This window comes from Segetibacter aerophilus (genome assembly GCF_007991655.1).
GTDB classification, from domain to species: domain Bacteria; phylum Bacteroidota; class Bacteroidia; order Chitinophagales; family Chitinophagaceae; genus Segetibacter; species Segetibacter aerophilus.
Genome location: NZ_BJYT01000004.1, coordinates 1 through 111,867, shown reverse-complemented (window position 1 = coordinate 111,867; position 111,867 = coordinate 1). Strand labels below are relative to the sequence as shown.

129 protein-coding genes and 5 tRNA genes (1 of these 134 only partly in view) are annotated in these 111,867 nt (G+C 42.0%); 46 read left to right on the top strand and 88 right to left on the bottom strand.

All coding sequences use genetic code 11. The features are described 5' to 3' along the window. The 7 genes from SAE01_RS06530 to SAE01_RS24415 form a co-directional block, all read right to left on the bottom strand. A protein-coding gene (locus tag SAE01_RS06530; protein ID WP_147202868.1) for a SusC/RagA family TonB-linked outer membrane protein crosses the window boundary here: on the bottom strand, positions 1–1,433 show its 5' end (the start). It extends 1,654 nt beyond the left edge of the window; only the first 1,433 of its 3,087 coding nucleotides appear in the window; it begins with the start codon at positions 1,431–1,433; its stop codon lies beyond the left edge, outside the window. A 184-nt stretch (positions 1,434–1,617) separates the two neighbouring features. Next, positions 1,618–2,673 (bottom strand): aldose 1-epimerase family protein, encoded by a 1,056-nt coding sequence (locus SAE01_RS06525; protein WP_147202867.1) that lies wholly within the window; start codon positions 2,671–2,673, stop codon positions 1,618–1,620. 268 nt (positions 2,674–2,941) lie between these two features. Then, entirely contained in the window at positions 2,942–5,680 is a 2,739-nt protein-coding gene (locus SAE01_RS06520; RefSeq protein WP_147202866.1) for a c-type cytochrome, read from the bottom strand. Between the two features lie 501 nt (positions 5,681–6,181). After that, positions 6,182–8,482, bottom strand: a complete 2,301-nt coding sequence (locus SAE01_RS06515) for a DUF7133 domain-containing protein (RefSeq protein ID WP_147202865.1) — start codon at positions 8,480–8,482, stop codon at positions 6,182–6,184. A gap of 19 nt (positions 8,483–8,501) precedes the next feature. Next, a complete protein-coding gene (locus SAE01_RS06510) occupies positions 8,502–9,263 on the bottom strand; it encodes a ThuA domain-containing protein (protein ID WP_147202864.1) in 762 nt (253 codons plus the stop codon). Between the two features lie 114 nt (positions 9,264–9,377). Further along, a complete protein-coding gene (locus SAE01_RS06505) occupies positions 9,378–9,788 on the bottom strand; it encodes a c-type cytochrome (RefSeq protein ID WP_147202863.1) in 411 nt (136 codons plus the stop codon). 123 nt (positions 9,789–9,911) lie between these two features. Then, positions 9,912–10,073 (bottom strand): hypothetical protein, encoded by a 162-nt coding sequence (locus tag SAE01_RS24415; protein WP_170234097.1) that lies wholly within the window; start codon positions 10,071–10,073, stop codon positions 9,912–9,914. Positions 10,074–10,335: 262 nt separating this feature from the next. Here SAE01_RS24415 and SAE01_RS06500 point away from each other — a divergent pair, with 262 nt between their 5' ends. Continuing rightward, positions 10,336–11,166 carry an energy transducer TonB gene (locus tag SAE01_RS06500; RefSeq protein WP_147202862.1) on the top strand — a complete coding sequence of 277 codons (831 nt, stop codon included), beginning with the start codon at positions 10,336–10,338 and terminating at the stop codon, positions 11,164–11,166. 217 nt (positions 11,167–11,383) lie between these two features. Further along, positions 11,384–11,863 (top strand): YciI family protein, encoded by a 480-nt coding sequence (locus tag SAE01_RS06495; RefSeq protein WP_147202861.1) that lies wholly within the window; start codon positions 11,384–11,386, stop codon positions 11,861–11,863. A 63-nt stretch (positions 11,864–11,926) separates the two neighbouring features. On the opposite strand, the gene SAE01_RS06490 is transcribed toward SAE01_RS06495, so the two are convergent. Further along, positions 11,927–12,670, bottom strand: coding sequence for an META domain-containing protein (locus SAE01_RS06490; RefSeq protein WP_147202860.1), 744 nt, complete (start codon positions 12,668–12,670; stop codon positions 11,927–11,929). A 276-nt stretch (positions 12,671–12,946) separates the two neighbouring features. Between SAE01_RS06490 and SAE01_RS06485 the strand changes: the two genes are divergently transcribed. The 3 genes from SAE01_RS06485 (at position 12,947) to SAE01_RS06475 (ending at position 15,396) form a co-directional block, all read left to right on the top strand. Next, positions 12,947–13,582, top strand: coding sequence for a hypothetical protein (locus SAE01_RS06485; protein ID WP_147202859.1), 636 nt, complete (start codon positions 12,947–12,949; stop codon positions 13,580–13,582). Positions 13,583–13,885: 303 nt separating this feature from the next. Then, on the top strand, positions 13,886–14,827 hold the full coding sequence (locus SAE01_RS06480) for an MBL fold metallo-hydrolase (protein WP_147202858.1): 942 nt from the start codon (positions 13,886–13,888) through the stop codon (positions 14,825–14,827). A gap of 239 nt (positions 14,828–15,066) precedes the next feature. Beyond that, positions 15,067–15,396, top strand: coding sequence for a hypothetical protein (locus tag SAE01_RS06475; RefSeq protein WP_147202857.1), 330 nt, complete (start codon positions 15,067–15,069; stop codon positions 15,394–15,396). Between the two features lie 66 nt (positions 15,397–15,462). On the opposite strand, the gene SAE01_RS06470 is transcribed toward SAE01_RS06475, so the two are convergent. Next, a complete protein-coding gene (locus SAE01_RS06470; RefSeq protein WP_147202856.1) occupies positions 15,463–16,902 on the bottom strand; it encodes an L-serine ammonia-lyase in 1,440 nt (479 codons plus the stop codon). 133 nt (positions 16,903–17,035) lie between these two features. Between SAE01_RS06470 and SAE01_RS06465 the strand changes: the two genes are divergently transcribed. Further along, a tRNA-Arg gene (locus tag SAE01_RS06465) sits at positions 17,036–17,109 on the top strand. 96 nt (positions 17,110–17,205) lie between these two features. Beyond that, positions 17,206–18,441: a tyrosine-type recombinase/integrase gene (locus SAE01_RS06460; RefSeq protein WP_147202855.1), complete on the top strand. Its 1,236-nt coding sequence runs from the start codon at positions 17,206–17,208 to the stop codon at positions 18,439–18,441. A 7-nt stretch (positions 18,442–18,448) separates the two neighbouring features. On the opposite strand, the gene SAE01_RS06455 is transcribed toward SAE01_RS06460, so the two are convergent. From SAE01_RS06455 to SAE01_RS06345, 23 genes are all read right to left on the bottom strand, one after another. Further along, positions 18,449–18,523: transfer RNA gene (locus SAE01_RS06455), tRNA-Cys, on the bottom strand. 5 nt (positions 18,524–18,528) lie between these two features. After that, positions 18,529–18,601, bottom strand: a tRNA-Phe gene (locus SAE01_RS06450). Between the two features lie 7 nt (positions 18,602–18,608). Beyond that, positions 18,609–18,679 (bottom strand) — tRNA-Trp (locus SAE01_RS06445). A 323-nt stretch (positions 18,680–19,002) separates the two neighbouring features. Next, positions 19,003–19,473, bottom strand: a complete 471-nt coding sequence (locus tag SAE01_RS06440; RefSeq protein WP_147202854.1) for a lysozyme — start codon at positions 19,471–19,473, stop codon at positions 19,003–19,005. Between the two features lies 1 nt (position 19,474). Further along, on the bottom strand, positions 19,475–19,843 hold the full coding sequence (locus SAE01_RS06435; RefSeq protein ID WP_147202853.1) for a DUF6808 domain-containing protein: 369 nt from the start codon (positions 19,841–19,843) through the stop codon (positions 19,475–19,477). Between the two features lies 1 nt (position 19,844). After that, a complete protein-coding gene (locus SAE01_RS06430; RefSeq protein ID WP_147202852.1) occupies positions 19,845–20,405 on the bottom strand; it encodes a 6TM ABC transporter family protein in 561 nt (186 codons plus the stop codon). After that, entirely contained in the window at positions 20,383–20,847 is a 465-nt protein-coding gene (locus SAE01_RS06425) for an RNA polymerase sigma factor (RefSeq protein WP_147202851.1), read from the bottom strand. The genes SAE01_RS06430 and SAE01_RS06425 overlap by 23 nt, the downstream gene beginning before the upstream one ends. Beyond that, positions 20,847–21,140: a hypothetical protein gene (locus tag SAE01_RS06420; RefSeq protein WP_147202850.1), complete on the bottom strand. Its 294-nt coding sequence runs from the start codon at positions 21,138–21,140 to the stop codon at positions 20,847–20,849. Before SAE01_RS06420 ends, SAE01_RS06425 begins: the two co-directional genes overlap by 1 nt. Positions 21,141–21,142: 2 nt before the next feature. Next, on the bottom strand, positions 21,143–21,451 hold the full coding sequence (locus tag SAE01_RS06415; protein WP_147202849.1) for a hypothetical protein: 309 nt from the start codon (positions 21,449–21,451) through the stop codon (positions 21,143–21,145). A 2-nt stretch (positions 21,452–21,453) separates the two neighbouring features. Next, the gene (locus tag SAE01_RS06410; RefSeq protein WP_147202848.1) at positions 21,454–21,912 is read right to left on the bottom strand and encodes a response regulator; all 459 of its coding nucleotides are present in this window, start codon (positions 21,910–21,912) and stop codon (positions 21,454–21,456) included. Positions 21,913–21,924: 12 nt separating this feature from the next. Next, positions 21,925–24,960 (bottom strand): T9SS type B sorting domain-containing protein, encoded by a 3,036-nt coding sequence (locus tag SAE01_RS06405; RefSeq protein ID WP_147202847.1) that lies wholly within the window; start codon positions 24,958–24,960, stop codon positions 21,925–21,927. Next, positions 24,957–25,550, bottom strand: coding sequence for a hypothetical protein (locus SAE01_RS06400; RefSeq protein WP_147202846.1), 594 nt, complete (start codon positions 25,548–25,550; stop codon positions 24,957–24,959). Before SAE01_RS06400 ends, SAE01_RS06405 begins: the two co-directional genes overlap by 4 nt. After that, positions 25,547–28,207 (bottom strand): right-handed parallel beta-helix repeat-containing protein, encoded by a 2,661-nt coding sequence (locus tag SAE01_RS06395; RefSeq protein WP_147202845.1) that lies wholly within the window; start codon positions 28,205–28,207, stop codon positions 25,547–25,549. Before SAE01_RS06395 ends, SAE01_RS06400 begins: the two co-directional genes overlap by 4 nt. A gap of 8 nt (positions 28,208–28,215) precedes the next feature. Further along, positions 28,216–28,512 (bottom strand): hypothetical protein, encoded by a 297-nt coding sequence (locus SAE01_RS06390; protein WP_147202844.1) that lies wholly within the window; start codon positions 28,510–28,512, stop codon positions 28,216–28,218. 74 nt (positions 28,513–28,586) lie between these two features. Further along, a complete protein-coding gene (locus SAE01_RS06385; protein WP_147202843.1) occupies positions 28,587–29,429 on the bottom strand; it encodes a hypothetical protein in 843 nt (280 codons plus the stop codon). 44 nt (positions 29,430–29,473) lie between these two features. Next, on the bottom strand, positions 29,474–29,932 hold the full coding sequence (locus tag SAE01_RS06380; RefSeq protein ID WP_147202842.1) for a hypothetical protein: 459 nt from the start codon (positions 29,930–29,932) through the stop codon (positions 29,474–29,476). Positions 29,933–29,953: 21 nt separating this feature from the next. After that, positions 29,954–30,532 carry a hypothetical protein gene (locus SAE01_RS06375; protein WP_147202841.1) on the bottom strand — a complete coding sequence of 193 codons (579 nt, stop codon included), beginning with the start codon at positions 30,530–30,532 and terminating at the stop codon, positions 29,954–29,956. Then, entirely contained in the window at positions 30,519–31,118 is a 600-nt protein-coding gene (locus SAE01_RS06370) for a hypothetical protein (RefSeq protein WP_147202840.1), read from the bottom strand. Before SAE01_RS06370 ends, SAE01_RS06375 begins: the two co-directional genes overlap by 14 nt. Continuing rightward, complete coding sequence (locus SAE01_RS06365) at positions 31,115–31,612, bottom strand: hypothetical protein (protein ID WP_147202839.1); 498 nt, start codon at positions 31,610–31,612, stop codon at positions 31,115–31,117. The genes SAE01_RS06370 and SAE01_RS06365 overlap by 4 nt, the downstream gene beginning before the upstream one ends. Beyond that, complete coding sequence (locus SAE01_RS06360) at positions 31,612–32,736, bottom strand: hypothetical protein (protein WP_147202838.1); 1,125 nt, start codon at positions 32,734–32,736, stop codon at positions 31,612–31,614. Before SAE01_RS06360 ends, SAE01_RS06365 begins: the two co-directional genes overlap by 1 nt. Positions 32,737–32,769: 33 nt before the next feature. After that, complete coding sequence (locus tag SAE01_RS06355; RefSeq protein ID WP_147202837.1) at positions 32,770–33,681, bottom strand: hypothetical protein; 912 nt, start codon at positions 33,679–33,681, stop codon at positions 32,770–32,772. A gap of 30 nt (positions 33,682–33,711) precedes the next feature. Continuing rightward, positions 33,712–33,783 (bottom strand) — tRNA-Met (locus SAE01_RS06350). Between the two features lie 7 nt (positions 33,784–33,790). Beyond that, positions 33,791–34,192, bottom strand: a complete 402-nt coding sequence (locus tag SAE01_RS06345; protein ID WP_147202836.1) for a hypothetical protein — start codon at positions 34,190–34,192, stop codon at positions 33,791–33,793. Between the two features lie 119 nt (positions 34,193–34,311). Here SAE01_RS06345 and SAE01_RS06340 point away from each other — a divergent pair, with 119 nt between their 5' ends. Then, positions 34,312–34,497, top strand: coding sequence for a hypothetical protein (locus SAE01_RS06340; RefSeq protein WP_147202835.1), 186 nt, complete (start codon positions 34,312–34,314; stop codon positions 34,495–34,497). 16 nt (positions 34,498–34,513) lie between these two features. After that, complete coding sequence (locus SAE01_RS06335; RefSeq protein ID WP_147202834.1) at positions 34,514–34,768, top strand: hypothetical protein; 255 nt, start codon at positions 34,514–34,516, stop codon at positions 34,766–34,768. A 54-nt stretch (positions 34,769–34,822) separates the two neighbouring features. Here the strand turns inward: SAE01_RS06335 and SAE01_RS06330 are convergent, their stop codons facing one another. Both SAE01_RS06330 and SAE01_RS06325 read right to left on the bottom strand, forming a co-directional pair. Beyond that, positions 34,823–35,437 carry a hypothetical protein gene (locus SAE01_RS06330; protein WP_147202833.1) on the bottom strand — a complete coding sequence of 205 codons (615 nt, stop codon included), beginning with the start codon at positions 35,435–35,437 and terminating at the stop codon, positions 34,823–34,825. A gap of 31 nt (positions 35,438–35,468) precedes the next feature. Next, the gene (locus SAE01_RS06325) at positions 35,469–36,047 is read right to left on the bottom strand and encodes a hypothetical protein (protein WP_147202832.1); all 579 of its coding nucleotides are present in this window, start codon (positions 36,045–36,047) and stop codon (positions 35,469–35,471) included. A gap of 80 nt (positions 36,048–36,127) precedes the next feature. Between SAE01_RS06325 and SAE01_RS06320 the strand changes: the two genes are divergently transcribed. Further along, positions 36,128–36,340 carry a hypothetical protein gene (locus SAE01_RS06320; protein ID WP_147202831.1) on the top strand — a complete coding sequence of 71 codons (213 nt, stop codon included), beginning with the start codon at positions 36,128–36,130 and terminating at the stop codon, positions 36,338–36,340. 5 nt (positions 36,341–36,345) lie between these two features. Continuing rightward, positions 36,346–36,612: a hypothetical protein gene (locus tag SAE01_RS06315; protein ID WP_147202830.1), complete on the top strand. Its 267-nt coding sequence runs from the start codon at positions 36,346–36,348 to the stop codon at positions 36,610–36,612. On the opposite strand, the gene SAE01_RS06310 is transcribed toward SAE01_RS06315, so the two are convergent. The 7 genes from SAE01_RS06310 to SAE01_RS06280 all read right to left on the bottom strand — a co-directional run bounded on the left by SAE01_RS06310 (position 36,609) and on the right by SAE01_RS06280 (position 46,603). After that, positions 36,609–36,794, bottom strand: coding sequence for a hypothetical protein (locus SAE01_RS06310; RefSeq protein WP_147202829.1), 186 nt, complete (start codon positions 36,792–36,794; stop codon positions 36,609–36,611). The two genes, SAE01_RS06315 and SAE01_RS06310, sit on opposite strands and share 4 nt — an antisense overlap. Before the next feature lie 24 nt (positions 36,795–36,818). Next, the gene (locus SAE01_RS06305) at positions 36,819–37,748 is read right to left on the bottom strand and encodes a hypothetical protein (RefSeq protein ID WP_147202828.1); all 930 of its coding nucleotides are present in this window, start codon (positions 37,746–37,748) and stop codon (positions 36,819–36,821) included. 181 nt (positions 37,749–37,929) lie between these two features. Then, the gene (locus SAE01_RS06300; protein WP_147202827.1) at positions 37,930–38,637 is read right to left on the bottom strand and encodes a hypothetical protein; all 708 of its coding nucleotides are present in this window, start codon (positions 38,635–38,637) and stop codon (positions 37,930–37,932) included. Next, complete coding sequence (locus tag SAE01_RS06295; protein WP_147202826.1) at positions 38,634–40,514, bottom strand: DnaJ-like cysteine-rich domain-containing protein; 1,881 nt, start codon at positions 40,512–40,514, stop codon at positions 38,634–38,636. The genes SAE01_RS06300 and SAE01_RS06295 overlap by 4 nt, the downstream gene beginning before the upstream one ends. Before the next feature lie 10 nt (positions 40,515–40,524). After that, positions 40,525–41,547, bottom strand: coding sequence for a hypothetical protein (locus SAE01_RS06290; RefSeq protein WP_147202825.1), 1,023 nt, complete (start codon positions 41,545–41,547; stop codon positions 40,525–40,527). Between the two features lie 3 nt (positions 41,548–41,550). Next, positions 41,551–43,989, bottom strand: a complete 2,439-nt coding sequence (locus SAE01_RS06285) for a hypothetical protein (RefSeq protein ID WP_147202824.1) — start codon at positions 43,987–43,989, stop codon at positions 41,551–41,553. 4 nt (positions 43,990–43,993) lie between these two features. Beyond that, positions 43,994–46,603, bottom strand: coding sequence for a hypothetical protein (locus tag SAE01_RS06280; RefSeq protein WP_147202823.1), 2,610 nt, complete (start codon positions 46,601–46,603; stop codon positions 43,994–43,996). A gap of 269 nt (positions 46,604–46,872) precedes the next feature. Between SAE01_RS06280 and SAE01_RS06275 the strand changes: the two genes are divergently transcribed. Further along, positions 46,873–47,556 carry a hypothetical protein gene (locus SAE01_RS06275; RefSeq protein ID WP_147202822.1) on the top strand — a complete coding sequence of 228 codons (684 nt, stop codon included), beginning with the start codon at positions 46,873–46,875 and terminating at the stop codon, positions 47,554–47,556. On the opposite strand, the gene SAE01_RS06270 is transcribed toward SAE01_RS06275, so the two are convergent. The 9 genes from SAE01_RS06270 to SAE01_RS06230 all read right to left on the bottom strand — a co-directional run bounded on the left by SAE01_RS06270 (position 47,553) and on the right by SAE01_RS06230 (position 53,719). After that, positions 47,553–47,903 carry a hypothetical protein gene (locus SAE01_RS06270; RefSeq protein WP_147202821.1) on the bottom strand — a complete coding sequence of 117 codons (351 nt, stop codon included), beginning with the start codon at positions 47,901–47,903 and terminating at the stop codon, positions 47,553–47,555. The genes SAE01_RS06275 and SAE01_RS06270 overlap by 4 nt on opposite strands. A gap of 102 nt (positions 47,904–48,005) precedes the next feature. Beyond that, positions 48,006–48,629, bottom strand: coding sequence for a hypothetical protein (locus SAE01_RS06265; RefSeq protein WP_147202820.1), 624 nt, complete (start codon positions 48,627–48,629; stop codon positions 48,006–48,008). After that, positions 48,626–48,877, bottom strand: a complete 252-nt coding sequence (locus SAE01_RS06260; RefSeq protein ID WP_147202819.1) for a hypothetical protein — start codon at positions 48,875–48,877, stop codon at positions 48,626–48,628. Before SAE01_RS06260 ends, SAE01_RS06265 begins: the two co-directional genes overlap by 4 nt. 17 nt (positions 48,878–48,894) lie before the next feature. Continuing rightward, complete coding sequence (locus SAE01_RS06255; RefSeq protein ID WP_147202818.1) at positions 48,895–49,119, bottom strand: hypothetical protein; 225 nt, start codon at positions 49,117–49,119, stop codon at positions 48,895–48,897. Between the two features lie 304 nt (positions 49,120–49,423). Next, entirely contained in the window at positions 49,424–49,675 is a 252-nt protein-coding gene (locus tag SAE01_RS06250) for a hypothetical protein (protein ID WP_147202817.1), read from the bottom strand. A 21-nt stretch (positions 49,676–49,696) separates the two neighbouring features. Continuing rightward, positions 49,697–50,086 (bottom strand): hypothetical protein, encoded by a 390-nt coding sequence (locus tag SAE01_RS06245; RefSeq protein ID WP_147202816.1) that lies wholly within the window; start codon positions 50,084–50,086, stop codon positions 49,697–49,699. Positions 50,087–50,153: 67 nt separating this feature from the next. Further along, positions 50,154–52,136: a right-handed parallel beta-helix repeat-containing protein gene (locus SAE01_RS06240; protein WP_147202815.1), complete on the bottom strand. Its 1,983-nt coding sequence runs from the start codon at positions 52,134–52,136 to the stop codon at positions 50,154–50,156. Position 52,137: 1 nt separating this feature from the next. After that, positions 52,138–53,292: a hypothetical protein gene (locus SAE01_RS06235; RefSeq protein WP_147202814.1), complete on the bottom strand. Its 1,155-nt coding sequence runs from the start codon at positions 53,290–53,292 to the stop codon at positions 52,138–52,140. 1 nt (position 53,293) lies between these two features. Next, complete coding sequence (locus tag SAE01_RS06230) at positions 53,294–53,719, bottom strand: hypothetical protein (RefSeq protein WP_147202813.1); 426 nt, start codon at positions 53,717–53,719, stop codon at positions 53,294–53,296. A 193-nt stretch (positions 53,720–53,912) separates the two neighbouring features. Here SAE01_RS06230 and SAE01_RS24410 point away from each other — a divergent pair, with 193 nt between their 5' ends. Together SAE01_RS24410 and SAE01_RS06225 are read left to right on the top strand one after the other, a co-directional pair. Further along, entirely contained in the window at positions 53,913–54,080 is a 168-nt protein-coding gene (locus SAE01_RS24410) for a hypothetical protein (RefSeq protein ID WP_170234096.1), read from the top strand. A gap of 152 nt (positions 54,081–54,232) precedes the next feature. Next, positions 54,233–54,982: a hypothetical protein gene (locus SAE01_RS06225; RefSeq protein WP_147202812.1), complete on the top strand. Its 750-nt coding sequence runs from the start codon at positions 54,233–54,235 to the stop codon at positions 54,980–54,982. Positions 54,983–54,984: 2 nt separating this feature from the next. Here the strand turns inward: SAE01_RS06225 and SAE01_RS06220 are convergent, their stop codons facing one another. From SAE01_RS06220 to SAE01_RS06200, 5 genes are all read right to left on the bottom strand, one after another. Continuing rightward, positions 54,985–56,598: a phage terminase large subunit gene (locus tag SAE01_RS06220; RefSeq protein WP_147202811.1), complete on the bottom strand. Its 1,614-nt coding sequence runs from the start codon at positions 56,596–56,598 to the stop codon at positions 54,985–54,987. Further along, positions 56,591–57,106 (bottom strand): hypothetical protein, encoded by a 516-nt coding sequence (locus tag SAE01_RS06215; RefSeq protein WP_147202810.1) that lies wholly within the window; start codon positions 57,104–57,106, stop codon positions 56,591–56,593. Before SAE01_RS06215 ends, SAE01_RS06220 begins: the two co-directional genes overlap by 8 nt. Positions 57,107–57,208: 102 nt before the next feature. Further along, positions 57,209–57,715 carry a hypothetical protein gene (locus SAE01_RS06210; RefSeq protein WP_147202809.1) on the bottom strand — a complete coding sequence of 169 codons (507 nt, stop codon included), beginning with the start codon at positions 57,713–57,715 and terminating at the stop codon, positions 57,209–57,211. Between the two features lie 21 nt (positions 57,716–57,736). Next, positions 57,737–58,003: a hypothetical protein gene (locus SAE01_RS06205; RefSeq protein ID WP_147202808.1), complete on the bottom strand. Its 267-nt coding sequence runs from the start codon at positions 58,001–58,003 to the stop codon at positions 57,737–57,739. Further along, positions 58,000–58,449, bottom strand: coding sequence for a hypothetical protein (locus tag SAE01_RS06200; RefSeq protein ID WP_147202807.1), 450 nt, complete (start codon positions 58,447–58,449; stop codon positions 58,000–58,002). Before SAE01_RS06200 ends, SAE01_RS06205 begins: the two co-directional genes overlap by 4 nt. A gap of 129 nt (positions 58,450–58,578) precedes the next feature. Between SAE01_RS06200 and SAE01_RS06195 the strand changes: the two genes are divergently transcribed. From SAE01_RS06195 to SAE01_RS06180, 4 genes are all read left to right on the top strand, one after another. Continuing rightward, a complete protein-coding gene (locus SAE01_RS06195) occupies positions 58,579–59,403 on the top strand; it encodes an SOS response-associated peptidase (protein WP_147202806.1) in 825 nt (274 codons plus the stop codon). Positions 59,404–59,424: 21 nt separating this feature from the next. After that, complete coding sequence (locus SAE01_RS06190) at positions 59,425–60,219, top strand: DUF72 domain-containing protein (protein ID WP_147202805.1); 795 nt, start codon at positions 59,425–59,427, stop codon at positions 60,217–60,219. 49 nt (positions 60,220–60,268) lie between these two features. Next, positions 60,269–61,069, top strand: a complete 801-nt coding sequence (locus SAE01_RS06185; protein ID WP_147202804.1) for a DUF72 domain-containing protein — start codon at positions 60,269–60,271, stop codon at positions 61,067–61,069. A 75-nt stretch (positions 61,070–61,144) separates the two neighbouring features. Continuing rightward, the gene (locus SAE01_RS06180) at positions 61,145–61,525 is read left to right on the top strand and encodes a hypothetical protein (RefSeq protein ID WP_147202803.1); all 381 of its coding nucleotides are present in this window, start codon (positions 61,145–61,147) and stop codon (positions 61,523–61,525) included. Positions 61,526–61,529: 4 nt separating this feature from the next. Here the strand turns inward: SAE01_RS06180 and SAE01_RS06175 are convergent, their stop codons facing one another. Continuing rightward, a complete protein-coding gene (locus SAE01_RS06175; RefSeq protein WP_147202802.1) occupies positions 61,530–61,760 on the bottom strand; it encodes a hypothetical protein in 231 nt (76 codons plus the stop codon). Between the two features lie 68 nt (positions 61,761–61,828). On the opposite strand from SAE01_RS06175, the gene SAE01_RS06170 reads away from it, so the two are divergent. Next, the gene (locus SAE01_RS06170) at positions 61,829–62,599 is read left to right on the top strand and encodes a DNA-formamidopyrimidine glycosylase family protein (protein ID WP_147202801.1); all 771 of its coding nucleotides are present in this window, start codon (positions 61,829–61,831) and stop codon (positions 62,597–62,599) included. Positions 62,600–63,208: 609 nt separating this feature from the next. Next, entirely contained in the window at positions 63,209–63,487 is a 279-nt protein-coding gene (locus SAE01_RS06165) for a hypothetical protein (RefSeq protein WP_147202800.1), read from the top strand. A 24-nt stretch (positions 63,488–63,511) separates the two neighbouring features. Here the strand turns inward: SAE01_RS06165 and SAE01_RS06160 are convergent, their stop codons facing one another. The 19 genes from SAE01_RS06160 to SAE01_RS06080 all read right to left on the bottom strand — a co-directional run bounded on the left by SAE01_RS06160 (position 63,512) and on the right by SAE01_RS06080 (position 76,265). Then, complete coding sequence (locus SAE01_RS06160) at positions 63,512–64,138, bottom strand: hypothetical protein (RefSeq protein WP_147202799.1); 627 nt, start codon at positions 64,136–64,138, stop codon at positions 63,512–63,514. 142 nt (positions 64,139–64,280) lie between these two features. Then, entirely contained in the window at positions 64,281–64,667 is a 387-nt protein-coding gene (locus tag SAE01_RS06155; RefSeq protein WP_147202798.1) for a VRR-NUC domain-containing protein, read from the bottom strand. A gap of 892 nt (positions 64,668–65,559) precedes the next feature. After that, a complete protein-coding gene (locus tag SAE01_RS25260) occupies positions 65,560–66,351 on the bottom strand; it encodes a phage replication initiator YdaU family protein (RefSeq protein ID WP_503827333.1) in 792 nt (263 codons plus the stop codon). 64 nt (positions 66,352–66,415) lie between these two features. Next, positions 66,416–66,613, bottom strand: a complete 198-nt coding sequence (locus tag SAE01_RS06145; RefSeq protein WP_147202796.1) for a hypothetical protein — start codon at positions 66,611–66,613, stop codon at positions 66,416–66,418. Next, complete coding sequence (locus tag SAE01_RS06140) at positions 66,613–66,846, bottom strand: hypothetical protein (RefSeq protein ID WP_147202795.1); 234 nt, start codon at positions 66,844–66,846, stop codon at positions 66,613–66,615. The genes SAE01_RS06145 and SAE01_RS06140 overlap by 1 nt, the downstream gene beginning before the upstream one ends. A 175-nt stretch (positions 66,847–67,021) precedes the next feature. Then, a complete protein-coding gene (locus tag SAE01_RS06135) occupies positions 67,022–67,285 on the bottom strand; it encodes a hypothetical protein (RefSeq protein WP_147202794.1) in 264 nt (87 codons plus the stop codon). A 3-nt stretch (positions 67,286–67,288) separates the two neighbouring features. Continuing rightward, entirely contained in the window at positions 67,289–69,124 is a 1,836-nt protein-coding gene (locus tag SAE01_RS06130) for a DNA cytosine methyltransferase (RefSeq protein WP_147202793.1), read from the bottom strand. Between the two features lie 225 nt (positions 69,125–69,349). Next, positions 69,350–70,090, bottom strand: coding sequence for an MBL fold metallo-hydrolase (locus tag SAE01_RS06125; protein WP_147202792.1), 741 nt, complete (start codon positions 70,088–70,090; stop codon positions 69,350–69,352). Then, complete coding sequence (locus SAE01_RS06120) at positions 70,090–71,028, bottom strand: RecT family recombinase (protein ID WP_147202791.1); 939 nt, start codon at positions 71,026–71,028, stop codon at positions 70,090–70,092. The genes SAE01_RS06125 and SAE01_RS06120 overlap by 1 nt, the downstream gene beginning before the upstream one ends. A 48-nt stretch (positions 71,029–71,076) precedes the next feature. Continuing rightward, positions 71,077–73,122 carry an AAA family ATPase gene (locus SAE01_RS06115; RefSeq protein WP_147202790.1) on the bottom strand — a complete coding sequence of 682 codons (2,046 nt, stop codon included), beginning with the start codon at positions 73,120–73,122 and terminating at the stop codon, positions 71,077–71,079. Positions 73,123–73,183: 61 nt separating this feature from the next. Further along, the gene (locus tag SAE01_RS06110; RefSeq protein ID WP_147202789.1) at positions 73,184–73,477 is read right to left on the bottom strand and encodes a hypothetical protein; all 294 of its coding nucleotides are present in this window, start codon (positions 73,475–73,477) and stop codon (positions 73,184–73,186) included. A gap of 145 nt (positions 73,478–73,622) precedes the next feature. Then, on the bottom strand, positions 73,623–73,778 hold the full coding sequence (locus SAE01_RS24405; RefSeq protein WP_170234095.1) for a hypothetical protein: 156 nt from the start codon (positions 73,776–73,778) through the stop codon (positions 73,623–73,625). A gap of 167 nt (positions 73,779–73,945) precedes the next feature. After that, positions 73,946–74,098, bottom strand: a complete 153-nt coding sequence (locus tag SAE01_RS24400) for a hypothetical protein (protein ID WP_170234094.1) — start codon at positions 74,096–74,098, stop codon at positions 73,946–73,948. A 196-nt stretch (positions 74,099–74,294) separates the two neighbouring features. Next, complete coding sequence (locus SAE01_RS06105) at positions 74,295–74,555, bottom strand: hypothetical protein (RefSeq protein WP_147202788.1); 261 nt, start codon at positions 74,553–74,555, stop codon at positions 74,295–74,297. 11 nt (positions 74,556–74,566) lie between these two features. Further along, positions 74,567–75,046 (bottom strand): hypothetical protein, encoded by a 480-nt coding sequence (locus tag SAE01_RS06100; RefSeq protein ID WP_147202787.1) that lies wholly within the window; start codon positions 75,044–75,046, stop codon positions 74,567–74,569. Positions 75,047–75,141: 95 nt separating this feature from the next. Beyond that, positions 75,142–75,330 carry a hypothetical protein gene (locus tag SAE01_RS06095; protein WP_147202786.1) on the bottom strand — a complete coding sequence of 63 codons (189 nt, stop codon included), beginning with the start codon at positions 75,328–75,330 and terminating at the stop codon, positions 75,142–75,144. A gap of 17 nt (positions 75,331–75,347) precedes the next feature. Next, positions 75,348–75,557, bottom strand: coding sequence for a hypothetical protein (locus SAE01_RS06090; RefSeq protein WP_147202785.1), 210 nt, complete (start codon positions 75,555–75,557; stop codon positions 75,348–75,350). A 55-nt stretch (positions 75,558–75,612) separates the two neighbouring features. Next, positions 75,613–75,873 (bottom strand): hypothetical protein, encoded by a 261-nt coding sequence (locus SAE01_RS06085; protein WP_147202784.1) that lies wholly within the window; start codon positions 75,871–75,873, stop codon positions 75,613–75,615. Positions 75,874–75,974: 101 nt separating this feature from the next. After that, entirely contained in the window at positions 75,975–76,265 is a 291-nt protein-coding gene (locus SAE01_RS06080; RefSeq protein ID WP_147202783.1) for a hypothetical protein, read from the bottom strand. A 124-nt stretch (positions 76,266–76,389) separates the two neighbouring features. Here SAE01_RS06080 and SAE01_RS06075 point away from each other — a divergent pair, with 124 nt between their 5' ends. Then, positions 76,390–76,779 carry a hypothetical protein gene (locus tag SAE01_RS06075; RefSeq protein ID WP_147202782.1) on the top strand — a complete coding sequence of 130 codons (390 nt, stop codon included), beginning with the start codon at positions 76,390–76,392 and terminating at the stop codon, positions 76,777–76,779. On the opposite strand, the gene SAE01_RS24395 is transcribed toward SAE01_RS06075, so the two are convergent. Next, positions 76,780–76,929, bottom strand: a complete 150-nt coding sequence (locus SAE01_RS24395; protein ID WP_170234093.1) for a hypothetical protein — start codon at positions 76,927–76,929, stop codon at positions 76,780–76,782. A 223-nt stretch (positions 76,930–77,152) separates the two neighbouring features. Between SAE01_RS24395 and SAE01_RS06070 the strand changes: the two genes are divergently transcribed. The 17 genes from SAE01_RS06070 (at position 77,153) to SAE01_RS05995 (ending at position 88,360) form a co-directional block, all read left to right on the top strand. Next, the gene (locus SAE01_RS06070) at positions 77,153–77,968 is read left to right on the top strand and encodes a hypothetical protein (RefSeq protein ID WP_147202781.1); all 816 of its coding nucleotides are present in this window, start codon (positions 77,153–77,155) and stop codon (positions 77,966–77,968) included. Between the two features lie 74 nt (positions 77,969–78,042). Then, positions 78,043–78,336 (top strand): hypothetical protein, encoded by a 294-nt coding sequence (locus SAE01_RS06065; RefSeq protein ID WP_147202780.1) that lies wholly within the window; start codon positions 78,043–78,045, stop codon positions 78,334–78,336. Beyond that, a complete protein-coding gene (locus SAE01_RS06060; RefSeq protein ID WP_147202779.1) occupies positions 78,333–78,755 on the top strand; it encodes a hypothetical protein in 423 nt (140 codons plus the stop codon). Before SAE01_RS06065 ends, SAE01_RS06060 begins: the two co-directional genes overlap by 4 nt. A gap of 33 nt (positions 78,756–78,788) precedes the next feature. Then, positions 78,789–79,334, top strand: a complete 546-nt coding sequence (locus tag SAE01_RS06055; RefSeq protein WP_147202778.1) for a hypothetical protein — start codon at positions 78,789–78,791, stop codon at positions 79,332–79,334. 39 nt (positions 79,335–79,373) lie between these two features. Then, on the top strand, positions 79,374–79,529 hold the full coding sequence (locus SAE01_RS24390; RefSeq protein WP_170234092.1) for a hypothetical protein: 156 nt from the start codon (positions 79,374–79,376) through the stop codon (positions 79,527–79,529). 117 nt (positions 79,530–79,646) lie between these two features. After that, positions 79,647–80,543, top strand: a complete 897-nt coding sequence (locus SAE01_RS06050) for a hypothetical protein (protein WP_147202777.1) — start codon at positions 79,647–79,649, stop codon at positions 80,541–80,543. Between the two features lie 36 nt (positions 80,544–80,579). Beyond that, complete coding sequence (locus SAE01_RS06045; RefSeq protein WP_147202776.1) at positions 80,580–80,768, top strand: YodC family protein; 189 nt, start codon at positions 80,580–80,582, stop codon at positions 80,766–80,768. 189 nt (positions 80,769–80,957) lie between these two features. Then, positions 80,958–81,290 carry a hypothetical protein gene (locus SAE01_RS06040; RefSeq protein WP_147202775.1) on the top strand — a complete coding sequence of 111 codons (333 nt, stop codon included), beginning with the start codon at positions 80,958–80,960 and terminating at the stop codon, positions 81,288–81,290. A 418-nt stretch (positions 81,291–81,708) separates the two neighbouring features. Then, entirely contained in the window at positions 81,709–82,932 is a 1,224-nt protein-coding gene (locus SAE01_RS06035; protein WP_147202774.1) for a site-specific integrase, read from the top strand. Positions 82,933–83,390: 458 nt separating this feature from the next. Next, positions 83,391–83,972 (top strand): Crp/Fnr family transcriptional regulator, encoded by a 582-nt coding sequence (locus SAE01_RS06030; RefSeq protein WP_147202773.1) that lies wholly within the window; start codon positions 83,391–83,393, stop codon positions 83,970–83,972. 53 nt (positions 83,973–84,025) lie between these two features. After that, positions 84,026–84,466 carry a carboxymuconolactone decarboxylase family protein gene (locus SAE01_RS06025; protein ID WP_147202772.1) on the top strand — a complete coding sequence of 147 codons (441 nt, stop codon included), beginning with the start codon at positions 84,026–84,028 and terminating at the stop codon, positions 84,464–84,466. A gap of 622 nt (positions 84,467–85,088) precedes the next feature. Beyond that, entirely contained in the window at positions 85,089–85,418 is a 330-nt protein-coding gene (locus tag SAE01_RS06020; RefSeq protein WP_147202771.1) for a helix-turn-helix domain-containing protein, read from the top strand. A gap of 58 nt (positions 85,419–85,476) precedes the next feature. Then, a complete protein-coding gene (locus SAE01_RS25195; RefSeq protein WP_147202770.1) occupies positions 85,477–85,803 on the top strand; it encodes a CHC2 zinc finger domain-containing protein in 327 nt (108 codons plus the stop codon). 167 nt (positions 85,804–85,970) lie between these two features. Next, positions 85,971–86,303: a toprim domain-containing protein gene (locus SAE01_RS25190; protein ID WP_147203074.1), complete on the top strand. Its 333-nt coding sequence runs from the start codon at positions 85,971–85,973 to the stop codon at positions 86,301–86,303. A gap of 184 nt (positions 86,304–86,487) precedes the next feature. Continuing rightward, positions 86,488–86,844, top strand: a complete 357-nt coding sequence (locus tag SAE01_RS06005) for a plasmid mobilization protein (protein WP_147202769.1) — start codon at positions 86,488–86,490, stop codon at positions 86,842–86,844. Next, a complete protein-coding gene (locus SAE01_RS06000; RefSeq protein WP_147202768.1) occupies positions 86,841–87,755 on the top strand; it encodes a relaxase/mobilization nuclease domain-containing protein in 915 nt (304 codons plus the stop codon). The genes SAE01_RS06005 and SAE01_RS06000 overlap by 4 nt, the downstream gene beginning before the upstream one ends. 17 nt (positions 87,756–87,772) lie before the next feature. Next, a complete protein-coding gene (locus SAE01_RS05995) occupies positions 87,773–88,360 on the top strand; it encodes a hypothetical protein (protein WP_147202767.1) in 588 nt (195 codons plus the stop codon). A 310-nt stretch (positions 88,361–88,670) separates the two neighbouring features. On the opposite strand, the gene SAE01_RS25070 is transcribed toward SAE01_RS05995, so the two are convergent. Further along, positions 88,671–88,805 (bottom strand): hypothetical protein, encoded by a 135-nt coding sequence (locus SAE01_RS25070; protein ID WP_262713360.1) that lies wholly within the window; start codon positions 88,803–88,805, stop codon positions 88,671–88,673. Between the two features lie 890 nt (positions 88,806–89,695). On the opposite strand from SAE01_RS25070, the gene SAE01_RS05990 reads away from it, so the two are divergent. From SAE01_RS05990 to SAE01_RS05980, 3 genes are all read left to right on the top strand, one after another. After that, a complete protein-coding gene (locus SAE01_RS05990; RefSeq protein ID WP_147202766.1) occupies positions 89,696–91,126 on the top strand; it encodes a family 2B encapsulin nanocompartment shell protein in 1,431 nt (476 codons plus the stop codon). 38 nt (positions 91,127–91,164) lie between these two features. Then, a complete protein-coding gene (locus tag SAE01_RS05985; protein WP_147202765.1) occupies positions 91,165–92,877 on the top strand; it encodes a cysteine desulfurase in 1,713 nt (570 codons plus the stop codon). A 355-nt stretch (positions 92,878–93,232) separates the two neighbouring features. Next, positions 93,233–93,955, top strand: coding sequence for an adenylate/guanylate cyclase domain-containing protein (locus SAE01_RS05980; RefSeq protein ID WP_147202764.1), 723 nt, complete (start codon positions 93,233–93,235; stop codon positions 93,953–93,955). Between the two features lie 677 nt (positions 93,956–94,632). Here the strand turns inward: SAE01_RS05980 and SAE01_RS05975 are convergent. The 8 genes from SAE01_RS05975 to SAE01_RS05940 all read right to left on the bottom strand — a co-directional run bounded on the left by SAE01_RS05975 (position 94,633) and on the right by SAE01_RS05940 (position 102,901). Further along, on the bottom strand, positions 94,633–95,091 hold the full coding sequence (locus SAE01_RS05975) for a DUF2846 domain-containing protein (protein WP_147202763.1): 459 nt from the start codon (positions 95,089–95,091) through the stop codon (positions 94,633–94,635). Positions 95,092–95,350: 259 nt separating this feature from the next. Beyond that, positions 95,351–95,746 carry a DUF4242 domain-containing protein gene (locus tag SAE01_RS05970; protein WP_246113174.1) on the bottom strand — a complete coding sequence of 132 codons (396 nt, stop codon included), beginning with the start codon at positions 95,744–95,746 and terminating at the stop codon, positions 95,351–95,353. A 144-nt stretch (positions 95,747–95,890) separates the two neighbouring features. Next, the gene (locus tag SAE01_RS05965; RefSeq protein WP_147202762.1) at positions 95,891–96,991 is read right to left on the bottom strand and encodes a nickel-binding protein; all 1,101 of its coding nucleotides are present in this window, start codon (positions 96,989–96,991) and stop codon (positions 95,891–95,893) included. A gap of 156 nt (positions 96,992–97,147) precedes the next feature. Continuing rightward, a complete protein-coding gene (locus tag SAE01_RS05960) occupies positions 97,148–97,957 on the bottom strand; it encodes a class I SAM-dependent methyltransferase (RefSeq protein ID WP_147202761.1) in 810 nt (269 codons plus the stop codon). A gap of 924 nt (positions 97,958–98,881) precedes the next feature. Beyond that, positions 98,882–99,403, bottom strand: coding sequence for a DinB family protein (locus SAE01_RS05955; RefSeq protein ID WP_147202760.1), 522 nt, complete (start codon positions 99,401–99,403; stop codon positions 98,882–98,884). Between the two features lie 213 nt (positions 99,404–99,616). Further along, entirely contained in the window at positions 99,617–100,075 is a 459-nt protein-coding gene (locus SAE01_RS05950; RefSeq protein ID WP_147202759.1) for a molybdopterin oxidoreductase, read from the bottom strand. 1 nt (position 100,076) lies between these two features. Beyond that, positions 100,077–102,437, bottom strand: a complete 2,361-nt coding sequence (locus SAE01_RS05945) for a molybdopterin oxidoreductase family protein (protein WP_147202758.1) — start codon at positions 102,435–102,437, stop codon at positions 100,077–100,079. 50 nt (positions 102,438–102,487) lie between these two features. Further along, positions 102,488–102,901 carry an EamA family transporter gene (locus SAE01_RS05940; RefSeq protein ID WP_147202757.1) on the bottom strand — a complete coding sequence of 138 codons (414 nt, stop codon included), beginning with the start codon at positions 102,899–102,901 and terminating at the stop codon, positions 102,488–102,490. 284 nt (positions 102,902–103,185) lie between these two features. Between SAE01_RS05940 and SAE01_RS05935 the strand changes: the two genes are divergently transcribed. Then, positions 103,186–103,878 (top strand): aspartate/glutamate racemase family protein, encoded by a 693-nt coding sequence (locus SAE01_RS05935; RefSeq protein ID WP_147202756.1) that lies wholly within the window; start codon positions 103,186–103,188, stop codon positions 103,876–103,878. 37 nt (positions 103,879–103,915) lie between these two features. Here the strand turns inward: SAE01_RS05935 and SAE01_RS05930 are convergent, their stop codons facing one another. Continuing rightward, positions 103,916–104,755, bottom strand: a complete 840-nt coding sequence (locus tag SAE01_RS05930) for a 5'-3' exonuclease (RefSeq protein WP_147202755.1) — start codon at positions 104,753–104,755, stop codon at positions 103,916–103,918. Between the two features lie 351 nt (positions 104,756–105,106). Between SAE01_RS05930 and SAE01_RS05925 the strand changes: the two genes are divergently transcribed. Next, complete coding sequence (locus tag SAE01_RS05925) at positions 105,107–105,508, top strand: DoxX family protein (protein ID WP_147202754.1); 402 nt, start codon at positions 105,107–105,109, stop codon at positions 105,506–105,508. A 182-nt stretch (positions 105,509–105,690) separates the two neighbouring features. Here the strand turns inward: SAE01_RS05925 and SAE01_RS05920 are convergent, their stop codons facing one another. Next, positions 105,691–106,722 carry an LLM class flavin-dependent oxidoreductase gene (locus SAE01_RS05920; protein ID WP_147202753.1) on the bottom strand — a complete coding sequence of 344 codons (1,032 nt, stop codon included), beginning with the start codon at positions 106,720–106,722 and terminating at the stop codon, positions 105,691–105,693. Positions 106,723–107,249: 527 nt separating this feature from the next. Here SAE01_RS05920 and SAE01_RS05915 point away from each other — a divergent pair. The 3 genes from SAE01_RS05915 to SAE01_RS05905 all read left to right on the top strand — a co-directional run bounded on the left by SAE01_RS05915 (position 107,250) and on the right by SAE01_RS05905 (position 111,501). After that, positions 107,250–109,637, top strand: a complete 2,388-nt coding sequence (locus tag SAE01_RS05915; protein ID WP_147202752.1) for a PAS domain-containing sensor histidine kinase — start codon at positions 107,250–107,252, stop codon at positions 109,635–109,637. 547 nt (positions 109,638–110,184) lie between these two features. Then, entirely contained in the window at positions 110,185–110,763 is a 579-nt protein-coding gene (locus tag SAE01_RS05910; RefSeq protein ID WP_147202751.1) for an REP-associated tyrosine transposase, read from the top strand. 483 nt (positions 110,764–111,246) lie between these two features. Continuing rightward, positions 111,247–111,501 carry a hypothetical protein gene (locus SAE01_RS05905; protein WP_147202750.1) on the top strand — a complete coding sequence of 85 codons (255 nt, stop codon included), beginning with the start codon at positions 111,247–111,249 and terminating at the stop codon, positions 111,499–111,501. Positions 111,502–111,590: 89 nt separating this feature from the next. Here SAE01_RS05905 and SAE01_RS05900 read toward each other — a convergent pair whose 3' ends face one another. After that, positions 111,591–111,773 (bottom strand): hypothetical protein, encoded by a 183-nt coding sequence (locus SAE01_RS05900; protein WP_147202749.1) that lies wholly within the window; start codon positions 111,771–111,773, stop codon positions 111,591–111,593. Between the last annotated feature and the right edge of the window lie 94 nt (positions 111,774–111,867).

Sequence of the window (111,867 nt, the reverse complement as noted above, 5' to 3'; positions counted from 1 at the left end):
GCGGTCGAAGGATTGAAAAAGAAGAACCTCGAATTTAGGTATTCTACGTTGATAGTAGATTTAAGCGTCAATCCTTTAATAGGCTGGTATTGGAGGTAAGCATTGGATATAATATTCACATTTTTTGTTTCATTTACTAATTCCTGTGCAGCTCTTACCCAGTTAGGATAGGCAAAAATGTTACCTGTGCTTCCAGGGAACTGGTTAAACTTCGTCAATTGTCCATTGGCGTCGTAAATAGGCATAACTGGCCATGTGTGGAGGGCATTGAAGAGAATACCTGTTCCCCTGTCGCCATCCGTTCTTGGTGTATTATCAAAAACATATTGAGGTGCAAGGTTGAAGCCTATTTTTACCCTATCAGATATGGCATAGTCAGAATTCATTCGCAGAGAGTATCTTTTGTAGCGGGTATTCAAAACCACGCCCTGCTGATCAAACACGCCTGCAACTAATGCGGTGTTCAACTTCTCGGTATTTGAAGTAAGTGTCAGGTTATAACTTTGTATAGGAGCATCTCTTAGCAGCGCACCATACCAGTCATTGTTCTTGCCTTCGTATTGAGAAGGGTTTTGAAACTCAATTGGAACAGGTTGCCCTGCATCTTCGTAGTACTCTTTTTTAAATTGTGCAAATTCAACGGCATCCATCATTTTAACCCTGCCTCGCATTGGTACATGCTGCGTTCCAACGTAGGTGCTGAGGCCCATGCTTGTCTGGCCTTTTCTTCCTTTTTTAGTAGTTATCAAGACGACACCATTAGCTGCCCTGGAGCCATATAAAGAGGTAGAAGCGGCATCTTTTAAAATGGAGATACTTTCAATTTCATCAGGGTTTATAGCACCTATATTACCGGTTAAAGGGAACCCGTCAACAACATACAAGGGATCACTACCAGCCGAAACGGACAACTGGCCTCGAATTCTAATGTTGATTCCTTGTCCCGGTTTGCCCGTTGTTTGATTAATCTGAACACCCGCTAAACGCCCTTGAAGTTTTTGACCTATCTGCGAAACAGGCAAGTCTTTCAACTCTTTCGCATTGATTGTCTGTACTGCACCGGTTACTTCCTTTCTCAACTGGCTTCCATAACCAATTACCACCACGTTTTCTAAGGACCTTACATCAGGGGCCAAAGTAACATCGAGATTACTACGACCGTCGACAGGAATTTCCTGTGTTACAAAACCGATACTTGAAATAACCAAAGTGGCTTTACTTGAAGGAACGTTAATTGAGAAATTTCCATTCGCATCGGTACCCGTACCGTTACCGGTACCTTTAACCAGGATTGATACTCCTGACAGGCCCGCTCCCTTGTCGTCTAAAATTCTGCCTTTCAGGTTTGTCTGTGCCCCTGCCGCTATGGATAGCGACAAAAGGAAAAAAAGTACGGACAGATACTTTGTCTTTTGAAATAAAAATTGTTTCATAATGGATAAGCAATCGTTTAAAATAATGAATGAATGTTTTGTTTGTTGTGTGGCTATTTTCCAGGTAATGAAAACATAGTAGAAGATTTAGGTGATAGATGGTAGTGCTTGCAGGTTTCAAGCATTTACTTATTGAAATCCAGATTCAGCAAATTCAATTAATCTACGTCTTAAGAGACGAGCATTATTTCTTCAAGAACAATTTGATCTGCTCCTCGCTGTCTAACATTTCCAGTTCAATGTCGTATGATCTTGTCTCTCCGGGTTGCAAAAAGATAAGCTCTTTTCTTTCCCTTGCTTTTGCCTGCCCAATTAGTGGATTCGTCGCTGGTTCTATGCCCGTAACATATTCGCCCTCACCCCAATGTTGCCAATTAATCATCCATGGCAATTGTTCTTTTTTAAAACGCAGCGAAAGCGCAAGGCCAATATGACTATTGTGAAGCCCACAAGAACACCAGCCTGTTGCGTCTGAAGTAATGTCGATTATAGCTACCTCTTCACCTGTACCCGCATGGTCAGGTAAGGGAGCTGGACACTTCTTGTAATTATTTCCTTCCTTAAAAATCTTATTATTGGTAATTCCTTCCCGTGTTTGCCATTTGCCATCCCACAAGATATCTGTGCCCTCTTCAACTAACGGATACCCGAAATTAAAATGATACAAGAGCATATGAGGAGCTTCAGAATTTCCACGATTTAAAACTTCATCATGAATTCGAATAGTTGCCTCACCGAGAGTTGCAGATATTGTTCGTTTCAATTCGAGGTTTGGCCCGAGCACCTGCGTTTCTTTCATTCTTCCGGTAATGCTCATCTCCATCTTTCCAACCATCGGATCTGGTTGAATAATTGACTCTATTTCTGCCGCTATATTACTTATCCTGCCGTGTAAACCGCGTTCTCCAAACTCATCGCTTTCCGGACCGCCAACATGACTTAAACCGCAAGTAGTTAGTAAGCCTCCGCCAAATGTTTTTAACCAGTCTAAGCCACTATTTGAAAAAGGTTCAGGTGCAGTTATGCCGCCATGACTAAGCCATGCTATACTGTGTTGGTTATAAAAAGTTTCAGCTATATCCATTGCGCGATCAGGCACCACTTTAAACCGCAGTCCTGTTCCCGTATTGATCCATGCTATACGTGTTCCCCTGGCGGGTCCGTTATCGAGCACCGACGTTTCTATACCGCCGAGTTGTTTTATATTAGATACTTTGCCTTTCCAGTTTTGATTTAACAAACCTGTTCCTCCTTTTTAGAATTTCAAGGTGTTGCAATATAGACTTCGGCACAAGTGTGTGACACAACGACGACGCCATGAAAAACATTTGCCCGGACAACCAATACAACTTCGATTAATTAACCTTTTGAAAAAATCAATAGGACGAGTTGTAGGTTTTAATATTTTTTGGAACCTTTTTGCTAATAGCTAATTATCTGTTTTGAACATCGTTGTGTCACTCACTTCAGCCCCGAAATCTTTATTCACCGCGCTGTTCATCTATACATTATTTAACCGATGCTGTCGTGGCTTTATTTGCCTTCGGCTTGTATACTTCGTGGTTTTTATTGCCTCCGGATTTAAGGTAAGCAAGCAGGTCTTTTACCTCTTCTTTGTTCAACCGATTAATTGTACCAGGAAACATGATAGATACATTAGAAAGATTAGTGTTGGCCACATCTTTCTTTTGAATTACTTGCAAGGTCTGAGGTGAAAAAGGGTTCATGGAGACGTAATACTTTCCATTCTCTTCGTTCTTCAATCTTCCTGTAATAGTAGTACCATCTTTCATGTGAAAATCGGTAGCGGCATATTGATCAGAGATTACCTTACTTGGCAAAATGATGGATTCAAGAATATCTCTGTCAGAGAAACGGGTTCCTAGCTGAGAAAGGTCAGGACCTACCGCACCTCCGCCCTCGCCCTTCATGCTGTGGCATGTGCTGCAAAGAGCCGCGCCAAATAACATTCTACCATTGGCAAAATCACGGTTAGTCGAATCACTATTAACGACAGCAAGAGCATCCTCCATTTTCCAGTCTCTTCCCGGGCCCTTCGGATTTCCGACAACCGCAACCCTTCTACCATTTGTGATCAATAAATCATTACCTGAAATAGCTGTGTAGTGTTCTACTTTGTCTTTCGGCACATTTGCAAGAGCCATCTTTCTTGCTCTGTCGATAAAACCTATATAGCTATTACCGCCTTTAAAAGTGAATGCAGTCTTATACCATTGAAAATACTTCTCGCTTAATGCAGGTGTCCACCCTGTTTTAGCTTCGCTTAAAACAGTTGCATAATATATCTTTTGTGCAGGAGGTGTTTTTGCAAGCATTCCGGCAATATCAAGACCGTACTGGGGATTACGACCTACAAGATCAGCCGAGTTTGTAAAGGTTTTTTGCCCGTTATCATCGTCTTTAGCGGTTGCCATAAGTGCCATCGTTTTAGATACCGCTCCCGGTGCCTCAACATTTACCAGAACCTTAGCAAGTATTCGGTTCAACTCATTTGTTTTTGCTGGATACTGCGGGTTTAAGTAACCAACCATTTTTGCATACGCAGCACCTTCTGGTTTGCCCATGCGTAAAACTATTAACTCAAATGCTCTTACAACGTCTATTTTTTGAGGCTCTGGCAACTGACTAAAATTGATAGTTGCTAACGCGTTAATCATCCTTGCTTTAAGGTCAGATCCTCCGGTGCGAGCCAATGCAATCATTGCTTGAGTTAATATTTGAGGATCTTTTTCTGACAAAGCTTTTTCCTGCCATTCGGCTACCGGCTGATGTTCAACGGCGATGCGTGCAGCATACCTTATAAAACGATCACTGTTTTTTAGTTGAGGCCATGCAGTACTTATAGCTTTCGGATCAGGATTTCCGTGAAATGCTTCCAATTGCTTCCTTGTGTTCTGTGCCTGCTTTTGTGCCGGTGTAAGATTTGAAGTTAAAGGTGCATTTGAACTCGTATTGTCACCATAGTAAACCCGGTAAAGATCTGAGTCGAGTCTTCGTCCGCCCGTGAGAAAGTAAAGAGCGCCATCAGGACCGATAATGCCATCGGTAAGAGGTAAAGGTGAACCTGAAGCGAATACCTCTGCATCAGCTTTATAAGAAGATCCGTCCGGTTTTAATTGAACAGAATATATTATACCAAAACTCCAGTCGAAGGCAAAGAGAGAGCGGCGGAATTTCTCGGGGAACCTCGCGTTCTTCACACTTATCAGGTTGGTTGGTGATCCCTGGCCAACATTTAAGACCGGAGGCAAATTATCAGGGTAACTTGGAGACCACTTGCTATTGCCAGTCCGCCATCCATATTCACTTCCACTTGTTACATGACAAATACGGGTCGGCCTGTACCAAGGCATACCGAAGTCCCACTCCATATCAGAGTCGTAACCAAATAATTCGTCATCAACATTAAAAGCAATATCAAAAGTATTTCTGTAACCGGCACTGATCAATTCCCATTTCGAACCATCAGGATTAACGTTTGCAATCCATCCACCAGGAGCATAGCGGTCATTTGCATGACCGTTAGGATCTTTTATTAAAGGGAACAAATTATCTTCCTTCCAGGTTTTCGGCAAGCGATAGGCATCCATTTCAGGCACATCTGTATGGTTTCCCGATACTACATAAATTGATTGTTTATCCGGGGCCAAAATGATACTGTGCGGTCCGTGTTCTCCACCGGGAGTTACAAGGGCTTTAAGTAATGTGATTTTATCAAATTGATCATCACCATCAGTATCCTGCAAACGATAAAGACCGCTGCCCCTGTTCATTGTGGCAGGAGGAGTAGGGTTATTATTGACCATTACATAAAGGCTGTTGAAGGCATACAAGAGGCCATGAGCAAAACCCATTTTTATCTTGCTCGATGAAGTATCTCCTTCAACTTTTATCTCCAGTTTTTCAACCTTGATTTTGTTTGTATTTGTATCGGCGCCCACAGGAGGAATAGTAAGCCGGTACAAGTACCCGTACTGGTCAGACGTGATCATACGGCCCTTATCGTCGAAAGCCATAGCAACCCATGACCCGTTGCCGGCTTCTGAAGGGCTGTACAGATGTTCAGCTTTGAAGTTAGGCTGAAGCTTCAGCTTCTGCACTTTGGGATTAACATCTTCAGGAGCACTAAAGCCAATTTTTTTGATAGTGGTTGAATAAACGCCAACTAAAATAACAACGGCCAGTGTTAAGAATAATTTGATAGACAACTTCCCTTTACTACGCATGATTAATATGGTTATTTAAATAAATTAAAACAGGTTTTTTGTTGTCCCGTAATGAAATCCAGGAACAAAATAACATCTGAGTTTTGAAAGTTAAAACAGTAAGTATAAAACTTTTTAAGACTGTTTTTTAAAATCAACTAAAATTAAAAGTTTAGCTACTTAGATTGTTTGTAGCGAGAGGTCTGGACAGATCCGGCCTTTTATTAGTGAACTGATGAGTACAAGAATGTGAGTTGGAGAGGCCCCGAGTCAGTGAGATAATAGTTAATAATTTTCATGACAAGCTTTTTAAAATCGTTATAAGTAAACTTACTAAATAAACATGAAATCTTAGTTCAAGATTTTCATTTTTATTAATTGCAAAATATGTCGTGCTAATAAGTAAACTGTCATGTACTGTCATGCAGTAAGACAATCGAAAACAAAAAAAACCGGCAAGTGATGCTTCACTTGCCAGTTAAATATTTTAGGTAATACTTACCTTTTGATCAAGCCAAATCTTCAATTTTTAGCCTGGCTCACGCCACTCATTTTATCCAATTCCTCCCATGTCCACGGCTTGTTTCGGGAAGCATTTTTCTCTCTTATAAGTTTTACATCAGCCGGTGTTACAAACGGAGCAATTGTATCTGTAGGCCGGCGCCTGCTATTGACTTTGCCGAACTCGTACCTAACATAATTTACTACGGAAGCAACCCATTCATCAGAGTTTGCGGCCAGCGATGGCATTATAGAAGGATATGTCTTGCCCTCTATCGGACCACTCAATCCGTGCAGTACAATTTTTACCAAATTAGTCTTATCTCCTGCAAGCCTTTTTGTAGAGGAGGTAAGAGGCGGAGCGGCAAAGTCCAACGTTCCTGCAATCGCAATTCCTTTACCTGCCGGTCCGTGGCATGTTACACAGAGGGAAGAAAACGTAGCTGCCCCTGCTAGAATCATTTTCCTTTCATCTGCAGGCATGAAGGCCAACCTTGCACCATACGTTTTTACATCGTTATTGCGATCCATTGCCTTTTGCACCGATGCGTACATATCATTATCCGAATTCTTCGATTGTAGATACTGTACAAGGTCCTGAGCTTTTTTTGACTTGCTGTTGTACAATGATAATAGTAGCTGGAGGCGTACATCGTGGCTCGGGTCATTTTTCAAGTCAGCAAATTTATCCAGCATTTCCTCGTCGTTCTTTTTTACAAATGCCTCACCAATCCACACAGCCGTTTTTCGTACCTGTGGGTTTTCATCTTTCATTGCCGTAAATAAAGTATTCTTATCTATTGCATCCAATCCTTCAAGCGTCCATAACGCGTGAATTCGTGCAAGTGCTGAAGGCTTCTCAGCAAGAGTTGCTTGCTGGCCGGAGGCTATAAGTTTTAATGCAGGCACCACCGATTTATCTCCTAAAATAATGATCTGCTTCTGTGCGTTGTCTCTCCACCAACCATTCTTATGGTCCAGGTATGTTACTAGTTTACTAGCCGACTCATCCAGCATTTTTGGCTTAGGCTGTTCTTTATAACCGTCGTACACAACGCGATAAATACGCCCGTGGCCAACATTTTTTGCAATACCTTTTTGATCTATCTGGCCACGCAAATAAGATCCTGGTTTTGTCCAGTTTCCTTGTTGAATAATTCCGCGGTGCATATCTACGATGTACAAATTCCCATCAGGGCCTGTATAAGTATTTACCGGGCGGAAAAACATGTCGTTGGAAGCAATAAACTCCTGGCGGTAATAGGCGTTTTGAACAATTGTCTTCCCTTTTAAATTAATCACCTTTGCCCTGCGTATGATTCTAGCAACAGGCTCGCAAACCAGGTAGTCACCAACAAGATCTGAAGGAAGCGAATTTCCACGGTAAATAGATTGCCCACAGGAAGCCGTAAAATGATTGAGTGTACTATCAGGCCGCATGCGGGGTGCTCCGCCCTGCACATCGGCTGTTGCCACTATCGGCCACACTTGTTGAAATTCGTCACTTAGCTGGTCGGGCAGGTCAAGCCCCCCATAAGCAGGGTTTATTTGCACCCGAACCATCGGATTCTCTCCTCCTGCACTCGACAAGAATAAGCGGCCATAGTTATCATGAGTAACGCCCCATTGTCCACCGGTGCCACTTGGAATTGAGTCGGCCTTCAACATTCCGGTGGTGTAACGGAACCTAATCGGGTCGTAAGTCAGGTAGATATAGTTGTCGAGGTTCCAATCTAAACCGCTTCTCTGATGCTCCATATTCGCATCGCTGACCGAATAACCAGGCTTTTCAAACACGGTTCTTTTCACGTCGGCCTTGCCATCGCCATTTGTATCTTTATAACTATTGACGGTTATTGTATTTGTTTCATTAACAAGCAATTCGTGGTTTACACACAGGATCATCCGGGGCAATAAAAGGCTGTCAATAAACACGCTACTCTTATCCATCTTGCCATCGTTATCCGTATCTTCCAAAAGCATTATACGGCTTACATTCATTCTTTCGTTGCTTGCGTCGGCATCTTGCATATAGGTCAACATTTCTGCCACATACATCCTTGCGTTACCGTCCCAGGCAATTGCAACCGGTTCTTTTATCATTGGCTCACTCGCAACCAATTCCATGTGGTACCCTTTAGGAAGATTGAAAGTCTTCAAGCTTTCTTCAGGACTTAGGTACGTCCATGAAGGCGTTGAGTTAAAAGAACGATCAGGATATGGATTACCGGCTTTACTTTTTGAGATACCCTTTGTAACGGTACATGTGTACACCAGCATTGATAAGGCTAGCAATGCAACGATCGAAAAAATTCTTTTCATATTTAAAGCAATAAATTGATTATTTGGCAGAAGGTCTGGCTGAGGTTTTAGGATTTACACCCATTGCGTATTTAATCCCACCTAGAATATGTTGTAAGTATAGAGGATCGTCGTAAGATTTATTATCGTGACCAAGTGCTGTATAAAAAGCACGACCGCCATCGAAGTCGTGGTACCATGCCATTGGATGATTGTCTCCATTTGCACCACCGGTATAGCTGCTTTCATCAATAGTAATCAGGACATGTATGTCGGTTCCTATCCATTTGAAATTGTACAGCTCGTCAAACCGCTTCCATACCTTGGGTAAATGGGCAGTTGCAATGTTATCGGGATCGACAATATTAAACACAGCTTCCTGCTGCTTGGGATGGCTTTTAAAATATGCACCATTAAGTTCACCATACCATGGCCAGTCATACTCTGTGTCTGCTGCGGAATGTAACCCTACAAACCCGCCTCCCGACTGAATGTACTGTTGAAAAGCCTGTTGCTGCTGGTCGTTTAAAACATTTCCTGTGGTACACAGAAATACAACTACAGCATACTTCTTTAAATTTTCCGGCGTAAATACATCTGCATTTTCTGTTGTGTCAACTTCAAAATTGTTCTTAGTTCCAAGCAACGGTATATTTATTTTTCCTGCAGCAATAGCAGCCGTATGCCTGAAGCCAGCGGTTTTGCTAAAAACAAGCACTCTTTGTGTTTTTGCCAAAACGCTCGCGCTGGTTAAAAGCAGGACTGCAAGCATTTGCAGTCCATGTAGTAGATTTCTTTTCATATTAATGGCAATGCTTTAAAAAAGGGTTATTCAAGCAATTGTTTATGAAGCATAAAACCCCGACAAATCGGGGCAATAATGCTTGGAATAACATACAAATATTTCGACTAAAAATTATTGGCCTTTTAAAGATAGAATATATCTCACCATTTTCTTTGCATCGGTTTCTGATAAGGTTGCATGCGGTGGCATAGGGGTTGGCCCCCAGACTCCGGCTCCACCTTTTATAACCTTTCCAGCTAACTGGTCAACGTTTGCATCTGTCACAGGATATTTTGCCGCTACCGCACTGTAGGCAGGTCCAACAACCTTCACCTTTACCTGGTGACACGCAAGGCAGTCTGATTTAGAAATAAGATTTTTCCCTTGGTCTATATCGGCTTTAGAAGACGCTGAGGTAGTCTTAGTCGTTACTGTTTTTGTAGTAGTAGTCTTTTTTACAGGCTTTTTAGTTTGGGAGAAAGCATAATAATTTCCCACACTGCCAATTACTAAACCGAAAAATAAAATCGAAGCTTTTTTCATATGATTACTTAAGTGTTTTCTGTTTGAACTAAAAGTACGTCTTTCGTTTAAAGTGAACTAAACATTTCTTCGTTAAAGCGCTCAACAAATGTACATAATGGCGCAAATAACTTATTTAATCTTTTAGCAATAGCGGATATCGGTAAAAATAGATTTCCACTCTTTGTAGAGTAGTACGACTAGGAATAATTTACCGGAAGCCCAACCAATTCCGGTGGTGGATTTGCGATAGTAGTCCACCTGGTAGAACAGACATTTTTTATGATTGTTTTTCGAATCACCCATAAATAGTCTGGGTCTTTTTATGGAAAAAACCTCAAGAAGTATCTAAACAATGAAGAACATTAATTTTCGAATTTAGCTTAAGAGCAACTGCAGGAACTCAATAATCTACTTTTCGTTATTCTCAATTTTATGATGACGTTGTTCCTTTTTTTGGGACACGTGTATTTACTCGTCTACAAGCAATGCCGGACCTTATTTTTATTTCTAGAGTAAAGTAATGGGCTGTGCGTTTATTCAATTAACAAACAAAAAAAACAAAACTATGGAAGTCGATAAAATCATGAAAGCAGATCTTCTTGATATTCTTTTCGAAGGCAAGAATAAAGATTACGGAGCCTATGAACTAAGAAAAACTTACGACAAAAGAATTACCTGGGCTATGTCGGGTATGTCGCTGTTTTGTCTTGTATTTTTTCTTACCCAGGTTCTTGCTAATGAAGATGATAAACCAAAAAGAGTAATCAACATAACTGAATTACATCTTAACAATCTGAAGCCCGATAAAGCACCAGACCCAATACCAGTTCAGCCGCCAAAATCAAAACCTATCCCGGTTGCTGTTTCTCATTTTACCAAACCAATTATAGTCACTGACGACCTGGTTAAAGATCCTCCTCCCGATATTGATAGATTAGAAAATACCCGGATTGGCTTAGCAAACCAGGATGGGACGAAAGACGACAGCTTTGTGGCACCACCCCTTGAACAAAGCATAAGCGTTGTGGAAGGACCTAAAAAACAGCCTGAAGAAGATTATGAAAAAGTATTTTTTAAAGTTGAAAAGGAAGCACGATTTCCGGGTGGAATGCAAGCATGGAAGAAATACCTTGAAAGGAATTTGAACGCAAACGTGGCTGCAGACGATGGAGCGCCCACAGGTTTTTACACAGTGAAAGTTCAATTTGTCGTTGACAAGGAAGGTGGCATTAGCAATGTGCAGGCAATAGAGGTTCCAAAAGCTTGTCCAACGTGCGGACCAGAAGCTGTGAAAATAATAAAGAAGGGACCTAAGTGGGAGCCAGCAATTCAAAATGACAGAAAAGTAAATTACCAGGCAATTCAGTTTGTAACGTTCCAGGTAGCTGAAGAGTAATGTCTATAAAATTTTGCAAGAAGAGGCGGTGTTCTAATCTGCCTCTTCTTTGTACCCTTTAGTAAAAGTGATGAAAAGAAAGTACGTGTTCTTAAGAATTCGACTTTTTAGATAATAATATTTGTTGCCTGAAAACCTTTAAAGTCAAGTACTGTAAATCAATCCAATTCCGTAGGAATAAATATTAAATTAGCAGTTCATCATTCAAGTGCTGCTTATGTCTTTTCATTCTAACAATTGGTTCAAGGTTGTAATTGTGCTGGTATTTCTATCAACGTCATTAGCTGCGAAAGCTCAATCGGGCAATCCGAAATTCAACAAAGCTTTGGCCGACTCTCTCGGAGCAGACGACTACGGAATGAAAATGTATGTTTTGGTATTACTGAAAGCAGGGACAGTAACGATTGCAGACAAGAAGAAGACTGATAGTATTTTTAGTGGCCATCTTCAAAACATTAGGCGACTTGCAAACGAGGGGAAGTTAACTGTGGCAGGACCATTAGAAAACAATGATAAAGGCTATCGAGGAATATTCATCCTGAATGTAAAAACAATTTCGGAAGCAAAAGTTTTATTAGAAACGGATCCGGCAATAAAGGCGAAAGTTTTGGAAACTGAACTGTACCAATGGTATGGATCCGCAGCCTTACCCATGTACTTACAGTTTTCAGAAAAAGTTGAGAAAACGACCTACTAGTTTCTGGATCTTGTAAAATCGATTGTCTTTAGATAGCTGTCGATCGCAGGAAGGTTTAAACGATTATCGAGGCTTTTTATTAAAAACAAGAACGACTGTTTTCCCTGCTAATAACTCTAGCCTTCCGCTGATTAATCTAAAGGAATCAACATCTCTAAGCGCATTTAGAAAAGCGTTTTCATCATAGTCTCCGATACAAACCATTTTAGTGGACGCAGCAACGTTGCGAAGACTAATCATATTTTTTGCACTAATTGAATATCTACCTGAAAATTTGTTACAACCGGTAAAGCCAGAAACGGTTTCGTTAGAGCCAAAAAAACTAATGCCGGGTTTAGCGGGTATGTGATAATTAGCACCTTGAGGGGGCGTTATGTTATTTCCACGACTTCCCATTTTATCTACCAATACTGTAGTAGTAGTATGGGTAACGCCTTTGATCGTTTTAGTACTGGTAGTGCTGTCATGCCTTATTTCGATGCCTTCAGGAAGTTTGCTAGTCAAAACTTCAACATTAATATTCGACCTGCCCGGTACTAAAGATCCATTTATTGAATCAAGTTCCCATGCTCCTTCTAGGTGAGCATTTGTGCCTGTTTCACTTCTACCCTCTATTGGTATATACTGTGAACCGGTAATAACAAATGTATCATTCGAAGCCTCATTGCTGCCTCTTTTGGTGCTAAGTGGGTCAGTTGTATTTGATGAAGAATTGCGTGTGGTCGTTTTTGTACGTTGGCCCACTTTAGAAGAATTACAATAAGTAAAGTAGGAGGACAGGAGTATTATCAATAGTATGTTTCTCATTTGGAATAAAGTATTTCTTCGTGGTAATTGTACAGAGCCAATAGCAAAAGTCTAGTTAATCTCCGCTAAATTACTATCAATAAAAGAGAAGTTGCTCTATCGCTAATGAAACTTTTATCTAATTTATCTGGATGTCGCTTCCCTCATTTTCACAATGAAGACCGAAGTGGTAGTCATTCATTCTTAACATTACTTTCTAGCAGTCGTTGGATGTAAAGACAAAGGCAAATCGTTTTAAGCGGTAGTTTTATAGCCTACTTTTAATTAACATTGATCATGCGAATTGTTTTATTTGTTTTGTTAGCACTGGCTTGTTTTAACGCCTTTGCACAAACTGGTGACTATCCTGATTACAGGAGTAAAAAAGAGCTCTTTTCCAGAATTATTGAAAAGGACATTCGTAGTGATATTGCTTCTTTCAGCATGGCGGGAATAGACGAAAGCGTGGGAAAGCTGCCATTAAAAACCCTTCCGATCACTGGTTTTGGAACTGATTATATTACGTTTGCAGGAGACAACATTGAGGTTAAAATAACCGCCGCTCCTTTCGATAAAGCAAAACACAAGCTGGGATTTTATGAAGAAAAGTACCTTGTGAAAATTGACAATAAGCCCTACTTCGGCGACTATGGAAAGGTACCAAGAACTACAATTAACAATGTAATGGTCGTGATTAATAAAGATACCGTAGCCATTCCCGCAACAGCTTTCAACGACTTACATAATCCTATTTTTTCATTTTACGATAAAGGCGTGCAAAAGACCCAAAACAAAGTGTATCTATCAGCGGATGGTCATAAGATCTATGTCTACATGCTCAAACGGGAAGATGGCGGAAGCTATGAAGTAACATGGGTCATCCAGGATAAAAAATATGTAAAGCGCGTAGTCGACTTCGGATTTCTTAAGTAACGTTTTCAACAGCCAGCTTTACAGCTAGGACCTTTTTGTACAACATTTTCAAAAGCTAGTAATTTTCCCAAAAACTAATTCAATACCAACTTACGTCTATTGAACAAGAATGCCTTGGGGCCCTGCAATTACTCAGCTTGACAAATGATTTAATTGTTGAACGGAGCGTCGCAAGAATGTCACTTTATCTTGCTGCTGCCGACAACCAAATGATACTACCTGTATATTTTCTCGAAGGTTTTCGAAATTTGACCTCGGGCAATAAATCTTACATTCGCAGCATTAGATTTAATCATTGCATCAATGTACCAAAAGCTCTGTTTTTTAATACTACCGTTTTTATTTTTACAGCTTTCAGCTCAATCGTTTAAAGTAATTCCTTTAGGTGTGAAAGGTGGAAGTGATGAAAGTAACTTGTCTGCTTACCTCGTAGCTCCCTTCAACAGTAGCGACTTCATTTGTCTCGATGCAGGAACCGTACATACAGGAGTTGAAAAAGCGGTGAAGGCTTCCCTGTTTAAAACATCAGCTGAACGGGCTATCAAGAATAACATTAAGGGCTATTGCATTTCTCATCCTCATCTCGACCATCTTGCAGGTTTAATCATCAACTCTCCTGACGATACAGCAAAAAATATTTACGGTTTACCATTTTGTCTTGATGTAATTAAAGACAAATATTTTACCTGGAAAAGCTGGGCGAATTTTGCAGACCAAGGAGATAAACCCGCATTAAACAAGTACCACTACACATACCTTAAGGAAGGTGAAGAAATAGCGCTTGAACAAACACAAATGCGTGTAAAGGCCTTTGCCTTAAGTCATTCCAGTCCCTATCAAAGTACTGCGTTTTTAATCCAAAGTAACGATAACTATGTACTCTATTTGGGTGATACAGGTGCCGACGAGACAGAGAAATCCGATAGGCTAAATTTTCTGTGGGAGGCCATAAGTCCATTGATTAAAACAAAAAAACTGAAAGGCATTTTTATAGAAGTTTCATTTCCAAACCAACAACCTGCGAAACAACTTTTTGGTCACCTCACTCCTGCCCTGCTAATGCAGGAGATGGAAAATTTGGCCCGATTAACAGGTAAAGAAGCGATGAGGGGTTTTAAAGTTTTAATCACACATATTAAGCCTGCAGGCAATCACTCTGCTGAAATAAAGAGACAGCTACAACAAAGCAACAAGCTTCAATTACAGCTGGTCTATCCTCAGCAAGCACAACTTTTAAAGTTATAAAATCAGTTTTGTTGTAGGCATTTTTTCCTTGGTCAACATTGTTGTGTCACTCACTTCTACTTACTGTTTGTGTATTCATCCGCATGTTTAATTTTTTTTATATCGTACTCAATTCGCGAACATAAATATTGCTTTTCCAGCCTTTTTCGAGCACCCGAGTTAATATTGATTTTATTATTCAAAAGACATACTTTTAATTGATTGCAGACGTATATAGACAGAATTTTAAAAAGCACAAGATGCAGAGCTTAGTAAAACAAAAGCCCACCTTTACCTGGACAGAGAGAATGATAGAAGGTGAAGACCTGTTTACAGTAACGAGAATTGCTAAAAGTGATAAAATACTAGATACGTACCTGTTTAATCTCTCAAAGGCCAAAGAAACATCTGAAATATGGAAAGCTATAGAAACGGTAACAAAAGCTTTTGACAAACTAAATATGGATGACGACGGCTTTATAGATCTTATCGAAAGAGAAGAACTTACTGGTTTTATTAAATATGCAGCAGAAACCTACGGACTAAAATACGAAGGAGATGTTACCGAAGAATTCAGACTTGAGTGGTAACAGCACGGATTGATACGGACTCTAAAGCTACAACCAGTAATTAGTAACTGTCATCCGGCAACCCTCTTAACACTCACTCAAACTTAAAGGCAGCTGCACTGCCAAACCACCATCTGCCGTTTCTTTGTATTTACTATTCATATCGAGCGCAGTATTCCACATGGTAGCAATCACTTTATCGAGAGATACTTTTGCATAATCAGGACTGCTTTGAAGCGCAAGCTGGGATGCGGTAATAGCTTTGATAGCGCCCATGGTGTTTCGTTCGATACAAGGCACCTGGACGAGCCCTCCGATTGGGTCGCAGGTCATACCGAGATGATGTTCCATGGCAATCTCAGCCGCCATTAAGGATTGTCGCTGGGTGCCACCCATTACTTCTGTTAGACCTGCAGCAGCCATAGCAGAAGATACCCCAATTTCGGCCTGGCATCCCCCCATTGCGGCTGAAATAGTAGAACCTTTTTTAAAAATACTGCCTACCTCAGCGGCCGTAAGTAAAAAACGTATAATCTTATCTTCATCAATTAAGAAGCCTTCAGAACAACAAAACGCAATATAATATTGAAGCACTGCAGGGATAACGCCGGCAGCCCCATTCGTGGGCGCAGTTACTACTCTGCCAAATGCCGCATTTTCCTCGTTTACTGCAAGAGCAAAGCAACTTACCCAATCCAGTGTCACTTGGAAGTTTGCGCCGCCCTTCTTAATCGCCTGTAGCCACGAAACGTAATCGTTATATGGTTTACCTATCGTAAGCTTTTTATTTAAATCAAATGCTCTTCTCTTTACGAACAATCCTCCAGGTAATGTGCCCGTTGTATGACACCCGTGAAAGATGCAGTTTTTCATGGTCTCCCAAATATGTAGCACTCCTGCTTTCGTTTCACTTTCCGGCCTCCAGCTGTTTTCATTTTCCATTACAACTTCGCTTATTGAAAGCCCGGTTTTCATACACCAATGAAGAAGGTCTTCAGCAGTATTTATTGGAAAAGGAAGGTCTACCGTTTGTAGTTGTGATTGTTTCTCGCCTTCCTTGACTACAAATCCCCCTCCTATTGAATAGTAAGTCTCACTCCAGTTTTTACCATTAAGCATGGTAATTAAAAAAGTCAACGCATTGGGATGAAATGGTAGCGTTTCACTAAATAAGAAATGAATATCCTCAGAAGGATTAAATTGAATTAGGTTGCTACCTGCAATGTTTAACGTAAATGTTCTTGAAATTTGCTCAATTTTATTATTAATGCTATTAACATCAATAGTAACGGGATTTTCTCCGCATAAACCTAATAAAACAGCTATGTCTGTTCCATGGCCCCGACCTGTTTTAGCAAGAGATCCATACAATAAAACAGAGACTTTCTCCACCTCTTCTATCTTGCCTTTTTGTTTGATACCGTCAATGCAACGAAGCGCTGCTTTCCATGGGCCAAGTGTGTGAGAACTGGAAGGCCCAACTCCTATTTTAAACATATCAAAAACCGAAATGGCCTCATGTGGCATTGAATTCTTTTAGTGCATAAAAATATACTTGTTACACGAAAGCGCAGGACGTTACAATTGATTTAACCGTTTTTTTCTCGAAGCTATTTGCCGAAAACAAAATTCTTGTATATTTGCCACCCCAAAAGGGAATGGCTGCGTAGCTCAACTGAATAGAGCATCTGACTACGGATCAGAAGGTTTTAGGTTTGAATCCTAACGCGGTCACTAACTGAAAGGCAATACTAGCAAAGCTTTCAGCGTTTTTTACCAGTCTTAACCAAGCGGCATTTTTTCTGTAACGTTACCAAAAAAGTTACCAAAATGCTGAGATTAGAAAACAATTGCCGTGTTGGCAACTTCACGGTCTTCCCCTCCAATTGGAAAACGGTTCGCGCGAACGTGAACCTTATCTGGAAAATCAAGTTTAGATTTTACGACGATAACACCGGGCAGGTGAAACAAATTGTTGTCAAGGGGATGAACTCCTACGCTACGTTAAAAGAAAAGCGGGACGCAACCCAAGCGCTACTGGAGAATGAAAGGTCACTGATAGTTGACCAACTCTACAATCCAATAACAGAGCAGTTCTTCAACCGGGAGCCAGAGGCCCAAATTTCCACAACGACGGAGTTCACAAAAGCGCTTGACTTTGCACTTGAAAGAGTAAAGGCAGGGAAAGAAACAATGGACAACCTTCGTAGCATCGTGGCCTATATAAAGAAAGCGGCGGAGGCTTTGAAGTACTCGCAGCTCCCTATTTCAGCAATCAGAATAAAACATCTTACTCTCCTACTAGAAAAGTGCGGCGAGCTTAAAAAGAAAAGTATTATTGTCGTTTCGAAAAGGAAAGGCAAAACCAAAAAAGGAGTCTGGACCTCAAACACATTCAACCAGTACCGGGCGCACCTGGGTATGCTCTTTAAGATCCTCAAAAAGATGGAAGTGTGCGAGGCCAACTACCCGCTGGAAATGGATAAGGAAACGACAGTTAAAAAAATAAGGGAAACACTGACCCCGGCTCAACGGCAAGAGGTGAACGACGTGATCATGAAAAAGGACCGTAACTTCTGGCGCTTCCTTCACATCTTCTTCCATTCCGGATCCCGGATAACAGAAATACTATCAGTGAAAGCGGCCAATGTGGATATTGAAAAACAACGCTTCAAAGTGCTGGTTAAAAAAGGTAAGCAATACAAGGAGGAGTACCGGACAATCAAAACGCTGGTGCTGCCTTTATGGGAAGAGCTAATAAATGAATCAAAGCCGGATGAGTATATATTCCACCGGCGTCTTAAGCCAGGCGGTAAAAAACCAATCAGGCGCGACCAAATAACAAGGCGCTGGCTGCAGCACGTAAAACAGCCCTTAGGCATTACCGCCGACTTCTATTCACTAAAGCACTCAAACACCACGGAAACTGTAGAGTTATTAAGTGAAAGTGACGCGGCTAGTCACAACGGACACACTACTACTGCGATGGTCAGGAAGATATATGACGTAAATAATAAGCAGCGCCAGTTAGAAAGGTTAAAGGGGATCGATAATAAGTTCGCATAGAAATTTGAGGGCAATGTAGGATTTGAACCTACGACTTGACGGTTTTGCGGACCGTTGCATTTGACCACTCTGCCAATTGCCCTTATGTGGTACAGGTTGGGATCGAACCAACATCAAAGGATTTTCAGTCCTCTGCATAGACCAACTTTGCTACTGCACCAAATTAGCAAGGGTTACAGGTTTCGAAGCTATACGAACAGTTTTGGAGACTGCTGTGCTACCATTACACTAAATCCCTGTGAAAACAAAAAACCCGATTAGTAATTGAACCAATCGGGCTGTATAAAGATTTTTTATTTTCTATCCTAAATCTGTATCATACATAGTACTCCGATTGGTTTTGTTAAACCAACTAAACGAACTACAATATGATGTGTTTCTTTTCACGCGGCTAAAATAGGTTATTATTTTGATTCAGAAAAAAGGCCGTTGCAAAGTGTATGAAAACAGTCTCCCAATCTTTCTTCACCTCTGATTTAGATTAAGCATTAAAATTGCTAAAAAAGCCACTCTGTGGAAACATGGGGGCTTACTTAAATAGCAATATTAAACTGAGAAAATTTATGTAAAGTAGAGCTCGGCTTCGCGCTTGCGTCTGCTTAGTAAAACTGGCTTGCCCCCTGCGTTCTTCCACATTAAAAAAGCTTCTTTTATTCCGAATGCATCTTGAGGGCTTTTGTTTACCCGTTTCAGCAATGTGGATCCTTTAAACCCTGCTACCCCGATGTTATAGGTCAACGATACAAGGGCGTTGAAATTATTTTGAGTAATGTCGTCACGGGTAACACTCCACACCGGTTTTTCGTAAGTAGCCAGCACGTTTTTAAATAGGGCGTATGCCTGCTCCTTTGTTATAGGGGGGTCCCTCATTGTAACCTTCCGACCTCCGGGGTAATAGGTGCAACCGATTCCGATTGTAGGAATTTTCACGCTGTCGAGGTACGGGTGCAAGATGCAACCTTCCTCCTGAGCAATGAAGTCAAGCCCTACCTGGTCAACCTTTGTAATTATTTTATTTGCTGTTACCCGCATACTATAACCTTATAAATGAGTACTGAACACCAACCCCGACAAATACATTTGGAAGAGCGCCGGCAAGGCCATAACCAACCACCGGGCCTAATCCCCACCGCTTCGGCTTGCCAATCTTCTTAATGGTTCGCTCTTGCTCCTTAATTGTTTCATCCTTACTTACACTCACCAGCTGTAAAGTATCGTAAGCGCTTTTCCATGCGTTGCGTTGCTCCTGTAGTTTCACGATCACGTTCTCTTTGCGGTTCACCTCTTTATGCAACAGCATTGTGTCAGTAACAAGAAGCCCTAAAGAGGCGGCTTTTGTTTTACACTCTGTCAAACTCAGCAACAACTTTTTGTACTCCGTCCTGAACTGATCAATTGTCATGTCATTGGTTGTCGTCTGACATGAGCTCCTCACCGAGCTTAAACAAATCAGCGTCACTAATACCAGGTTTATTAACTTTTTCATTTATCTCAGCGTTTTTTTTTATAATTTTTTCATTCTCTACCGGAATTTTTTTTTCCTCGTATTCCACCCGGTCATGGGTTGCCTGCTTTTCATCTTTTACGGATTCGTTGTAGCTCTTTTCGAGGCTGTCAATTTTATGATTTACGATTTGGTCCACGGTCTTTTGTAGGAGGTCGGTTGTAGCTTTTATTCTTTCGGTCTTTTCAATGCTTTTTCTGACTTGGTATTTATTGAAGGCCCGGAAGCAGAAATAAATAATTATAACGGCGAGTGCCGCAACTATAACCCATACCCATTTACTATTTCTGACGCTATAGAAAAGTGACCTGGCAACTTCAATCGGGCGTGGCTTTTCTAGTACTTGGACTTCAGCAGGCTCCTCTTGCGCCTGAGTTTCGGCCATTAACTTAGGAGCGGCCTTTTTACGTGGCGCCCTTTTGATTGCTGGCTTTTCATCAGATGTTTTTCTCGTTGCCATAACTTCTTTTTATTGCTATTCTACCTCTTCGAATAAGTGTAAGAGTGTTTGTATAACTTTCGCCGGTTGCCTGGCTTATTTCTTTAACAGAGTAACCGTATGCAAAAGCCAGTACCGCAACCTTCATCTTTTTATTGACCCCATCTAGGCTTTTAAGCACTTCCTTTAGTTCAGTAGTGCACGGCGTTTGTTGTACTAACGGGAACGAATACTTACGGTGCCTAATTGCTAGTTTTTTTCTTAGGTTCAGGCTATCCATGAAAGTATAGTACAAGGTTGCCTTGCATATTTTAACCTGCTCCTCATAAGACTTATCAAGCACGTTGTATTTTAAAACTTTGTACGCTACCTCTTGAACAAGATCTTTTGCGTCGTCCTCGTTTTTAGTAAGGCGAACAGCGTAGTTCTGGAGAGTTGGCCAGTATGTTGTCCAAAGGTCCACTACGCTTTTTTAAACTCGTTTTCGTCAACATCAACGCCGGTCAACGTTTTCAAACCATGCGCGGCCATAAGAGCAATAGATATATACTTGCCGATGTTTTTTGCAACAGCGGCCGAAATATTATCATCAACAGAAATTATAAACAGCGCGACGCTAGTGATGTAGAAAAACCACCGGAAAGCTTTTGTAGCCCACTTTGGCGTTGGGTTGTCAATCTGATCAAGCCCGAACGACGTTTTCCCTTTTACCGTTTCGTCAACTGAGGCTTCCTGAACTTTGGTAGTACTTTCCATTTTTACTCGTGTTTGTTTTTTAAGAAATCCCACATTCTATTGCCCATCTCCTTAACCAACGTTTTAAGAGATAATATTTCCGCTTGGTGTTCTTCGAATCGCCTGTCCTGCCTTTCCATCTCTTTGCCCTTTTCCTTCATCTCCTTTTTAATCTCCTCGATTTCCTCCCGGATTTTGACCGCGCCTTTCACCCAGTTATTTGAAATCTTTTCTGCGGTGTTCAGGCCTTTCCAGGCAATTGCAAAAAAGGCAATCATCCAGGTTATAAGGTTCGCCCAATCCTTTAGGAAGGCAGCCCAGTCTTGTTTCATCCCTACAATTTTTCTAATGTTTCCTCTAAGTACTTGGCAAAGGCGACTCTCCTTCCGGCTTCGCTTATTCCCTCCGAAATAGATACAATCAGTTCATCGAGGTACATATACCTACCGTCCTCGTCCGTGATGTTTTTGTCGATATATTTGTCGGCCTTTAAGTTCAAGTACTCCGCTACAATCTTGTAGCTTACCTGGCCGGTCATTACGATCACATAGCTTCTTTTGTTCCTTGCCTTTACAGCTTTAATTACATCAATGCCGTTGATGCCACTTTTAAGGGTGTGGTCAATAACACAGATGTTGATATCAGCGGATAAATTTTCAAGAAACTCCGCCGGGTCGTCATATAGTTTAAAGTTGACAATCCCGTTTGCCTTCAGCAAGTCGTTTATCACTTCATGGATCTCGACGTCATCTTCAAGAATGTAAGTAAGTATGTTTACGCTTGTGCCTTCCATTGCTTTTACCTTTTATTGGTTACTTCCTGTATAAACAAAGTTTTCAAGTGAAATATGCTTTCCATATATGCCGCCCCCGTTATACTGAAACTCCACGACTAGCTTTGCCGGGTTTCCTATTGCCGCGGTGTTGTCTACCAATGGCAGAGTTACCGGAGCGAAGTTTGAAAACTGATAAATAATGTTATTGCCGGACCTGGTAAACTCCAGCGCGTTAGACCTCTTTTCCCTTAACTCATAACGGTCACGGGTAGCAGTTCCGACTTCCGTTGTGTTTGCCTTGTACCTGACAATAAAGTCGCTAAAATTGATATCCCTGTTGAACTGGGCAATGATCTTTCCCGCGTTGTCAAGCACCTTCACGACCATTTTATTAGTCTCGCTCGGCATAGTGCTATTGAACGAAACCTTACCCGATACTTTCCAAACGGCAACGTTTGTGTTATTACCTAATGTCCTTGTAACACTGGCATTTTGAGGCGTGCTCCATGTGATATAAAGGTCCGGGTTATTGCGTGCCCCGTATATACGTCTGCTGGTTGTTACCTCCCAGTCAGTGCCGACATTTGAAGCCGGAGAGCGCGTCCAACCGTTTGTGTTATTGGGAAGATTAGATGAGAATTTCGGTAGCCCGGCCATCAAGTCAGACCCAACAGTGACAACTTCGCTTGTCCTTACAAAACTCGAAGGAATTGTAATGCTTTGCTCAGCAATGGTACTTATGCCGCTAATCTTCCACCTATGGGTTCCACCGTGCTGGCTTTCGTCATTTTGGTAGATGTAATAATCATTACCCTCTTTTATAAGTACAGAAGAAAAAGCGTTCCCCGCGAACTTAACATCTGCAGGCTGAGAAACCTCGTCTGAGGTAATGCCGAACTGGCCCAGCGGCAAGCCGTTATCCAGGTAATGGTTAAAGATGTTGGTCTGCCCGGGTGACTTCCAATACTCACCGTAATAGTGAGTAAATATTGAACGGTCCCTTGCGATAACAACGTCACCCTGCCCGCCCTGCTCGCTTCCGAAGTTCCCTACCTCAAACGCGTCTACGCGAGGAAAGTCACCAGTGTATGCGTCGAAATTTGATAGCTGCGTTTTCCACTTAACCGTTCCTGTTGAAATGTCAAAACCGCCAAGATGAAAAGAGTTTTGCTCACCAATTACCCTGCTTCCTTTATAAAGCGCAAGTATGCCCGTGCTTGTAACTTCTACCGGGTTGATCTTTATGCTACCGTTACGAGGCTCGCTCGCTGAGGTATTGGTATGGATTGCAATCAATACCGCTGAGCTAAACGTCGGGTTTGCCCCTGAGTACCCGGTGTGAGTGTATCGCCTGAAATACTGTGTTTCATCTACTCCCCCGTTCTGCATTTCACCAACGCTGCCGTCTTCATAAATTTTTGCAACGTGTGTGAATACTATTCCAGTGTACCGTATGCCGTTGACAGGGTCCAGCTCCACAATTTCAGTACCTCCGGCCTTCCGAAACATCATAGCATAAGTGCGCCCGTTTGAATAGGTGCGCATGTGCTTAATCTTGTCGAGAAGGTCGTAAGCTGAGTTGAACGTGCCGTCCCAGTTATACTTTAAAACCCAGCTATTTTTTATTGAACTGGTGTAGTCGACCTGGTACTCCAACATTGTGCTGATAACCCTTGAGTGATCAACCAGGTCAACAGCTAGATTGTAAGAGCGGCCGGTGTATTGTATTTGTTCAATGTACGCCGTCGCTGAACTGTAATGCAGCATCCGGAAGTTACCCGGGTCGCAAACCCAAAAAGAACCGTCAGGGGCAAAAGCAATAGATCCGTAGCCTAGCTTAGCCGCCGTCTCCTGGTCACGCTTCCAAAAGGCAAAGCGGGTATTTGTAACGGCTGGGTTTACATTGTTCCCGTTTGCGTCGCCTAATACCCACGCCGTCGCCCCCGTGTTTATGTCAAAAGCCTTTATTTGCTGGCTGCTACCGCCATCAATTACGGCCACAATAGAGCCGTTATTGCTCATGTGAATAGGCCCGGCAAATGTTGAGGCAGATGTAGTGCCGGTTGTCGTAATAGTCCCGTCGCCGTTAATAGTAGCTTTTGTGGCAGCATTGCCCGAAGCTATCCACAAGGTCGAGCCGCTTACTGTCAACGCCCCGGGACCGCCAAACGTTACCGTTTGAGCAACCGCTCCCGTGGTTTTATTTAGTACAAGGATTTGATTTAAGTTCTTTTTGGAAATAAATATGTAGTTGCTGCTTACCGCCAGCCCGGTTATTTTAGTGTCGTCCTGGTCCAAGTAACCAATCGCGCTTGCGTAGTTGTGGGCGAACTGCGGTTGAAAAGAAATACCTGCAGAAAATATGACCTCGCTTTTGTCGCTGAGTTTTGTTGCAAATACAAAAGATTTCGAAGGTTCAAAGCTGCTATGCCCGGCCCAATAAATATTCGTACCGTCGGTGGCCATGATCTCGGTATTTTGCCCTGTACCGTCGTACGGCATTGGCAGCAACTTCTTTTGAATGTCGCTCAGCAAAAATGAACCGTTACCGCCCTCACCCTCTCCATAACCGATTGCGTAGTAAGCTTTTGTTCCCGCTATAACCATGGCGATGGCGGGATCCAAGGATCTATGAACATCACCGCCCGTCTGATTGGTGGAGGTATTACCTATCACGCCCTGCCAGTCGTAAATAATATTATTGGTGGCAATTTTTGCCGTGTACTGTGCTACCGGCTGGGCCTGCAAAAGGTCGTCGGTGCCGTCCCAAACAATGTTATAAGGGCCAGCGGCCTTTACCTTAGCTGCCTCTAAAGTTCTTACCAGTGTCCCGTCAGACTTGTATATGCCGACGCTAACTGTTGAAGGCGAGGCCAGCGTATAAGTAGGAACTCCCGGAGGTGTTACCACGACGGTGTCAACAGGCGGCGTAACCGGGGCCTTTGCCGAGGTGTCTACCGCTCCAACAGGCCGCGAACGGCTGCCGGCAATAACACCTAGGTTTGACAGCTGCCCGAAGGCAAGTGAAGCCTGTAACGTAAATAATATGGCGAGTAACTTTTTCATGGCGTAATACTTCCGGCTATTTGGTAAGTGTCAGCGTTTTTAACTACTATGGTGGCAATGGCATTTAACCCCGTAAGGGCAATTGCGTTTCCCTCCGTAAGTATTCTAACTCCCGGAACTGGTGAAAACTCAACCCTGGTTCCCCCGATGTTGCTTATTGTTATCTGTGTCCCGGGTTTGAATAATGCAGGTGAGGGAAGAATTACAGTGCACTTTTTCGGGCAGTCAATATCAATCCATCTTCCGTCATCCTGCGCGGTTAGTGTGTAAGACCCACGTTGAACCGGGGCAAAGACAATCTGCTTACTGAAGTAGTCCTTATGTATGTGTATAGTGGATGCAAAAGACTTATTGGCGGTTGATACCTGTAGGTAATTCTCGAGGGTGTCGGCAGTGACTACGTCTACCAGTGACGAGTCAAGGTAGCTCTTCAGGTCCTCCGCTTTCACGTACTCGACCAAGTCGGATCGCTTCGCGTAGGCCCCGGAAAGGGCAACTGAGGATTTAACTGTCGGCTTTGAACCAGACTTCTTTTGCGCTTCCGCTGTCGCACTCAAAAGCAACAGAAGGAAAACTATATTCTTTATCACGGGGTCAATAATGTTGCAGCCCTCAGCTTCGCTTGTAGCGAATTTATCATTGCCTTGAGCTCGTTAATTAATGTTATTGCGCTTGGTAAATCCGTGGCATTGGCGCTCGCGGCATCAGCATTTGAAGCCGCGGTTTTTGCGTCGAGCTGTGACTTGATGACAAAATGATTTGATGCTGTGGCGGCTATTCCCGAAACATTGAGCGAAAATTCAACGGTGCCGTCCTCATTTATTGTCTGCCTAATGAACCCCCCGGTGCCTAGCCATATTTTTTTCGTGTCTGAATAAATTGTAAGGTTGTTCGCCGTTCCGCCTAGAATTGAATTACTTGTACCGATTTGGCCGTTTTCGGCCGATGAGGCATTATAGTACCTACTGCGGGATCCTATAAAACCGATGTCGGTAGTTGTATTGGGGCTTACATCTACTGTGTTTTGTAAAGAAGGGCTGGGCGTGGAAACCATTGTTGCGGTCCATACTCCTGGCGTTCCCGCGGTCGTACATAACCAGCTTTTAACTCCGGCTGAGGTAGGGGCGGTATTTACCACCTCGTCGCCTACCTGCCATGCTCCGTTAGTCGGCGGGGCGGTGTTAAAGTATTTTACTAGCGTTCCGTTTCTTTCTCCGATATAAGCCGCTGACGCGTACCCAGCGCCGGAAAGGGGGTTCACTACGTTTTTAAATACATTACCGAATACAGGATAAACAGGGCTAAAGGCGTCTTTTCTTATCACGATTGCATCGTGCAGAGTGTCAAACTCATTAAAGTCAACGGTGAAATTGTTTTGCTTCCCGTTTACTTGTATCTCCGGATTCAGAAATACACCGTAATAGAAGTTATTAAACTTGTTGTTTTTTATTGACCATCTAGGTTGAATAGCCCTTATAGCCGCGTTTGCTTCGGTGGCTGTTGTAGCGTCATCGCCTATGAAGGTGTTATTTGTTACCTCTCCCGGGCTTTGCTGATTTCCTGCGTCTAAAAAAACAGATTGGTAGTTATGATTATTTCTTACAAAGGTGTTCCCGATTATTTTAAGGCCGCCGCCGTTTGACAGTACATCGCCAACGTAAGAAATATCATTTCTTGCTGAATTCGTGATTTTGTTCCCCTGAACCGAAAGGTTCCTGCTTTTATTAGTTATATCAATTCCGAAATATCCCGAGTTTTCAATTACGTTGTTTGAAATTATCGCCCCTACAACGTCAGTGCTTGTATAGCTTCCGTTATAGGTAATACCACCTCTCACGCCCATATAATCCCAGACCAGGTTATTACTACAAACCACTTCGCCACCGAGCGTGTTTATGTAAATTCCCGCGCCTAGTTGGCAAAGTGTAAAATCAGTCTCCTGCCCGTTTTTAAAAAGGTTGTTATTAGTAATAACTACCCTTCCTGAAGGCGCTGGGTTACCTTGAGAGTATATCCCGGAAAGCCTGGTATTACCACAAATATTACCTGTTACAATCAGAGGGAACTTAGTTCCAGCGCCATAACTTGTTTCAATCCCATGCCTTCTTATAAGATTTGGCATGGTCACGTCTGAAACACCGTCGTCCGCCTTAGTAATACATATATTACTGGAAATGATCGCCTCGGAGTTGTTACCGTTGGCGTTAAACCAAATGCCCTGGCTGTTATTAGAAAGGCAGTAGTTGCCCGTTATAATAGCGCCCTTGCTCGGTGACGTTGAATAAAAAGCTATGTCGGTACTTTGTGAAAATCCGTACTTGTTACCGTATAAAATATTATTGGTAATCGAAACATTGTTAGAGTTCCTTATTTGTATGCCGTCGGCCTGAAAGCCAGTAATAACGCAGTCCGATATTTTGATGTTGTCGCCATTGATAAATACGCCGTTATTCTTATCGTAGTCGGTCGCTGTTCCGGTGCTTAAACCTTCGAGCCTCACTCCCCTTATTGTCGTGTTGCCGAGTACGATAAATGAGTTTTTGTTAAGCGCGGTCTGCCTTATTATTGTGCCCTCCTCGCCCTCTATAACTGTTCCAACCGGTACAGTTATTTCGTCGTTGATTATGTATGTGCCGCGAGGAAAAAACGGGTGCCTCGTGGCCGCTAAAGCTGCCCTTATTGCCGTAACGTCCACGGTTGAGCCATCGCCTTTAACGTTGAACTGCCTCACGTTTGTAACGTGCGAGAAGTCCGGCGTGGCAAGGTCTCCCACCAGGTCCCATGTGTTGGTGCCGATCTTTATTAGGGAGGCCTTAGAGTTTATGGCTCTTAACTTCAAGCTGTCGCCTGCGGTGTTAATCGTAACACCTGACGCCGCGATGAAGCTTAATTGCCCGGCCCCTGTTTGCCCTACGTTTACCTGTGTTCCAATTGGAAGCGCTACGCTGGAGTTATTAGGAACCGTAACCGTTGCGGGTGAGGGGGAGTTAACATTTAGTAAAACGCCTGAGCTGTCCGAAAGTCCAAGTGTGTAAGACGAGGTCTGTGTCTTTAGCTTAACCAGCTTATTACCCTCGAGCGCCTTTCCAATATCAATCGTTCGGTTAACCCCCCCAATAACAACTGGAGTAATTACCCCGTTCATATTGCCGTAGAAAATGGGCATCTGCGAAATCTTCTGCCCTTGCGAGAAGGAGAAGATTGACAGTAGTAAGAGGTTGAGCGATATTAATAGTCTTTTGTTCATTGCTTTTTTTAACTTTCTGGAAGTATAACTGTCCCGTCTTCTAATAGTAATCCCGCGCCTCCCTCCATTGGCTTAAACACGTTCATATCTCTTTCAATCTTGGAATTTATCATGTAGCCCTGCCCTTTTGTGATCCCGCCGGAGTTTAAGGTGTTTATCAACTTATGCGGCCTCCAGCTTACAATATTGCCGAGGCTGGAAGAGTAAACTTCAAGAGTGTCGGCTGTAGTTAGGCCGATGCTTTCCCAAGTTCCCGTTGCGGTTGCCACAACAAAATTTATCCCTTGTAGTATATTGTTTGCCATTGGTTACAGCGAGCGGTAATAACAAAGGCTAAAGGGATTCCTGTATAGTTTCCCCTTAGCCCTAAAAGGTTATTTTAGAATGATTTAGTACCGTTAATGAACTGGTCCTGGTGAGTATTGCCGGCCTTATCGGTGTACCTGAAGTAGCTACCGTTTCTGCCTGACAAGTAAGAGAATGATGCCTCTTGCTCGCCATTAACCTCAATGTCCATTGTCTGCGGTGCGCCGCCTACAACCGGTGGTGTTGCGTTGAACTCTAGCCTTTGCTGGGCGTCAATTTCTTCAGCTACTCCCGTAATGCCTGAAACTGCAGTTGGCGTTGCTGAAACGTCGAACTTAATCAGCGCGTCATACTCGGCCGGTGCAATTGGTGCTGCGAATACAGCCAAAGGAGCTTTAAAAGGTGCCGGGGTAAAGAATTCAAACCAGCTTATTTCTGCCTCCCAGATCACGCTATCGTCAACGTTCTCAGTTATCGGGTTCTTAGGTGCTACAGTTACCGGGTTACCAGTAATGTGGCCCTGTGTTCCCGTGATATAGCAGAAGTACCAGTTTGACTTACCGACCAGTGAACGGTAGTGGGGCCAGTTTTCAATATAGTTCTCGTCCTTAATCGTTGCTTTGAAATCAGATCCCTGGTACCTTTCCTTTGTGTCACCGAAGCCGGGGCCAAGCTTAGGGCTTCCCCCGTCCATGGTACCTGACAGCTCAGCAAGAATAACTACTTTGCCAGTGGCAATATGCGTATTCCACACCGTCTCGTTTCGAGGGTCGGCAGTAATTAGGTCAACGACAGACGAATGAATCCAAGCGCCCCGTCTGATCCTTGCTTTTTCCGGCAAGTCCTCGCACCCCATCGAATAATGCGGCGCAACTACTCCATCGTCGCAACTTGTGTATGTTGATATGTAAGGCATTTTTAAAAAATTATTATTGTAAAAAATGTTGTTGTGAAAAAGCCTTAAGGTGCCACGCTTACTTTTCGAGTGTTGGCCCTCCACTTCACAGTAGTTGATGCCTTACCCGTGACCGTTACAACGATGTTTGTACCCGATACAGCAACCGCGAATGTTGCTCCTGATATACCGGCGTCCGTTACTGTTGCGAGGGGTGTGCTTGCGGTGCCGAGTGTAATTGTTCCGGCGTTGTTGATATACCTTACAATGGTGCTGCCCGTGACCGTTGCGGTACCAGCGGAGTTAACACCTACGCACTGAACCTCAACAATACCCGCTTCTCCCGTTGCAATAGCAATGGTTTCAATATTTAAAGGGGTGGCGTCGGTTGTAGTAACGACCGCCTGACGACCGTAGTCAAAAAGCTTGTAAGCCGTTGTTCGCATTGTTACTTTAGAACTTGTTTGCGCATTGATAGCGGCAAACGATAAGAGACAAACCAGCGGAGTGATAAAACGTTTCATTTTTTTTTTTAAGATTTTTTATTAAATACATGGGGCTATGCAGCCTTTTTTCCATGTGCTTTCTATTCTGTATTTCATTTCAAAAAATATTACTTCCGGGTAGTTTAGCTCAACCTCTGAGAACTCCCTGGCAAGTAAACCGAGCTTGTCAAAAGAGCTTGTTCCGGGCTTTACCACTGATGTTTGCCCGGCTTGGAAGTCCATGGTAGCGGGCAGTATGCTTTTCAATATTCCCTCAATCCAGTGCGCCGGTTTTAGTACCTGGTTCCTGAAAGCGGTAACTATTAAACTCATGTTTGCCACCTCGGTATTTCTTCCGGCTTCGTCACCGAAGCCGCCTTTCGTATCAATCCCGTTTGTAATGCTGTCTATCTTATGGTATAGCTGTATTGCAAGCTGGTCATTAATCGATATTTGCATTACTTCACCCGTGTTACAAATCACTCCGGGGTATCTCATCATTGCCCCTGATTCATTATCTTCCTTTGCAACCAGTATCGTTTCAGCAATTCCGTAAGCGTGCTTCTCGCCGCCGATACAGTTAAATGAATTAACCCATCTGTCATTTAGTATTTCTACTGTTTCATCAAGAAAGGGCATCTTTAACGTATTGATTTGCTATGTTCGTAACTGCCTCAACTTCATCCGGGCTAAGAGAAAATATTCTGCCCTCCTGCTTATATGTTTTCTCAACCCACTGGCTCTTGTTGTAGTTCAAAGCGTTGGTGTAACCGATACCGTAACTCCCGCTTTTGATGGCTATGACTTTCATATCATTCTCCATCTGCCTGGTAAGTGAAGCGATAACTTTATTGTCGCTGGTCCTGTTATACTTTGGCCTTCCTTTTTCAACTTTATCTTCCCCAATGAAAACCCGTACCCTTTTACTAAGCCTTATGGTCCTGTCAGTAAAAACTCCGGCATCTTTTAGCCTGCCCTTGTTTGCACCTCTTGAAACCCGCTTTGCATTTACAAAGGACCCGGTACGAATTACCATGTACCCTTTTGAATAGGTCCCTATTTGCTTGTTTTCCGCATTGAGGCCTTTCTCGTGGATCCTTGTTTTCATCATACCCAAGACCGATGTTGCAATTACCCTGTTCAGCTTATCCATATCCTCCAGCTTTTCAAGTTTCTTGATGGTCACTTGTACCGCCTGGCCGATATTGGTTTTAATGGTGATCATGGTAACACTTCGACGTAGGTATAAACGCTTCCCGTTTCCCTTTTTTCTCCCGCATTGATAAGGGTGAGAGCCGCCTTTAGTTGAACCTGGAACTCGTTGTCGAATTCGTACTTTAACTCGGTGGCCCGGTGCTTGTCAATCGTGGTATAACGGTTAATTCTGTTGGTGTGCTTTATTTCAATCATCAGCTCCGAGCCCAGGTAGTAAATGAAAGGCATTGCTAACTTTTCAATGTTGGCGCATACCCAATCTTCGTCTACATCGCAAGAGTTGAAAAGCTCCTGCATACCCAGTTGAACTCTGATGATGAACTTCTTTATTGCTTTATCCTGTACCTCGCTCCAAACTGTTGCAAGGTCAATCTGCGACGTACTTGCTACGCTGCTTATGTGCTGCACCGGAATAGTTAACTCCCGGTTAATGAAAAGACCGGAAGGAGGCGTTACCGCTGGGATAACGCCGTCTATTCCGATATAGTCTTTTAAGCAACTCATTATGCGTTGGTAGCAGTATAACGAAGCGTTCCGTTGTTGCCTGTCAAACGGTCTGCAGCGTTGTACGCGTCAGTAGGAATATTAAACTGGTTGTAATTCGCCATTAAATCCAACACCCAACCGCGGTCAACCTGCGTTGGTACGCCGTCAATCTCAACTTCCTGAGGGCAATCAATATGCCTCAACTGAGCGTCAAACTTGAAGCTTGAAAGCTCGTTGTTGTTGCTGCTGTCAGCCAACGGAAGGTTAAGGGTAAACAACCAAGAAGAAAGCTTATCACCTCCGAAATTGCCGCCCCACTTATTGATATTGATGAACTGAACCGCGTCTCTTTGGAAAACTGCAAACTGATTAGCGCCCCACTTGCTGGTCGTGTTCCAATCCCAGTAAAGGTTCGGGAACATGTTAGGGTAATTTTGATCTTTCGTGTTCTGAGTGTTCAGATTCATTTGCATGTACACGTTGTTGATCAAACCGCTACCCACGATGTCCACATCAGTAGGCGGGATTTCATTATCCATGATATCAGTCATCAGCATCGTCATACCCTGGGCAAGAGGATTGCTAGCCGTTGACAAAGGAAAATTCACTGTCTTTGCAGTATTAAGCCCGGTAGTTACATTCTTACCGAAAGCGGCGGCCTGAGCGGTTAACAAGTCATTGTCAACGTCCTGCAGTAATCCCTGGCCTTTATCAATCACACGGTCCCACAGCTCGCGCATGATGCCCATAGGTGGCGCTGGTCTGCCAACCATAACGGTCTGCGAAGCTTCGTTTTCATACTTTCTGATTTCATCGTATGAAATGAAGGTTCCATTTTTCCTGAAAAGCAATGATGGGATTGTCGCCTCGAGGTAGCCCGGTGTTGCCTGTATGCTACAATCGTCTGTAGTTACGCTTTTACCGGCAGTACTTCTTTGCTTATACTTAATTGTCACGTTGCGAATGTGACCCTGGTTTTCGATGGATGCACTTACAAGGTTTGGGTTCCCGTTAGTGATCATACCTCTACGCAATAGCATTCTTAAATAACCCAATGGAGTTATTTTGGTAGATGGATCTACCGCGCCTGTGTAAACTTGCTTTGATGCTAAAAGCAGTCCTGGCACAAATCCGTTTGCCATGATGGTTGAAAGGAGATTTAGAGAGAGTAGCCTCTAAACTGTAATTCCTAACTCGCGAAGCTGGCCGTCAATTTCTGACACTACACCGGCATTGCTTTGGAAACTACGTTGAGGCTGCGGGGGATTGTTACCTTGTCCCGGATTAGGTGCGGGGTTGGGGTCATTTATCTGTACGAATTTGTTGGATGCAAGCACCCCGTCGACGAAGTTGTCATAATCGATCTTCTTGTTGTCTACAAAGTAGTCGATATCTGCTCCGTCTTTCCTTTGCTTAAGAACCGGGTTACCGGCCTCGTCAAAGGTTACAATGATACCTTGTTTTGCCATCTCCTGACTAATCAGTGTCTTGGCCGTAAGAATATTTATTTCAGGTGGAAGCCCGTTCTTTGGAAGAGGCTTGCCCGCTAATTTTGATTTTAAAGTAAACTCTTTTTTGTCGTTAAGGTTCGCAGTTTTAAGGTTGTCAATCTCGGTCTGATGCATCAACTTCAAATTATTCATTTGAGTGTTCGCGTTCTCGATCTCCTTCTTTAAAACATCAACCTCCGCCTTGTCCTTCGGGTCACCCGTCTTGTTGGCCTTTTCTTTGGCCGCCTTTAGCTGATCTTTCAAGCCGGCGGTAATACGGCGCACCTTCTCGTGCGTGCTCTTAATGCCCTTCAATTCGCCCTTAAAGCTGTCATCGAATTCAAAGTCGCCAACTGATCTTTCAAGCTCAGCGTCTACCCCGTTTAAGGCTTCAGCAAAAATCTTAGAACGAACGTCCGGGTTAGCTGCCGCGCTTTCCTGTGTTAGCAGGTTACGTTCAAGAGCGTTAGCAAATTCATCAGGTAGCTCAAACTGTGATACCTCAACAAAAGCAAGAAGCTTCTTTAAAGTTTCATCGTCTGGTTTGATACCGGCTTTTCCTGATAGTGAATTTAATAATACTCCGAACTTTGGCATATACAGCTATTTAAGTTAAAACGTTACTTGTTGCGGGGAGCGGGATCGAACCGCCAACCTGAGGCTTATGAGGCCTCCGAGCTACCGCTGCTCTACCCCACGGTGTTATTTATTTTCCTTTTGCCTTAGCGCCAGGAGTTTCTTTAATTTGTTCTGCAGCCGCTTGGCTGTACTCTGAATTTGAGGTAGGCGTAGTGCTTAGCTCGTTCAAAATTGCCCTTTGCTCCTGTACCTCAGGATCCTTTTTTGCAGCGGCCAAAGCGGCCCTTAGCTCTCTTATCTCCGCGTCTTTATCCTCTATTACTTTATTGATCTGCTTAGGAGCCTTAAAGTCTGGGTCAATACCACTGTTCTTTTCAACGAACTTATAAGCTTCGTCCTCCGCCATTTCCTTAAACTTAAACTGCTTGTCCTTTACCGCGTTGTTGCGGCTTTGGTAGAAGTCTTTGTTAGCAACTGGAGTTATATGAAGGCCGCCCGCGTAGTCGGTAACGAGAAGAACTTTTGACATAATTGAATGATTGTGCTATAAAAATAATCCTATTGATAATTATTTTATCTATTTGATTAATATAGGGCTAAAAACACTTACTTTGTAAGCTAAATACACAGAGCAATAACACTTCACTTATGGCGATCCTCTTGAAAAATGACAGTTTAGATAAGAAAGTAATGGACCTAATTTATACAAAGCAGCTCCAATTTAAAAAAGAAAAAGGGCGTGTTGTAAGCCTCCAGAAAACCATCGAGCGGCTTTTGAAGGAAGCTTATTTGAAAGAGGGCAAAGAGGTTGAAATTCATGAGAATTTGCATTAACAAGAGAATCAGTTTTATGAAATATACTCTACTACTCGCCCTCGTACTACTTGCCTCCTGCCAGCGCCAAGTTCAACTACCTAACAGCGCAAAGCTTACAACTGCCTTTCTTGAAAATGAAGGTTTTACGCGGCATGTAGGATACATGATAACTTACAAAAAAGGGCAGATTGAGCTAGAGGAACAAATACCAGCCGGGTTTTCGTATAACCGTAAGTGTTATAGGACGGTTGGGGACTACAGGAAAATGTATAGTTTCGAAAAACCATGAAAGTCAAATCTTAACATCCTTATTGTATGGGCCCTATTTTTAGAACCTTGCATTTCAGGATAAATCTTTGGGAGTCCAGTTATTTTTCAATAAGTCTTCAAAATATTGATTAACTCCGTTCAAGTTGTTATTCAGAGTGTTTAGTGCCGCTGTCAACTTTTCCTTGCGATAGATAGGGTGCGTTACGTCTCTTCCTCGTCCTTCAAACCCCATTCGCTCAAGTTCGCCTTTTAACATTTCAAAGTTCTTGATGAACGAAATTTTATCGCTTAACTGCCAGCGATCTCGCGAAGCTTTCAAACTACTAAAGTATTCTAAAATTCGCGAGTCGTTTCCCATTAACTGTGCCAGCAGTCCCCCTATAGATTTCGAATATAGATCAAATAAAAGGATGTCAATTTGTAAAATTTTTCGAAGGAAAGCGTTGAAAGTCTTTATAAAGTTTGCGTATTCTTTTCGAAGCTCTTGTGGATCGTCCTTATTAAGTGCCGCTTTAAGGTTTTTGATATCCTGCTGGAGGTACTTTGTCTGAAGCCGAATAGCTGAAATTGTTTTGGGAGAAAATATCTTTTTACTTGAATCCTTTTCTTCCTTTTTTACTCCTCTAATTACATTAAAGAAATCTAAAACTAGTTTTATCCCACCAGTAATAGCAGAAAATATGTCCATAACATTTGACTTTAAAACAAATAAAAATTTATTAATACCCCACCTCCTTCTGAAATTCTACAATAATATCTCGCAGGGCGTCTGCGCCTGTTTTAAAATCCGAAACATAGGAGTTGCTGATGCGATCGAAACCCTTCGCCGGCTCTTTCTTAGCCTCATCAGATTTCAAATAGAAAACCAACTCCTGAGACAAGCGTTGGAAATTCTTCATTATCGGTCTGTACTTCTCCCGCTCGCCCTCTCTAAGGAACAGTTTGAGCTGCTGGTATTTGCTTGAAAAAATAACATGAGCGGCGTAAATTTCCATAGTCAACTTTGTGATTAATTCCTTTTCTTTTTCTAGGTCACTGAGATCTTGAGTATAGAAGAGAGGAAGACCATTTGCAAAAACATCACTGAATTTCGCATAGGCTTCCTGAAATGACATTAGCGAAAGGATTTTTTTCTCAAAAAAAGCATTAAACCTTATTTCTGCTTTTTTGCTCCCCAGATCATATTGGCGTTTAATAAGGTAAAATATTAAGGCAAAAATACCCGTAAGGACAAACGCTGTCTGAGTCCAAAACGTAGTTAAAAGCTCTCTAACGGTTACCATTAAAACAAAATACAAAAATCAATTTGACATAGGTACATTGATTCATTTGGTAAAAGTTAAGGAACTGGCGCCCTACATTTACGGAAATATATTAAATGCCTGATAAGTTCTGCGAAAGCTGCGAGCACTGGGAGTTCGTCCACTCAACCTGGGGAGCTTGTAATAACGAAATGACAATTGACAGGCTTAAGGTTACTCAGGACTTTGACAGCGTCGATGATACCAGCGTAATGACAGACCGAAACTTCGGCTGCATTTTCCACGAGCACAAAGAAAAGAATGTACTTTTGAAGCTTCCTAACGCTTAAGCAATATGAATGAATTCCTCTGTATAAATGATGTTTTCACAGCTGAGCAAAAAGCTGGATTTGAAAACTTACCTGTAAAGGGAGAACGATATACATTGAAAGAAGAAGTTGTCAGCTCTATTGACAGCAAAAAAGCGTATGTGTTTTATGAGTTACCTAATCCTTGTCATCCCAATGGACAGGAGTACTCCTTCAGGCAAAGCAGATTCGTCGTAGCGAAGCCTGAAAATAAAGAAGTAGTTAAGGCAGTTGAAGAGAATTACTCAAGCTAATACTCCCTATCTAAAGCTTCAATATTTTCCGGCTCACCAACCATTAGCTTCTTATCGTGTATATACTTCAGAACCTCTTTAGCCGCCAACCTCGGGTCCTGTAAAAAGCCCTCTTCGTGACAGCGCGAGCGGGCAATGATAGAAGTCACACCTTCCACCAATTCAGGGTAAAGCTTATCCATTATTTTCTAAGGGTTGTATGTTTTTTAAGCCGTCTTTATCTTCCACAATTTATAATCGACGGACGAATAAACCGAGTCCTTTTTTGCTCTCGGAACTATCAACTCAGCAACCGCAATCATTTGGTGACCGCACGCCCAGCCACCGCGCCTCCTGATTAAATTACCTTTGTCCGTTCCTTTCATTAGCCCAGCGGGCAGGCCTGTTGACTTACTTATTCCTACTTTACCAAACTCCCCAAAGTCACCCTCCAGTATTGTTTCAAACTCGCTCACGTGAATGTACTTTTTCTCGACCGCCTTAATGCAAAAAGGCCGGGAGGTTGTAAGCAGTGACCCGGTGTAGACGTACCACTCAAGCCCTAGATCGTCAGCTACTGCCTTGTTATACTCCGCGCTGTACTGATTGATTGCTGTAGTTGAAAACGTTCTCACGTGCTGCTCTAAAGCGCCTGGAGTATTTTCGTCAGCAAGCATATACTTTCTCAGCTGCTCGGTCATATCGGCGTAAGAACCGCCGGCAGTCATATTGCTGAGCAAGATCTTTCGCATTCCCTCGGTCACTCCCGCTTGTATGCCTGTTTCAGTAAGGCCGTTTAAAGTAGTTTCAACCGCCGTTTTCCTGATTGCGTTTAGTGCCGCTTTTGGTGAAAAGTTCGACGCGAAGCTGGAGAAGTATTTATTACTTACCTCCTGAACGTCATTGTAAGAACTAACGAATTCCTTTACTTCTTTTTTATACCGGTCGTCAACAATTATCCTTTCCAGCTCAACCTTAATGTTGTTGATAAGCTTAAGGTTTTTCGTATTGTTAAGAATAGCGTCTTGCCTTGTTTCAAGCGCCTTAAGCATTCCAACCAGCTTTTTAAATACGCCGGCCTGCTTCTCGGAAGCATGGGAGGAAAGCTTGTCTACAGCCCCCTCAATCGTTTTCAGTATGGTTGAAATGTCGCTCATAAAGGCCTTGTATTCTTACAATAAAAATGTTTTTTCGGTAGTTTTACCAAAAAAGGTAAAAGCTTCTTCCAATACTACTGCTTAGTTATCAACGTTTTACAGAATGAGTGGAAGAAAAAAGGTAAAACTACGTGTTGTATCCTTACAATAGTTTTGTTTAAACCCGTCAAATTCGACCACTTTAAAACTGTATGCTTTCCCAAATCTGCCTATGGTTAACCGGCCTCTTTGAACTTGTGGCCGCGGTACATTTGAAACTCCAAAAGGCAAAATTTGTAATAAGGTATTGCTCGCACGTTTCCTTCACCACTTCCGGCAGCTTTTCCATTCCTTCAGGTATATCAAAGCCTTGTATAAATATAAAATTATCCTCGGGCCTTAGCCAATGCAGGCGCTCAGCGGTCGCCGCCGTCCTCTTCCTGATCTTATACCAGTTATCGGTCCAGTGGTAGCAGGAAACGCCCAGGCTTCGAACCGGCAAAGAGGTTAGCTCATAATCAGACAATGCGCTAAATGTTTTGTCACAAAGGCAAAGGTGAAAGTCTAACAGGTGGCTAAAATCCAAGAACGCCGATATTGATTGCATGTTCTTAGGCTCGTCAATCATTACATTCCCAAACCCGGTTTCTTTTACCGCATGGACCCACTTTGCAATGTCGCACTCCCTACAAATTGCCTCGCCAGCAGTGAGCCCCCAAAATGTCGCCCACGTTTTCAGCCCTTCGCCTTCTGCATATTCCCGCAATTCCTTAAATGTTCCCAGGTTAAAGAAAAGGTCCGTTTCAGTGATGCAAAAAAGGACCGTATCGAAACCTTTGGCCTTAATTTCTTCCACGTGCTCTTTGAATGTGTCGAGGTATAGGTTGCTATGGTATGAGATTAACTTCACGCGGCAACTCCTTCTTCCTTATCGGCTGGCTCCTTTTTAGCGGGTGCACCACCTTCAAAAATATCTTGTGCCATGGTGGCCGCTGTATTTAGCAAGGCCGCTTTTTCTGTTGCATACTGCAGCAGTATTTTACGCTTATCAACCTTACTTTTATCCAGGAAGTTTTTATCTTCCTCGAGCGCCCTGTTAACAAAGTCAGTGATGTAAACGCTCATAATAGCGTCCTCCTTTGTTACCAGCCCGCTACCTGACAACAGGCTCTTTTCCTCTATACTTAAACCCAGCAACGGGTTACAATCCATCACCGTTTGAACGAATCCGGAAACCTCATCATTAGAGTAGAACTTCTTCTGAGCAATTTCCTTTTCAAGTTCGGCAAGTATAGTAGAGCTCAGCCCCGCTGTTTTTGCCGTACTGTACTCGGTAATAAGAAAGGTTGTATTGATGATATCGAACTTCTCCGGGACCGGTATAATCGGCCGCATGTCGTTTCTCTTCACTTCGTCAGCAACAACGCCCTTGTACCTCAGTTCATTTACCCATTTACAAACATGATCAGCAACAAAAACAAGGCTTTCAGCAAACCAGCTTATAACGCTGTTCATCTCATCCCGGTCAAGCTCTTTACCCTTGCCGGAAATATTAAGCGGCGTTGAGCTTAGGTGATCCATGTTGACCGCTGCCAGCGCTTTGTATAAATGCTCCTCGATCCTTTCGTTCTGAATTTTAATAATCTCAACATTCATTTCAACATAGCCCATCGCTGGCACCGGGATATTCTGCTCACCAATAGCCGCTGGCTTTATTATAATCTCATCAACTGGGGAGCTGCCGTTAGAAACTCCCTCGCCCTTACAAGCTTTGCACTGCGTTGTAGATCCTGAAACAAGAGTCTTTCCGGTACCCGAGCACTCTCCGCACTGAATGTTATTAATCCTCCATTTCTGCGGGTGCAAATGTTTTACAACCCCAATATCCAGGTCATTACTTTCCCTTGCGGCCTTGTTGAGGTGCGGTACCATAGGGTTAAGCGGTGTTGTCTTAATAACGCTGCTTCCCATACGCTTATGAAACTTGCCAGGCAGTTGAAAGGCCGGCAGTGAGTTAAGCCCGTGAACGTATTGCTGCGTAAGCATGTACATCCCGCCGTCTACTTCCTCCCATTTCTGATATGAGTAGTTGTCGACGACATAAAAAACCATGGCCGAAGTAGAGTAAGGAAGGTCAACCCGGTTGCTGCTTGAGGCGTCAAGAAACGGGTTGCCGGTAAATCCGGCTATTGCTTGGGCCCTCGTTTGTTGTACGTCCGTGCTAAGCTTGCTGGAGTATTCGTCGCTTCTAACAATAACGTAATCGTCCGTAACGAAATCAACTATTTGAGGGGCGTTAAAAATCATTGCAACGGGCTTTATGTACTCCATACCGTTTACATTCAGGTCCTGCGGCATAACAATACAAACGCCGTTTGCGTCCAAAGCAATTGCCTTTAAAGCTTCTTCAAATAACCAGTTCTCAAGCGTTTTGTAAACGGGGTACTTGCCGTCGATATAGCTTTCGAGCGTTTCCTCTTTGGTGATCATTGCGGGTATGTCATCCCGAAAGCGAATCATCCAATCGGGCGACCGCCTTATTTTCTCGAGCACAGAAATAACTCGTTGTATTGGGTTTTGAGTTTCTGCCTCGTAAATACTCTGCCTGTAGGTTCGCACGGCTTCGCTTTCGTTCGGCCTTGCTGCCTTAATCAGGTGGATAGGCATTTCACCCTCAGCGTGTACCTTCAGCTTATGGTATAGCAGTACGCTGTCATTCCAAGCAACGCTTTTTTTGGTTCCTGAAAAACGCGCCTTAAGTTCCTCGGGTGATAGTATTGTTGGCATACGTTATTATTTAACAGCTTACTCTTTTTTCACAATTTGAATTCCTAGCCTCAAACGGCTCCAGCACTTTACACTTTGCCTGCGCTTCCAAAACCCTTTCTTGCCAGTCGATATCATACTCGTCTTTCTTGCTAACATAGCTGTCGATCTCTTTATTCAGCAGGTATATGTTATCGTGCCCAAGTGCAATTACTATTTTTTCATGCATAGACCGGGGCATGTAATCGGTTACCATTTCCCACTCTTTCTCAATGCTTGCGCTTTGTACTTTATAGCTTCCGTCGCTTCGCCTGTAAACCTTTCTTGTTTCCGGATACTTTGGTTCATACAGATAAGCGGGCAGCCAAACAGAATTTATTGCCGTTCCATTTGGATAGCCAAAGCCGGCGAAGTCCTCATTATTGCTGTAGGTAATTTTAGTCAGGTAGCTGTTATTTGTTTCCTTTCTAAAGAGGTTACTATAAACTTTATCGCTGCCGTGAACCACAGCGTATTTGAAGCACTCGGTTAAAGAAGGGATTGCAGTAAATAAGCTGTTCGCGTTCTCCGTAATGGTCACTTGCATAAGCCCTTTGTAGTAGGTTACGCTCGCCCCCTTGTTGACATTGTTTACATTCCTAAAGGTGAACGAAATGAAAGGCAAAGCGTTGACACAGCAGTAAGGAAATACATACTCGCTCATGCCAACATCAAACTGCTGGTTTATTTTATCGAACAACGACTGCTTTGTTGGGTAGCTTCCCGCCATTGGCCCTATTAGCACGTTACCCGGGAAGTCAGCGTCGACAAGGCCCGTAAGCTTTCCCCAGGCACAAAGGTTTGTTGCTACAAGTGAAGCGTGCGAATAAAGAAACCCGTTGTAGCGGTCGGCAATTTGAACAGTCACCGCGTCATCAATAGGAACCAGGCTCGCGGCGTCAATCATAAACTGAAAAGCAACGCCAACGCTTTTATAAGCTGGAATAACGAAATCGGTTAGGCCTCCGTTGAAGTTTACAAATGAATGTTTCGGGCTTGTTATTGTTAGCGACATCTTTTACTCTTTACTTGTTATTAATGTAAATTCCGCCTCTCCATCATTGGGCGAATATTTCAACGTGTCAATCCAACCGTAGCTCCACGGGTCTTTTGCTGCTCTCCTGTATTGCACCTTTCCATACTTTGCAACTGACACGTCAACAAATTCATTTAATCCCATTGGGTACTTGAACACCACCTTCTCAGGAACAGTAAAAGGCCTTGCGTCATCGGGATCCGCGAAAGAAGCAAGCTCGATCGGTGCGTTCTCAGCTATTGCCTCGCCTTCAACTACGCACGTTCCGCTATTCAATCCCTTTGCAACAAAGTTTCCCTCCCCGCTACTAAACAAAGCCTTTGCGTTTGCGTAATCCCTCACCCCCTGTATGAACCACTTAAACCAGCGCATTGCATTTCTTACCGGCGTAATTGCGTAGTTTATTACTGTGGCAGGGTCAAAGATGTTTTCCGGGGTAGTGATGTTGCCCTGGTCAACGGTTACGCTAGCCTGCAAGAGTATAACCCCTATTGTTATTGGCCCTTCAAGAGTAACGGGCTCAGCAAAATAAATTGCGGTGTCGGTCCCGCCTCCAAACGTGCTAACAAAGTCAACGGTAAACGTTCCGCTGTTTACCCCGCTTCCTGTTATTGTAAGTATATCGCCTTTATGGATCGCGCTTGCGTCATTGGAAGTATAAAAGCTCGTATAGTAAAACGTGCCGGTAAGTGAAATCGAATAAGGGGCGCTGCGTTTTAAACAAATGAGAAAAGCGGATGCATCATAGCGCCAGTCATCCGATAGCCCGAATTTGCGCCTCGTCACTTCGATTGCGTAGGGGTCCGCGATCACCTTACTAAACTTTTCGAGTTTAGTATCGGTATTACTCAACGGTGACCTGTACTGCCGCTTTGTATGCATGGCATCGAGCCCGTTTGTACTTTCAACCTCAAACTTGTCATAGCCGAAATTGAACTGGTTGTAATTCCACTCGTTCCGAACAGTCGTGTTTATTTCATTTACCAGGTCAGCAACGAAAATTATCTCATCGCTGTAGAAATACTTTATCGGCTCAACCCTTACGTCGGTGTTCTCAATACCCATCCCTATGCAGTCAATCGCGCTCAGGCTTTCAAAAAAGTCTTTGAATGAAAGGAACACTTTAGGTGGTGTGTTGTCCTGTAGTATTGCCCTTCGTATTTGTAGGCCGTTTGAGAGGGTTCTAAGGCCGCCGCACCCATCGTTAGCGTAAGCGTAAGGCTCGCTGTCGGTGCGCCCGTAATACTCGCTCTTAAACTTGTACTGGTTGTTTGTAATGTGCTCGACTATCCTGCTTCCCGCTTCATGCAAGAAATAAGTTTTTATTCGTGATGACGGGCAGGTAGAGTTTGCGGTCACTTTACAGTAGCTGCCCGCACCCATGGTGAAAAAGAATGAGCTTATATGCGAAGGGTCACTCTTTACCAGGAAGTAATACAAGTACAGCCTGTCGCCAAAGTTCATGCTTACCGTGACGTTCGCTTGGTTGGAGAAGCTCGTTGTTCCATTACCGGTAAGATTGAACCACGCCGTCTCGTTAAAAATGGAAGTGTAGCTGGCCGGGTCCGTTTCGTCAAGCCCTTTAGGTAGCTTAAGAATAATCAGGTTTGCTTTTGTATAAACTCCGGAGCTTGCCGACTGCGAAACACTGCCGTGGTAATCCAAGTCAATAATAAAGTTGTCGTACTGGCACAAAAGCCCGGGCGGCACTTTTAGCTCAATAAAAGGAACGGATCCCTCAGCGGGAATGTTATTAAAGGCGCCTGACAGGTACTGCGGCTGGTCGTAAAAGTTAGTGTCGCCAATTTCGGTGTAATCAATGCTTTTGAAGCCGGGCAGGATCGCGGTAAAGAAAACTTTTGTAATAAGCGTGTTATCCTTCCAGTAGAAGTCATCAGCAAAATTGATCGACTGGTTATCCGTTAAATTTCTCGCCTTGCTTGTAACCAGTAATGACTTGCTCGGTATATCAACCTCACGGTCTAAAAAGGGGTAGTCATCAAGGACCGTGACACCGTCGTAAGCAATATTGCCGGTAAGGTCGACCGATGTGTCCGTCCTGTTCTTTATCAGAAGTTCGGTTTCAGATGCCTGCAACCCGCATTTTATAGAGCAGCTCTCCCCGCACACTTCATTGTAGCTTGCAAAATCAAGTTTACCAGTATAGAAAAGCCAGTAATTAAAAGCGCCCAACCACTCTATCCTCAAACCTATATTGCCGTCAATCGCCTTTAAAATATACTCCTCCTTTATAATAAAATAAGCCTCTTCTTCGAACTGCAGATCATTATCTGAAAAGTCGAAAAAGACACCGTGGGTAGACAGGTCACGCCTGACGGTCTTGGTCATACTGTCCCAGCCATAGGGCTCTTGTATAACCGTTTCTGTACCGTCGTGTATAAGTGTAAATCTCCAGGTCACTTATTTAAAGTTTAAATCTGTATTTATTGTTGAGGTACTCCGTTCTGTCGCTGCCCTCTTTGGCAATCACATGGATCCCGGTTTTATCAATGTTTACGTCCAGCTGGCTTATGTCTGACACCTTACCCACATGCCTTGCCACGCTTTGCCCTAGCTTTTCATAATCAAGTGCTGGCGCTGAGTTGCCCGAGTTCCAACCGCTGGGCACTCTCGCCATTGAAAAATTGCCGTAGTTCATTTCAGGCATTTTTATGTTGGCAATGTAGCTTTCAAACCTGTTCTCGTTTATGGCGGTTAACGCGGGCTTCCACTTCCTCGTCATTGATGCCTTGATAACACTCTCGTTTTTAGAAAGCCTCGCAATAATGCTGTCGGAGGTTTCGGTTCCCGGACCTTGCAAACCGATAACGCCCGTTTTGAATGCCGGAAGAGGTCTTGAGATAATAAGCGCCAACTGCGAAAGGCTGGAGGCGATCGTGGCGGCAATTACAAAGGGTTTGATAATAGCGGGAATAGTCTTATCAGCCAGTACGGCAAGTACCGCCTGTGACTGGCTAAGTAAAGCGGAAAATATAGCCATCTTCTTTTCGTCAGCGGCGGCCTTCCTCCGGATGGTTCTGATTCTTTTATCCGCTTCCTCGGCTGTTATAATCTTATGGTCCTTCAGCTGCGTTATTTGCTGTATTTCCTCGTCAACGTTTGCCTGTGATGACTGGGCGAATATTTGAGCGATGTTTGAAACCACCTGGTAGGCCGCCTGCGTTATTTTGGCCTTTGCCTCTTGATGGGCTTTTTCTTTTACGAGGTCATCTGCCCTCACCTTATCGGCTGCCCGCATTCTAGCGTCTGCCTGCTCAATCATAACATTAAACCAAAAGTCACCACCGCTTTTTGCGTTTTCTTCCAAGGCCGCAAACTGCCGTTTATCTTCCTCGGCCTGCGCCTCCTTATTGGAACGAAGAAACTCAGTGTAACTCTGCTCAATACCCTGACGCTTTGCCTTAACGTCACTTTGCAAGTTCAGCAGCTCGGCGGTGTAATTCTTTTCAATGTTTAGTCTTTCGACAGAGGTAAGCCCGTCCTTACTTAGCTCGTTCCTTCTTTGCAGATCCAGTAGCTCGGCCTGCTTTTTTGCAAAGTTGTTCAACGCCTCAAAACGCATGTTGAATAAAAGACCGGGGGAGTCCGAGCCCTCTTTGAAGCTGTCGGCTTCCTGCTTTAATCTCCTTTGCTCAATTTCAAATAAGGCTGTCGCGTTTCGCTGTGCAAGATCCTTTCGAACTGAAGCAGCTTTTTTGTCGTCAGCAATCTTTTTATCGTGCGCTTTTTTATTTGCGTCGGTGGAAAAGTCAAGCCGGTCAACTTCTAACTTGGTATTCTCGTTGGCGATATCCTCCTCAATCTTATACTGGTTGCCGCTGTTCTTTAAATACTTCTCGCGTTGCTCATTTCGAAGCCTTGCGTACTTTTCAGTTATAGCTAGTATTTGTGCTTCAGACGCGCCCCTATTTCTTGCCCTTGCTTCTTCAATTTGTTCTTCGCGTCCTAAGAATGCCAGGCCGGCTTGCAGGGCCGCGTCGTTTGCTTGCTCGAGATTTTCATTGAGTGCCTTTTGCGCTTCGCTCGCATCCTTTGTTGTGCTGGTAAGGGAGGAAAGCTTCTCAATTAGAAAACCGATCGCGACAACGACCGCACCGATACCGGTAGTTATTATTGCTGCCCTCAGTACTTTGAAAGCTGTTGATGTTGCCGTTACCGCTACACCTAGCCCCCCGTAAGCGGCGGCCGTTAACCTGGTTGATGCTGCAAGTATTGAGTTACCCAGTGCCTCAGCCCTCAACCTCAATATCGATTGACCCCTTAAAAAGTTTTGTGCCTGCTGTAAGCTCTGGGTAATTGCCATGATGCCGTTCAGCTTCACAAGCGCTTCCTGTACTTCTTTGTTCTCATTGCCAAATAAGGCGGTAACACCGGAGGCAAATTGAAATGCGCCCGCTACACCTTGCACACCTTCAACAACCGCGTCAAGGCCTGCCGTATCGGATGACAGGGCCTTAATCCTTTGCTGGGTGTCACCTATTTGATCCTGAACCTGCCCGGCCCTGGCCGCTAACTGCTGAAAAGCGTCTGACGTTTCAAGCCCCGCCTCCTCCAACTCCTGCATAGCAGAGCGGGTGGCGTTTAACTCCGAACGGAAGTTTTTAAATTCTTTATTTGTGCCTTGGGAGATAACGCCTAGCGCCTTCATCAGTGCTTCACCCTTGGCGATCTCCTGATTTAGTACCTTAAATTCTTTGCTGTCGGGCTTGAAATTGTCGAGATTCTTCTTTGCCAGTTTCAGCGCCGAATCAAGAACTTTAATCTCACTCGCGCCAGTCTGTACCACCTTCTGAAACTCCTGCAGCCCTTTAGTGCCGAAAGCGCCAACAGATGCTTTGTCGACGTTCTTTACATTATCCGCAAATGTTTTTAATGCTGTATTGGTCTGGGTAACTCCCTTTTCAAAGGTGGCGACAAGTTCTTTCTCCTTTGCACTGAGGGCCGTTAAAGCTTGCGCACCTTCGGCAATACCGGAAGTATCACTGTCAAACTGAACCAGTATGTTTTGTGTCATTTCCGAGCGGGAAATTATAGCGGGAGTGTTCTGTGTTAGGCTTTCTTAACGCCTCGAAGTATTAAAAATATAAAATCTTATTGATAATTATGTTATCTTATTGATTTTAGGTCTTTGTGAAGCAAATATTTAGAAGATGCACAGCGAACAAGAAAAAGCGATTTCATCAAAAGCGAAAAAGCTAGTAGAAGTACCAGTGCCGCGAAAGTAAAAAGAAGTAACTAATACGTTACTTTTAACCCTAATCCTTAAATATATTATTAAGAGTGATGGATATCAAAATATACTCAGCTAATGGTCCATTAATTAGTGGCTTTGTTAATGGGGATGAGGTTTATAGCAAGTTTTCTGAAATTGGAGCGGTTGAAGTGAAGCCCCAAGGAGCGCTTGCAGGTCCAAACGATAATTTCCAAATTATACTAACGCCAGTTGAGGTTGCAGTGGCTTTGGGCCTAGCAGAAATTGGGAAAGAAATAGGAAGAGAACTTCTCAAACTAATGGTCGCTGACTTTTACGAAAGCAAAAAGAAGGTGTTTGCTACTGCGAAAGGATATGTATCTAAACTTGTCCAAAACATACTATGGGCAACTGGTATTGTTCCTTCAGGCGTGTCACTAATGCTTGGTTTGGAACTTCAACTGCCGAATAATCCGGTACTAAGAGATCGAAACATTTGTTTCAATTTGGCCGGGTTGTCTAAAAGTGATATTGAAACAAGGCTTTTTTTATTAGCAGTATATGGTGATAGCATTAAAGAGTTTATAAAGGATATTAGTGAACAATATAACAACGGTGAAAAGGGAGGATTAACGTTTGTAGAAAATACTGATTGTTCTGTGTGCATTTCTTTAGATGCTGATACCCATCCATATGTGGAGCACTACCTAACAAAGGTAGTTTCGGGATATTACACGCAGACGTATTCAAGAACCACCTTTCGTAAGATTTATTAGATGAAGCTGAGCTGAGGTAGCTCATCCCCCATCAAATGAAAATGTAAATTCTGTAACTGGTGGACATACTGACAAGGGAATTCAATAAGAGTTGTTTTGTCTTCAAACGTATATATCTCCATTTTACCTTCCCTCTCAAGTACACTCATTATATAGCCCTGAAACTCCTTTTCCCCTTCTATAAAATGTGCTTCCTCCAATAACTCCCGAGTAATTGGAATACCTGCTAACTTTTCAAAAGGATACGATGTTTTTCCGAAAGAGTCAATATTGATACCTTCATAACCTATCGTTTCAACCTGTACTGGTGAAGGCGAAAGAACCCAATTACCTTTCCTTAATTCCATTGCATTCATAATATCATTTTTTCGTTTGCTGCTTCTCAAACGTAATCAACTTTTCATTAAGTGCAAAAAGGTAATCCCAAATAGTGAGGTTTCGAATGGCTTCTAGTTTTGAGGCATCACCAGAGACGAAAAATAATTCTTGTCTGCGAAGCGTTTCGTCTTGCTTGTTGGCAAGAGCCGTAACATGGAGTCCAAATGTATTTGATTGAGACTTTCTACCACCTCCGAATACTGCGGTAAACTGCTGCTTATAGACCCTAAAATTGGCATCAACTGTTGTAAGGGCATCAACAAAAAAAAATCAGCGCCTTTGTGTTTCTTCCAGAATTCTACCTTTTTAAGGTTGTAGGCAAAGTCGTAATCCCTTATGTCCTCATTAGAATCAAAGAAGACAATGGAAGCTATTTTATAAAGCAGTTCAGTATCTAGCGCCATCTCCAGGCGTTGCTTTAGCTGGTCGTTCAGTTGCTTAATAGCGAAAATGTCAATCTTGCTTCTGTTCAGTACGCTGTCGATCGCTTCAGTATGCAGCTTAAGAAATTCAAGCGTTGTTTTCATCTTGGTTTCCTCGAAGAAAACGGTGGTCTTGAGCCCGCGGAGTGCTGGCATATTGTTGAAATCTGCAAACTGGAAGAAGTCTCGACCAGCGACCGTAAACGCTAGCTTTGTTTCGTGCTTGTGCTTTGGGAAGTTGGACCGGCGAAGGAGTCTTTTTATAAAGTTCATGCTTCAATATTGCTGTCGTACCCTTTCGAGTAATCGGTGTCTTTCTTCTTGCGCTTTCGAGGGTGAGGGGCGTAACCTTTTGCTTTTAATGCATCGGTTATTTCTTCCCGGCTTCTTTCAGGCTTGCCGTTTTCGCCTACCTCCACCATTATAGCTCGAAGCTCCTTAATTGGAACTTTGTACAACTTTGCAAGTTCTTTAACCTCGCTTTCGTTATTGCCTTTAGAGGCCACTAACTTGGGATCCATTTTCATAATGAACAGTTTTACTGTAAACCGTGTGAAATAAGTTTATCGTCTAGCTGGTACTCGAGGCCGGTATCAACAACCAGCGACTTTTTTATTATCCTAAACTGGTTTTGATTTTTACCCAAAGACCTTATTGATATCATTACCCTAGGGTGATCAGGATGAGCGCAGTCTACACCTTTTGCACCCGGGCAATTGCACGGCTGGCAGGTCCAGCCGAGGGAGAGTAGGGTTTCTTTCATTCAGTACCTAATAAGCTTTGTAAGACATAATTAATTCCAGCCACTAAGAACAAAAAATTCAAGTACTCCCAGCTAAAACTTGCTGTTTTCATAGTAAAGAGAAAGCCATATACAGAAGAGGTACAAAATAAACAGGAGTATAAGGGCTTTCTTAACCATAAAAACATTTTAGGTGGCAACGGCTCAATCATCCAATCTATTAGCCGCCTCATAGGAAATAGCAACATCCCCTCATTCATACTGCCCCAAAAAAAAACAATTTTCATTGAGGTGATAAGAGCGTAATAGAATGTCTCCGAGTGCATCAGTCGGCGGGTTCATAAGTGATCTCGAAAATATCGGGCTTGCAAGGGTAGAACTCTCCACTAACACCCCTAATAATAAAATCTCCTGCGTTGGCATACATGTCACCCTCAAGAGTGGGAATCATTATACTTGTACCCTGATCCCCTAATGTTTTTGCTTTATTACCAGTAAAGGATATGATCTCCGCTTGATTCTTTCCCGTGTACTGTATCGCTTCTATTACTACAGGTTTCTTTCTAAACTTGGGCATATATTCTTGCTAATTTAAGTTTTATGTCATCGTGCAGGTTTCAAAAAGGATATTGATATTGTTCGGCTCGGGTAAAGGATCTATAAACGCGAACTTGAAAACGAGAAAGTCAAAAGGCTCCCCCTCCTGGCAGAAAACAAAGGGATCAATATTTCCCAAGCTGTCAACGCCCCAGCTTCTAAACTCCCAAAATCCGGAGAAGTGCTGGAACATTTCTTTTGTGAGTCCCGCTGATCCATCAACCGGTAATTCCAAAACACCTAAAGCAGATGTTAGCGCGTCGCCTCTTACCACTTGCCCGTTCAAGTTCTTAAACTGCCACTGAACATAAGCCTCGTAGTCATACCCGCTAAAAAGAAAAGCATCAGGGCAGTAATTCACCTCAACCTCTTTATAATTGCCGCATGACATACAACAAATATAATCTTTTTGATTATCATTTATTCAGAAAGATAAATTACCGGGGTGAGGCCGGCTGTTATAAAACTTTGACTACTAACTTTCCGTTTCGTGTTACAATCTTATTTGACCTTGTATATACTTTATACCCTACAGGAACTAATACTTGGGCTGTGTAGGCTGGTATAACTGGCACGTTCAATGTCGTGTTAGATACTCCTTTCCAATATCCTAAAACTGTTGAAGCGATTGGATAAGCGTAGTTAAAGGTTAACTTACTGTCGTTGCTTGCTGTTAGTGCTGAAACGGTGGAACTTGCATCTTGCCCAGATTGAGCGAGCCAATTGGCATAAGAATAATTTACTGCACCACCTCCACCGGAGTATTCCCTATCGATAGTAAAAGAGGGTGCACCGTCTATTGGTCTTGAATAAATGTTGTTATTTACGGTACCGATATTAGATACAGCGTCAGCAACATACTGATGAAAATAAATGGAAAGCTGGCCTGATTTTGAAACTATGGTATTGCCTGTTACTGTTGTAGCTCTTACTAATTGAGAAGGATTTTCTAAAAAAGATAGCCCTTGAGGAAAATCAAAGATCAGGTTGTTAGTTATGCTGTTATCATTACTGTAGCTTAAAAATATACCGCACCACTCACCGCCTGAAAGATAGTTATTATAGTAGCTTGTATGGTTCGTCCCTTCGTCTAAATAAATTGCGGGAGCTTTACCGAAATTCTCATAGCCTGCTGATGACTCAGCGCCTAGTTTATTACCGAGGGTATGTAAAATGATATTGTTACGGACAATTCTGTTTGCAACCACCACGTCTTTTGAGTAGGTGTAAATAGCCCCTCCATCATCCTTCACAAGACAGCTACTATCAATAAAGTTCTTTTCTATTAAAGCGTTGCTCCCGTTAAAATTAATTGCGTTATAACCCACCTTGATTATAATAGAGTTTTTTACTGTCGTGGTTTCGCCATTAATATTTATTGCTTGCTGCGTTCCGTCACCCGATCTTGCAGAGCCGGCTACTAAAGCTATGTTAGTCATTGTAACCCCATCGATAGTACAAGATGAACCGTTTTGTTCAACCCATACTCCCCCGCTTAAACAATATGAAAAGGCACCTCCGGTTACAGTTAAGTTGGTAGCTCCGTTACCGTATATTGCGGTTTGCCCGTGTTTATAAAAATTGCAGTTGGTAAAAGTTATATTAGTGCCACCGTTAAGACTTGCAGCATGTGTATTTGAACCTTCCCAGTCAAACCCCGTAAACGAACAGTCACTTTTACTATTAAAGGTTACAAGTTTATCTACATTACTTACTTTAACTACCCTGCCTGAAGGTGTAGAAGTAAAATACATATAAAACTTCTTGTTCGTTTTATCATAATACCAGTCACCATCCTGAGTAACACAACTGATATTATTTTGAATAAAAAATCCATTATTATTTGTTATTGACCTGCTAACCGCGCCACCATAAAGAGAAGTTGTACCGAGTGTAAGAACATTTCCTGAATGTGCTGTAATTGGTTGTCTATCCAGTATGTACCTTACTTTTCTAATTACAGCTTCGCCGCCTGTAGCATCAAAACCAATTGCTGTTGCGCTTGTAAGAGATGTATTGGTAGTGTGGGCCAAAATGGATAAATAACCGGATTTCGGGTAGCGCCCCATTGTCTTAACAGTACCATCAACAGTAACAAGATTTAATTGAGTAGTTCCAATATCAAAATCAGCAACATAAATATTACCTGAAAATTGTGTCCATGATGAAAGCTGTGTAAGCCCTGTGATAACCGGGTTCACTCCTGCCCCATACGCCCCATAAGTTACTCCAGCCCTGCTTGCAAACGCACCTACATAAGTTTCACCTCTGTGAAATAGTACTATACTTCCCGCAGCGGGAACAGTTGCATTATGTTTCGCGTAACTCCAGGCATTTGTTGTGCTGTCTAGTCCTGTGCCTGTTGATCCTGCATTAGTAACATAATAAGTTGCTGCAAAGCAATTATTAAACAAAAGAATTAAACCTAATAATCTTTTCATATTAGTATAATGAGAAATAATGTAAAGTTGCTTGTGCAGATAAAGCAGATGCAGTTGTACTTGCAGGTAAAGTAGTTTGAGAAGCTAACTGAGCGCTTATTCTAGCGCCATTTGTAAAATCATAAGTGTATGTACTAAATAAGCCCGTTGCCGCTGCTTTAATATCAGGTGCAGTCGTAGTGGCACTTGCGCTCCATAAAGCCCCAATAAAATATACTCCTGCTGCTGCCGCATAGGTAGATGAAAACGCTTTGGAAGCCCATGTAGCAGTTGTTGCTTGCCATATTGTACCGTCATCAGTGGATGAAGCAACCAATGTTAGTGCACCTATAGTTTTGTTGTAGCTATAAAGACCTATACCGTTATAATTGTTTGCTGTATATACTCCAGCGGCATTTTGAAACCACCTCACGCCTGTTATGGTTTGTGCCGTTGGCAGATAAACTGCAATAAATCTAGCCGTTCCTGAAGTCAAAGCACCGTTAGAAGTTAATCTACTGAGGTCGTATAAAGGTTCCGCTTTCACTGTGGAGCCTAACCCAGCGTAAAGAGCTAATGAATTGTTGCCGCCGCTCGAACTGCCGCCACCTGCTGAAATAGAAGTTCTTAAATTCGCTTTAGCGGTATCCACTCTATATGTAGTAGCGAAAGTTGCGCTGTCCGCTGATCCGCCACCGCCTGATATAACGACGTCTCCTGAACCTAATAAAGTAGTACCATTAATTGTTTTAATTGTAGTTCCGCTTACCAGTGTCGTTTGCTTGGTTGCAAGGCCTGTAGTTAGATTTGATTGCACACTGTCACCAACTTTACGGGCGTATCCTTTACTTGAAAATATAGTACTATCTGCTTTACTTAGATAGGTTGATAAGTCTAAAACGCTTGTGTCTGTCAACGCAATTGCAGAAGCCGGAATACTTGATAAAACCTTTTTCCATTTCCGGCCTCCAGCACCTGCGTAAACGGTTGTCTCATCTGCCGTACAAACCGAGCAAATAGCGTAGTCTTCGTTTGTGCCGCTAACATACATTCTGTTCGCATTCCCGTAGTACAATTTCATTGACGCAACTGTGGGTACTACATAAGGCAGCACGGGTGTCTGAGCGTTTACCGCTAAACAAATTATTAAACCAAAAAGAGTAAATAACTTTTTCATTTTATGATATTGTATATTGAAATTCTAATGTTGTACCGTCATCCAAGTACATAGATTTGTCCCCGTTGTTACTTTCATCTGCCGCTACCCTTACAAAGGAGTTTGCAACGCGGGTAAGAGCGTTAGCCGCTGCCTTTGTTGCCGCACGTTGTACAGATGCACCGGAGCCACCATTGCCGGAGTTGGTACTAGGAAAAACCGCCTGAAGGGCATTAGCAATTGCAACCGCATTTCCGGTTAAAGCACTTCCGTTGTCAATCTTAAAAATGGTGCTACCGATATCGTATACCACCCCTTTAATTGCAATTGAAGTTGAGCTAAGGGCTTTGAGCCCTACATCTGTTCCCGATTGTATGTAGTCAACTGGGCCGTTGTCTATTTGCATGGCAACGGACTTCGAGAGAACGGTAAAATTTACTGTTGGCATTACTGAGTAGGTTAATCCAATAAAAGTAGAAAGAAATAATCGGATTGATAAAATAATTGTCTTATTGATTAATAAGTAAAATATTATTACGCTCTTGGTGTGATAAAGCTGGTGTTGCTTAAAATGTTGATAACGGAAGGTTATAGATTGCTAAAGGGATTCTACCTTAGTGACTAAACAATTAAATTCATATATGACTGATGATCAATTTGGACAACTACTATCTGTTCTACAGGACATTAATAAGTCTATAAAAAAATTACACCAATCTTACGATCTAGGAGATGTATGCTCCCATTTAGATGATGTAGAAAGCGCTGTTAAAGACGTGAAGTCCGCTGTTGAAAAGCTAGAAAGATGATTAGCAGCCAATCCAGTTAGGATTGGCTTTTTTTAATGTTACGTATCTTCTCTGGTTTTATTTTCTACCGGAAAACCATCCCGCCTTTGTATCTCCCTTCGGAGCCGCCTCCGCTTTTTTATTTATATTTAGTGCCACACAATTGATTCTGAATGGAATATCACAAGTACCCTGTTAAACTTTTAGAAGATATACAAGGTTTATTTCGGAACTTCCGAAAGCTGGTCGATGATACTGACGATTTAACCTTTAAGCAGAGCGAACCATTTATATTTTATATAGAGGGAGCGAAGCCAGGGTGGTTCTTTGAGATTAGTAAGCCGCGTCTTGACAGTAACAATAAATTTAATATCTCCTACAGTTGTCGTCCGGCTTCAGCAATTGATCCCAACAATTTTACTAGCAGTGGTGTCATTGAATATTGTTATAATGCCTTTAATAATTGGCGCGATTTAACCCAACGCTATCAAAAGATAGCAATAACACGAGAAGAAGATTTTATTAACCAATATGAAAAAGAGTTCTACGAAGATCTGAAAATTTTGGATGAAGATGCTGATACGGCCCCGTTTAAACTGCCCCAGCAGCTTCTCCTATACTCCTATTACGAGTATGCGGAAAAAATGCTGGAACAGGAAATACAGAAGGGCGAACCGGTTCAAGAGTTAAAAGCCGAAGCTACTTTTCTAAAAAACAATATTCAGAACTGTACGAAAAACAAAGCTCTAAAAGGATTTAGTAGGTTTTTAGCTAAAGCCCAGCAAGCCGGTATCAAATACCTTAACCCACTCTGGCTAGACGGAAAGAAAGAGGCAGTGAAGAGAGGAATAAATTACGTCTTTGATCATGTACCTGATGCTTTGACTTACATTCACACCCATATTACAGCCTTCATTACATGAGTTTAGGCTTTAAATAGAGCATCAAGCCTCTGCAACTCTTTTAAAGCTGCTTGGGCTTTATCAGTCTCGCCACCGTCCAGCCACTTGTTCGCCTGAACTAAAATGCTGTTTCTTACTGAGGCCTTGTACTCCTCTTTGGTGCAGGTGATTGACTTCCCATCCAACAGGAAGTAGGTGTTATTGTTAACCTTCTTTTGCTGTTGCTGAGAATAAAGCAAAGGGTCAAACCAGTCGAGGAACGCGTTTAAGGTATAGCGGAAGCAGTCTAGTATATCTGCCTGCTGCTCCGGCTTATCCCGGTCCTCCTTCATTATGGTACCGTCAGCGCGTCGCTTTACCTTTTCCAGGTCAAACACTAAAGGGGCAGCTTTTACGGCGTGAATCGTTATAGGGAACCAAGCCAGCACACCGTTAACATGCGTTGCATTCTTCGCTTGCTTAGGGTTGGGTAGCACTTTCATTTGCCCTTCAGATAAGTTGAGGTACTGCTTTATAAGTTTGTAGTGCGTCACCTGCTCCGCAAACAGGGAGCTTTCATTGTTACCGTTGTAATCCCCGGTCACCAAGTACAGGCAGCCCGGGTAATAAGTAAGAATGTGGTTGCAGATACCCTCAACGCCTGACTTTGGTAGCTTTATTGCCTCCAGTACGTTCAACCTGTTTTCCTCCAGTTGCGAGACAAGGCAGCTCATCGGGTTACGGTTGAAGTCAAAAGAAAGTATTAATTCCCTGCCTCTGTTAATCGTTGGGTGCGGCACTCCCCTTTCTGGGTTGCTCACGTGCTTTGCCCTATCAAACGCGAATGCATAAGGCGAGTCGTTTAAATTTATTCCCCACGCTCCGTTTGCCACCCCTTCAAAGACTGTTAAGTTACCGGCCGAGGAAATCCAAAGGTTTTGCTTGTAAGCGTCACGGTCAATGAAATAATTATCGGTGTAGTTGACAAATACCTTTTTTACATTCTTGCCCTTCAGTATATCAATCATCTGAACGTCACCCTTATCAATACCCTCGTACAGATGCGAAAAGAAAACTTTGAGGATCCAGTGATCAGGGTAAACGCCGTGAGTATTGAACGTGGCCGAGAAGCGGTTAACTCCCCTGGTTGTTCTTAGTGTGGGGTAAAGCTCTTTGAAGTCGGCAAAATCAAACTGATCAAACTCCTCGCACCAAATGTGTGTCGGGTCCTTAATAGATTTTAGCTTATCGGCTTTGTCCGAACCGAAAGGAATAAACTTATTGCCGTTCACCTTGCATGTGATGATCATGCTGCTACTGTCGGCCTCACTAAATTGGAAGAGGTGAGTAAGCTTATTCTTTTTTATGCAGTAAATGAGTGTTGCAAAGCAGCTGCCCCTAACAGTATCATAAACCTTTCTGCCGTAGTAACATTTGAAATACTCCTGGGTTAAGCATTCGTGAAGCAACACATCGCACTTAGCCTCGCTCTTCCCGCCACCTCTGCCTCCAAATAGTAAACAGATGTCGTAATTCAATTCCCAAATTGGGAATAGTGCGTCGTTAACAGCCACTACCCTACTAGCGACCAAGTCTTCCTGGGCTTGTGCCGGTAGCTTAACGAACGCGCTCGCTTTGATTGGCAGCAGCTCATCCATTGGCCTTGTGAAGGATAAGTAATAGCTCGTCTTTGGAGTAAGGACGCGGCTGTTCTACGTCGTTTCCGGATTTGTCGGTGTTGGCTTGCTTGATTGGAGCGTAAGATCCTCTCTTCTTAAAAATCTTATCGATAGCAGCAATACTTTCCATTGGAGAAACGGAACGCATGACAACTTCACCTTTTACCCAATCCTCTACTTCAACGTTTGCACACGCGATCTGAGATAAAATAAGCTCGAGCTCCAAATCTGATTTTAAGCCCTCTTTTACCGCATCTTCAGTCATTTTGGTCCTAACCCTTAGCCTTATCTCCTCCGCTTCAAGCTGCCGCTTCTTGAGTATTTCTTTGGCCTCTTTTATCTCGTTATCTATTGTCCGGCTGCTAACTTTGCATGTTTTAGAAACTTTTCGCAAAATTTCCTTCCGTTCCATCCCACTAGCAAGCATTTCGGTGATATCCGCGACGCGCTTTTGCTTGGATGAAACTTTAGAAGATTTTACCGCCATATAACAAAAATAATCTAAAAGATAATTATTAAATCAAAAAGAATAGGGGGTAGAAATAAAAAAAACCACTATAACAGTGGTTTCAATAAGCTTGAAATAAATCTATACCGCCTTTTCTAACCTCGCTCCAATAAACGATACTAAGCGTTCATCTATAATTTCGGGGTTCATTACTCTCACCGACTTTGCTTCCCATCCCTGCTTTGATTTTCTCGTGTGAAAGCGGTAATCACCCTTATAATAGATGCTAAAAGGTCCGTCTTCGTCGGTTTCAATCTTTGCAACCCATACCAACAATGGCGCATGCTTATAACTTATTTCAAACATATCCCACTGGTAGTGCTTCACAGAAAGGAAATTGCTCAGGTCGTCCTGAACCGCTTTGATATAATCTAATTTCCGTACGTCACTAATCCACCATTTTCCAGACTCCAAAGCGGTAGCTTCAAACTCCACCCCATCATTAAAACGCATAGCAACGGTAAATTCTAAGGGATTCTCAATGTCCGCAATTACTTCAGCTATTAAAGGTTTGCCATTTACCACACAATTAAACGCTACAGGTTTTTTGTATCGCTTACACACATAAGAACTAATAGGTTGTTCCATAAATTTATTTTTATGAGTTAATTAATGGGCGATGCTAAGTTGAGGAGGCAATACTTTTTCTTCAATCCTGCTTCCAATGATTTTGCTTATCTCTGTATGGCCAGCCTGCAGATCGATCCATTGGCCGTTGTCATCTATCCATAGGTCAACCACTTTGATGTCATCAAGAATGCAGCGATAGTAGTTGGTTTGATTGGGGTAGGTCATAACGAATACCTCAAGAGCGTACTCTCTGCCAAACAAACGAAGCGTCTCCTCAAATAGTCTCCCTTTTACGACACTCATCATTTTTCGCCTTTATTATATTTTTCCAGTATGTCGTTAAAACATTTGATGATTCCAGGATCTTGGCCACCCGTCTCAAATATTAGCCCTTCTTCTGTTACCAACAGGTTTGGATCGAGCTGGCTTTCTTCGGCGATCGCACGTTCCATTTGCTCCGCCGGTATTTCATCGGTGATAGCTTGTTCTTCGTCCGGTTCTATTTCCTCCGATAGTTCTTTTTCGATTACTTCCAAGGCATGTAGTTCCCATTTGCCCGGTCTGCGAGGGATTAACTTAAAAGGAAAGGTCCCGTAGCTTGGATTGATTAGAATGCCGACATAATTGCCTGTGCCGTCCAGACCTTCCTCATCCCGATACATTTCCGGGCTCATTACTACGCTATAGTGCTCGTCGTTATAAGTAAAGTTCTCCTGAATGAACTTGTGAAAAAAAGGTGCTTCGTTTGACATTGCTATTAAGTTTTAGATTCTAAAATTAGTATTTGCTAATTTAATTAGCAAATAAAACTAAAAAAATTAACGAAAGGAGCTTGTAGCACAAGGTTTAGGGGTTGGTACAATTTTGTAATTTTAAACTCTATGTGTAACTACAAAGGAATGAAGCTCAGCCGCAACGAGCTAATGGAAAAACTCAAAATAGAGAGGCAGCTCGAAGAGAGCCATACTATGGAGATAGATTATCAAAGCCCTATTCATAACGGTTTTGACTATAAAAAGATTGACATAGTAGTCCCGGAGCCCGACTGTAAATGGACGATTGCAGAAATGGAATGGGGTTTTATTCCGGAATATTGGTGGACACGAAAAGATGTAGAAAACCACAGGAGAGGCTTTACGGACAGTAAAGGGGTTTATCATCCGCAGATGACGACGTTAAATGCAAAAGGCGAAGATTTGCTCAAGCCGGGAAAGATGTACCGGGATGCCGCCTTGCACCGTCGATGCTTATTTCCTGCAACCGAGTTTTATGAATGGCGTCACATATTCCCATTAGGTAAAAAGGGGCAACCACTAAAAACACCGGTGAAGTATCCATATCATATAGCGGTGAAAAACAAAGAAGTGTTTCTCATAGCAGGCATTTGGCAGACATGGACAGACAGAGAGACCGGTGAAACAGTAGACACTTGCGCTAACATTACCACAGTGGCTAACTCAATAATGGCCCAGGTGCATAATTCCAAAAAACGTATGCCCGTGATATTGACTGAACAGTTAGCAAACGAATGGATCAGCGAGGGGTTAAGTGAACAACGGATTACTGAGATTGCTACTTTTCAACTTCCTTCAAAGGAGATTGATGTATATCCTATTCGCAAAGACTTCCTTACAGCGCTTGACCCAAGTGAGAGGTTCCAGTATGAGGGGTTGTCGGAACTGGTTTATGAAGAAGAGGTTGTTTGATCATTTCCTACTTTCGTGCTAATGAGACAAGACTTCCCAGTGGAGCCATTTAACAACTCCCGAGTTTTATCCGGGTGGGCAAATAATCTTAAAATACGTTATGGCACTTTCGCTTGGGGAAGAGTAGAGTGGGTCGGTAGGTTATATCCAAAAGGAGTAAGAGAGGCGAAGTTCTTGAGTCACTACGTAGAACATTTCAACAGTATCGAGTTGCAGGCCACCCAACACAAAACTTATAGTGCAGCCGAAGTTGAAAAGTGGACGATACAAGCAGAGGGGAAAGATTTTTTATTTTGTCCGAAAGTGCCTCAGGCTGTTAGTCACTTCAGTTCGTTTATCGATGTCGAAGATAAAACCAAGGCGTATCTAGATAGCTTTTATGCCTTTGGCGGTCATTTAGGCCCCGTTTTACTTCAAGTAAGCGATAGATTTTCACCTAAAAGAAAGGAAGCAGTCCTATCATATCTGGAAACCTTGCCGAAGGATCTGCAGTTTTTTTTGGAAGTCAGAAATCGTGAATGGTTCGAAGAAAACACTTATACTGAACTCTTGGAAAGTTTGAGGCGACTCAAGGTTGGATTAATAATTAGCGATAATGAAATAAGACCTTTGCTTTTTGACTTAACTGTTCCTAAATGTTGGATTAGATATACATCCTCCGGTGAGTTTAGCAGGTTAGATAGGTGGTTTGAAAAACTAAATGAATGGGGAGCTAAAGGTCTGCAGGAAGCTTACTTCTTTTTCCAGGATTGCGAGGATAAAGTCCAACTACTAGACGAACTCTTATACTTTAAAAACTTGGTTGACAACGGCTAGTTATATTCCTTGCTTTCAGTCCATCTTTTCCTTTGTTACTTTTGCAGCAATGAGACAAGACTTTCCTGTTGAACCGTTAAATAACGCTTTAGTCTTAAAGGGAAAAAGTAGCGATTTGAAAATCTATTACGGGACGACAAACTGGAGAAAACCTGAGTGGATTGGCAAATTGTATTCCGTTGGAACTAGGGAGTCTACGTATTTGAGTGAGTATTCAAAACATTTTAACGGCATCGAAATGAGTGTTACTCATTACAAATACTACCAAAGGAGCTCGATTGAAAAATGGGCCGCGAAAACCGCCGATAAAGATTTTGTCTTTTGCCCTAAATTTCCACAATCAATTAGTCACCTTAGCCCCTTTCATGACATTGACGACAAAACGTCGTGGTTTTTAGACGGTATTGCTGGATTTGAGAAACAGTTAGGACCCATTTATCTTACGCTTACCGACGAGTTTAAATTAAAACCGACCAGAAAAGAAAAACTTTTCACATACATGAAAAGTTTGCCCATCGATTTGCAGTTTTTTTTGGAACTGCGCCACAAGGATTGGTTTGACGAGGACTATGAGGATACACTCAAATTTTTAAGGGATCACAACATAGGCTTACTTATATTAGACCATCCAGTTTGGCCTTTGCATTTGGACCTTACTGTTCCCAAATGTTTCATTCGCTACTTCCCATCGGAAGACTTCTCGCGATTAGACAAGTGGTTTGCTAAAATTAAAGAGTGGGAAGCTCGAGGTCTCAAAGAAGCATATCTTTTTGTTGCGACCAATGATGGTGGTGCTATCGAGCAAATGGAACATGCGTTATACTTTAAGAGCCTAGTTGACAAGGTTTAAAGATTTACATGAGGAGTTAGAAAAAATATCTCAAAACAAAATATTTCTCCCATTATCATTAACACAAGAATAAATATGCAAGTAGATAACGAACGACAACAAGATGAACCTGACCATTTCGGTAATTTTGCTGAAAAAGATGGGCTTTATACTGTTAGGGTATCCCGCCTTAATCCTCCCTTTTTAACAATTATCTATGACCACCTCTCTAAGTCAGGATCTTTAATTGAAGGTGATCCTATCCCGCCCGATGTAAAACCAATGTTAGATAAGGCTGTTCGCTGGGGTATGCACAATGTGAGGTTCGATGATTTTGAGATTGAGAGCTTTAAAAAAAATTCCATTATCCAAGAGCAATTCCAGGCCTTTAAGACTACTCTAGGACCGCCTGGACCTAAAAACAAGAAAAAAAGGGACTTTAGGTGGTATATGAATCGTATCCCGGTTTATCTATAGCTCGTTACATATCCCTGCTTTCGATCAACCTGCCTATTTCTTCAGCTAAAGCAGTTCGACCAATATTAATCTCCTCCCAGTAGTCTATTTCACTTGCGTCCGGAACTGTCTGTATCATAACTGACCGGGTAGGCAGCTCGACTAAGTACATCATATCGAGACCATTGACGATGGGTGTTACCTTAGTTGAGACACCACCAAAAGCCAGGTAAAAAGGTTCTTGAATTGCAGACATGGCCATAAACTTACAACTTTTTAAAAGTTATCTTTTAGCTTTATCTCAAATTCCAAAACACCCTACAGTTGCCAGAAATACCAGACATAGAAGTCTTTGCTCACAATGTAAAAGCTCAGTTTGCAGGTAAGCGAATTACCAAAGTAATTGTAGTGAATGGCAATAAATTAAAAGACACACCGGAAGAGTTATCACAAAGCCTGGAAGGCCATATTCTTAATAACGTTTACAGATCCGGAAAAGAATTTAGACTTGAGCTCTCTAGTGGAACCACGGTAGGGATGCACCTCATGCTCACCGGTGACCTGTATCCTTTTACAGATAAAAACGAGAACAAGTTCACGATCGTGGAGTTACATTTTGAAGATGGAAGTGGCTTAGCCCTGACTGATCGAATGCGAAATGCTCATATTAAACTTAACCCACAGGATAAAGATGGAGTTGATGCTTTGTCGGATGAGCTGGATTTTAAATACTTGAAGAAGATATTTTCGAGGAAAGCAACAGTGAAAAACGTGCTACTAGATCAGGGATTAATACGGGGTATAGGCAATGGTTATTCTGATGATATTCTTTGGGTATCGAAAGTTTCGCCGTTTTCGACCGCAAGCGCAATTCCTGATAAGAAAATCAAGGATATAGCAAAAGCAATCAAAGTAGTTTTAACGGAGGCGACTCAAAAAATACATGAAGCACATCCAGGTTTAATAACAGGAGAGGCAAAGGAATTTCTACTTGTCCATAGACAAAAAGTTAGTCCCACAGGAAAACCGATAAAGGTTGAACAGTCAGGATCTCGAAAGACGTATTACACTGATGAACAGAAGATGTATTCGTAATTAGTTTCAAGTAAAAAAGACACTAGGGCGACCACGAAAGGCACCTTACTGATTGGGGGCTTTAGCTGAACATTCCTTCTTGTAATTAATTTTAATATCATAGCAAGACTAATCGCACTATACAGACGCCTTTCTTTTTGCACCGTCAACGTCAACTCTTTCAGTTCTTCAAAGTTAGCTTGGGGAATTAGAGCTTGTAGCTCTTCCAGGGTGTATGATAAGTCGTCAATCATATATCCAAAAATAAGGACGTGAATTTTCCTATGCAATTAAAAAGCCCTGCATTTCTGCAAGGCGTAAAGAGAAAAATCACCTCAATGTACTTGAGGGTATGAATATAGTTAATTTCAAATTAGAATATTGGTAGTTAGTAAGTGATGGGGGAAGAACTATCTGCGGAAGTACGTTACAACGCGTGCGCATTGCTGAAAACTCCACAGCAGCACTATAAAAAAAGCTCCGATTAAGTACCCGAGATAAGGCAGTGTAGACTTTATCATAATTCAATCGTTTCATGTAAGGTCTAAACATATAAAGGCTATTCCTATTGTATTAAATCTTTTAAGTATTATTTAAGCAGCTTTGCACAATAAAAATAATTTTGCTGATATGAACGACATCAGGGTGGTATTTGACTTTAAAGGGAAAGAGTATAAAGGGATTCTTAGTCCCCTCAGTGGCGCAGGCACGTTAGGCAACTACCACTTGATGGTTGACAACTACTACTGGGGAACATTATCCTATAGCCAGGGAAGTGAAGGATTTAACGGCGGTGTACATGCCTTTCCTGCAGGTTGGGTGTTTGATAGCCCGTCGCATCCGGAGTTAAACGAATTAGCAGATCATTTCGGTTATGCTGTTACAGCCTGGGTAGGCAGCCGTAAATGATCCTAAGGCTGTACTTAGGAGCAATCATTTGAGCCGGTATACATCAAAGTCACTTTTTTGAGTGACTTTTTTGCTTCCCTTATAGATTAATATCGTTTTAGCGATAAACAAAAAAGCAAGGATCAATGCGATTGACATGAAAAACAAGAGACTTAAAGAAGGGTAATACTTTAATACTAGTCCTAGGATGATCATATCTATTAAATACATAAATAATATCAAAATGTATTCCGCTGAGTACTGTGCGCTAAAAACTTTCAAGTTCAACACATTATGCTGCCTATCTCTAATATTAAACAGGCTGTCGTAGGTATAGGAGTTGTCATACATCATAATTCTTACTCTGCGCATCACATCTTCATAATGTCTCAGTACAAAGCCTGTTTTTTTTATATTTAAATAGATGTATAAAGAAAAAATGTTGAGGCAAAAAAACAGAACAAAAATTCCCAACAGCACCCAGGTTAAATATCTTTTGTCAAAATCTTTTATCACAGTAAGACTTAGGCCAACGACCGCAAATAGAACGGTGTAAAAAAAATTCATTGCCTTAACTCGTCCCTCTTCAAGATGCCTATAGTGTGTCCACGCTTGTCGAAATTCCTCAGTTACAAAGTCCTGATTAATGTTAGTAGAATCGGTAGTTTTCATCAAGAGTATTTTAATGCAAGTTGCTCTTCATTAAATATACATTACTCTTAGGTAACACAAATTTTTCAAGGATTTTGAGTGTAATTCAGCTTGGTCCAACTACAATTCTGCCCTACCTCCCAAACCGTAGTATATGTCTTTCTTACGGCTTTATCAAGTTTTCCAAGTCATCATTGTTCCGAATAACAAGCGCAACACCGCCAGCTTGCCTCACGCTCTCAAGAAACTCAACCTGCTCCGGTCTTAGCTTATCCTTCCCGGCTTTTATTTCGCAAGCAAGTATTTGAGCAGTCTTTTTGTGAAAGCCCATAATGTCACTGATACCAGGTGTTGAGCTACCAGACCTAAAAACCTTTTTTGTTGGATCGTACACCCCTCCATTGTTTTGCCGCCACACTTTGAAACCTTTCAAATCAAGAATTATTAGGGCCCGTTTTGTTAGAGCACTCGTGGAAGGACCAGGCAATACAATGGCCTTGCCTTTCTTTTGCACTTTTTCAATGTCCTTTATGGTCCAGCGGGTAAGCATTGGTTAGAAGAACATAGCCGTTTCTTTTTTTCTCAAATGATAAACTTCACTGTTTCTCTCAGATGTGCACTTTTTGCACAGCTTGCCCGGATTCTTTGGAAAATCAGAAAGAGTTAGCTCTTTTTGACACTTGCCGTGGCAAAACTTTGAAAGGCCTTTTTCAACCACGTGCCTAAAAGGCGCTAATGCTATGAATGCCATAATTTAAAAGTTGTCTATGTTGTTCTGCTTAATGAAATAGTTTGCTACCGCCTGTTTTTTACATTCGTTTCTAACCCTTAGCTCGTAGCCGCGGTGATCATCTTTTTTCAACTGCCTCAGCTCTTTCACAGCCTTAAGGCCTTCTTGTTCCGCTTCATGTACCAGCCGTTTTTCCACATGAACTCTGATAGCTGTTTTTTCCTCCATTGTTAATTCTAGCTCTTTAGTGCTGTCGAGGAAGTCATAGAGCGGCGTTGGTATCAGCCCAACTAAACCCGTTTTTAGAAATATATTTCTCACCGTTTCAAACAGCTCCGGGTAGTTTACGGGTTCAATAGGGGCGGCTAAGCATTTTGGCTGGTCACTGCTTTCTTCAAGCTTTCGTATTTCTGAGCGCTTAATCAGGTAGGGTTGTAAAGCTTCGTCAATGAGCGAGAGGTTAATAGATTTACCCCAGTCTTTTATTTGGGTACCGTTGTTTCTTATTGCGTATTCCACTTCCTGCACGTTCAGCGAGGCGTACGTTTCAAAAATCTTTTTGGCGAATTGATCGAAAAGAATTCTTTTAACGTCAAGGTCATCAGGTATGGTCCAGCCCGTGATGATGGAAATTTTAATTATCAGCGCTTTTGAGTGGGATATGATGTTTTCCTGGGTCATCCTTCCGAATGGGACATCCCGGTACTGCAGCTCACAGATCCGGTATTCCTCGGGCGTTAAGGTCTTCTGCAAGATCAACAAGTGCCCCGGCAATGCCCGCCTCGTGTTTGTTAAGCCTCCAGCCTGCGCGATTGAAACCGTCTGAACTTGCATTTTTGAAACTTTGATTGATATTGTCTAACCACTCGATTTTTAAGCCGCTCCAGCTTCTTTCAATGCAGACCTGGAGTACTTCGTTTTTATCGAGTGTGGTTTTCTGAACTTCAGTGAGGAAACTTTTAAAAGCCGTTTCAGTATTCGTTGCCCGTTTATTTTTTCTGACTTTTAACCAGTCGTCTACCAGGTTTTCATAAAATCCAAAATCAATTAATTCTGTACGAAAATTAAATGGCGAAGCCTTTTCATGTATATTGGTAATATGTATATTGGTAATAGGTATATCTATACTATCAATGCTTTCGCCTGTGCTTTCACTTTGCTTTGTACTGTGCTTTATCATTGCTTTGTCAAGTGCTTTGTTATGTGCCTTGACGTTTTTTGATAGGGCGATTATGTTCGAGCTATACTGATTTTTGCTTAACTGAATCATTTTTATAAATCCCCATTCAACTAAATCCCTCAATGTTTTTATGTAGGTATTGTAAGACTTAATACCGATTGCGTCTTTTGCCATAGTAGTTGGCAGTCCAAACTTTTCCTTCCATCCCATTCTGTTAGAATGCTCTAAAATGAAGAAATATAGAGCAGAATGATTAGGGTTAATCTTCTCAGGGTTTTCAAAACACCAGTCAAACCATTGTCGAGTAAGGCCGTAAATTTCCATTGCAATAACATTAATTTATGAAGCCATTAGCTGTTTTTAACAAATTCCAATTGGTTAAAAAAAATTAAATCAATTCCAACTGCTTACTCTCTTTGACCTTCACGTCGTTAGCAAGCATCTTATCAACCTTCGCTTGGTACCGTAGCATGTTTTTGTTATCCTTTGCGGCCTTATACTTATAGTATTTCATTTGGTAACTTCTCATTCTTAGGACATATAGCGCGAGCAGGTTGTATTTGCGTTGAAGGTCCTCCTGTGTCATTATTTAATGGTTTTATCGATCATTACGTCAATTGCTTTGTGAAGTAGATCCATATCCCGCAGGCCGTTCCCGTATGCCTCCTCATATAGATCATTCAGGCATTCAACTATGCTATGCTCCTGGTTAAGCCTCCACAGCTTCGCCGCGTATATCTTCAGCAGCTTAGTTCGTTGCTCCTTGTCAGGCTTTTTGTAAGGGAGCTGGTACGCCGGCTCGGCTTGGTGTTGACTCATGTAAATAATTCTAGCTGCTTTACATTTAACACCCTCCCTGTCCTCCTTGCCTCGTAACAGTCGTCACATAAGCCCTCGCCCGATTTAACCTTATCGGCCATTTCATAATTTCCCTTTGTGGTTAGGCAGAAGGAAAATTCTGAGCATGCGGTGCAACGAGGCGCTCCTTTCATCTTTATATCGTTACACAGTTTTTATCCCAAATAAAGAATCCTTCTGAATTGCTATAATCCTTCGGGCTTTGCGTTTGGCTGACGGGGATCTTTCTGAGGCCAAGCTCTTTAAACCAGCTTTGCACTTTCGAGTGGCTTACGTCAAATTGCCTTCCTATTTGCGCCATTGTCATTGTTGCATTGTTGTCAATTATGTAGTTTCTTATTTCCTCCGTCATCTCTATTTTAGGGTTGCCCCTTGTGCCTCCGTTAAAGTTGTCGTCCATGGTTTAAGCCACCTTTAGGTTTTTAGTTTCAAGTATCCTCGCTCCTAGTGCCTCAGCCCATGCTTTTGGAACTTTCGGATGAACACTGTTTCCAATAAATTTTTTATGATCACTTTGGTTACCGGTCATTTTGTAGTTCTCAGGGAAGCCTTGTATTCTAAGTAGTTCAACTACTCGCAGCATTCTCATTTTTATATCTACCAATCCAAAGGAGGCCATGAATGATTTTATCTTTATTGCCATTTCTGAATCTCCTTCGTAAACGGCAATTGAAACATCGCCTGCCTCAACCTGAACGAAGTATAATGGCGCTTTGTCTTGCCTTGCTACGATCACACAGCATGGCCGTTCAACATCACCTCCGTTTCCTCCCCAAGCCGGATTAATTAAGTAGTGATGTTTCCTGTTCGCTGTTATTGTAGGTGATGGATCTTCAATTGATTTAGGACCATTATCATAATTGGTTGGCATTATGAAAGGTTGAGCTTCAATTAGCCGGTGTTTGTCCGTTGGAAGTATTGCACCCGCAGGAGCTTCGATCGATTGATTATTTCGGTAGCCAGTGTAAGTCTTGTCAATGAAGTATTCCGGTTTGACTAGACCGAGCTTATCTCTAGTTAGAAGTGTTGGCGCGATGCTGTTCACATCGTTGCAGTGGCTACTATAGTTGTAATTAATAAGGTATTGTGGTTGTACAAGTGCGCACCTGTCTTTTGTTGGTATGGTTGGCGCCGGGCTTCCTACAGATGATATATTGTGACCGTTACCATAGTACGAAGCAATAAATTCTGGCTGAACCAACCCAAGCCTTACTTGCGTGCTTACAACCGAACACGGCTCTTGAACGGACGGCTGGTGATGTCTTCCTGTTTTCCCATTTATGTAATTGTATTTTAGAAGGAAGTCGGCTTGAACTAAAGAACGATGGTCAACTGTAGTAATGCTATCAACAGGGTTGTCGATTGACTTGTTCTTAGCAGCTGGTCTTCCACTATAATACTTGCTTATAAACGAGGTGTCACCCTTAGCAACGTACTTTATCAAGCCTGCATAAATTCTTTCAAGTGTCTTTTCACTTAGGTCCTTTTTCCTGTTGAAAATGCTCACCCCTTCATCTTCAAAATCTAACACATCCTTTACAGCGTTCCATTTTTTCAGGTCGCCGTACATCCCACTTACGGAAGGCTTTTTTGAATGGGTAGCAGCAGGCCAAACAATAGGAAGTCCGTACCTTGCAAAACAACCAAAAAGCCTATTACGCGAAGTGTAAGCTCCAAAGTCGGCGCTGTTTAATTCCCTCCATTCATCATTGTAACCATGGGCACACATCTCGCGTCTCCATCTCATCCAGTCGCTGCCATTCTTCCTACTTAAGGGCTTGCCGTTTTCATCCAACGGCCCCCAGCTCATAAACTCTACCACATTTTCGATCTTTATGTAATCGGGACTAATCGCATCAACATACCTGTGCATATGGTCAGCAAGCGTTCGACTATCAGCGTCACGAGGTAGCCCGCCTTTAGCTTTTGAAAAGTTGGTACACTCAAGCGACGCCCAAAGAATAAGGTATGCATCCGGATAAAGCATTCTTTGGTACTCAACCAGGGCTTTGAGCTCAGTTAGATCAAGTGTTCTTATGTCCTCCTCGAAATGTTTTACTTCAGGATGATTAAGCCAGTGGCTTTTTATTGCCTTTGGATCATGGTTAACGCAGGCAATCACTTTTGCAATTGGACTACCGTTAATCTTAGCATTAACAAAGCCGGTGGTCGTCCCACCAAACCCACAGAACAAGTCTACTATTATAAAAATCGGTTGGTGTCCTACTTCGCTATGCATAAGTACTTATGACCTTGGTTAGTGGAAATAAAAATGCCTCGACCAAAAACAGAGGGATGTTAGAAGTCAAAGGCATTTGTAAAAGATGAACCGGAAATAAATTTCTTTTTGCATCCCTCAATACATAAAGAAATCTTTGAGCTGTAAACTTACATCTATTTGATAAATATATTATCATTTTGATTATAAAAAGAAAGAATATTTTTATCTGCCTTAGGGGTTGAATTAAAAAGGCGTTTTGTTAAAAGGAATGATTACCCCGGCATCAGCAACGTGAACCGTTTTCCCGGTTACCTTCTCTATTTCGTTCTGAAACTCCGCCGAGTCGGAATTGCTGTCGCTTAAATGAATCAGAACAATGTTATTAACTGCCTTCAGGTCATTTGCTTTCAAAACATCTTTACAGGTGGCAAGATGCATGTGAGACTTTAAAACCCTGTTCCTTAAAAATTCAGGCGAAGCCCCCTCCCTTACTTTCTGATCAATTATTTCCTGGCTGTAATTGCACTCAATAATAATATTGTTCAATCCCCGAAAAGTGTAGGGTGTATAGTAAGTGTCAGTAAGGAAAAGAACGTTGCCGCAATCAGGATGATTAATAAGAAAGCCTACAGGGTCCGGGGTGTCGTGCTTGACATCAAACGGCAATACTTTGAACCCGCCCACACGAAAGGATTTGTTCTTAGTGATACAAACGCCTCTGTGGCTAAATTCAACGCCCATTGCCCCAAACTCGTCGGCCGTCGAGTAAACATACAGGCCCGCCTTCATCGCGTCAGCAACAGCGCAACAGTGGTCCTTGTGGCTATGGGTAACCAAGCAGCCAGCTACCTTTTTAATATTGAAATTCAACGCCTGCTTGATGAGCTTGAAGTTTACCCCAAGCTCAATTAATAGTGCCTCATTATTGTTTTCAAGTATGTAAGAGTTGCCGGCGCTGCTGCTGCCAATGATTTTTAGTTCCATTAGAACGGAGCTTTAATTTGCGTTCCGTTTGTTCCGCCATGGTCTACTGTTGCCGGCGTTGTTTGCTGCTGGGAAAGTTGACCTTCCGGCTGTTGCTCGGGCTCTTGAGCTGGTTGTTCCTGATCTAAGGAGTGCATATCTTCATCAAAGCCGATCTCGGTTTTGTTACCGTTCTCTTCAATGGTGTTTTGAACGTTTGCAGTATGAACGTCGGTAAGCGGCTCGTCATCTTCAAAGAGCGCTGCATCGTCGCTGCTGTTAATGATGGTTTTAAGGGACCGGCCGATTACAGTTTTACAGGCCATTTGATCAGGGAAATTTTTGTGAGCAGGTGACTGGCCTTTTGTTGGCCCCTGCTGCCAGGCTTGCTGTATTTGCCTCATGTTCATCACCTCTACGTTTGTGGTACCATCGGACATGGTAACAATGGCGTAGGCGCCCTTTATTGCGTTACCCAGGCTGTCAATACTTTGAACGTGCTTTGTTACCTTTTTCCTGCCGTCCTCACCAACTTCATAAGTAAACTCATCACCATCAAAAATTGCGTTAGCAACAACGCTTTTAAGTCCCACCCTTTTTGCAATGGCAATCGTTCCCTGGTACTCCCTTTGTAAGTTAAGCTTGTTCCCGTAAGCAATAAAGGAACACTGCCTTTTAATTGGGTTAAGACCTTGAAGCACCATATTGAGCAAAGCGTACGCAATACTTTCTTTAGTGCACACCTCCAGTACCGGGCGCTTATCCATGTTCTTCGCCTCCTGAAGTATCAGCCATGCCGCCCTTAACGCATTCGGGGCACTATAGTTCTGAGGTAGCTTTAGCTCGCCGTCGTTCTGCATTTGTGCAACGCGGCGAAGGGTTGTTTCGACAATGGTTTCGGGCTTCGTTGCAAGGTTATAGTTTACTTGTGGCTGCTGCTGTACTTGTGTCGTTTCCATATAAAAAGTTTGAAAGAAGTTGTATAAATAATTTTCAGAAAGTTGTAGTTAAGCAGCCTCTACAAGGAGAACTGAGTAAGCAGGGTTAACAATGAGGTTTATAATCTGAGACTGGGTAGGAATGATATTGCTAACAGACTCACGGTTATCAATAAAGACCGGTGCAGTCACCCCGTAATGCTGGCACAGAACATTTATAATATCCAGCCCTGCGTTGATTTTTCCGGCAGTATTAACAACTGAGAAAGGAACACCATTTACAAGGCACTCGCAACATTCGACCTCGCCCCCGTTGATCTGCCTTTCGAACATTTTGAAGCTTACATAAGTAAAGCGGCTATTGATCCGGCTTTCAAGAATATCCATCTTAGCCTTGTTATATTTCTCAATACCGAACTCGGTCTGCTCCAGGTCCGCTAGCTGCTGCGCTAGTTCCTCCTCCTGCCTTTGTAGCTCCTTAATCCTTTCGTCTGTTTTCTCGATGATGGCCTTGTTGCTCAGCTTGGCTTTAAGCCCGTCAAGCTCCAATTGTAGCGACTGCTTTTGCTGCCTTAGCTCTTCGTTGTTAGTACTGCCCTGGTTATTATTCGCGCCTTCTATTTCGGCCTCCAGGTTCGCAATTTGTACCCCTATGTTCATCGCATCCACATTAGCGGCAAGCCTCTTATCTACTGCCTCCTCTATATTGAAAGATCCTTTATTTGCCTCAACAAGTTTAAGAGTATCAAGGCGGGTTTTGAGCTGTGGAAGCTGAGCCTTGAGATTAACAACTTCCTCCTCAAGCTCTGCGATATGCGCGTCAACTGTAGCAATGCTTTCTTGAATTTTTGCGGTGTCCTCTTTTATTTTGTTGCCCTGGCTTACCTTTTCATTCAGGCGCCGTAGCTTTTCAACGTTAAAGTTTCCGAGCAGCTCCTGCTTCTTTACCTCGATGTCGTGCTGCTGGAGCATCTGCTTGCATGTAGGGCAAACGCACAACGTTTCGTCGAACTTAAACTCCCGCGCGTCTATCTCCGCCCACTCTGTGCGCAGCTTTTCAAGCTTGCTATTATTCATCTCAATTGCTGGCAAATAGTTTACAAATTTCAAAGACTTCCTACCTGAGATAAACGCTTCCTTTTCTGCTATAAGTTTATTAAGGTTCGTAATCGCGTGCTCTGCCTGGTAAACATTATTAGCGCCGACGTTCTGCTCCGCCTGCACCTCCGACTTAATTTTAAAACGTAGCTCAGAAAGGGAGGACTTCAACTTGTGTAAGCTGGCCTGCTTACCCATTAAAACCTGGTTAACAGCTGACTGTGATTTTACGGCGTCGGAAAGACTTGATTCTATTAAAGCAATTTCGGCCTGCTTTTCTTCAACTTGTTTGGCTAACGCCGTAAAGTTGAAGGTTTCAGGTTTGTTCCTTTCCGCCTCGGAAATACGTGTTGGTATTTCCTCCAGCTCCTTTTTTATCTTCAGCTTCCTGACGCCAATCTCCTTTTTATACTCAACGGCTGACTTGCCGCTATTCAAAATGCTTATCAGCTTACTATAGCTTTCTGCTGGTGTAGCTATCTTGTCAAATATTTGTTCGTTGGTAATTTCCCCAGCTATCTCAAGCAACACGGCGCGGCGCCCGGTCCATGGCAGGTTGTTGAAGTAAAGCGTATTAGTAAGGAGCTTAAACATTCCCTCGTTAATAATACTGTTCACTTTAACTTGGTACTCGCCGGCCTTTAGTGGAACATTGTTCCAGAAGTAAATTGTCTCGTGGCCAGTGAAAGTTGGCTTCGCCTCTCCCCTTTTCTTGGTCCAGATTTCTTTAAAAATTCGCTTGGGCCGTTCTTCCACCCCGTCAACGGAAAACACTGCCTCAACTTCATGATCAAGGTTGTGAATTGCCTGGTTGTTCTTGTCAAGCGTCTTAATCTCGTGGTCCTTGCGGTCAAACTGATCCTTACCGAAAAGCAACCAGCAAAAGCTATCAAAAATTGTGGACTTGCCGGCTTCGTTGGCTCCGTGAATATTAGTGTTGCCATTAAAGGTTAAAGTCCTTTCCCGGATCCCTTTAAAGTTTTGCAAGCGTAATTGTTTTAATAAAACGTGTTTCATACCTTTGTACCTGTTTAAATTTTTGTGTGAATTCCTCTCGTCTAGTACACGGGAGGTTTTTTTATTCTGATTCCCGTAGCATTTTTAAATACTTATTAATCGCATGCATCCAATGTCCACCCCCTAAGCTTACAAAGTGGTTGTGCTCCGCGTCGTAACCGTCCCATGCACCCTCACTGTCTTTGTAAACAATGATGCACTTCTCAGGCTTCAACTCCTCCTTTTCGCATATCTTCGCCACAACAGTTTCAATGTCATTGGTGACAGACATCTGCCCCTGATCGGCGTCGGTAATTACCAGGCAGATGTTACCCTTAACATCCGTCTTCTCATAAGTGTATTTTGCTCTTGCCATGTTTATTTTTTTGAAGGTTGGTAATAAGGTTTTCTATTCAGTTTCTTCGGCCTGTAAAACCATGTGGTGAATACCAAGACCACCAGCCACCACAGCGCGACAAAGACTCCTACAGACCCAAAGGCGCAAATGATTTCGATCATCGTTATTGTTTTAGATTTTCAGCAACTCTTCTAACTTCATCCAGCCAGAGTATCGCTTTTACATCAGCGACTAAAATGCTTTGGGGAACATTATTAAGCAGCTCAAGCAATTTGTTTTTGTCCGCGGGCTTTTGAACGTAGACTATATTTTCTTGCATAAGAAGGAAGTTTTTTAAAGAAAGCCCCTGTGTTGAAACACAGCTGGCTCATTATCCAAAACCCTATAAAAACAAATTTTAGCTGCCTGACTTTTTTCGCGCTACTTCCTACTATTGTTTGCAACCAATTTCGGTAAGTACCAGGGCCTGTCGCTCGGTTGTTTCAGCTAGAAAAGAAGTTCTGATTCTTCAGATTTATAAAAGTCTGTTGCCTCCTGCTTCATATCCTCGTGGGCATTCTCCACTATACACATCCCCAATAAAATGCCGACAACGAACGAAAGAATAAGCCAACCAAAGAGCGCGATAACTACTATCATTTTGAGTGTTTTAATCTTTTTTGCCTCTTGGCAATCAGTTTTACTTTTTCCTCGTCACTTAACCCGCCACGCGTTTTTTGATTGCCTGGCAGAGAGCTGCCCGGCAATTTCAGTCTTAACCTTTCGGCTTTTTCCGCTAGCACTCGGGCCGAAGCCTCCAGACTTAGCAATTCGTTGTATATGGCGGTATTGTCCATTATTTAAGAAATGAGAACAGTTTAGAAATGGAAGCTTTCTTTTTCTTCTCCAGGTGTATTTCGTCAATGTCGGAGCAGGGAATGAAGCGTTTGATATTGAAGCCCGAGTAATTTTCTGGCGTTGCGATCTCCCGCAACTCGTAGGATGATTCATTGAACTTTATTACTTCATAAGGCGTTCCTTCTACCAGCATTGGCGCTGTGTGTACAACTCCCGCTGAGTTAGGTAAAGGGCCGTTCTCGATGCAGATAACACGCATAAGATGAATTTTTAAGCTGCTATTACTTGTGATTGTCCTGGTAGTGGTTTGTAGTTGTCGCGCCTATCCATATCGCGAATAATTGCCTTGGGCCGGTAAGGAATAAAACCCGCAATCCTCCCCGTGATCTCGTACTCCCAGTTGGCCGCGATATCAACTATCTCGTAGCCATGAAGCATAAGCACATCCTCCCATGTGAATTCCACCTGGCTCTCCCACATCACTGGCGTACCGGTTTTATCCTCGCGGCAGTGTATCTTCTTCTTGTACATTTTTAGCCGCTTGCCAAGTCCTTCATAGTCGCAGATGATACCGCGTTCATAAAAAAATAGCGCGGCCTCCTCCCCTTTGTAAAGGCTTAAGAACCTTAGCCTCCCGTCCATCAGGTACTGGAATAGTACGCTATCCTCTGTAATCTTAATTGGCTCGGCCGAAAGCGTTATACGCTTTTTTAACCCCGGCATCGTTGCGGCCTTCAAAATCAAACACATTACATTTCATTTTTAGGTTGTGAAATAATAGTTGTGTCTCTCAATGGATAGGCTCTTTAAAAGGGATATTGGATTTATAAGGAATGGGGGACTAATTATTTTACTCGCTGAACATCGGCTAGCCCAAGACAGACCAGCTTGCCTACTTTCAGGTTAAGAACAGCGTTAAGCTCTTCAAGAGATACTTGCACGTCGTCTATCACGTTAGTCTTTATAAAGTCTCTGAGGCTAACTTCTTCGCCGTCTACTAACAGCTCAACGTTGCTTATCGATGTTTCAGGCATAGTGTGTTTTAAAAGGGTTAGTTTATGTAAATACTTTCTTTTGGTACCGGTACTAGTATGCTCTTTGGGTAATACCCGTCGAGCTTTTCAGCTCTCACTAACTCACCGTTCAGCTTTTGATAATATGCGTGAGAAGGGATGAGGTTTTCAAGCTCTTCTTTCTGTGGCGCAACGGCTACAACAAACTTTGTGTTCTTTACAAAAAAGAATTCAGGTGATGTTTGCATCTTGTGAGTTTTATAGGGATTTGTAAAAGGATAATTAACTTTTGGAGCGTGAGTTTTACGTTGTGACAGCAGAACAACTTTTAGCCTCAGCGATGCCTTCTGCCTCGTTTAAAATCTGCTCGGCTAACTCTAATCTCCGTATGTCTTCAAGCTTACCATCCATATATCTTTTCACGGTTACGAGGTCAATTTTTAAGTTGATGGCTATTTGCATACGATCATGGCTATCAAGTTTTTTAGCCACATCTACAAGCTGCTGTTTAATTGTAGACCTTAGCTCTACAACTGATATTGTTTTATTAGATTTGTCTGACATAATGGTTATTTAAATGGAAGAAGATTTCTCGGTTGGTGATACAGTGAGTCTCGTTGAGCCGTTGTTTAATTATGGAACTGTTTCTTTTGTTATTCTAGCGGTCATTGATCAACGTGCTCTCTTGCTTGCGGCAGAATATCGCCATGCAGATTGTGTTGTGCTTCATCCAGTACCATTTCGTTTTTTAAAGAAGTTAGCTGGTCGATACAGGTAAGAAGTCTTTTTGATGTTACCGCGACCTCGCCGGCATCGTGGCCACTGAAATTAAAAGAGGTGGAAGCAACAAGGTTAAAAGATTGAGCTAAAAGGTGAACCAATTCAAAACGGCCTTTTAAATTCTGGTGGTCATTCAGCTGTTTTAATTGTTCGTTGAGTTGTTGCTCCTTGCTCATGTTATACCGTTTTTGACTTTCAGTGATTGTATAACAAAGAAATACAGTATTACTGAATAAAACAAGTAAATTATTCAGTTTTTCTGAATAATAATTTTTACAATATGTAACCTTTACACGATAAATGTTTTGCGACGAAGAAAAAGATAGCGCACTTTCGTTTTTGAGAAATGATGGTGAAGTCTACGTGATTTATGACAGCAATGAAAATTATGAGACGCTAAAAGATTTATATATCTATTTGAGTGCAAAGGGTTACAGCAGATTTACAAATGGCAGAATTCCTCCTGATACCTCAATTGTAGGGGACAAGGAAACCTTCGGTGTTCGTATCACAGATGAAGGGAGGGTGTTTAAAGAGGAAGGTGGGTTTAAGGGAGAAACAACAAAGGCGAAGAAGGCTAGATGGAAAGAGCTTAGAAAAACCGGGTGGGATGTAGGTAAATGGACTATTGGAACAGCTCTTACGCTGCTGGGTCTATGGGTGGCTTATATAGAAATCAAATGTAAATAGCTAGTTCTTAAGTAAGAGCTTTTCTAAAACATGAAGGATATCCTCGAGTGTTTCGAAAATAGCAAAAAGCATAGCAAAAATAGCAATGAAGAAGGGAAACTGCCAGTCAGGTCGCAATACAGAAATCCATTCTTTGATTAAACGCCACATAAAAGATTGGTTTTAATTGCAGCAATTGGAGTGGCTACAGCAATGATTAACGATTTGTTTAGTCTGATGAATGGACGATGAAAGCGAAATGGATATGGTTGCGAGCTCTATACAAATGCAACACAGCACAAAGGGTATGATTGGTAGACGGTCTAACCAAGCCTTAATATTTCGCATGTAATTAGATTTTAACCGAAACTACAGAAAAATACAGTAATACTGAATGAAGTCCGCTGCCGATATACTCTCTGAATTACTAGCACATACAAACAAGACTAAAAATTCTTTAGCTAAGGCTATAGGTCTGCCAAGAAGCCAAAATCTGTATGACATTGAAAAAGGAAAAATAAAAAATATATCCTCCGAACTGTCTGAAAAAATTATAAAGGCATATCCTGAAATAAATAGAAACTATTTATTAACGGGCAAAGGTAAAATGTTGAAGGAAAACTCTAATGAACTTCATGAACCTGAACCTCCAGAAATTGTCCGCCATGGATCTTACGAACACGACACAGTGATACGCGGCGGAAAAGACGTAGACATTTTGCTTCAAGTCCCGCTTATCACTACCCCTAAACATCGTAAGTACGCGGACGCAGTCGCTTCTGAGCGGAGGATAGAACAATTCCCCAAATTCCCAATATTACCCGGAATAAAACCGAAAGGCGCGATCTGGAGGTATTTTGAAGTTGGAGGAGATGAAATGGAGCCGACGTTTCGAAAAGGAGATTTCATACTTGCTACTCAAGTAAGCTTTTTGGATTATTTCGAATCTGGAAATTTCAATTTATACGTATTCGTAACAAAAGATCGGAGAATTCTATTTCGAAGGGCGATCGTGAGAGAACGCCGGGTCCCACTTGACGAAGACTTTGCTTGGAGTATTCCCCAATGGATTATAATAGCAGAGAATGAAGAAAAATACCCGCAAGAGATCCTTGACGGAGATGACGTGTTAGAAGTGTGGCTGCATAGGCGAAGCATATTGAACTGGTCACCAAAACCGGCAAAACAAATTGAGATTAAAGTGAAATAATTATGAAAAGAGTGCTGTTCATTTCTTCATTTCTAAGAGTAAGCAACAAAATCGTTCATTAAAAAACGCAGTATATGGCACATACACATCCAGATGGCCAAGAGCCGGCAGAGAAAGATGAAACCTCCCTAACGAACGACGGTTTTATTCCTGAAGCTGAAGAAAGTGATTTAATTCCTTCTTTTCCTGAAGACCCCGCTTGTATTGACGAAGATTATCCAAGAGTGAGCAGCGAACCCGGGGACGACGATAATTTTCTTATTAAAAAACGAAAAGACCCCGACTGGAGCGAGCGAGATGACGCATACCGAAATGACGTAAATGACTGGACGGGGCCTAAATACATAAGTCCAAAAGACGGCGAATGAAACTGAGTAAATACACCGAAGTAATCGACACCTACACGGGGAAGGCAAGCGAAATCAGCCGCCAAATAACCTTGGCAGGAATTGGGATCGTTTGGCTTTTTAAAAAGACTATTGGCGGAAGTGATGTTCTCGACAAAAGGTTAATTCCTGCGCTTATTTTCCTCGGGGCATCAGCTCTGTTCGATCTACTGCAATACTTAATCGCTGGCGAGTTATGGACTAGCTATTATCTCAAAAAGCGTGGTGAGGTAATCGAAAGGTTAAAAACAAAACCTGAAACAGAACAAGACCCGGACACTCCTGCTCCCATGGGAACTAGCCGAACGATCCAAGTCTTTTACCGGCTTAAAATGTTCTGCATGGTAGTGGCTTATCTTCTAATAATTATTTATATGGTAAAAAACGTAAGTTTTCAGTAACAGCCTTATTTTGAGCTGAACAAACAAAAAGGAATGCTAGCAAAGTGTATTAAGTGTGGTCTTGTTTTCGACAGCCCGTCCATCTATATAGATGGATTGACTGTCTCAATGTCAAATAATTTTATAAGTTGTAAAAAGCCAGGGTGCGGTGGTATGGCTAGGTTTATTGAAGGTGAGCTCAAATTTGATAAAGGCCAAATTGCCAACATTCTATCAGCGCCAGAATTTACAAAAGAGGTAATTTATGAATTTGAATTGTTGACGAAAAAAGCGTACGATGAAAAATACCCCGCTGAGAAGTTTAAAGAAGAGGTAATTAAAATCCATCCCGGATTAATCGCCCTTTTTAATCTGCTAATTCCAAAGGATGCAGGAGCGTTCTATGGATTCCTTGCTTTTCTCATTACTGTTTTTCCTGACTTAAACCCGGCTACTCCCAAGGAAGATTCAAAAGCGGCAACACACGTTACTAAAGTGATTAACAACAATTATTATGGATCAAAACAGGAACAGCCAAAGCCAAAGTTTAAAGCTAAAGTCCACAAGAAGACAAAGAAGCAGCCGAGGTTTCTAAAGTGATTGATCCTTTCTTAACCCTCAAAAAACCAAATTAAGACTATGCAAAGGGTGCATTACGTTACCGGTACAATAGCTTTTGTGGCGGCAGATTACCAGGCTCTTTTATCAAGTGGCGCTCAAATCATTTCAACAAATCTTACGCTTGATGCTACTAAGGGCGTTTATACTTTTTTAGTAGCGTATACGTCGGCGTAGGGTGTAAGCCTTAGATAAATGTAACTACGTACAGCGAACTGCTTCATTAAAAGCACTTAGCCTAGGTCATACAATGGGATTAAGAATTTCAAACAACGAAACAACAGCAAAAAAATTATGACTCTTTTCGAAAAAGTTGAGCGGCTCCAGCTAGTAAAAAAAATAGTTGATAGGGTTGAATTAGGTAGTGTCGTCGATAACGGGGTGAAAACACGCGTAATACTTGACCACGACGAGTTTTTGAAGGCTCTTGATTTGATCCAACAAATTGATGCCTTTCATGAATTCGTCACCACCTTCAGTAAGTACAACTTAACATTAACTGGCGGACTTTTGCACGAAAAGAGTTCCGGAGAGTTTAAAGATGCGTTAGTTTCCCTATCAAAGTTGGTCGACGCTTTGTACGTTGAGTTAGCAAAAATTGCTGGTGAACCGAAAGCTGAAGATATACTGATAAAGTTACCGCCGATAAGTGATTTTAAGGACCTTTCTAAAACATCCGATGTTTTCGATAAAATTCTTTCGCAGGCAATTATTAATAGTACAATTAACGGGCAAGTCGTTATCGAAGGAGTAGAAAATGGATCTATTTGGATGAAAGTATATGTTGGAAGCCTGACTGCAGTTTCTTTAATTGGAGGTCTTACTTGGTCCGCTGCAGTGGCGAATAAAAAATATCAAGAAAGTAGGTATATAGAACAATTAGTCCGCCAACAAGATTTACAGAATGATCAGAAGGAGCTCATGATAAAAGTGCAACAACAAACCACGCAAATGTTAATTGATGCAGAGGCCGTGCACCTTTATCACGAATATTTTAAAACTGGGGACTCTGATCCTGACCAGATAAATAGGTTGAAGCTGTCAGTAAAACTTCTTGCAGAAGAAATTTCAAAAGGGGCGGAAGTCATTCCCGCCCTAGCGGCGCCGGAAGATGTGAAGAACCTCTTTCCGGATATGAAAAATCTGCCGGGAGTTGAGTCTAGAATTAAACAAATTGATGATAAGAAGTAGAGTAACCGTAACAAAAACCAACAAACTATAAGTAACATGACGCAAGAAACATTAAAGCCAGGGGACATTGTAAGACTAAAATCTGATACCTCGACGCACTACCAGAAATTAACAGTAGAGGTTATAAATAGCGATGGATATGCGAGATGCATTTTCATACATCCTATAACTAAAGATATCAGAAGAGAAAATATTGCTCCATTAGCATTGAAGAGAGTTGACTAAATAGCAAGTAGCTCTTTAAGTTTATGGAAGTTAGTTAGGGTAGTCTCTAAAGTAGCAGAGTTTGCGCCACTCGATTTTCCTATTGCTAAAGCAATTTTCAAGAGTTCTACATTAACTAATGCTAGTTCATAAGTAGTCATAAAACATATTTTTTTTCAAAGAAAATCAAATATAATAAATCTAATCAAATTGATAAATAAGCTATCTAAGCCAACTGCTAAAGTTCCTGTCTGGAACACCCGGGCACTGGAACTAATGAAAAAGGAGTTCGGGGGCAGTGACAAAGAGTGGTGCGAGCATATTGGAATCCTGCAGACGAACCTTAACGGTTATAAGAACGGCACACGCAGCTTTACTATTGAGCAGCTGCTGAAGGTCTGTAAGATGCACAGTACTACCATGGACTACTTATGTGGCCTTACAAACCAAAAAGCCAAACAAGGGGCACAACTAGGCGCAGTGCAGTTGATTGAAGAAGGGCTTAGAATGATTAAAGAGCAAGCGCCAAAGCCGAGTTTATAGGCGTTACCATTTTCGTTACCAAACGTTACCACTTTTAAAAGCAATCAGAACATACCCAAAAAATGAAAGCCGCTACCAGACTGGGTTTCAGAAAAAGAAACAATAAGACGACTGGCCTACGGATCAGAAGGTTTTAGGTTTGAATCCTAACGCGGTCACCAGGTAGTAATTCAAAACATATTAAAAGCCAGCTAAATCATTGATTTGCTGGCTTTTGTGTTTTTAACCCGTTCAAAACTATTCAAATAATATCAAACTGCTGGTGCCCTATTCGGATACCTATTCTTAAAGAATAAATTTAGGTATCGAATCGCAGTCAAAGCCTTACCAGCATTGCGTTTCAGGTTATTTAAGTTAAAAGTTTAAAAGGGCTTTTTAGATCGTTTTTAAATGAAAAAGATACCAAAAATTGAAACGTATGACACAGAACCACACATTTTCGCTACTCTCTTACATTAGAAGAGATAAAGCAAACAAGGACAGCTTAGCTCCTGTTTATCTAAGAATAACATTGGATGGAAAACGAGCGGAGATTTCAACAAAAACATTTGTAGATCCTCTAAAATGGAATGCAGCTAAAGGGAGACTAAAAAGTGCTTTTCAAGACAGTAAGAGACTTAATCAAACAATTGAAACATTTGAGCATCGTGCAAGAGAAGTTTACAACCGTTTGATTGAAAAAGGGAAAATTCTAAGTGCCGATGATATTAAAGATGAATTATTGGGTTCGGTGCATAAGCAAAGGACACTTGTTTTATCTTTTTCAGAATACTTAGCGGAAATGGAGGCAAGAGTTACTATAGATTTTTCAATTGGAACTATTAAAAACTGGCGAGTGACATTAGGGCATTTAAAAGAATTCCTGGTAAAAAAATATAGTCGTCCAGATATTGCTTTTAAGGAATTAGACGAAAACTTTTTGAGGGAGTTTGACAGCTATGCACGGAGAAACTGGGGATGTGGTACAAATGCGGTCATTAAACATATTCAGCGCATTCGAAAAATTGTGACCAAAGCGATAAGTAAAAACTGGCTTGACAAAGATCCCTTTATAGCTTTTGCGACAACAGCGGAAAAGACGCATAGAACCTTTCTAACGCCCATAGAATTGGATGCTATTGAAAAGAAAATTTTTGAATTAGATCGCCTTGAAAAGGTGAAGGATATTTTTATTTTTTCATGTTATACCGGCTTAGCATATGTTGATGTGGAAAAACTAACTACTGACAATTTAGTAGTTGGAATCGACAGCAAAAAATGGATTTACACTTTCCGCGAAAAGACAAATGAAAAATCAAACATTCCCTTGTTACCAAAAGCACTTCAAATAATTGAAAAATATAAAAACGATTCGCAAAGCTCAAATAGGGGCAAGCTTTTGCCTGTAATAAGCAATATTAAAACGAATGCTTATTTAAAGGAAATCGCTGACGTATGTGGAATCAAGAAGAACTTAACTTTTCATATGGCTCGCCATACGTTTGCTACAACAATCACACTTACTAATGGTGTACCTATTGAAACAGTAAGCAATATGCTGGGGCATTCAAAAATTACAACTACTCAAATTTATGCTAAGGTTCTCGAGAATAAAGTAAGTGTGGATATGGATATATTAGAGCGGAAATTATCAAGGCTGTAGAAGGATGATTACGAAGGATAGGCAGCTAAAGAAAATAAGGTTGCTAATTTGATGCTAGTTTAGAAAAAATCAGCATTTTTTAAGGCGTCCTCAGAATTCAAAATCAATATCAAATAAAATTTCCGCAAAGTTAATTGCGATCCGGCGGAAGAATAAATGCAAATTTAGCCAGAGTAAGCAGCCAAAACGCTATGGCATAATGCACAGCCAACACACAAAACTCTCTTCTTTTTCGTTTGCTTTTAAATTAATACCCTATAAACCAATTTCCTATGAGTAACACCTGCAAAGGCTGAAGGGTGAAACTAAAAATGCTAACACAATGTGTTGTGCAATGGAATTCTGTAAGTACAAGAGTGCGACGCGACGGCTGTTACATATTTGTTCTACGGCTGGGTACCAAATTCTTTTTAATCTATTACCCGATAGCTTCATAATTTAGATACCGAAAATATGAAATGGAAGCATTATTAAAACACCTGTCGAAGTTTGTAGCGGTTAGTGAAGATGAGCGGCTATCCATTGCTGCTTGTTTTGAAACTATTAACCTGCGAAAGAAGCAAAACCTGGTAAATGAGGGTGGTGTTTGTAAGTGCCTTTATTTTGTTGCCAAGGGGTGCCTGCGAATGTTTTTTGTAAAGGATACCGGGGTAGAACAAACCACACACTTCGCGCTGGAGAACTGGTGGCTTACAGATTATTTTAGCTTCCTGAAACAGGAGCCGACAGAGTTTTATATACAGGCGGTTGAACCTACACAAGTATTGGCAATTAAACATTACGATTATGAAAGGTTGATGCAACAGCTGCCGCATTTGGAAAAGTATTTCCGTTACATACACCAGCGTGAATCTGCGGCAGCGCAGCGGCGAATTAAGTACCTGTACGACTTTTCGAAAGAGCAGCGTTACCACCATTTCAACAACAGTTTTCCCGAGTTTATTCAGCGTATCCCGCAATACCTGCTAGCTTCTTATTTAGGCATCACGCCAGAGTACCTGAGTGAATTGAGGAAGAAACCATTTCTTAAACCAGCTTAAGTTTTTTCGGAGGTCGCTATAGCAACTTTGTGTCATCAAAAAAAGATAACACAATGGAAAAAAGAGTTAACATTCAGCAGGTGCAACCTCAGGCATACAAGGCCATGTATGCACTGGTAGGTTATTTGGCAACTTCGACTGTCAGCAAAACAATGATGCATCTTATTAAAATAAGAGCATCGCAAATTAACGGCTGCGCCTATTGCCTTGACATGCATACCACAGAAGCACTCCATGATGGCGAAACCGCACAACGTATTTTTCTGCTAAATGCATGGAAGGAATCAGGTCTGTTTACCCCCGAAGAACAAGCAATACTTGCTTTAACGGAAGAGGTTACGTTGATTAGTAAAAGGGGCGTAACAAATGAAACGTACAACAGGGCTGCGGCGTTGTTTGACGAGGCTTATTTGTCGCAGGTAATTATGGCAATTGTAACCATTAATGCATGGAACAGAATTGCCATTACGGGAAAGTCTGAGTTACCGAAGTAATCGTTGCGGTGCAAACAGGGTTTGCTTTTTATATTAGCAATTACAAAAAAGGTTGTTTCATTTGTTCGAGGCAGCCTCTTTTGATTCTACATCAGTATTAAAAAACATTCGTTTCGCTAACATTACACCACGTTCGTAGCTATCCTGATGCTTCGTTTCATGGCTTCCCACTGGCAAGCATACAAACCCATCACTCGGCGGATATTTTGCAATACCAACGATACAATATTCACTGAGTTCCATTAACGCTACACGACGTCCTGCATTCATTTCAGCACAGCAAAGTCACCCGCTGCCAATAATTTACAAATTGCTTCGTCTTCCTTTGCGTTCCTACTGTTTGTGCTGCTAAAAATTGACACGTAGCAGGCAAGATGGACAGGTTCTAAAAAGAACGATCCTGTCTAAAATTTGAACAGGATTGTTTGGGCCACAGCTACTATCTAATTTCGTTATAATATAAAGTGTTTTAAATAGTCACAGGCTTATAAATCAGATCGAAGGAGTTATTACAATTTAGACTAACTAATTCCTGTCAATCTAGATATTAGTGTGTCGAAATTATTTAAAACCTGAATTAGCAGCACTTGATGTGATAACAAGAAATTAAAAATGAGGTGTTATGGAAAGAGCATTCCGAAAAACAGCAGAGGATACTTATCCTAAAAAAATCTTTGCTCATCAACTTATAACTGTCGATGATTTAGAGGATTTCAAAAAGCAATTGTTAGAAGAGTTATTGAGGGCATTGAAGCCAGCAACAGGTATTACAACAAAAAAGTGGCTTAAGTCTTATGAAGTGAGAAGACTACTTAAAATTTCTCCTGGTACTTTACAGACACCGAAGTCATCCGGTGTTATCCCCTACACTAAAATAGGTGGCGTTCATTATTACGATTACGAAGAAATACAACATTTACTCGAAGCTGGGAAGACCAATAAGCCGCAGTAATATCTCCACTTAGTTTGAATGATCTATAGCTTCCTTGTAATCATACAAAAGTGACACTATGAATTGCCCAGAAGCAAACAAAATAGATTTGGTTAAGTATCTATATTCATTAGGATGTGAACGTGGCAAAAAAAGCATTGAAGACTACTGGTATTCAAGTCCATTGAGAGTCGAAAGATTTTCCTCTTTTAAAGTAAATAAGACAAAAAGCGTATGGTACGATTACAGCCTCCGAAAAGGTGGCAACGTGGTTGATTTTACAATGCTTTATTTTAACTGCAAATTAGTTAAAGCACTTCAAAAACTTTCTCTTTTTCACCGCAAAATCATGATGAAAAAGGGTTTGAATTTGTACAAACTTATAGCCCTGAAAATATTGTTTTAAGTGAAGGGGATGCGTCGGAAGCCGCTATTAAAATAGTAGCCTCGAAGCAACCAATTGCGGACTCTTTACTTTGCCGATACTTACGAAAAAATTTGATTGCCGGGAATGTTGCCAACCGGTATTGCGGCGAAGTTTCTTACAGTTTTAATGAAACAATTTATTAAGCAATTGGCTTTAAAAATAGTGCTGGAGGCTACGGGTTAAGGAGTAAATATTTTAAAGGAAGCAGCACTCCCAAATGGGTTACACACATCGACAACAGGGCAAATAACATCAGCGTTTTTGAAGACTTTTTCGATTACTTAAGCTACCAGGTATTGCATCAAGAACAACTTCAGCCACTGACAAATTTTCTGATACTTAATTCTCCTTCATTCTTTGAAAGAAGTCTGCTATTGATGGAAAAACATTATCAGGTTCACTTATACCTTAATCATGATAATGCAGGTAGAAAGTGCACCTTACTTGCGAAAAAAAGATCAGTAAAATTTATGGATTAGAGCAAATTTTATAAAGGTTATTAAAATCTGAACGAGTGTATTGTCAAATTATGCAAGGAGGAAAAACTTGTGTCCAGGCAGTACAGGCGCTTATAATGTCTTGGAGAAGCAAGCGGTGTTTTTGTTGCACAAAAACGCTGGCTTGCTTCTGCATCCCGTTGGTCGCATAAGAAAATTGATGATCATGAAAAGTGACGAAGAACAAATCAAACACAGTGGAGGACGACCTAAGCAGTCTATAAAAAAAGATACTGTGACAGGGGTACGACTATCAAAGCTTGAACATTTTGTGGTAAAACAAAAGGCTTCTAAAGCAGGATTAGGCATTAGTGTTTACATCCGGGAAATGGCTCTGAACGGACAAGTAGTTGCAAGATTAAGTGAAGAAGAAAGGCAATTTGTCAGGGCTGCCTTAGGCATTGCTAACAACTTAAATCAGTTAACAATGAAAGCTCATAGAGAAGGGGCGTTGAAAGCATTGTTAGTATTTGAGACTTATAGAAATGAATTTGACGAACTTTTAAAACGGTTCAAAAAATGATTAGTAAAGTGGTTATAGGAAGTTCTTTTAGCGGCGTTTGTAAATATGTTTGTTCTAATCAAACCAGGTCGAAAGTATTAGATGTTGAAGGTGTACGCGGACATGATTATAAACTTATGGCATCGGATTTTGAAGAGCAGCGGGCGTTAAGACCCTCACTAAATAAAGTTGTTTTTCATGCCATTCTAAGTTTCTATTCAAGCGAGAAAATTGACGATGAAAAAATGGCTAAGATAGCGAGGGAATACCTAGAAAAATTAGGTATAACCAACACACAATTTGCGATTACAAAACACATAGATAAAGAACATCTACACTTACATGTAATTGCAAATTTGGTAAACAATCAAGGACAAACAATCAAAGATAATTGGATAGGATTGAAGGGTAAGAAAGTGGCGCAACAACTAACAAAAAAGTATGAGTTAAAAGAAGCGGTCAACAAAAACTTAAGCCTCACTCACCTGGAAAAATTAAACGAAAAAGACAGTATCAAGTATTCTATTTACCAGGCTGTTTCTTCAACCATTTGTCAGTGCAAAAATTTGGACGACCTGAAAGATCAATTACAAAAACAAGGCATCGAAACATTATATAAATACAAAGGTCAGACAAGTGAGTTGCAGGGAATTAGTTTTAAGTTGGGAGATTATAAATACAAGGGCAGTGAAGTGGATAGAAACTTTTCCATCAAGAATTTGCAGAGAACATTGCAGCAACAACAAGCTAAACAAGTACAGCAAAAGGTTGCTGCTCCTAGTATCATTCGGCCTCCTAAATATGAAGGTCTTCCTTTAAAGCAAAGTGATCTGATAAAAGAACTAGCGGAGCCAGAAGTGAATAGAGAACAGGGGCATAACCAATTTTTGATTAAGAAACGCAAAAAGAAATCGAAGGGGTTTCGTTTATAATTTAAAAATGATTTGTGATGAGCGAGGTAGTATTGCAAGCTATTGTAGATAAACTTGAGGCTATTGAGATTGCTTTATTAAAGCAGCAAACTATGCCAATAGATGATGAAGTACCGCGGAGCACATTGATTAAACTTGAGGCATTCAAATCCGAATTAAGTATGATTGCAGCAAAAGTTAGGATAAGTAATGAAAGGTTAAATGAAATTTGGGAAAGACTCGACTCATACATTTTAAAAAGAGACGAACATGTAAAAAATAGTGTTACATACCATTTGCATTTAAATAAAAGCTTGAGGATTTCCTTAGCGTTATTTATCTGTTTAGTCGTGCTGTTAATAACCTGTATGAATACCTACAACAGCACAAAGCAATTCGAGGCAAACGATATTAAATATCGGGCATTGAAGATGAGTGGAGGTAAAAATCTGGTAAGACTGTTATACTACATTGATAGCTCTTATAACTTTAATCCTGATTCCTTAAGACAAACAACAATACAGCAGGAAGATCGATTAGCAGAACAAACAAAACTACTTCGTCTTGCGGGTGAAAAAGAAAGAGATGCGGAAGAATTAAAGGCAAAAGCGAAGGAGAGCAGGTAAAGGTGTGAAGTTCTAATCAATAATTCTGGAGCGATGTAATATAGCCTCTATGAGTATAGAATCTTTGTTTATTGAAAATGCAATTAACCAATCATTAAACTATATACAGCGGAGGCCTAATTGGTTAAAAGTTGCGTTATTACAAAAGCGCACCTCCCGTGGTTTTAAAAATTCCTTCTCTAAAAATGATTCGTAACGATTCAATCATCGCAGCCCTGCACCTTTGGTATTAGAAGCTTCAATAAAATTTATCAGCTGCGTTAATTTACAAACGCTCTTTTGGTATAATTAACCTGCATTATATTTTTTACTAAGCAAATTGTACGCATCCTCCATCGGAGATAATACCACTGTTTCGACTACTTTCAGTTAGTTCATTGATTTCTCTTTCATCCAGCGGCTTGCCGGGAAGATGATATTCATCACTCTCATCAATTAGCGACAACTGCAGGTGATTTTGTTTAGCAAAAGCCAGCAGCTTACTAACGTCGTCCTGTTGACTGTCAAAAAATAGCAGGTCAAACTTAAATACAGATTAGAACAGAAACATCGTCATAAAAAGGGAATTCGAAATTAAATCTTTATAACTGATTTTCATTAAATTTATGAGTGTCCGTGTAGATTTCCCATTAATAGTATTAGTTGAATTACTGATAGTTTTATACTATAGTTGTGCATTTAATTTCCACAGAATTCCCTAAAAATTACTACCACTCAGGTGTTTTAAGACTCATGTATTCTCGCTTTTTATGTTATTAACGAAATAAATCTTTTCCAAAAAGGTAATTTATAAAGTATGAAAACCTTAGAGTATTAAGCCTTTTGTGTATTTAAATCTTTGGACTAATGATCGCCTATTTTGATATGCAAATATTAGCGGATGTAATAGCTTTTCAACGCATTGGCATATCTTCAATCTTTGTTTTAGTAAGACTACGCAGGCGAGAAATCACTATTCGAAAAACAAAACTCTATATACTTTATGGAACACATAACCAAACATATAATCCTTCTCTAATCATGAAGATTAAATCGAGCATCAAATTCTAGAAACCATTGGTACAAAGAGTGATATGCCAGAATATATGAATTTAAAAGAATTAGTCTTAAGCTTAGTTAATGATTGCTTGAAGCTTAAACTTAATATATCAGATGATTATAAAGAAATAGACGATCTCATCGTCGACAGATGCTGGTCTGTGTCGGATTACACTCTTTGCAAGACGGCTGTATACCCGATTGATATAAAGGCTCAATGTCGGATTGCTGCATCTCGAAACCGAAAAATGAGGCCAACACATATGTCATCTTTATCAATAAAAAACAATTAAAGCAATGATTGAATCTTCAAACCCGCAGACTTTATCGATTCAGTCTGCCCGTCAGTTGACCACCACAACTAAATCAGCTCCACAGATGGCTTCAATCACGCCTCGATGGCTGTTGAAGCTGCTGCCTTGGGTGCAGGTGAGAGCAGGAACATACCGCGTGAATGAGCGGAAAGTTGTGGTGCGACCAGAAGAGCGGCTTTATTTTTCCCATACTAACACCAAAAGCAACGGAAATGGAAAGCTAAAGCTAGAGCCTGAGCAGTTGTCTAAGTTAAAAATTTTTAGTGGTTTGCTCCCAGATCAGCTTACCAGTATTACTGGCATGTTTATGACCAAACACTATGCAATAGATAGCGTACTATTCAGCGAAGGTGAAGCAGGGGATACCTTTTTCCTCATTGCAGACGGAAAAGTTGAGGTTAACCAGGCAGGTCCCCACGGAGAAAAACTGGTGCTCAATGTGTTGAGTAGCGGAGACCACTTTGGAGAGATGGCCCTGCTCGAAAACAAGCCACGAATGGCGACGGTGGTTGCACTAATGCCTACGACTGTGTTTGTCATGGAGCGTACAAAGTTCCTAAAACTCACAGAAGAGTTGCCTTCCATTCAAGAGAACCTTGAGCATACCCTATCAGAGCGGAAACAGCAAAACCTCCGGCACAATGAGGCGGGTGAGGCGAGGTCATTCCTTGAGCGCGATTATGAAGGTGTACGTACCATTCCATCCAGCTTTATAGAATACGAAGAAAACCCGCGTGAATACCCACTCAGCATCATTCAATCGATTCTGAAAGTGCCCACACGCATTGCAGACATCTACAATGAACCCTTCAATCAGATTGAAGAACAGATGCGGCTGATGATTGAAGAGTTAAAAGAAACGCAGGAGTGGGAAATGATCAACAATCCTAATTTTGGTCTGCTTTCACAGGTGGCCCCCACCATGCGTATTCAGCCACGCAAAGGCTCCCCTACACCTGATGATATGGATCAGATGCTTAGTTTAGTTTGGAAAAAACCTGCTTTCTTCCTGGCCCATCCCAAAGCCATTGCTGCTTTCGGAAGAGAATGTACGCGCCGTGGGGTGCCACCGCCAACAATCAATTTAATGGGCTCTCCCGTAATTACCTGGCGCGGTGTTCCTATCATTCCTACTGATAAGCTTTTAATTGGCGATGGACACAACAAACAACCATTAGGAACAACAAACATCTTGCTGATGAGGGTTGGCGAAAAAGAACAGGGGGTAGTTGGCTTACACCAATCAGGTATTCACAACGAGAAGTCGCCAAGCCTCAATGTAGAGTTCAATGGCATATCCCCAGATGCGCACAAAAATTACCTGCTAACGCTCTACTTCTCCTGTGCCGTACTAACCAGCGACGCTCTGGCGGTAATGGAAAATGTTCAGGTTCGCCACTACTATGACTATTAATTTCGATCCGGATATAAAGTCACCTAACGCCTCATGCAATGAACAAACAACCTTCTTTTAACCCACTAGATGAAATGTCCGGCCAGGACATGATGCAACAGCTTGCTAACAAATTCTATCGCGAAGGCACTGCTGAGCACCAACCTGCGCTTCCGATGCAGCATAAGGGCGAAGAGCAGCCAATCTCATCGCTACACCTTCCGGGAGTCGTACAAGCAGGATTCGGAGATAGTATTGATCATGAGATGTCAGCAGGACATTGGCAAAGAGGTCGGAGTATTGCCCCTGATATTGGGCCCCCGTCCCAACATTCCCTCCTGGAGCAAGCACTACCCCAGACGGATTTTTACTTTCTCAACGGTTCTGAGCAGACTGAAGCCTTTAGTAGTACTGATAAGGTTAAGGACTTCTACAGCCGTTGCTATACAACCTCACAGGAAATAGGAGGGTATTACTTCGAGACAATGGCAGCAGCGCGTGCAGTCAAACCTACCAATCCTCTAAACGTACAGAAAGACAATAGAGACTGGTCGTCGTATAGAATGTTCCACCCAGAGACTGTGCGGCGGGATTTCCCAGCGCTGCAACAAACGGTGAACGGAGAACCCCTGGTCTGGCTCGATAATGCCGCGACCACTCATAAGCCACAATCGGTCATCGATGCACTGGCACGTTTCTATGAGCGCGACTACTCTAATATTCACCGCGGCGCCCACACTTTGGCAGCGCGCGCTACGGATGCCTACGAGGGAGCCCGTGATAAGATTCGCCACTTTATAGGTGCCGGCTCCAAACAGGAAATTCTGTTGGTACGGGGCACTACAGAAGGCATTAACCTCATTGCAAACACCTTTGGTCGGCAACGTATCTCTTCAGGCGATGAGATAATCCTTAGCGAACTCGAACACCACGCTAACATCGTGCCCTGGCAAATGCTAGCCCGTGAGCGGGGCGCACACCTTAAGGTTATTCCTGTCAATAACGAGGGGGATCTCATGCTTGGGGAGTACGAGCGGCTGTTTAGTCCACGAACGCGCCTAGTGGCGGTGGGCCATGTATCGAATGCATTGGGAACAGTAGTACCTCTGGCGGAGATGATTGCAACGGCACACCGGCGCGGTGTTCCCTTTGTAGTGGATGGAGCGCAGTCTGTTCAACATATACCCATCGACGTGCAGGCGCTGGACGCCGACTTTTTTGTTTTTTCGGGCCATAAGCTGTTTGCACCTACTGGAATTGGTGCCGTTTACGGGAAGCTTGAACACCTCGAGCAAATGATCCCGTGGCAGGGTGGTGGCAACATGATTGACCAGGTATCTTTCGAGGAGACATCTTTCAATGGCGTTCCCGCACGCTTTGAAGCAGGAACGCCCAGCATTGCAGATGCCGTAGGACTAGGAGCAGCAATAGATTATGTGCAGGGGATCGGGCTAGAGAACATTCACCGCCATGAAAATGAGCTGATGGAGTACCTGGTAGCTTCCCTGGGTAATATTCCCGGACTTCAACTAATTGGTAACCCGCGTCATCGCGCCGGTGCTCTCTCCTTTATCATGCCTCGCTACCAAACGCAGCATATTGGTCAGCTGCTTGATAGGGAAGGAATCGCCGTGCGGGCAGGCCATCATTGCGCTCAACCAGCCCTGCGCCGCTTTGGCCTTAACAGCTCTGTACGCCCTTCGCTAGCCTTTTATAACACCATAGGGGATATTGACAGATTGCGGGAAGCAGTGCTGCGCCTGGCAAAGTAAGAGTAAGAGAAAATAAATCCTTTTCCTTTTAGAATCTAGAGGTTTAAATTTGAGATGTAACGATTTTGATGAACAGTTAATTTGCTAAGGTTAGAGAATTATTATAGTTGATTTCAAAGGTCATACGCCTTTAGTAGTTCAGGGCCGAATTCCTTTCTTTTTGTGTTATAAAACATTTTTATATGCCTAAAACAAGTACTAAAAATGGAATATTAAGGAATAAATAGAGTAGAACTGGTACATGAGCGGGGTTACAGAAGGATTGGACAACCGGTATTAATGATAAAATAAGGCAATGTAATTGTAAAATAAAGCTATATTTAATTAGAGCCTACATCAGGGCTCTACGCGCAAAATGAAAGAAACCATACTTTGCCAAGGCTGCTGGGAACACATGCATATGCCGACTGCCATCCGCGGTCCTTTGGCTTTCCTTTTTAAGACTTTTGGCATCAAGAAAAGCAAGATGCATCCTAATATGTGCACCTTTTGCGAGACTAATTTTGCCAAGATTATGAAGCACAAACAAATACCTGTTCCCACGACCATCCTCTTTGCCGATATTCGGGGGTATACGGATTTGTCGCAGCAAATAGAAGCCAGCAAACTGAATGAACTGCTCCACCTTTTTTACGACCGCTGTTCGGCCGCCGTTTGGGAAAGAGATGGGGTGGTAAACAAATTCATTGGCGATGCGGTGCTCGCCATATTCAATTTTCCCCTCATCCGCCAAGAGCATGTCCACAATGCCGTGCGAGCCGCCGTTCAACTACAGCAAGACTGTGAACATCTGAAAGCAGAAATTGGCCTTGCTGACCTCCACACCCTAGGTGTGGGCATCGGCATCCATACGGGGGAATGCTACATCGGGGAAGTGGGTACCACTTACAAAGATTTTACCGCCATTGGTCCGGTGGTTAACTTAACCTCCAGACTGCAGGGAGCAGCGGGCATCGGTGAAATCATGGTAACGCAAGAGGTATTCAACCAGGTAAAAGATCAATTTCCCGATGCGCAAAAGCGAACCCTTACCTTGAAGGGCATCACTAGCCCAGTAGATGGTTATGTCCTGGCGTGACAAAAAACCGGAACAATCGGCACCCAATATGCCATGGCCCCACCGGGAGGGAGCGACTATAATGATGAAAACCCATACAGCACTAAGGGTGTTATTTTTTCCTTTGATCCTTCCACGTCCACTTACAAAAAGCTGAAGGATTTTGATGTTGAAATGATTCCACTCCTGTTGGCAACCTTATGCAGGCAATGTCAACCTCAAGTTCAAATTCGAGCCAAAAAACATTAGAAAGCCGAATTTTAAATGAAATTTTTTTAACTAATTTTGATGAGATTTATAGGTGACCTAACCGGTTACCTATGATAACAAGTTCTTCTGAAATCCTTGCTGGATAAGCATTTGAAGATATAGTTTGAATCCTGACGCGGTCACTGTAAAGGCACTGATAATCAGTGCCTTTTTTTATATCTTCTTGTTTTTTGAACCATTTGATGGTTCAATAGTGCATCATTGGTTCGCGCCTAATCACACCCCCTAATAATCAGATATAAGTTATTAGGGCGATTTATGTTTGATGTAGATTAAGCCTCGCGTTATTAACCATTAAAATCAGACTTAAATGAAGATTATAGCAACTCCCGAATTGGGCACATCCCTCGAACGAACTAGATTATAAGGGAAGAAGTACTCCTATCTTGTACAGAAAATCTTTTTTAAAATTCATATAAGTTGTTTGACTAATCACATTCATCCTGCTTATACTTGGCAATCAGTGGAGAAGCAGTGTTATAAGTTACTTCCTCAAGAAATATCTCGACTCCCATAAACTTTTGCTTCATGTGCATGGTCATGTAATAAGTTTTTCCTGCCTCTACCGGCATCTTCAAAGCAAACTTTTGAGGTGTTCCTGGTTTATCCCAAGTAGTAGCATTGAACATATGAGTGCCGGGCTTTACAAAAACAACCGCGTAATGATTATTTTTTACTTTGCACATCATGATGTCATTTACCACCATCCGCAGATTTATGGCACTCCCTAAATGACCTGTTGACCTAATCACATACACCTTAGCCATACCACTTGTATCAAGTGGTATGGAAGATGTCTTAGCAGGAGACGTGTTAGTGGAATCTGTTTGGGCTGAAAGGCTGATAAATGCAAACGCAAAAAGCACAAAAAGAGATAAAATTCTCATTGTTAAAGCTGTAGATTAAAAAGGCAATATAAGAATTTGTACTTCCTTACAACGCGCCTTTTGTCTGCCTTATTGTATATCCTATCGCGATGCCTGGCTTGATCTAATAAGGGAAACTGGAACAGACGCAACAGTGATTTATTCTGCATATGGTTCACGCACCATATCGTGTATAACACTTTGCATCGGCTTAAAACCCAGCATCCTGAAAAACCAAAAACAGCCATAAGGCTGTTTTTACCAGTAGTGAGCTATCCGCTTAATGGCTTGCAGTTGCCGGATTTATCATGTTTGCCACCTCACTAACTGAGTTTGCAGGAAATCCTCCTTTCCTTGCATGCTCCTTTATCAGTTCTTCATTCGGCGCTTTGTAAACACAATAAATTTTATTACCGGTCACATAGCTTTGTTGCCACTCAATTTGAGGACCCATCTCTTTTAATACTGAATTTGATTTTTGCGCGATTGCCTTCAATTCTTCAGCAGTTAACTTACCTGCGTTGGGTATTTCTCTTTCAATTACATATGTTTTCATCACTGTTGATTTGTTGATTTTTAAATTTTTTTTAGTTGTTAATTGTTGTGCAAATGAAGTATAGCCAACTAATACAAGGGCTATAATCATACAGCAGGAGATTGCTTTTACTGTCTTCATAAACTTTATAAATTTTGGTTTTAAGATGATATAAAGGTATAATCGCAGCAAGCGGGGGTGGTATTACAAATCAGTCAATAAATAGAAAATGGGGTGTAAAAATTCGTTCTTTAAATAGTAATATTCGTGCAACGGAAAGAACGATTACTGTAGCATATCGAGGTAAGCTTTTGGCAGGAGGCCGTATTTCAATTTGAAACACTTGGTAAAATAAGAAGGACTGGTAAAGCCAGTATCAAAACTTATTTGAGAAATAGAATAAGGTTTCTGCTTCATTAATTCTTTTGCCTTAGCGAGCCTGTAATCTTTCAAAAGTTGGTTAGGCGACATTCCGGTTAGCTCCAATGTCTTCCTGTACAGCTGCGACATACTCATTGCCATCGCCTTGCCATAGTCTGCAATATCAAAATTGCAATTACCAAAGTTCTCTTCCAACTTGCTAAATAGCGACCGGAGTAAACTTTCGTCATGTGGTGACAATGTTCGAAATTTCTCCTTCTTGTTTTGAATGTCAGTATTAGCAACCAAATCTTTTATTGATGAGCAAACTGCAACACGAAAGCTGCCCTGGAGCATACACATGTTAGCGGCCTGTTGTATTACATCTCCAAATAACTTGTTACTCTTTTCAATAGGGTCGCCTGCATTTATCGCTATTTTCAGATCGAGCAATCCAACATCCTCGGGCGTCAAGTTCTCGGTAATGGAGGAGGCACAGCTGATTGCTGTGGCTGCAGAGGTAAATGAAACAACAAATTCAGCTCCTGCATATTCGACGGATGAACCTCCACAAGTCGATAAACTTTTTTTAACCACACTCCTCAACCGCAACAGCAACTCATTTGCCTTAACGCTGCCCAACTCATGCTGAAGCAAAATCGAATCAATAATTTTTACCACAAGCAGAATCCTGAAAGAAGAGTCATTAAAAATTTTCAGTCCCTCGTCGTTTGACTCCACATCCTCGGGATCATATAACCTGCCCAAAAATGATTGTACAACTTTGCTGCTGACCTCTATGATTTTATTAGGTATTAACCCGTGAGATTTTTTATGAAGCTCCCTAACTGCATCTTTATCCGGAGCTTCAATTAGGCAGAACACCTTTTCACGCTCCTCATCGGTCCAATAAGTCATGCATTTACATCCATATTCGTGCTGGTGTATGAGGTCTTTGGTGTGTGCTTCGGCAACGTCTTTTGCCTTTACTCCGGAGATGATATGGGCGTCCATATAGATTGGCATAGCACGAGTAAACTGGTCAGATGAATTAAGAACAATATATTAAAAATAAGTAAAGCTGCAAAGTGGTTTGCAGCTTAAAAACGGATGCAACAGGACGAAAACTTTCCCATTAGGCCGGGGTACTACTTTGGCTTCGACACTTGACCCTTGCAAGATTTATCGATTAACAGTTACCTTTAAGAAAGTCGCAGGAATAGATGTTGCTTCTGATCCACCTTTATTTTGACTCACAAAAAGTTCTTCCAATTCGCGTTGCAGTTCTGCAGCTTTGCCATTTTTTTCGGCAGCTTCAAAAGCATTCATCGTTGGCCCATAGTAGTTTTTAAATTTGTCTACAAAGTGCAAAGGTGGGTAGGAAGATGTGAACGTGTAAGTCTCTCTCACGCATGATATTTTTTCTCTTGACACACCTGCCGCACCGAACCGTTCAATAACATTACTCTCTACACCCCATAGCATAGGACTGACAAAACCTTCAGGCGGAGGAGGAGTGTAAGCAGAGCAAATTTTTAGTATTTGCGCTACAAGAGTTGGATCTCCGGGTATCCAGTTTCCCATTATTATTCGTCCACCAGGCCTGGTAACCCTCACCATTTCTTTGGCAACATCAAAAGGTTTGGGCGCAAACATTGCACCGAAAATACTTACGACGAGATCGAAGGAAGCGTCCTTCAATTCGTTTAAATCGCAGGCATCACCCTCCTGGAAAGTGCAGTTGGTAAGTCCTTCTTCTTTCGCCCGCTTGTTTCCTGCCTCTACCAGGTTTCGTGCAATGTCTACACCCAAAACCCTTGCGCCGAGTTTGGCTGCTGGTATAGCGGTAGTGCCATCGCCACAGCCAAGATCAAGAACGTCGAGGTCTTTCGTTATATTGAATGTAGAGACCAGTTTAGTGCCGCTTTCGCGCATCGTTTGGGCAAGTTGGGTAAAGTCGCCCTTTTCCCATAAAGCTTTGTTTGGATTCATATTTTTTAGTTTTGGTGTACGAATCTAGATTCCGATGGTGCACGTAGGTTACTTAATTATAGATAAGAGGTACTCTGAATATCTATTCGGTTTTCTGCAGGTTGGATTGGTACGGCAAGTTTAAGTATGTCTTCCTAAAGAATCACCAGTTGAAATGAAAGTGGCAGTAGTCCGGGCGATCATACTTACAACAGTACAAGTGTGCGACGCAACAAAAGGTTTATTGTACTACTTCAGCTAAGTACAGAAAATTACTTTCATGGTGTTCCCAGCAGCGCCCTTGCAGAAGTTCTTCAACTGAAAACTTTTGTTGGGCTAAGGCCTGTTGGTGAAGAACGTCAACAGCGCATCAAATCTCATATATTCACCTTAAGAGAAAAAAAAATCGTTTACATTCTTTGTAGACAGTAAATGAGGTAATGGAGTTAGTGACTTATAGATAACAGTATCAAAAATTTATACTGCTAACCAAGAGGGTGATGTGTCCCCTGGTTGGTTTACTCGTAAAACGTGGCCATTCTGGTCAATAAACTCTATTGTATCATTCCAAGTGAAACTTTTTAGGACCCTGAAAAGAAATTCCATCTGCAGTGAGGTGCTCAATACCCTCTTGCCGGTTGTCCGTTATAAAACTTGTCACAATAGCCTTAGGTGCAAGATGTGTTGAATTATTAAAGTCTATCCCGCAACTCCTGTTTTAAAACATTTAAATTTTGCTGATCAACTACACTATCAAGTCCCAAGATCGAGTTATAGAAATCTTTGCTTTTGACACGGTCTTCGACGCCTAACTCAATTTATTGGAGTCTGATCTTCATTGACAACTATTTTTTCAAAATAAAAGTTAACTGGAAACCGATTTTGCGTAAACCCAATTATTGACTCATTTCATTCAAACCTCAGCAAAGGTTTCAAACATTTGGTTCATTGTTTTAATATTTTTAAAAATGCCACCCACGGCCCGACTTCGTTTTTGTATTGCTTTGCCATTACCCGCGCTATTTGTGAAATGTGATCAAGATCGTGCACTACCCAGGTAGAAAGTAATTCGGATAGTGTCACTTCACCAAACGTAGGATGCACTCCAGTTTTTTGCAGGTCCTGTCCAGTAATATTCAAGCCTTTCAACTTTATTATATTGGTATTTCTAATCTGCCTAAACTCATCCAAAAGTTGTTGCAAAGTTTTCCCTTTGCTATTGTCAAATTGAGCAAACCTATCGAAGGGGTGAAACTGTTTTTCGCTTCCATAGAGAATTATCTCTGCTCTTGGCAGCCAGTCTGTTTCATCTCCATGAATTAAATGCCCTATCACGTCGTATGGACTCCAGGTATCCTCTCCTTCGTTGTTCAGCGTCCATTCCTCAGAGAGACCGATTAGTAAATTTTGAAGAACAAGAGGGGTTCGTTCCAGAATCTCTATCGATCGATTTAGTGAAAATTTCATTTTATAAAATTAATCGATGAATGTATAAGGTTACTGGCTCTTCGCGTTACGTGAAGCCTAAAAAAGTTGCAAGACGGCAACATGGAAAATACAAGGACTATGGTAGTTAGGGGCATTCAGTTTTATCACTTTCTGGTGGCATAGGAATAGATGTTTGTGGAGATAGTTAGAGACCAAAAGATTAACAGAAAGAGGCTATTAGGTGTATAGTTCTCATTCCGCCACAATCAAAGTTTGTGGCGCTGCTGATTTCATTCGTGTTGTTAACCATGACAATTGCCTTTTGGTCTGCCGTTCGACTTCTTCACAGCTTGCTACTAATTCCTTGTCTCGCAGCCCTGTTGCACCTTGTTTTAGAATGGTGCAGCAAACCTCTACCTCACTTACAATCAAATACAAATCATGTAGGTCTCTCAATAACGCCATTCCGCCTTTTCGAGTTTTTTTTAGTAGCGTCTGAGTCAGCCTGTCTGGTTCCTCATCTCTTTCTTCCTTATATTTTTTCGCAAAGACTTCGATCTCATCCGCCAGCTTTTGTGACCAAGAGGATAACAACATGCAGGTTTGGTAAACATCTACTTCATCTCCATGTGCATTCGCTACCAGCTTAAAAGCTTTTACGAGATCCTCTTCAGTTCTATGAACTAAATCAATATATTTTCCTATATGCATATCAAGCTTCCTCCTGTTTAAATTTATCTTTAATAGTATCAAACACGTCACTTACTTTATGCAAGAAGCCGTTTGTCTTATTGATTTTTACAGCAGCATATTTAAAGTGTGGTTGCTTACTTACTGCGTCCCATTCTGTAATGGTAAGTTCATTTGCTGCCCGTGGGCGGTCGTCGTTATCCCAACTACCGTAATGAAAAGGAATGAAGACAGTGCCCGGCTCAATACCTCCAATCTTAGCAGGTTCAACTACCTTTCCACGCCTTGATGTAACCTCGAGCATGTCACCTTCTGCAATGCCATACTTTGTTGCATCCTGTTCGGAAATTTGTACATATCCATCCGGTGCTGCATCCTGTAAATCCTTAGATCTTCCTGTTTTAGTTCGGGTATGAAAATGATAAACGAGCCTACCGGTAGTAAGCCACAGGGGATATTCTTCATCAGGCACTTCATGGGGTGGAACATAGTCTGCACCTTTTAAGAATGCTTTTCCTTTTGGATCTATCGCCTTGTATTCTTCTTCAGTTACCGCAGCTCCTGTATCAAAATCATGACCATAAGCTTCACAATAGTCGGAAGCAGTATTAAACACACCATCTGTATAAATGTGCGGTGTTCCATCAGGATACTTTTCATTGCAGGGCCACTGAATGCCAGCACCGCCTGTAAGCTTTGCGTAACTCATGCCTGTATAATCACAAGGTCTTCCCCTTGTACATTCTTTCCAGGCTTCGAAAGCTTCTTCGGCCGTATTCCATTTTATTAGACCGGTGCCGTCTTTATCCTTAAAACCCATTCGCCTGCTGTAATCAATAAAAATGTCCAGGTCTGATTTTGCTTCCCCGGGAGGCTCAATGGCCTTATGTGAGATATGTACTGTTCGTCCAACATTGGTATAGCAACCTGTTTTTTCACCCCATATCGCAGCAGGAAGCACCACATCTGCATACCTCGTTGTTTCCGTGTGAAATGCATCTTGTGCTATCACAAACAAATCTTCTTTTTGTAAAATTTTTCTAACCCGCGACAGTTCAGGCATTGAGACGGCCGGGTTTGTACCACTTATCCAAAGCATCTTTATTGAACCTGTCTCAGCAAATCTCCATATTTGCATTGCATGGGTTGGAGGAGACCAATGTGGTATCTTATCTAATTCTACATTCCACAAATCAGCTAGTTGTTGCACGTGTTCTTTATTACCCCAATTTCTAAATCCAGGCAAGTCTCCGTCTGCTCCACACTCTCTTGTGTTTTGTGAAGTAGGCTGTCCGTTCATCTGGTAAATGCCAGACCCCTCAATTCCTATCAGCCCGCGTATAAGGTGTAGATTATTGATTTGAACTGCAGCTGCTGTCGCCTGCATCGATTGATATACTCCCTGCAATACACTTGACACCAATGACTTTGTCGTTCCTAAAATATGGGCTGCTTCACGCAACTTTGAAGCAGGTACGCCGGTTACCTCTTCAACCCTTTCAGGTGGCCATTTTGAAACGATTTTTTTTAAATCTTCAAATCCAACCGTATGAGCATTTATGTATTCTTTGTTGATATGACCCGCTTCAATTATCAGATTAAGCAATCCGTTCATTACCGGAACATTTGTACCCGGTTTTGGGGCTAGATGCACCGTTGCCTTTTCTGCAGTGAATGTTTTCCTGGGATCGATAACGATAATCTTGGGTGGGTTAGGTCCTGCAAGGCGATCAAGGATCCTCATCCACAGAACAGTTTGTTGTGAGGCGATATTATGACCAAAATGCAAAATACAGTCAGTGGTATCGAGGTCAGAATAAGAGCCAGGTTGTCCATCGGAGCCAAACGAAATTTTCAGGGCTGCGGCGGCGGTAGCCGTACAAAGACGTGTGTTGCCATCCATATGCGGGGTACCTAAACCGGCTTTACCTAAAACGCCAAGTGTATAATATTCCTCTAAGAAAAGTTGACCGGATGTATAAAAGCCGATTCCAAGGCTTGTTTGTTTCTCTATGATTTCCTTTGATTTTTTTACGATCAGTTCCATTGCTTCATCCCAGCTTGCTTCTTCCAACTTACCATTTTTCCTTATCAAAGGTTTGGTCAACCGATCTTTACTGTTGTTTGCAACCCATCCATGCAAACCCTTCGGGCCAAGTCTTCCAAAGTTGACAACATCTTCTTTTCGGCCGCGCACACCAACCATCTTCCCATCCTTAACTCCTATATCGATGCCACAACCATTTGAACAAAGCACACATGCTGACTGAACCCATTTATCCGGCTCTTCGCATACTCGTTGGTCTACACGCACGGGCCATTTACCACGATAAGGAGTTCTTTCGCCCCAAATGTTGTTAATACTGTTACGGGTTTCCTGCATAGCAATCAATTTTATAATGACGGTGTTTAGGACAACAAGGAAAAATGCCCCTAAAATATTAAAACTATGGTTCCACCTATAATCATCAACGCTCCTAAAGCAGTCTTAATAGTTAGTGGTTCTCCTAAAAATGCGACAGACAATATAATAGCTATTGCCACACTCATTTTATCTACCGGGGCAACTTGTGATACTTTGCCAATTTGCAACGCTTTAAAATAAAATATCCATGAAAGACCTGTTGCAACACCAGACAGGCATAGAAAAATAATATTTGGTTTTGTTAAGGCGTGCATGGTATAAGCGCCGCCTCTGAAAAAAGCGATGCCCCAAGCAAGAATTAAAATTACTACCGTCCGTATGGCTGTTGCCAAATCGGTATCAACTCCCTTGATACCAACTTTTGCAAATATGGCTGTCAGGGCTGCAAAGAAGGCTGATGTTAAAGCATAGATCCACCACATATCCTATTGTTTGTATTTGAAATTTCCGTTACGAACGTTGCTATCGGTGTATGTAAAAGTTCTCTCTGTTTCGTCGCTATAAAAATAAAACTGCACGCAAAAAGATATTATCGCAACTATAGCTGACCCCATAACTTCAGTTGAATATTGGAGACTGAAACAGTCGGCACCACCAGGAAATGGCTCCTGTACAATGAAGCGAAGGTAGTAACTTTCGTTTTTTAGTAGGGTCACTTAGGTATCAATTTCTACAACGTTTTTAATAAATGCAAATTCTGAGATCAATGAAAACTATAGGATTAATAGGAGGTACAAGCTGGGTTTCGACAATTGATTATTATAAATTAATCAACCAGTTAACCAATGAAAAACTGGGCGGCTCAAATGCTGCCCGAATTATTCTTTACTCTGTAAACTTCCAGGAGTTCAAGAACTTGATGGACATAGACAATTGGAATGAAATTGCTGCACGGTTTTCTGACATAGCTCGGAAACTTGAAGGTGCCGGAGCAGAATGTATTGTTATATGCGCTAATACCCCACACCTTATTGCAGACGTTGTTGAACAAGCTGTCAAGTTACCCTTGATACATATTGCAGAGGAAACCGCAAAGGAAATAGAGACCCGGAAAGTAAAAAAAGTTGCGCTGCTGGGAACCAGGTTTGTGATGGACAAACCGTTCTTTAAGGACAAGCTGGCTCTTGGTGGAATTCGAACAATCTTGCCACGGGAAGCAGACAAAGAGTTTATTCATAACTCCATATTTACAGAGCTAACAAGGGACATTTTCACAGAAGAGACAAAAGAAAAATATTTACAGATTATTGAGGACGTAATACAAGAGGGAGCAGAAGGAATCATTTATGCGTGCACTGAAATTCCTATTTTGCTTAAAGGATGCAAAGTGAAAGTAGAAACTTTTGATACAACAGTAATTCATGCAAAAGCTGCCGTTGCATTTGCTTGTGCAGAATGAACTAATAGAAACCAGCAAACAAATTTTTCAAAGCCTCTTAGATAGGTTGAATAAACTCTCGCGCCGCTGCGGTGGCTCGTTTAACTAAAGCCGGCTCACCAATTTTTGTTGCAAAGTCAGCGAAAGCCGGTGTAGGTCCTGGCCAGCGCAGTTCAGCAACATTCTTAAAAAGTTGTTCATCTGTTTTAAGAGTGGCTATACGTTTGAACAACAAAGCTTTTTCATGTTGTGTTCCCAGCACCGCCTTCGGAAAACTTTCAATCGGCCCGTATTGGTTCAACAGCCTCGCCGCACCAGTCTTGCCAATACCGGAGATACCCGGATAACCGTCCGCGCTGTCGCCAACAAGCGCGAGATAATCGGGAATGAGTATTGGTATAACACCAAATTTTTTGACGATTGCATCAGCATCTCTGATCACTTTAGCCCTGCTATCCATCTGCACAACCCGGTCTTCCTGCACGCACTGCGCAAGGTCTTTGTCCGGTGTCCAGATACATACTTTCTCAACCGCTCGATCCGCCGCAGCAAGGTGTGCAGCAGAGGCCAAGGCATCATCTGCTTCGAGCTCAATCATTGGCCAAACCACCACACCCATCAACGCCAAGGCTTCTTCCAGCGGATGGAATTGTGCAAACAAGACTGGATCAATGCCTGCTCCCGTTTTATAGTCGCTCCAAAGTTTATTGCGAAATGATTCAATAACGTGATCGGTTGCGACGCCAATATGTGTGGCACCTTTCTCGATCTTTTCTAATATTCCATGCAATACACCTACTACGGCTCCCATTGGTTTGTCATTGCCCTTATTGAAACGGCGAAGACCATAGAAGTGCCTGAATAGTTCGTATGTACCGTCTATAAGATGAACAATCATGGAATTAAAAATATTGATAAAGCAGTTTGCTGTTTACACTTGTTAACATGGAATGTACAATACAGAAATATGGAGGATAATAACATGCGAAAATCTTACTAACGCCTAATCTTTTTCTACACCGATGTTAATCAGTCTCTCTTTGCAATGCAAACTTATGCCGTTAAAAAGCTTCAAAGTAAGCCCAGCTAAAATACTGATGATCATCTTTACTTTGCCGCATTAATACCTAAGAATGTCGTAATGCCACCGCGACAATTTTTACCTGCACTATTATTTTTGTAATAGCTACTACGAGCATCACATAGCTGAAACAAGTGGTAGCGCATTGTTTTACTAAAACCAAAAAAAATGACAACAAAAGCTTCAAACCTCACCTATTGGATATGTACTATCCTTTTTTCAGCATTAATGATATTCTCGTCTGTTGGTGGCCTTCAACCTTCGCAGCAGGCAATTCAACTAATGCATGACTTTCTCGGTTATCCGATCTACTTTATACAATTTCTCAGCATCGCAAAGTTGATTGGATCTATTGTTATTCTAATTCCAAATTTAGATAGAATAAAAGAATGGGCGTATGCAGGTTTGTTTTTTGACCTCGCCGGAGCTATTTACTCAAGCATTGCTGCTGCGGGCAAGTTTGATCCAATGATGCTTACAATGGCAATATGGATACTTCCGGGAATCGTGTCTTATTACTTATGGCATAAAAGAATGAGTAGCGGAGAGCTGGCAATAAATTCCAGGTAATAAAGGTTGCTTAGAAAACCTTTGACTCGTTGATAATGGTACTTGATCGATTGCAAGACTGATATTTTAATATTGGTTGGAAATGGCGATTGCAGCGTCTAAAAAAGAACAAGCATAAAAAACAGATGTCGAAGCCACAGGAGTAATAGCGGATTGCTTCGTACCTCGCAAATGACGAGGCTCTACTTCCGTAACGCTTCTCTCACCTTCGGTGCAATCTTTGTCCCAAAGATTTCGATGGATTTCATCATCGTTTCATGTGATGGTCCACCAACATCCATGTGTGCTGAGAAGCGGGTAAGACCAAACATCGCATGCATATGAAGTATCTTATCAACAGCTTCATTAGCGTCACCGATAATCAGATGACCTTGTGGTGAACGCCCCTGTTCAAACTGTTGTTTGGTATATGCGGGCCATCCCCTTTGCCTGCCAACCCTGTTCATCTGGGTGGAGTACGTTGGATAGTAGTCGTCCGCAATTTGCCTGCTATTCTCACCGAAAAATGCGTGTATATGCACACCTACTTGGAGTGCTTCTGTGCTATGACCAAAATGATCAAGCGCTTGTTTGTAATAATCGAACAGTGGCTTGAACTGAGCAGGATTACCACCAATGATCGCAAAGATCACAGGCAGGTTATGCTTTGCAGCTCTAACTACCGACTCGGGTGTACCACCAACTGCAACCCAAATATTCAAGGCATCATTTACTGCACGTGGTAACACCTGCTGGTTCTCTAATGCGGCGCGGAACTTCCCTTTCCATGTAACGTTGGGCTGCTTATTTATCTGCAACAGCAGCTCCAGTTTTTCCTCGAACAACTCGTTGTAATGTTGCAAGTCGTATCCAAATAAGGGAAACGACTCTGTAAAACTTCCACGGCCTACCATTAGCTCGGCACGTCCATTACTAATGAGGTCAACAGTAGCAAAACTTTGATACAATCGGACAGGATCAGACGAACTCAACACAGAAACAGCGCTTCCGAGTTTTATGTTCTTCGTTACCGTTGCTGCTGCAGCCAATATAATTTCAGGCGTCGACACTGCATAGTCAGGGCGATGATGCTCACCTATACCAAAAAAGTCAAGACCTACTTCATCCATCAATTTGATCTCCTCTATTATTTCCTGCAACCGCTGTTGTGCAGGTTGTATCTCACCCCTACTATTGATGTGCAGATCGCCAAACATTCCAACACCTAATTCCATACTAATGATTTTTAATTTTGCAAAGTTACTTGCTGTGCTTTAAAGGATCATACCTACCGCGCCGATCTCTGACTTTCTTCAAAACCGCTTTCGACAGAATTAAAAGATTTGGAACTAAACGGCATTGAACGCCCGAACCTATTTAGCGGCTCACCTGTGGTGGGGGAGCACGAATTGACCGAATATCCTGAAGCCCGGGGTTGAATGCTACAAGCACTAAGCGAATACGGAGGAAAGCACAAACAGATGGTGAAGAAAAGTATGAATACACTTTCTTAGTGTTAGATCTTTTATGATAGCACTTTTTTTGTAGCCTGCATTTGTGCTACTATTAAGCATCGTTGTATCACTTACTTGTACTGTTGTAATTGCTTGAGCAAGGTTGCTGGTAGCACGTTTTAGTATTTTGACTAAGGACCGTATTGTAAATTATACTTTAATGCCTCTACGGCTTCGCATCAACTACTGTTATCTAACTTTAAGTACATGTTTGTCAAACGGTAATTCATATCTTCATTCTCATCCTTATGAGCAAAGAGTCAATTACTTTATTTCAGATACCCGAGCAATATTACAAGGCTCTTTTCAATGCCCTTCCCGGCATTAGTTATCTCTTGCAAAACAATGCGCCGCACTTCACCATCCTTGCTGTAACCGATGGCTTACTGGATGTAGTAGGTTTAACAAGAGAGAAATTGGTAGGAAAGGACCTTTTCGAAGCCTTTCCTTCTAACCCCCAAGACGAAAATGACACAGGGCAGTCGAACTTGCTTACATCCCTTCTGCATGTGATAACTCATAAGGAGTCCCATCAGTTGGCCACCCAGCGGTATGATGTAATGGATGAGAATGGCCAGTATGTTGAGCGGTATTGGAAGGCAGAGAACCGCCCCGTCTTTGCGCCTGATGGCGAGTTGGTATACATTATCCATAGCTCCGAAGAAATTACCGCGCTGATTAAAGCGGGGAAACGAGAAGTAGAGGTAGTGGGCATTGAAAAAGCCTTTGGTTTATTTATGGAGGCTCCTATGGTAGTGGGGCTGGTAAATGGAGATGACTACGTGTTGGAACTGGCGAATAAAGAAGCCTTTAAACTTTGGGGAAAAGGTCCGGAAATTATTGGCAAACCAGTTCTGCAAGCGGTTCCGGAATTAGCTGGACAAGGCATTATTGAACTCTTTGACCAGGTGCGTAATTCTGGGGAGCCTTTTTTTGCGCATGAAGTGCCGGTGGCTTCCTATGTTAATGGCAGGGAGGAGATGCACTACTTTAATTTGGTTTATCAGCCGTATTACAGCAATAATAATTTAAAACCGACGGGTGTATTTACAATATCGCACGACGTTACAGAACAGGTAAAAGCCCGGCAAAATGCAGAGGAAAGCGAAGCGAAGTTTAGAACAATGGCGGAAAGCACACCTGTATTAATAACCGTGGGAGATGAAAACGGCGCTATAAGCTATTACAACAAAGCCTGGACAGAATTTACCGGTAAGTTGTCGATGGAATTGTTACAAGGCAACTGGACCGACTTAATCAACCCCGACGACAAAGAGAAGTTTGTTTCAATATTTCAAGATGCCTTTGCTATTAAGAGCTCGTTCAGTGGTGAGTTTCGGGTACATAATAAACAAGGTCAAAGCCGTTGGCTCTTGGCTCATGGAGTTCCACGGTTCGATGTTGCTGGTAAATTTGTTGGCTACATTGCTGCCTGTACAGATATCACTGAAAATAAACTGGGTCAGCAACAATTGCAGACAGCATTAGAGCAAGTCAGGCTATCGAAAGAAGCAGCGGAACTGGGAACTTTTGATATGGATTTGGAAGCAGGAACAATGCATTGGGATGATCGCTGCCGAACGCTTTTTGGTATCAGCCATCACAATGCAGTTACATATGGAAAAGATTTTGTGGAGGGACTTCACGCCGATGACAGGGAACGAATTATAAAAGTAATTGACAACCTGTTTATCAAATCCATTTATAATGGTGATTATGATGTAGAATACCGCACCGTTGGTGCTGAAGATGGGGTGGTAAGATGGGTAAGGGCAAAAGGCAAGGTGTACTTCAATCAGAATGATCAGCCCGTTCGCTTTATTGGTTCGGTGCTCGACATCACTGATAAAGTATTAGCTATCCAAAAAATAGAAGCGGTAGTAGAAGAACGCACAAGGGAATTAGCTAAGGCAAACGAAGGCTTGCAGCAAATCAACAAAGAACTGCAACGTTCTAACCAGAACCTTGAAGAATTTGCGCATGCTGCCTCACACGATCTTAAAGAGCCGGTGCGGAAAATTCAATTCTTCACGCAACGTTTAAAAGAGCAGTTAAGTAGCAAACTCACCGAAACAGAAACCCAATCGTTTAACCGTATTCAAAATGCTGCGCAACGCATGGGGAACCTGATAGATGATTTACTACTTTACTCCCACGTAAGCCATCGACCACACGAAACGGAAAGTATTGATCTGAACCAAAAGGTGCAACGCGTACTGGAAGATTTGGAATTGAATATAGCAGAGAAGAAAGCCGTTATAAATGTCGAAAAGCTTCCCACCGTAAACGGGTTCAGGAGACAAATACAGCAACTATTTCAAAACCTGGTTAGCAATGCCCTGAAATACAGCAAGAGCGATGTGGCGCCGCACATTACAATTACAAGCAGCGACGTGACGGAAAATGAGAAGGCGTACTACCTCATTGCGGTAAAGGACAATGGCATCGGCTTCGAGCCCGAATATGCGGACAAAATTTTCCAGATGTTTACACGACTGCATGGTAAGGCAGAGTATAGCGGAACTGGTGTAGGATTGTCCATTGCTAAAAAAGTAGTGGAGAACCACAACGGGTTTATAAAAGTAAAAAGTGAACCCGGTTTAGGTTCAACGTTTGAAATTTACTTGCCTGCTTAAGAATACGAGCACGACAAAAAGAGATGGTGAAGAAAAGTATGCATGTGAAGGAGGCGGCTTCTTCATGTTGCGTCTTCGTGTTCGGATTATTTTTTTGGTAGCAAAAATTTTTGCAACTATTAAAGATTGTTGTGTCACTCCCCGGGCTCTCCGTAGTGTTCCGAAGGACGACTACGGAGGCAAATGATAACCCAGACTGCGTCTGGTATTTGAAAAACCAATTCCCTGTTTTATTAAAATCGCTGAATTTTAATACCCCGGCTCTCCGTAGTGTTCCGAAGGACAACTATGGAGGCAAATGATGACCCGGACTGCGTCTGGTATTTAGAAAACCAATTTCCCTGTTTTATTAAAGTTGCTGAATTTTAATACAAACCTCTGACCACGGTGAGAAATAATGGATATAAGATAAGAGACCCGGCTCTCCGTAGTGTTCCGAAGGACGACTACGGAGGCAAATGATAACCCATACTGCGTCTGGCATTTCGAAAACCAATTTCCCTGTTTTATCAAAATGTGTGTATTTTGATACAAACCCCGAAGCACAATGAAAGATGATGGCTATAAAATAAGAGACCAACATGCAGTTCATTTTATAACATTTGGTGTAGTTGAATGGGTAGATGTTTTTACAAGAAGAACATATGCTGATATTGCAATTCAAAGTTTATTGTATTGCATCAACAACAAAGAATTAAGACTACATGGCTGGTGTATAATGAGTAACCATATTCACTTGATCATAAGTACAGCGAACGGTAATCTCTCCGATATTTTAAGAGACTTCAAAAAGTTTACTTCAAAGGAGATAATAACGACTATTGAAAATAACAAACAGGAAAGCAGGAAGAATTGGATGTTATGGATTTTTAAGAAAGCGGGGGAAAAGAACAGCAGGAATAAGCAATATCAATTCTGGCAACAGGACAACCATCCAATTCTGTTGGAGACGGTTGAATTCACATTAGATAAATTGAACTACATGCACAACAACCCAGTAAAAGCTGGCATAGTAGAAAAGGCAGAGGAGTACTTATTAAGTAGTGCAAGAGATTACTATCATGAAGTAGGCGGTCTGCTACCGATTGACCATTTAACAGCAGCGTATACTCTCCGCCCCATCTAGCATTCTTTGAATTCCGGACACAGTCCGGCTTTTCATTCAAAATCCGTAGTCAAAGACATACGGATAGCTGTGTAACAGGTTCACGGCTCACCATAGAGTTCCGAAGGACGACTACGGAGGCAAATGATAACCAAGGCTGCGTCTGGTATTTAGAAAACCAATTTCCCTGTTTTATGAAAATGGCTGAATTTTAATACAAACCTCTGACCACCGAGAAGGCGGTCTGCTACCGATTGAACATTTAACAGCAGCATATACTCTCTGTCCCATCTGACATTCTTTGAATTCCGGACACAGTCCGGCTTTTCATTCAAAATCCGTAGTCAAAGACATACGGATAGCTGTGTTTTTCCTTCAGTAGTGCGTTTTTTAGATTATTTATCATTCCAAAGCGAAATCAACAAAAATCGCTTTGTTTCTACGAATGAACTGTTGACATACTTACAAGTCTTTTACCCTGATTTCACAACACTAAAATTGAGAATGTTAGTAAGAGATTTAAGATACCAAGGTCTTTTCATCGTGAGTCAGTCAGGAAAGCCCGGTTATAAGTTCGCATCAGGTTACCAGGATATATCAGAACACTTCAAGCATTTCATGAAGTATATACTACCCATGTTACAAAAAGTAAAAATACTTAACGAGAAGATATCCCAACAGTCGCATAATGAAATTAATTTGTTGGAAAAAGACGTGACGCTAAAGCAGATGAAAGAGCTGGTCACATCAATTATTTAGAATAGGTAGCTCAGAGATGTTCTAGTAATTGGCGCGGCTGTTAGTGCTCTTTACCAACAGCATTCCCCTGCTCTCCGTAGTGTTTCCCGCTAGTTTCCCCTCGGCTCTGCGTAGCGTTCCGCAGGGCGACTACCGAGGTAAATGATGACCCCGACTGCGTCTGGTATTTGGAAAACCAATATTGCTGTTTTATCAAAATGGCTGAATTTTAATACAAACCTCTGACCAACGAGAAGGCGGTCTGCTACCGATTGAACATTTAACAGCAGCATATACTTTCCGTCCCATCTAACATTCTTTGAATTCCGGACACAGTCCGGCTTTTCATTCAAAATCCGTAGTCAAAGACATACGGATAGCTGTGTT

What these genes read in the sequence shown, in the direction of transcription:
- SAE01_RS25260 (WP_503827333.1), bottom strand. Translation starts at nt 66,351, where the DNA reads ATGGAAATTTACGGCCTTACTCGACAATGGTTTGACTGGTGTTTTGAA.
- SAE01_RS06435 (WP_147202853.1), bottom strand. Translation starts at nt 19,843, where the DNA reads ATGACAATTGATCAGTTCAGGACGGAGTACAAAAAGTTGTTGCTGAGT.
- SAE01_RS06420 (WP_147202850.1), bottom strand. Translation starts at nt 21,140, where the DNA reads ATGGAAAGTACTACCAAAGTTCAGGAAGCCTCAGTTGACGAAACGGTA.
- SAE01_RS06495 (WP_147202861.1), top strand. Translation starts at nt 11,384, where the DNA reads ATGTCTTTTCATTCTAACAATTGGTTCAAGGTTGTAATTGTGCTGGTA.
- SAE01_RS06405 (WP_147202847.1), bottom strand. Translation starts at nt 24,960, where the DNA reads ATGAAAAAGTTACTCGCCATATTATTTACGTTACAGGCTTCACTTGCC.
- SAE01_RS06390 (WP_147202844.1), bottom strand. Translation starts at nt 28,512, where the DNA reads ATGGCAAACAATATACTACAAGGGATAAATTTTGTTGTGGCAACCGCA.
- SAE01_RS06250 (WP_147202817.1), bottom strand. Translation starts at nt 49,675, where the DNA reads ATGCCCAAGTTTAGAAAGAAACCTGTAGTAATAGAAGCGATACAGTAC.
- SAE01_RS06345 (WP_147202836.1), bottom strand. Translation starts at nt 34,192, where the DNA reads ATGTCAAAAGTTCTTCTCGTTACCGACTACGCGGGCGGCCTTCATATA.
- SAE01_RS05970 (WP_246113174.1), bottom strand. Translation starts at nt 95,746, where the DNA reads ATGAAGACAGTAAAAGCAATCTCCTGCTGTATGATTATAGCCCTTGTA.
- SAE01_RS06050 (WP_147202777.1), top strand. Translation starts at nt 79,647, where the DNA reads ATGACTCTTTTCGAAAAAGTTGAGCGGCTCCAGCTAGTAAAAAAAATA.
- SAE01_RS06485 (WP_147202859.1), top strand. Translation starts at nt 12,947, where the DNA reads ATGCGAATTGTTTTATTTGTTTTGTTAGCACTGGCTTGTTTTAACGCC.
- SAE01_RS06295 (WP_147202826.1), bottom strand. Translation starts at nt 40,514, where the DNA reads ATGCCAACAATACTATCACCCGAGGAACTTAAGGCGCGTTTTTCAGGA.
- SAE01_RS05950 (WP_147202759.1), bottom strand. Translation starts at nt 100,075, where the DNA reads ATGCATATAGGAAAATATATTGATTTAGTTCATAGAACTGAAGAGGAT.
- SAE01_RS05965 (WP_147202762.1), bottom strand. Translation starts at nt 96,991, where the DNA reads ATGCCAATCTATATGGACGCCCATATCATCTCCGGAGTAAAGGCAAAA.
- SAE01_RS24410 (WP_170234096.1), top strand. Translation starts at nt 53,913, where the DNA reads ATGACTGATGATCAATTTGGACAACTACTATCTGTTCTACAGGACATT.
- SAE01_RS06500 (WP_147202862.1), top strand. Translation starts at nt 10,336, where the DNA reads ATGGAAGTCGATAAAATCATGAAAGCAGATCTTCTTGATATTCTTTTC.
- SAE01_RS05990 (WP_147202766.1), top strand. Translation starts at nt 89,696, where the DNA reads ATGATTGAATCTTCAAACCCGCAGACTTTATCGATTCAGTCTGCCCGT.
- SAE01_RS06210 (WP_147202809.1), bottom strand. Translation starts at nt 57,715, where the DNA reads ATGGAACAACCTATTAGTTCTTATGTGTGTAAGCGATACAAAAAACCT.
- SAE01_RS06430 (WP_147202852.1), bottom strand. Translation starts at nt 20,405, where the DNA reads ATGGCAACGAGAAAAACATCTGATGAAAAGCCAGCAATCAAAAGGGCG.
- SAE01_RS06100 (WP_147202787.1), bottom strand. Translation starts at nt 75,046, where the DNA reads ATGTGTTTGATTTTGAAGGCCGCAACGATGCCGGGGTTAAAAAAGCGT.
- SAE01_RS06275 (WP_147202822.1), top strand. Translation starts at nt 46,873, where the DNA reads ATGGATATCAAAATATACTCAGCTAATGGTCCATTAATTAGTGGCTTT.
- SAE01_RS06075 (WP_147202782.1), top strand. Translation starts at nt 76,390, where the DNA reads ATGTTTTGCGACGAAGAAAAAGATAGCGCACTTTCGTTTTTGAGAAAT.
- SAE01_RS05905 (WP_147202750.1), top strand. Translation starts at nt 111,247, where the DNA reads ATGTTAGTAAGAGATTTAAGATACCAAGGTCTTTTCATCGTGAGTCAG.
- SAE01_RS06070 (WP_147202781.1), top strand. Translation starts at nt 77,153, where the DNA reads ATGAAGTCCGCTGCCGATATACTCTCTGAATTACTAGCACATACAAAC.
- SAE01_RS05940 (WP_147202757.1), bottom strand. Translation starts at nt 102,901, where the DNA reads ATGTGGTGGATCTATGCTTTAACATCAGCCTTCTTTGCAGCCCTGACA.
- SAE01_RS06115 (WP_147202790.1), bottom strand. Translation starts at nt 73,122, where the DNA reads ATGAAACACGTTTTATTAAAACAATTACGCTTGCAAAACTTTAAAGGG.
- SAE01_RS06365 (WP_147202839.1), bottom strand. Translation starts at nt 31,612, where the DNA reads ATGAGTTGCTTAAAAGACTATATCGGAATAGACGGCGTTATCCCAGCG.
- SAE01_RS06395 (WP_147202845.1), bottom strand. Translation starts at nt 28,207, where the DNA reads ATGAACAAAAGACTATTAATATCGCTCAACCTCTTACTACTGTCAATC.
- SAE01_RS05920 (WP_147202753.1), bottom strand. Translation starts at nt 106,722, where the DNA reads ATGGAATTAGGTGTTGGAATGTTTGGCGATCTGCACATCAATAGTAGG.
- SAE01_RS06440 (WP_147202854.1), bottom strand. Translation starts at nt 19,473, where the DNA reads ATGCGGGTAACAGCAAATAAAATAATTACAAAGGTTGACCAGGTAGGG.
- SAE01_RS06230 (WP_147202813.1), bottom strand. Translation starts at nt 53,719, where the DNA reads ATGCCAACAGTAAATTTTACCGTTCTCTCGAAGTCCGTTGCCATGCAA.
- SAE01_RS06005 (WP_147202769.1), top strand. Translation starts at nt 86,488, where the DNA reads ATGAAAAGTGACGAAGAACAAATCAAACACAGTGGAGGACGACCTAAG.
- SAE01_RS06380 (WP_147202842.1), bottom strand. Translation starts at nt 29,932, where the DNA reads ATGAAACGTTTTATCACTCCGCTGGTTTGTCTCTTATCGTTTGCCGCT.
- SAE01_RS06470 (WP_147202856.1), bottom strand. Translation starts at nt 16,902, where the DNA reads ATGCCACATGAGGCCATTTCGGTTTTTGATATGTTTAAAATAGGAGTT.
- SAE01_RS06025 (WP_147202772.1), top strand. Translation starts at nt 84,026, where the DNA reads ATGGAAAAAAGAGTTAACATTCAGCAGGTGCAACCTCAGGCATACAAG.
- SAE01_RS06415 (WP_147202849.1), bottom strand. Translation starts at nt 21,451, where the DNA reads ATGAAACAAGACTGGGCTGCCTTCCTAAAGGATTGGGCGAACCTTATA.
- SAE01_RS06265 (WP_147202820.1), bottom strand. Translation starts at nt 48,629, where the DNA reads ATGAACTTTATAAAAAGACTCCTTCGCCGGTCCAACTTCCCAAAGCAC.
- SAE01_RS06520 (WP_147202866.1), bottom strand. Translation starts at nt 5,680, where the DNA reads ATGCGTAGTAAAGGGAAGTTGTCTATCAAATTATTCTTAACACTGGCC.
- SAE01_RS05960 (WP_147202761.1), bottom strand. Translation starts at nt 97,957, where the DNA reads ATGAATCCAAACAAAGCTTTATGGGAAAAGGGCGACTTTACCCAACTT.
- SAE01_RS06180 (WP_147202803.1), top strand. Translation starts at nt 61,145, where the DNA reads ATGCAAGTAGATAACGAACGACAACAAGATGAACCTGACCATTTCGGT.
- SAE01_RS05925 (WP_147202754.1), top strand. Translation starts at nt 105,107, where the DNA reads ATGACAACAAAAGCTTCAAACCTCACCTATTGGATATGTACTATCCTT.
- SAE01_RS05995 (WP_147202767.1), top strand. Translation starts at nt 87,773, where the DNA reads ATGAGCGAGGTAGTATTGCAAGCTATTGTAGATAAACTTGAGGCTATT.
- SAE01_RS05955 (WP_147202760.1), bottom strand. Translation starts at nt 99,403, where the DNA reads ATGAAATTTTCACTAAATCGATCGATAGAGATTCTGGAACGAACCCCT.
- SAE01_RS06175 (WP_147202802.1), bottom strand. Translation starts at nt 61,760, where the DNA reads ATGTCTGCAATTCAAGAACCTTTTTACCTGGCTTTTGGTGGTGTCTCA.
- SAE01_RS06320 (WP_147202831.1), top strand. Translation starts at nt 36,128, where the DNA reads ATGCCTGATAAGTTCTGCGAAAGCTGCGAGCACTGGGAGTTCGTCCAC.
- SAE01_RS06215 (WP_147202810.1), bottom strand. Translation starts at nt 57,106, where the DNA reads ATGGCGGTAAAATCTTCTAAAGTTTCATCCAAGCAAAAGCGCGTCGCG.
- SAE01_RS05945 (WP_147202758.1), bottom strand. Translation starts at nt 102,437, where the DNA reads ATGCAGGAAACCCGTAACAGTATTAACAACATTTGGGGCGAAAGAACT.
- SAE01_RS06240 (WP_147202815.1), bottom strand. Translation starts at nt 52,136, where the DNA reads ATGAAAAGATTATTAGGTTTAATTCTTTTGTTTAATAATTGCTTTGCA.
- SAE01_RS05935 (WP_147202756.1), top strand. Translation starts at nt 103,186, where the DNA reads ATGAAAACTATAGGATTAATAGGAGGTACAAGCTGGGTTTCGACAATT.
- SAE01_RS05980 (WP_147202764.1), top strand. Translation starts at nt 93,233, where the DNA reads ATGAAAGAAACCATACTTTGCCAAGGCTGCTGGGAACACATGCATATG.
- SAE01_RS06035 (WP_147202774.1), top strand. Translation starts at nt 81,709, where the DNA reads ATGACACAGAACCACACATTTTCGCTACTCTCTTACATTAGAAGAGAT.
- SAE01_RS06130 (WP_147202793.1), bottom strand. Translation starts at nt 69,124, where the DNA reads ATGCATAGCGAAGTAGGACACCAACCGATTTTTATAATAGTAGACTTG.
- SAE01_RS06260 (WP_147202819.1), bottom strand. Translation starts at nt 48,877, where the DNA reads ATGGATCCCAAGTTAGTGGCCTCTAAAGGCAATAACGAAAGCGAGGTT.
- SAE01_RS06065 (WP_147202780.1), top strand. Translation starts at nt 78,043, where the DNA reads ATGGCACATACACATCCAGATGGCCAAGAGCCGGCAGAGAAAGATGAA.
- SAE01_RS06060 (WP_147202779.1), top strand. Translation starts at nt 78,333, where the DNA reads ATGAAACTGAGTAAATACACCGAAGTAATCGACACCTACACGGGGAAG.
- SAE01_RS06055 (WP_147202778.1), top strand. Translation starts at nt 78,789, where the DNA reads ATGCTAGCAAAGTGTATTAAGTGTGGTCTTGTTTTCGACAGCCCGTCC.
- SAE01_RS06360 (WP_147202838.1), bottom strand. Translation starts at nt 32,736, where the DNA reads ATGGCAAACGGATTTGTGCCAGGACTGCTTTTAGCATCAAAGCAAGTT.
- SAE01_RS06305 (WP_147202828.1), bottom strand. Translation starts at nt 37,748, where the DNA reads ATGAGCGACATTTCAACCATACTGAAAACGATTGAGGGGGCTGTAGAC.
- SAE01_RS06165 (WP_147202800.1), top strand. Translation starts at nt 63,209, where the DNA reads ATGAACGACATCAGGGTGGTATTTGACTTTAAAGGGAAAGAGTATAAA.
- SAE01_RS06135 (WP_147202794.1), bottom strand. Translation starts at nt 67,285, where the DNA reads ATGGACGACAACTTTAACGGAGGCACAAGGGGCAACCCTAAAATAGAG.
- SAE01_RS06200 (WP_147202807.1), bottom strand. Translation starts at nt 58,449, where the DNA reads ATGTCAAACGAAGCACCTTTTTTTCACAAGTTCATTCAGGAGAACTTT.
- SAE01_RS06475 (WP_147202857.1), top strand. Translation starts at nt 15,067, where the DNA reads ATGCAGAGCTTAGTAAAACAAAAGCCCACCTTTACCTGGACAGAGAGA.
- SAE01_RS06045 (WP_147202776.1), top strand. Translation starts at nt 80,580, where the DNA reads ATGACGCAAGAAACATTAAAGCCAGGGGACATTGTAAGACTAAAATCT.
- SAE01_RS06510 (WP_147202864.1), bottom strand. Translation starts at nt 9,263, where the DNA reads ATGAAAAGAAATCTACTACATGGACTGCAAATGCTTGCAGTCCTGCTT.
- SAE01_RS06310 (WP_147202829.1), bottom strand. Translation starts at nt 36,794, where the DNA reads ATGGATAAGCTTTACCCTGAATTGGTGGAAGGTGTGACTTCTATCATT.
- SAE01_RS06110 (WP_147202789.1), bottom strand. Translation starts at nt 73,477, where the DNA reads ATGGCAAGAGCAAAATACACTTATGAGAAGACGGATGTTAAGGGTAAC.
- SAE01_RS06225 (WP_147202812.1), top strand. Translation starts at nt 54,233, where the DNA reads ATGGAATATCACAAGTACCCTGTTAAACTTTTAGAAGATATACAAGGT.
- SAE01_RS06315 (WP_147202830.1), top strand. Translation starts at nt 36,346, where the DNA reads ATGAATGAATTCCTCTGTATAAATGATGTTTTCACAGCTGAGCAAAAA.
- SAE01_RS06105 (WP_147202788.1), bottom strand. Translation starts at nt 74,555, where the DNA reads ATGCGTGTTATCTGCATCGAGAACGGCCCTTTACCTAACTCAGCGGGA.
- SAE01_RS06090 (WP_147202785.1), bottom strand. Translation starts at nt 75,557, where the DNA reads ATGCAAACATCACCTGAATTCTTTTTTGTAAAGAACACAAAGTTTGTT.
- SAE01_RS06270 (WP_147202821.1), bottom strand. Translation starts at nt 47,903, where the DNA reads ATGGAATTAAGGAAAGGTAATTGGGTTCTTTCGCCTTCACCAGTACAG.
- SAE01_RS06370 (WP_147202840.1), bottom strand. Translation starts at nt 31,118, where the DNA reads ATGATCACCATTAAAACCAATATCGGCCAGGCGGTACAAGTGACCATC.
- SAE01_RS05985 (WP_147202765.1), top strand. Translation starts at nt 91,165, where the DNA reads ATGAACAAACAACCTTCTTTTAACCCACTAGATGAAATGTCCGGCCAG.
- SAE01_RS06195 (WP_147202806.1), top strand. Translation starts at nt 58,579, where the DNA reads ATGTGTAACTACAAAGGAATGAAGCTCAGCCGCAACGAGCTAATGGAA.
- SAE01_RS06185 (WP_147202804.1), top strand. Translation starts at nt 60,269, where the DNA reads ATGAGACAAGACTTTCCTGTTGAACCGTTAAATAACGCTTTAGTCTTA.
- SAE01_RS06280 (WP_147202823.1), bottom strand. Translation starts at nt 46,603, where the DNA reads ATGACACAAAACATACTGGTTCAGTTTGACAGTGATACTTCCGGTATT.
- SAE01_RS06030 (WP_147202773.1), top strand. Translation starts at nt 83,391, where the DNA reads ATGGAAGCATTATTAAAACACCTGTCGAAGTTTGTAGCGGTTAGTGAA.
- SAE01_RS06155 (WP_147202798.1), bottom strand. Translation starts at nt 64,667, where the DNA reads ATGCTTACCCGCTGGACCATAAAGGACATTGAAAAAGTGCAAAAGAAA.
- SAE01_RS06385 (WP_147202843.1), bottom strand. Translation starts at nt 29,429, where the DNA reads ATGCCTTACATATCAACATACACAAGTTGCGACGATGGAGTAGTTGCG.
- SAE01_RS06140 (WP_147202795.1), bottom strand. Translation starts at nt 66,846, where the DNA reads ATGAGTCAACACCAAGCCGAGCCGGCGTACCAGCTCCCTTACAAAAAG.
- SAE01_RS06085 (WP_147202784.1), bottom strand. Translation starts at nt 75,873, where the DNA reads ATGTCAGACAAATCTAATAAAACAATATCAGTTGTAGAGCTAAGGTCT.
- SAE01_RS06120 (WP_147202791.1), bottom strand. Translation starts at nt 71,028, where the DNA reads ATGGAAACGACACAAGTACAGCAGCAGCCACAAGTAAACTATAACCTT.
- SAE01_RS06335 (WP_147202834.1), top strand. Translation starts at nt 34,514, where the DNA reads ATGAAATATACTCTACTACTCGCCCTCGTACTACTTGCCTCCTGCCAG.
- SAE01_RS06505 (WP_147202863.1), bottom strand. Translation starts at nt 9,788, where the DNA reads ATGAAAAAAGCTTCGATTTTATTTTTCGGTTTAGTAATTGGCAGTGTG.
- SAE01_RS06460 (WP_147202855.1), top strand. Translation starts at nt 17,206, where the DNA reads ATGCTGAGATTAGAAAACAATTGCCGTGTTGGCAACTTCACGGTCTTC.
- SAE01_RS24395 (WP_170234093.1), bottom strand. Translation starts at nt 76,929, where the DNA reads ATGTGGCGTTTAATCAAAGAATGGATTTCTGTATTGCGACCTGACTGG.
- SAE01_RS06245 (WP_147202816.1), bottom strand. Translation starts at nt 50,086, where the DNA reads ATGTCATGCGGCAATTATAAAGAGGTTGAGGTGAATTACTGCCCTGAT.
- SAE01_RS06255 (WP_147202818.1), bottom strand. Translation starts at nt 49,119, where the DNA reads ATGAAAGAAACCCTACTCTCCCTCGGCTGGACCTGCCAGCCGTGCAAT.
- SAE01_RS24415 (WP_170234097.1), bottom strand. Translation starts at nt 10,073, where the DNA reads ATGGGTGATTCGAAAAACAATCATAAAAAATGTCTGTTCTACCAGGTG.
- SAE01_RS05910 (WP_147202751.1), top strand. Translation starts at nt 110,185, where the DNA reads ATGAAAGATGATGGCTATAAAATAAGAGACCAACATGCAGTTCATTTT.
- SAE01_RS06290 (WP_147202825.1), bottom strand. Translation starts at nt 41,547, where the DNA reads ATGTCGCTAACAATAACAAGCCCGAAACATTCATTTGTAAACTTCAAC.
- SAE01_RS05900 (WP_147202749.1), bottom strand. Translation starts at nt 111,773, where the DNA reads ATGCTGCTGTTAAATGTTCAATCGGTAGCAGACCGCCTTCTCGTTGGT.
- SAE01_RS06330 (WP_147202833.1), bottom strand. Translation starts at nt 35,437, where the DNA reads ATGGACATATTTTCTGCTATTACTGGTGGGATAAAACTAGTTTTAGAT.
- SAE01_RS06355 (WP_147202837.1), bottom strand. Translation starts at nt 33,681, where the DNA reads ATGCCAAAGTTCGGAGTATTATTAAATTCACTATCAGGAAAAGCCGGT.
- SAE01_RS06145 (WP_147202796.1), bottom strand. Translation starts at nt 66,613, where the DNA reads ATGACACAGGAGGACCTTCAACGCAAATACAACCTGCTCGCGCTATAT.
- SAE01_RS06235 (WP_147202814.1), bottom strand. Translation starts at nt 53,292, where the DNA reads ATGAAAAAGTTATTTACTCTTTTTGGTTTAATAATTTGTTTAGCGGTA.
- SAE01_RS06220 (WP_147202811.1), bottom strand. Translation starts at nt 56,598, where the DNA reads ATGGATGAGCTGCTGCCAATCAAAGCGAGCGCGTTCGTTAAGCTACCG.
- SAE01_RS24405 (WP_170234095.1), bottom strand. Translation starts at nt 73,778, where the DNA reads ATGCAAGAAAATATAGTCTACGTTCAAAAGCCCGCGGACAAAAACAAA.
- SAE01_RS06125 (WP_147202792.1), bottom strand. Translation starts at nt 70,090, where the DNA reads ATGGAACTAAAAATCATTGGCAGCAGCAGCGCCGGCAACTCTTACATA.
- SAE01_RS06340 (WP_147202835.1), top strand. Translation starts at nt 34,312, where the DNA reads ATGGCGATCCTCTTGAAAAATGACAGTTTAGATAAGAAAGTAATGGAC.
- SAE01_RS06480 (WP_147202858.1), top strand. Translation starts at nt 13,886, where the DNA reads ATGTACCAAAAGCTCTGTTTTTTAATACTACCGTTTTTATTTTTACAG.
- SAE01_RS24400 (WP_170234094.1), bottom strand. Translation starts at nt 74,098, where the DNA reads ATGATAGTAGTTATCGCGCTCTTTGGTTGGCTTATTCTTTCGTTCGTT.
- SAE01_RS06000 (WP_147202768.1), top strand. Translation starts at nt 86,841, where the DNA reads ATGATTAGTAAAGTGGTTATAGGAAGTTCTTTTAGCGGCGTTTGTAAA.
- SAE01_RS06490 (WP_147202860.1), bottom strand. Translation starts at nt 12,670, where the DNA reads ATGAGAAACATACTATTGATAATACTCCTGTCCTCCTACTTTACTTAT.
- SAE01_RS06080 (WP_147202783.1), bottom strand. Translation starts at nt 76,265, where the DNA reads ATGAGCAAGGAGCAACAACTCAACGAACAATTAAAACAGCTGAATGAC.
- SAE01_RS06410 (WP_147202848.1), bottom strand. Translation starts at nt 21,912, where the DNA reads ATGGAAGGCACAAGCGTAAACATACTTACTTACATTCTTGAAGATGAC.
- SAE01_RS06375 (WP_147202841.1), bottom strand. Translation starts at nt 30,532, where the DNA reads ATGCCCTTTCTTGATGAAACAGTAGAAATACTAAATGACAGATGGGTT.
- SAE01_RS06205 (WP_147202808.1), bottom strand. Translation starts at nt 58,003, where the DNA reads ATGATGAGTGTCGTAAAAGGGAGACTATTTGAGGAGACGCTTCGTTTG.
- SAE01_RS06160 (WP_147202799.1), bottom strand. Translation starts at nt 64,138, where the DNA reads ATGAAAACTACCGATTCTACTAACATTAATCAGGACTTTGTAACTGAG.
- SAE01_RS25195 (WP_147202770.1), top strand. Translation starts at nt 85,477, where the DNA reads ATGAATTGCCCAGAAGCAAACAAAATAGATTTGGTTAAGTATCTATAT.
- SAE01_RS24390 (WP_170234092.1), top strand. Translation starts at nt 79,374, where the DNA reads ATGCAAAGGGTGCATTACGTTACCGGTACAATAGCTTTTGTGGCGGCA.
- SAE01_RS05915 (WP_147202752.1), top strand. Translation starts at nt 107,250, where the DNA reads ATGAGCAAAGAGTCAATTACTTTATTTCAGATACCCGAGCAATATTAC.
- SAE01_RS06190 (WP_147202805.1), top strand. Translation starts at nt 59,425, where the DNA reads ATGAGACAAGACTTCCCAGTGGAGCCATTTAACAACTCCCGAGTTTTA.
- SAE01_RS06515 (WP_147202865.1), bottom strand. Translation starts at nt 8,482, where the DNA reads ATGAAAAGAATTTTTTCGATCGTTGCATTGCTAGCCTTATCAATGCTG.
- SAE01_RS06020 (WP_147202771.1), top strand. Translation starts at nt 85,089, where the DNA reads ATGGAAAGAGCATTCCGAAAAACAGCAGAGGATACTTATCCTAAAAAA.
- SAE01_RS05975 (WP_147202763.1), bottom strand. Translation starts at nt 95,091, where the DNA reads ATGAGAATTTTATCTCTTTTTGTGCTTTTTGCGTTTGCATTTATCAGC.
- SAE01_RS05930 (WP_147202755.1), bottom strand. Translation starts at nt 104,755, where the DNA reads ATGATTGTTCATCTTATAGACGGTACATACGAACTATTCAGGCACTTC.
- SAE01_RS06095 (WP_147202786.1), bottom strand. Translation starts at nt 75,330, where the DNA reads ATGCCTGAAACATCGATAAGCAACGTTGAGCTGTTAGTAGACGGCGAA.